Source organism: Prevotella sp. oral taxon 376, from assembly GCF_003043945.1.
GTDB lineage: Bacteria > Bacteroidota > Bacteroidia > Bacteroidales > Bacteroidaceae > Prevotella.
Genome location: NZ_PYXG01000001.1, coordinates 1,525,514 through 1,640,856 on the forward strand (window position 1 = coordinate 1,525,514; position 115,343 = coordinate 1,640,856).

The window sequence follows — 115,343 nt, forward strand, 5'->3', positions numbered from 1 at the left end:
CAATGACGGGTGCCATGCCCATCTTCAGGATCTTCTTGAATGAGAAGTCGAGTCCTAAGGAGAACAGAAGGAAGATGACGCCGATGTCCGCCCAAGTCTGTATATCCACCTTGTCGACCACCGACATGGTGTAGGGCATGTGTGGCGAGACGAGGAATCCGGCCACGATGTATCCCAGCACCAGGGGTTGCTTGAGTTTCTTGAATAGGAGCGTCACGGCTCCTGCGACCATCAGGATCAATGCCAGGTCTTTTACGAGGTTGTGAAGTTCAGACATCTTTGTTGTTCTATGTGGGTGAAAGGATGATTTTCCGGAGTGCCGGAAATGAAAAAAGCAGAAAGGCAAAAGAGCGAGGAGCTTGCCACCACCCTTTTGCCTTTCCTTATGGACATGAGCGATCGGAACGCCGTTAGTCGTTGAATCGGGCGGTAAGCTCGCATATTCTCACGATTACCTGCACCGCTTTCTTCATCACTTGGACGGAAACAAACTCGTAGGGACCGTGGAAGTTCACGCCTCCGGCAAAGATATTGGGGCAGGGGAGGCCGCGGAAACTGAGCTGGGCGCCGTCTGTTCCGCCGCGGATAGGCTCCACCTTGGGCGTTACGCCGGTATCTTGCATGGCCTTCAGGACGATGTCTATGACATGCATGTTGGGGTCTATCTTCTCCTTCATGTTATAGTATTGATCCTTCAGGACTGCCTTTACGGTGCCTTCTCCATATTTTTCGTTCATCCTCTTGGCGATGTCCTCGATGAAGTTCTTGCGCTCTTCGAACTTCTCCTTGTCGTGGTCGCGGATGATATAGCTGAGCTTTGCCTCTTCGCAATGGCTCTCGATGCCGAGCAGATGATAGAATCCCTGATAGCCTTCGGTGGTCTCCGGGATTTCAGTTTCCGATATGTAGCCGTTGAATTCACAGGCCAGTCGGCTTGCGTTGACCATCTTTCCCTTGGCATAGCCTGTGTGGACGCTGACGCCCTTGATGGTAATCTTGGCCGATGCGGCGTTGAAGTTCTCGTATTCCAGGTTGCCGATGTCTCCGCCGTCCATGGTATAGGCCCATTCGCAGCCGAACTTTTCCACATCGAAGTGGTGGGCTCCCATGCCGATCTCCTCGTCGGGGTTGAAGCCCATGCGTATATCGCCGTGCTTGATTTCATCATGGTCGCGCAGGTAGCACATGGCCTCCACGATTTCCGCGATGCCCGCCTTGTCGTCCGCGCCGAGCAAAGTCGTGCCGTCGGTAACGATGAGATCTTCGCCCTTATGCTCTAAAAGTTCGGGGAATTTCTTGGGAGAAGAGACGATGCCGGGCGACAGCAGGATGTCGCCGCCGTCGTAGTTCGCCACGACGCGAGCCTTGATGTTGGCTCCGCTTGCGTCCAGCGCGGTGTCGTAATGAGAGATGAAGCCGATGGTGGGAATATTCTTCTTGGTGTTGGCTTTCAGGGTTGCGTAGATGTAGCCCTTGTCGTCCATCTCCACATCGGCAAATCCCTCATGTTCCAACTCTTCCTTCAGGTATTTCGCGAAGATGAGCTGCTTCGGGGTGCTGGGCACGGTTTCTGAGTCTTCGGCCGACTGGGTGTCAAACTTGGTATAATTGATGAATCGTTCGGCAATATCCATAGTCATCCTTTATTAGGTGTGGTGACCCCGTTGGGACTCAAACCCAAGACCTTCAGAACCGGAATCTGACGCTCTATTCAACTAAGCTACGGGGCCGAAACAATTGCAAAGGTAATTATTTCTTCTGACATATGCAATAAACCGGAGATTTTTTTAGTGATTTATTATATTTCCCTCCGTGGTCTCGAGAATTGTTTGGGGGCATGGGGCGGAGAACTGACAAAAGGGAAGGCGAAGGCCTGGAAAATCGGTCAGAATGTCGATTTTCCCGAGAAATGGCTTGCGGATTAATGATAATTGGTTACCTTTGCACCTCGAAGATACAAAGAACACGAGAAATGAGCAAACTGATAAAGCCCATCGACTATGAGCCCTTGCTCGACGGGCGACAGACGGAGCAGGGCATCAAGCTGATCAAGAACTTCTTTCAGCAGAACCTATCGACAGAACTGCGGCTGAGCCGGGTTACGGCGCCGCTTTTCGTCTTGAAGGGACTCGGCGTCAACGACGACCTCAATGGAGTGGAACGGCCGGTTGCTTTCCCCATCAAGGACCTTGCCGACAGCCAGGCCGAGGTGGTGCATTCGCTGGCGAAATGGAAACGGCTGACCCTTGCCGAGTATCACATAGACGAGGGTTACGGCATCTATGCCGACATGAACGCCATCCGTGCCGACGAGGAATTGGACAACCTTCATTCGCTCTATGTGGACCAATGGGACTGGGAGGCCGTGATTTCCAGCGGACAGCGCACCCTGGCCCACCTGCAGAATGTGGTGGAGCGAATCTATGCCGCCATCCTGCGGACAGAGTTCCTCACCTGCGAGACCTATCTCCGCGTCAAGCCCTTCCTGCCCGAGAGGATTCACTTCATTCACAGTGAGGCGCTCCTGCGGCGCTATCCCGGTCTGACGCCGAAGGAGCGCGAGGATGCCATCTGCCGTGAATACGGGGCCGTCTTCGTGATCGGCATTGGCGGAAAGCTCTCAAACGGCGAGAAGCACGACGGCCGCGCGCCCGACTACGATGACTGGTCGACCGTGGCGGAGAACGGCCTGGCGGGCCTGAACGGCGACATCCTCATCTGGTATCCGCTCCTGGGGCGCTCGGTGGAACTCTCCAGCATGGGCATCCGGGTGGACAAGGAGTCGCTGCTCCGGCAGCTCAAACTGGAGGGTGAGGAAGACCGCGAGCAACTCTATTTCCATCGGCAGCTGCTCAGCGGCCGGCTTCCCTTGAGCATCGGGGGCGGCATCGGGCAGAGCCGCCTCTGCATGGTCTTGCTCCACAAGGCGCACATCGGCGAGATACAGGCCAGCATCTGGCCCGACGCCATGCGTTCGGCGTGTCGCGAAATGGGCATCCGGCTCATCTGAGGAATGGCGTCTGGTGTTGTTACAAGCCGCTTGTAAGCATGTTACAAGCGGCTTGTAATGGGATTACACGCTGTGTGTAATCCTCTTGGAAGCCGTCTCTTGAAAGACAGGGGGCCGTCATGTGCCCTGCCGTCAGCTGAGTTCGAGGTTGAGGGCGGTGCTCAACTTCTCCAGCGCGGGATTCTCCTTCCTGAGTTTCTCGAATATCTGATGGTTGTTGAGGATGGGCTTGATCTCCTCCTGCCTTGCCAGGCGGAGGTGCAGTTGCAGCTCGCTGTTGTCGAGGCGTATTTTCATCGTCTTCTCTATTCGCTGCCGGATGCCGTTGAGCTGGTCGAGGAGAATGGAGTTGTCTACGACCAGCTCGATTTCGGGATATTGCAGGATGACGGGCGTGAGATTCTTCATGCGCTGGGCCAGTCCTACGAGATTGGTCTTTTCCATTCGCAGGCACATCGACATCCACTGGTGGGCCAGCTCGTCGTCGTCAAACTCCTTCTTCTTGGCGGTTATCGGTTCGTCGGGCTCTTCCTTTACTCCCGTGTCTCCGTCGTTGAGAAGATTGCTGAAGGTGAGACCTATGTTACCGAACTTCGGCCGGCCTTTCGGAGCTGGAATGGTCGCGGGCTGTGGTGAAGGCGTGGTTTTCTCTTCCCGGCGCTGCGCCGCCTTCGTCTGGCGCACCACGGGTTTCTCCTCGGCAGCCACCTGCGGAGCCGCCTTAGGTTGAGGAGCCATGAGATTCTTGAACAGGGATTTTAATCGTCTGGGGCTGTGCCCCGCGCCAGGCTTGTCGTCGTCGGACTGGGTGATCTGGGCCACCTCGATGAGCGTGAGTTCCGCCAGCAGCCGTTTGTTGGAGCTCTGCCGGTAGTTCACATCGCAGCGGTTCAGGATTTCCAGGGCCTTATATAAGAAAGGTGAAGGGCACTTCTGTGCCTGCTGCCGGAACCTCTGTCGCTGCTGCTCGCTCACTTCGAGCAGGGGCAGCGTCTGCGCGTCCTTCGCCAACATCACATCGCGCGCATGCGAGGCAAGCCCGTTGATGAGCAGGCCGGCGTCGAATCCCTTGGTGATGAGCGCGTTGAGCAGTAGCATGATGTCGGGCACCTTGTTCTCGAGAGCCAGGTCGATGATGCGGAAATAGTTGTCGCTGTCGAGCACATTCAGGTCTTCTATCACCTTCTGGTAGGTGATGTTGCCCTGCGAGAAGCTCGCCGCCTGGTCGAATATGGAAAGGGCGTCGCGCATGCCGCCGTCTGCTTTCTCGGCAATCATGTTCAGGGCTTCTTCCTCGTAGCTGATGTTTTCCCGGTCGGCCACCATCTTCAGGTGGTCTGCGATCTCCGGGACGGTCATGCGCTGGAAGTCGTAGATCTGGCAGCGGCTGATGATCGTGGGCAGAATCTTGTGCTTCTCGGTGGTGGCGAGGATGAAGATGACATGTGCCGGCGGCTCCTCGAGTGTTTTCAAGAACGCGTTGAAAGCCGCCGTGGAGAGCATGTGCACCTCGTCGATGATGAACACCTTGTAGCGCCCCACTTGTGGCGGGATGCGCGTCTGGTCCATCAGGGTCTTGATATTCTCCACGGAGTTGTTGCTTGCGGCATCCAGTTCGAAGATGTTATACGACCTCTGCTCGTTGAAAGCCTTGCACGACTCGCACTCGTTGCAGGCTTCTCCTTCGGCGCTGGGGTGCTGGCAGTTGATGGCCTTGGCAAAGATGCGGGCGCAGGTGGTCTTTCCCACGCCTCTTGGGCCGCAGAAAAGATAGGCATGGGCAAGTTTCCCGCTCTTCACCGCGTTTTTCAGCGTGGTGGTAAGAGCTGTCTGCCCGACGACCGAGTCGAAGGTCATGGGGCGGTATTTCCTTGCCGAGACAATGTATTCTTCCATAGGGTTTTTGGGATTTATGTTGCAAAAGTAAGTAAAAAAGTCGAGAATATCAATTCTTTTTTTTATTTTTGCATCCGAATGCAGAATATTATGGGCAGTCGGTTTGGAGCCATATGGAGTTTCTTGAGCCACTATAAGTATTTGATAGTGGTCGTGCTGGGCGTTGCCATCGTGGGTTTCCTCGATGAGAACAGTTTCATGAGGCGCGTGCAGTATGAGCTCCAGATAGATGCCCTTCAGGACGAAATCAACAAGTATAATGCCCAGAACGAGGCCACCACGAAGCTGCTCAAGGGTCTGAAGAACGACCACAAGTCGATAGAGAAGATAGCCCGTGAGCATTATTTCATGAAGACTGACGACGAGGATGTCTATGTGCTGAGTACGGACGAAGACCCTGTAGAGACGAATAGAAAATGAAACAACTGAATAAGACGCAAGGAATCTTGTTCCTAGTGGGGGGCATGCTGATGGTCGCGGGTGCCGGCTGCTTCGTGTTCATGTGGCAGCAGAAAGTGGTGTGCTGGGTATTTCTCTTGGGAGTGATCCTCTTTACGCTGATGCAGCTGATGCAGACTTACGAGGGGAACGATCTCGTCGTGAAACGCCTGAAGCGCATTCAGGCCATCGCCGACATCCTCTTTATCCTGTCGGGATTCCTGATGGTCGACACGGCCTACCAGTATCTGCTGCCCTTGTTCAAGAGCCAGGACAGTTCGGGATATTATGCCTATTTGAACTATGTGTACAATAAGTGGGTGATTCTGCTGCTCATCGCCGCCCTGCTGGAACTCTATACCACGCATCGCATCAATTACGAATTGAATAAAACAAAAAATACTTAAAAGAAAGGGAATATCCTTTAAATTCCATAAAATATTTTTTGTAGTTCAATAATAGGTGCTATCTTTGTTGTTCAGAACATTTCGGACTATATGAATAAGGTTATATACGCGTTTATCTCTCTGCTGTCTCTCACATCATGTGCGAGCTCATTCAATATTCAGGGCTCGTCCAATATCTCTACATTGGATGGGCAGAAGCTGTATCTGAAGGTTCTGAAGAACAACGACTTCAAGAATTTGGACTCCTGCGATGTGGTGCATGGTCAGTTTTCGTTTACCGGCTCCGTGGATACCGTGCGTATGGCAAGCATCTTTCTGGATCACCAGAGCATCATCCCTCTTGTCATTGAGGGAGGCGACATCGTCATTAAGCTTGATAATACCCAGCAGACAGTGAGCGGAACGCCTTACAACGACAAGCTCTTCAAGTTTTTCAATAAGTACAGTCAGTTGAAAAACCGGCAGGCCGACCTTATCCATCAGCACGACCAGGCTATCATGAACGGTAGCGACATGCAGGTGGTGAATGCGCGCCTGAATGCCGAGGCCAACCGTCTTTCGCAGGAAGAAGACCAGCTGATAACCTCTTTCGTTACGGAGAATTTTGACAATGTGCTGGGGCCGGGAGTGTTCTTCCTGGTAACGATTCCTAACGAGTATCCCATGCTCGACCCCTGGATAGAGGACATCATGAGCAAGGCAACGGACAACTTCAAGAACGATCCCTATGTGAAGGACTATTATGAAAAGGCACAGGAGAATCAGCAAATCATGAACGGAATGAAAGATGTGCCTGTCGTCGCCCCCCATGCTTCGGCTTCTTCGCAGATGGCGCAGCCTGTCCCCGCACAGCCGGCTCCGACTCCGAATGAGCTCGCAAAGCCGGCAGAATAACAACGAGCCTGTATGTCGATACTGATTTATGGTGGGACAATAGTCAATGAAGGTCGGACCTATCGGGGTTCAATCGTGATAGAAGGCGAGCGGATAGCCCAAATCAAGGAAGGAGAGGACGCCCCCCGTGGAAACTACGATGAAGAAGTAGATGCCACGGGGTGTTTCATTTTTCCCGGCGTGATAGACGAGCATGTGCATTTCCGTGACCCGGGGTTGACCGAAAAGGCTGACATAGAGAGCGAGAGCCGTGCCGCGGCCTATGGGGGTGTTACCTCATATTTCGATATGCCGAATACGAATCCTCACACTACCTCACTCGAAACCTTAGAAGAAAAGTTTGAATTGGCAAGGCGGAAGAGTCATGTCAACTATAGTTTCTTCTTCGGGGCGACCAATGATAACAGCGCTCTCTTTGGTGATTTAGACCGCTGCCGTATACCGGGCGTCAAGCTCTTTATGGGTGCCTCTACGGGAAATATGCTCGTAGACGGGCGGGAATCCTTGCGGCGGATATTCGGCACGGCCGCCGAGCTGGGGCTTCCCGTGATGACCCATTGTGAGGACACACGGCAAGTCAACGAGAATATGCGGAGGGCCAGGGCTGAATATGGCGATGACCCCCAGGTGCGATCGCATCCGCTGATTCGGAGCGCGAAAGCTTGCTATGACTCAACGGCACAGGCAGTGGCCCTCGCGAGGGAATACGGCACCCGCCTGCATGTGGCCCATCTGACCACGGCCCGTGAACTGGAATTCTTCGGGCAGGAATCCAACATCACGGGCGAGGCCGTGATAGCTCACCTCTATTTCTGCGACAAGGATTATGAAACGCGGGGGGCGCTTATCAAGTGTAATCCCGCCGTCAAGACTTCCCATGACCGGGAAGCCCTTCGGAAAGGACTCGTGGATGGGAGGATATTCACGGTGGGGACGGATCATGCCCCTCATCTTCTGAGTGAAAAGCAAGGTGGCTGCGCACGGGCAGCCTCCGGTATGCCGATGATCCAGTTCTCCCTTCCCACGATGTTGGAGTTGTCAGACGGGGGCATATTGACCCTTGAGGACATCGCGACACTTATGTGCCACCACCCAGCTACCTTGTTCGGCGTGCGGGAGCGTGGTTTTATCCGTCAGGGATATGTCGCCGACCTGGTGATTGTGGGCAATCAGCGACCCTGGAAAGTAACGGAGGATGTCATACAGAGCAAGTGCAAGTGGAGTCCGATGATAGGTCATGAGTACCAATGGAGGGTTTGCCAGACTTTCTGCAACGGCCACCTTATATATAATGAGGGTGTCTTCGACGAGAATTCCAGCGGACAGGAGATCAGGTTCCGGTGAGTGAAGGGCGGATTTAAGTCTACTGTTTTGAGAAAATGATAGCACGAATCATATTTCCAATCATATTAGCGATCATATTGCCGGAAATCTATTTCGACATCTATTATTTGCGTCGCCGCTATAAATACAGGTTCTGGAGACGCCTGCTTTGGCTGCTCCCGGGAATCCTGATGCTCGTTTACTCCGTCGCTTTGGCAACCATCAGGAATTTCGTCCCTGACGACCTGAAACTGCTGAATATGTATTTGGCGTTGGTGGGGCTTCTGGTCGGTCCCAAGGCTGTTTTCGCCTTGTTCTCTTTTCTGGGGCGTCTTTGGTGCAAGATGACGCACAGTCGTCATAACTGGGGGAACCTGATTGGATTCTTTGCCTGTCTGTTTGGAGTCTATGTCTTCGTCTACGGATATACGGCAGGCTTCCGCAAGCTGGATGTCAACCATGTGGATTTGGAGTTTGCCGACCTTCCTGACGGCTTCGACGGCTATCGCGTCGTCCAGTTCTCAGATGCCCATGTGGGAACCTTTACGGGCAAGAGGAAGAAGATTCTCCTCAGGGCGGTGGACAGTATCAACGCTCAGAAGGCAGACGCGATCGTCTTTACGGGCGACATTCAGAATATCCAGCCCTCGGAATTGTACCCCCTGCGGGGCATCTTGTCTTCATTGAAGGCCAAGGATGGCGTCTATTCGGTTCTGGGCAACCATGATTACAGCGCCTATATCAAGGCCGATTCGGCCGTAAAAGTGTTCAATGAGCAAGAAATCATTTCTCTCGAACGCGGGTTCGGATGGAACTTACTGCTGAACGAACATCGTGTCCTCTATCGCGGAAAAGACTCCCTCGTCATTGCAGGGGAGGAAAACGAGGGAGTGGCTCCTCATCCGGACAAGGCTGATTTGCGGAAAACCCTGTCGTCGGTGGCTGGCGGCGCCTTTGTCGTCATGCTCCAGCACGACCCCTCGGCATGGCGGAGGACCATACTGCCGGAGTCGACGGTGCAGCTCACTTTGAGCGGGCATACCCATGGGGGGCAGCTGAGCCTCTTCGGATTCCGTCCTACGATGCTCATGATGAGCGAAGACAAGGGGCTCTACGAGCAGTCTGGCCGTTATCTTTATGTGAATGCCGGACTGGGCGGCGTGGTGCCTTTCCGCTTCGGCATGCCGAGCGAAATCACTGTAATAACCTTACATAAGAAAAAATGAAATATCTCTACCGCATCTACCAGACCTTTATCTTTGTGCCAGTCTTTATCCTCGCCTCCATGATAACCTCCTTGGTAACCGTTATCGGATGCATGTTTGGCAACGGCCACTTCTGGGGATACTACCCTGGGAAGTACTGGTCGAGGATTGTCATACGGCTTCTGTTCCTCCCTGTGAGGGTAGAAGGCCGTGAGAATCTTGTCCCGGGACAGTCTTATGTCTTTGTGTCTAATCATCAAGGAGCCTTCGACATCTTCTTGATTTATGGCTATCTGAATCGCAATTTCAAGTGGATGATGAAGAGGGGAATACGAAAAATACCGCTGGTGGGCATGGCTTGCGAGTATGCTCACCACATTTTCGTGGACAAAAGTGGGCCAAGCAAGGTCCGAAAGACCTACGACGACGCCCGCGAGATCCTGAAAGAGGGAATGTCGCTGGTAGTCTTTCCGGAAGGAGCGCGCACCTTTACGGGGCATATGGGCTCTTTCCGCCGGGGCGCCTTCATGTTGGCCGACGAGCTTCAGCTGCCTATCGTGCCCCTGACCATCAACGGATCTTTTAATGTAATGCCACGAATGCGGGATTGGAAATTCGCAATTTGGCATCCCATGAGTCTCACCATTCATGATCCGATCATGCCAGAAGGCAAGGGGCCAGAGTTTGAGAAACAGGCTATGGATAAGGCTTACAAGGCTGTTATGGGAGGATTGGTCCCAGAATATCAGGGCTATATAGAGAATCTAGACCAATAATCGGGAAAATAATTACGATCCGAAGGGTTGTATATATTAAAAAAAGCTTATCTTTGTAGTAACTTAAGATGAATGGAATATGAACGAAAGCGATAGCATTATACTCATTCCCACATATAACGAGAAGGAGAATATAGAGAAGATTATCCGTGCCGTATTCGGCCTCGAGAAGTGTTTTCATGTTCTTGTCATTGACGACGGAAGTCCGGATGGTACGGCTCAGATCGTCCGTCGGTTAATGGAAACGGAATTTGCAGACCGCCTCTTTATTATCGAACGTAGCGGGAAATTGGGCTTAGGCACAGCCTATATCACTGGATTCAAGTGGGCGTTGGATCACGGATACGCCTATATCTTTGAGATGGATGCCGATTTCAGCCATGATCCCAACGACTTGCCCCGCCTTTATGCCGCCTGCCATGATGAGGGGAATGATGTTTCCATCGGTTCCCGTTATGTGAGTGGGGTCAATGTAGTGAACTGGCCCATTGGGCGCGTCCTCATGAGTTATTTTGCTTCTAAGTATGTGCGCCTGGTTACGGGGTTCAAGGTCCATGACACGACGGCCGGCTTTGTTTGTTACAGGCGTCGTGTTTTGGAAACAATACCGCTTGATGAAGTCCGGTTCAAGGGATACGGCTTCCAGATCGAGATGAAATTCACGGCTTATAAGATAGGTTTCAAGATCAAGGAAGTACCTGTTATCTTCGTCAATCGCCGTGAGGGAACGAGCAAGATGAGCGGTGGAATTTTTGGGGAGGCCTTCTTCGGTGTTATGAGATTACGGCTAGATGGTTGGTTGCGCAAGTATCCATTGCTGCCGGAAGAGTAAATGAGAATTCAAGATATCAGCCACTTGTATGGAGTGTCTCCTCAGGCGGGAGCACTCCTCAAGGTCTTGGAAGACAGATCGGTGAACCGTGTTTTCCTTCAGGGCTTGCTGGCTTCTGCCACACCCGTGTTGTTTGCTTCTGTGGCAAGCAAAGTCCATCGAACCATCCTATTTGTCCTGCAAGATGCCGATGAGGCCGGCTATTTTTATCATGACCTTGAGCAGATACTCGGTCAGGAAGAAGTGCTGTTCTATCCTTCCAGTTATCGTCGTTCCATAAAGTACGCCCAGCGGGATGCCGCCAATGAGATTCTGCGGACGGAGGTGCTTGCCAGGTTGGGCTCCGGGAAGCGGTCGTATATCGTAACCACTCCGGAGGCCCTTTCGGAATTGGTCGTCAGCAAGACGAACCTGGATACGCAGCTTCTTAAATTGCGCATAAGGCAGAGCATAGATGTAACCGATGTCGTGAAGACCTTGCGCAGCCTCGGCTTCGTAGAGACGGATTATGTTTACGAACCGGGGCAGTTTGCCCTTCGCGGCAGCATCCTCGATGTCTATTCCTATTCTTGTGAGTACCCTTATCGCATAGATTTCTTTGGCGATGAGATAGACACCATCCGCACTTTTGAGGTCCAGGACCAACTTTCCAAGAACCGTAGGGAAGAGGCGGAGATTGTTCCGGAACTTGCCATGACGGAGTCGGAGAAGGTGTCGTTCCTTAGCTTTCTGCCGGACGACAGCCTCGTGGTAGTGAAGGATTTGGCGTATGTGTGTGGCGTCATTGACAGAATCTATCAGGAGGGCTTCTCCCGTCAGGCTATGACAGAGCAGCTGGAGGTTGCCACGGAGATGGAGCGGGCCGAGATTGTCCGTAGTCTCCAGAAGGAGGGAAATCTCTCCTCGGCCCGGCAGTTCTGCGAGGAGATGGTCCGGTTTAAGCGAGTGGAGATCGAGACGGACGCGGGCAAGAGTCCGGAGGAAGGGCCGTCGGATTCGGCCATCTTGCGGTTTCATATCACGCCGCAACCGTTGTTCCATAAAAACTTTGACCTGTTGAAGCAGTCGTTGGAAGATTATATCTTGCGGGGTTATAAGCTCTACATCCTCGCCGACAGCCAGAAACAGCAACAGCGCTTGAAGGATATTTTCGATGAAACGGGTGCCGACCGTGAGCGCTCTTCCTACGACAGCCAGCGTTCCGGGATTCAGTTTCAGCCTGTGGACAAAACTCTTCACGAGGGATTTGCCGACAACGACCTGAGGCTTTGCTTCTTTACCGACCATCAGATATTCGACCGTTTCCATAAATACAGCCTTCGCAGCGACAGTGCCCGTGCCGGGAAGATGGCTTTGACCATGAAGGAATTGCAGGAAATGGAGCCCGGCGATTTCATCGTTCATGTAGACTTTGGAATTGGCAAGTTTGGAGGACTGGTGCGACTTCCTAATCCCAATGGAGGTTTTCAGGAGGCTATTCGCATCATCTATCAGAATAACGACAAGGTGGATGTGTCCATCCACTCACTCTATAAGATTAGCAAGTATCGTCGGCAGGATACAGGAGAGCCGCCCCGGTTGAGCACCCTGGGGACGGGAGCTTGGGAACGCCTGAAGGAGCGGACGAAGAAGAAGATCAAGGATATCGCGCGCGACCTGATTCGTCTCTATGCCCGGCGTCGCCGCGAGAAAGGTTTTGCCTTCAGCGCGGAAACTTACATGCAACGGGAACTGGAGGCCAGCTTCCTCTATGAAGACACCCCCGACCAGCTGCGAGCCACCCAGGAGGTGAAGTCCGACATGGAAAGTGCCCGCCCGATGGACCGCCTGGTGTGTGGCGATGTGGGTTTTGGAAAAACCGAGGTTGCCGTGCGTGCGGCTTTCAAGGCCACCTACGATTCCAAGCAGGTTGCCGTTCTGGTTCCGACCACGGTGCTTGCCTTTCAGCATTATCAGACTTTCCGCGACCGTTTGAAGAATTTTCCCGTCCGCGTAGACTATCTGTCCCGAGCTCGTACGGCCAAGCAGACCCGTCAGGTGCTGGAAGACCTGGCGTCGGGGAGGATAGACATCCTCATCGGCACCCACAAGCTGATAGGCAAGAATGTAAGGTGGCACGACCTGGGACTGCTCATCATAGACGAGGAGCAGAAGTTCGGAGTCTCGGTCAAGGAGAGGCTCCGCCGGCTGAAGACGAATGTAGACACCCTCACCATGAGTGCCACGCCCATTCCGCGGACGCTGCAGTTCTCGCTGATGGGAGCCCGAGACATGAGCATCATCCGCACTCCGCCGCCCAACCGATACCCCATTCATACGGAGCTGGCCACCTATGAGCATGAGGTGATAGCCGATGCCGTCAACTTCGAGATGAGCCGGAACGGACAAGTGTTCTTCGTGAACGACAGAATCGACGGCCTGCAGGAGATAGCCGGTCTCATTCATAAGTATGTTCCGGATTGCCGCATTGCCATCGGCCACGGACAGATGCCCCCTGAAGAGCTGGAAACCGTCATCATGGGATTCATCAACTATGATTATGATGTGCTGCTTTCCACGACGATTGTGGAGAATGGAATCGACATCCCCAATGCCAACACCATCATCATCAACGACGCTCACCGGTTCGGCCTGTCAGACCTGCACCAGATGCGAGGCAGGGTGGGGCGCTCCAACAGGAAGGCCTTCTGCTATCTCTTGGCACCTCCCAAATCCGTGCTTAGCCCCGAGGCTCGCCGCAGGCTTGAGGCTTTGGAGAACTTCTCGGAACTGGGCAGCGGCTTCAACCTCGCCATGCAGGACCTGGACATCCGTGGCGCGGGCAATCTGCTGGGTGCGGAGCAGAGTGGGTTTATGGAAGATTTGGGTTATGAGACCTATCAGAAAATCCTCTCACAGGCAGTGACGGAGCTGAAGAACGACGAGTTTCAGGATATCTACGCGGAGGAAATAGCCCAGGGGAAGCAGTTCAGCGGCGATGAGTTTGTGGAAGATTGCGCCATTGAGAGCGACCTGGAGATGTACTTTCCGGATACCTATGTACCGGGTTCCAGCGAGCGGATGCTGCTGTATAGGGAGCTCGACAATATTAATGACGACAAGGAACTGGCCGACTATCGTAGCCGACTCATCGACCGTTTCGGCCCTGTGCCCCACGAGGGTGAGGAGCTGATGCAGGTGGTGGCCTTGCGCCGACTGGGCAAGCGGCTGGGCTGCGAGAAGATCATCCTGCGCCAGGGACTGCTGAACCTGCAGTTTGTCTCCAATCCCGACAGCGCCTATTACAAGAGCCAGGCTTTCGACCGTGTGATCAACTACATAGCTTCCAATCCCCGCCGGTGCGACCTGAAGGAGGTCAAGGGGCGCAGGATGATGCATGTCTTGCAGGTGCGGACGGTGAAGGAGGCCGTCGAGGTTCTGAGACTTATGGACGGGCGGCAGCAATGAAATGGGATAACTGTCCCGCGAGTATCCGTTTTTTAGTATCTTTGTAGTCGTTATGATAATCATTCTCACCGTTCTGGCATATTTCTTCATCCTGCTGCTCCTCAGCAGACTGACGGCCCGTCATGCCGACAACGACACATTCTACAGGGCCAACAGGAGGTCGCCGTGGTACATGGTGGCCTTCGGCATGGTGGGCGCGAGCATTTCGGGCGTTACCTTCGTGAGTGTGCCGGGCATGGTGGAGTATACCGACATGACCTACATGCAGACCTGCCTGGGTTTCATCATCGGTTATTTCCTGGTGGCCTTGGTGCTTTTGCCGGTATATTACAAGTTGAATCTTACCACCATTTATTCTTATCTGAGGCAGCGGCTGGGCATGCGCTCCTATAAGACGGGAGCCGCCTTCTTCCTCCTCTCTAAGATGACGGGGGCTGCCGTGCGGTTCTATGTGGTCTGCATCATCCTCCAGAAGTTCGTCTTGGATGAGGTTGGCGTGCCCTTTCCGGTAACGGTCGTGGCGATGGTGGCGCTGATTTGGTTGTACACGAGGCGCGGCGGCATCAAGACATTGGTGTGGACGGACTCTTTCCAGACCATCTGCATGTTTGCGGCCTTGATTCTTATCTTCTTCCATGTGATGCGCGAGCTCGACCTGAATGTGTCGGAGGCGGTGGCGGCCATTGCGCACGACGGCCATAGCCGCATGTTCGTGTTTGACGACTGGCTGTCGAGGCAGAACTTCTGGAAGCAGTTCTTGAGCGGCATCTTTATCGTAATCGTGATGACAGGACTGGATCAAGACATGATGCAGAAGAACCTTACTTGCAAGAACCTTCGTGATGCGCAGAAGGACATGTGTGCCTATAGCTTCGCCTTCGTACCGGCCAATCTGCTGTTCATGTGCCTTGGCGTGCTGCTGCTGCAGCTCGCGCGGCAGCAGGGCGTGGCCGTCCCGTCTTCGGGCGATGAGCTTCTGCCCCTGTTCGCGGCGTCGGGAAGGCTTGGAAACATCGTGGTGGTATTCTTCACCATCGGCATTGTGGCGGCCTCGTTCTCCAGTGCCGACTCGGCCTTGACATCGCTCACCACGAGCTATTGCGTCGACATCCGAGGCCGCGAGGGGGATGAAGGCTTGCGCAAGCGTGCCCATGTGATGATGGCCGTGGTCTTTATTCTCTTCATTCTGGCATTCAGGGTCCTCAATTCCACGAGTGTCATCGACGCCATCTATATCATGTGCAGCTATACCTACGGGCCTTTGCTGGGCCTTTTTGCCTACGGGTTGCTTACGCATAGGGGCGTAAACGACCGCACGGTGCCCTATGTGGCCGTGGCGTCGCCGCTGATCTGCTATGCCACGGACAGGGTCGTGGAGGCTGCCACGGGCTATCGGTTCGGCTACGAGATGCTCATGATCAACGGCCTGCTCACCTTCGCGGGACTCTGGATAGGCAGTCTGGGCAGCCCGTCGGCTCATTCCGGGCATGAGGGCACGGCAAGCTGAGGGCGTGGTAAACGCAAAAAGGATGTGCCAAGAGTTTTCCCGGCATCGCTACAATCGGCTTGTAACGGCATTACCACTTGCTGGTAATCCTGCGGAAAACTCCCGGCACATCTCCTGATGATGATGCGCCCCGGTCGGAAAGGGGCGCTGTCTTACTGGTTCAGGTATCTCTCTGCCTCGAGGGCGGCCATGCAACCCGTTCCGGCTGCCACCACCGCCTGGCGGTAAGTGGGGTCGGCGCAGTCGCCGGCAGCAAACACTCCTTCGACATTCGTCCGTGGCGAGCCGGGCTGCGTCTTGATGTAGCCCACCTCGTCCATGTCTATCTGCCCCTTGAATACATCGGTGTTCGGCTTGTGGCCGATGGCAAGGAAGAATCCGTCGATCGGCAGGTCATACTTCCGCTCGTCGGCCTCACCCTTGCGGTAGACCACATGGGCGCCCTCTACGCCTCCCTCGCCATAGAGGCCGAGGGTGTTGGTCTCGTAGAGAATTTCTATCTTCGGATTGCTCTCCACACGCTTCTTCATGATGTCTGAGGCACGCAGATAGGGCTTGCGCACAATCATGTAGACCTTGGCGCAGAGCTGGGCCAGATAGGAAGCCTCCTCGCAGGCCGTGTCGCCGCCGCCCACTACGGCCACCGTCTTCTTGCGATAGAAGAACCCGTCGCAGGTGGCGCAGGCGCTTACGCCCATTCCGTTGTATTTCTTCTCGTCTTCCAGCCCCAGGTATTTGGCGCTGGCGCCGGTAGCGATGACCACGGTGTCGGCCGAAATCTCCGCCCCGCGGTCGGTGGTGAGCACATAGGGCTTCCGGCTGAAGTCGGCCTTCACGATGGCTCCGTCGCGCACATCGGTGCCGAAACGCTCGGCCTGCCGGCGAAGTTCCGTCATCATCTGGTTGGCGTCCACGCCTTCCGGATAGCCCGGGAAGTTTTCTACGATGGTGGTCTGGGTGAGCTGTCCGCCCATTTGCAGCCCGCAGTATTCAATGGGTTGCAGGTTGGCCCTGCCGGCGTAGATGGCTGCCGTGTAGCCCGCAGGTCCGGAACCGATAATCAGACATTTAGTATGTTCCATTATTTCTCCAGTTCTTCTTCGATGAGTTTAGCAATGTTGGCAATCTTCTCCGTAGGCTCGAAGCGGGCTATCACCTGCCCCTTCTTGTTGACGAGGAACTTGGTGAAGTTCCATTTGATGTCGGCCTTCTGCTTATAGTCCGGGTCTGCCTCCGACAGCATCTTGTCGAGGACGGGATAGATGGGGTGGGTCTCATCCCATCCGGCGAATCCCTTCTGCTCCTTGAGAAACTTGTAGAGCGGGTCGGCCTCGTCGCCGTTCACCTTGATTTTCTTGAACTGCGTGAACTCCGTGCCGTAGTTGAGCTTGCAGAAGTCGTGGATGCTCTCGTCGGTGCCCGGAGCCTGCTGGCCGAACTGGTTGCAGGGGAAGTCCAGAATCTCGAAGCCTTTGGAGTGATAGGTCTCGTATAGTTTTTCCAATTCTTCATATTGAGGGGTAAATCCACACTTGGTGGCCGTGTTTACGATGAGGAGAACCTCGTTGGCATATTCCTTCAGCGATACATCGTGCCCTTTTCTGTCCTTGACAGAGAATTCATAAACTGTTCTCATTTCTTTCTTCTTATATTAATAAATTAGTTTGTCTGTATGTCTAATATCTTCTGAATGCAAAAATACGAATTAAATTTCAAATCGCTTGCATAGTTTTATTAAAAGTACTAAATTTGCAAGCGATATTATCAACGGAAACTTGGATTGTGATGAGAAAGATTCTGCGAGTGCTCGCCCTGCTGCTCCTGCTGCTGCCGGCTTTCCTGTTTACCGCCTGCGACGACGATCAGCAGGTGGCCATGCTGCTGTGGGGAACCTGGGAAGGGCAGGTCTCCACCGACTTCTATCAGGGCCGCTGGGGGTCCTACAGCTCGGATTATTACACGGTGTGGTACTTCGACGGGAAGCCCGGAGCCCGTCATGGAAGGGGATGGGAGCAGGACTATCTGAACGGCCATCGCTACCGAGACTACTTCGACTGGTATGTGATGGACAACGGAAATACTGTTGAGATTCGCTATCGCGACCGCTCTCTGCCCACGCGCTATATCCATCATTTCCATATCAACGATACCCACTTCCACGGGCAGGTGGAGAACGGGGATGGCTCTTACTCCGCTTTCAGGCTCTTCAAGGCCGACGACTACGGCTACGACGGCTATAACCACTACTATGGCTGGCACTATGGGGGGAAGCCGGCCGGCACCTTGGGGGAGACTTCCTGGAAAGATTAGGGATTTCTCCTCTAAGGAATAGGGATTCCACGCCTTGCCGCGGTTGAGACTTTCGTATCTTTGCAGCAGAAACAAAAACTCTAAAAGATACGATTATGAAAAGGTTTTCTGCACCCTTGGCCTTGGCCTGCGCGATGATGCTCCTGTTCTCAGCAACATCCTGCGGCGACCATGATGATTGGGGAGACCCGATTGACCAGTTCAATCTCACCGATGCCATGAACGCCTACCTCGACCGTTATGGCGAGTTCGGAACGGACGACAAGACCACGCAACAGTGGTTTTATAACAACTACGACAGCTACGGCGGCTATTACGACCAGTATTACGACGCGGATTTTCGGGCTTTCGTCGCGGAGCTCAGCAAGTGGTATGCCCAGTGCCAGGTGGCGATGGTGGGTATTCTCGCCACGAGCGCATGGAGCGGCAATCTGGTCATGAACTGGAGGGACGCGGGAAACTCCGGCTACTCGCAGGCCACCTGCACGGCAGAATACGATTTCGACCTGACCTCGACGGGAGCTAAAGGCGGGCGCGGGCAGGAGCATCGCTGGAACTATTCCGACGGTTCTGCCGAAAGCAAGACGGGATTCAACTGGAGCGTGGACGGCTACGGCAACATCATCCTCGACTTCGACTCGGACGAAGGGCAGGGAAAGGGCGTGGAAATGGTGGTCTATTACTCCGACCTCGACAAGCTGAGCGACTCAGAGGGCATCTTCAGGGGCAGAATGACGAGTAATACCAACGGGCTGGACGAATACGACGACTTCAACTTCAGCCGCGTAACTTACGCCAAACCGGCATTCGGCACTCGGACCATGGTGGCAGAGCAGATATTCTCTGGCAAGGCCGGGGGAGTGAGGCGTATAGGCTCTGGACAGAGGCAGGCCACCCTGAAGGGCAGCAGAAGATGATTTCAGCTGAAACTCAATATATTCTCAAGCGGCTTGGTGAAGAATTTCATCAGGCCGTTTTTGTTCTCGCCTCCTCACATGCCGCATGCGCACGGAGACCCCGGCGGCCGTCTTCCTGCCGCGGAGCCGCGGCGTTCTCCTTTCCTGTTTGCCGCTTTCCGACTTCTTACAAGCCGTGTGTAATCGTGTTACAAACGGTGTGTAATCGTGTTACAAGCAGCGTGTAACTAATCAATGAAAATGAAGAAGTATAGGAGTTGGCGCAAACTAACTGATAATGAGGAGGAAATACATAAATCAGCATAATACTACTCTATTTGTAAAGGGCAGAAATATGCAGATTTAGGCAGAAGTTCAGTTACCAGAGTGTTACCTTGTTTTGATGTTGGTAACGATGGAGAAGAAATAGGTAACTGAATTATTATCGTTCGTGTGGCTATTGCTTCGGTCGGCAGTTTTCTGCGTAAGTGAGGAACGCTTTAATTCGGGTAATTTTGCCCACAAATATTAAAGCGTATGAAAACAGAGAAGATGAAGGTGTTGCTCTACCTTAAAAAGAGCGGTTTGGACAAGTCGGGCAAGGCTCCGATTATGGGGCGTATTACCATTGGGCGCTCCATTGCCCAGTTCAGTTGTAAACTTTCCTGCAATCCCGACTTGTGGAATCCTCGTGAGAGCAGGATGGACGGCAAGAGCCGTGAGGCGGTGGAGATTAATGGGAGATTGGAGAATTTGTTGCTTTCCATTCAATCTGCCTATCAGTCGTTGATTGCCAAAGGGCAGCCATTTGATGCAACCGATGTAAAGGAGCTGTTTCAAGGCAGCGTACAGGCAAGATGCAGGCTCATCGAAAGGTTGGATATGCTCATCAAGGAGAAAGAAAGCCATATCGGTATAGACATCAAGGAAGAGTCTATGTCCGCCTATCATTCCACTCGGAAACGATTACAGGAGTTCATTCAGAAGAAATACCATGTTTCGGACTTGGCTTTCTCACTGTTGACAAAAAACTTCATCTACGAATTGCAGACGTTCTGTCTCGGTGAACTCGGTCATCAGCAAAGCACATTCTTCAGAGTGGCAGCAGATTTGAAGACCGTCTGTAGGCTGGCTTATCGTGAGGGACTGGCTGATACGCTTCTGTTTGATAAAGTACATATAGAACGAGGAGACAAGAAAGCACCTAAAGCTCTTGACAAAGAAGCATTGGACAAACTCAAAGTACTCCGCTTTGATGAGTTGGAAGAGGAAATGGAAGCCGTTCGTGATGTGTTTCTCTTCGCCTGTTATATCGGTGCAGCCTATTGTGATTTGATGGAGCTAAGCAAGAAGCATCTTGTCCGTGATGATGCAGGTAGTTTGTGGTTGAAGTTCAACAGACAAAAGACGGGTGTGCTTTGTCGTATCAAACTGTTGCCGGGAGCAGTTCGATTAATTGAGAAAATGCACAGCGATGAAAGGGAAACACTGCTCCCCCATATCAAATATCCCACTTATCAGTCCTGTCTTAAAGCCTTGCGATTACGGGCCGGTATTTCTTTTCCCTTTACTTCGCATACTGCAAGGCATACCTTTGCCACGCTTATCACCTTGGAACAGGGCGTTCCTATTGAAACGGTCAGCAAGATGCTGGGACATACGAATGTAAGTATGACCGAACGTTATGCAAAGGTAACACCACAGAAACTCTTTGAGGAGTTTAACCGTTTCCTCTCTTTCACCGAAGATTTACGTTTAACCATTTAACCAAGATTTTATGAGAAGTACATTCAAGACACTATTCTATATCAACAAACAGAAGACAAAGGCAGACGGAAAGACCGCTATTCTCTGCCGTATCACCATAGACGGAAAGACTACCGCCATTACCACAGGCGAGGAATGCAGGTCCTCCGAGTGGAATAGCAAACAAGGATTGACAACTGATAAGAAAACCAATCAAAGAATCGGCGAGTTCAAAGAACTTGTAGAAAAGACCTATCAGGAGATACTGATAAATGGCGGAGTGGTAAGCGTGGAACTACTTAAAAACCGTTTGTTGGGAGTAGCCACCATACCGACAACACTTCTTGCCATGAGTAAAGCCGAACTACAATCCGTTAAAGAGTGCGTGGGCAAATCAAGGGCAGGGGGAACTTATCTGAACCTGTTCCATTCTGACAGAAATCTCCGTGAATTTGTCGAAAACAAAGGAGTGCAGGATATACCCATATCCACCATTATGGAAGACTTGTTTGAAGAATACCGTTTCTATCTGAAAAAACGAGGTTTGGCAACAGCAACCATGAATCGTTATCTTTGTTGGTTGAGTAGGCTGATGTATCGTGCGGTCAGCCAGAGACTCATTCGCTGTAATCCTTTTGAGAATGTTAAGTATGAGAAAACGGAACAGAAGATACGCTTTCTACAAAAGACTGATGTTGCCAAACTTATGGCTTTGAAAGTAAACGACAAGGAAGCAGAACAGGCAAGGCTGATGTTCATCTTCGCTTGCTTTACGGGTTTAGCTATTGCCGACATGGAATGCCTGCAATATGGACATATCCAAACGGCAGCGGACGGGCAGAAGTACATTAGAAAGAAACGGCAGAAGACAAAGGTGGAGTTTATCGTACCCCTGCACCCGATAGCGGAAGCCATCATCAAACATTACAAGGCTGAACAAGAGAAAAACGGAGGAGGGCAATCAGTGAAAGAAAAAGGTGAAACTGAAACAAGGACAGATAACCTTGTCTTTCCCCATGATTGCAGCCGAAGTGTAATGGCAGCCAAGTTAAGTATCGTGGGCAAAGCTTGTGGTATCAGAGAAAGGTTGTCCTACCACATGGCGAGACACACGTTCGGAACGATGAGTTTAAGTGCAGGAATACCCATCGAGAGTATTGCCAAAATGATGGGACACGCCTCTATATCCAGTACTCAAATCTACGCACAGGTGACAGACAATAAGATTTCGGAGGATATGGACAGACTGATAAGAAAATATCAAAAGGAGAAAGCAATATGAACATCAATCACCATCAAACAAAAAGAGACCGCAGCTATTTTGAATGGAGCGACAATATACAAATCGTTCGCAAGGGAAATGGCGATATAGCCATGACGGAGAGTGAACTCGTAGATTTCTTCGGTGTAACATGGAAGAAACTCAATTATCACCTGCAACTGCTTCTGAAAACATCTCATCTGCACCCTGACGAAAGGAATGCAGGTAAGGAAGAAGTTTTTGTGAACGGACGACTGCGAGGATATGCTCCGCTTTATCCGCTCACTATCATCATCGCTTTGTCTTATCAATTGGACAGCATGGAAGCACATTTGTTCAGGAACTACATCTGCCAAGAGTTACAACACCCAACACCTATGGTAGAACAGATATTTCTATACGGAGGTGGCAGTATCAATTGATATACAACTTTTCTCTTTCACTGATATTATCTTACTACATTACTACAAGGAGGGATAATGCGGTGAAAGGAAAAGCTTTGGTGTTGTAGTCAAAAAGTAGAAATTACTATTACTACGGACAGACTATATGCTACCATGTCTTTGCAGATGCTTCACGGCAATAACAGAAAACAGCATCGGTATTTCGCCATTCTTTCCTGCGATTTTAAACGTTCCGTTCTTTTCAACTGTCATATTCCCAAATAGGTTGAAAGGCGAGTAATCATACTCTCCGAAAGACTTTATTTGCAAACCATTACAGAGCAAACCATTCAGCACTACAGCCAGCCCATGATTCCACGTAACAGTCTTTTCCCGATTGTCATTTTCCGAATCAGTGTAGGTAGATTCTTCCACAATGTAAGGCTCTTTGCGTGAATAAGCATATCGGACTTGCGAGAATTCTTCATTAAACATCCACAAAATAGGATGGAATTCCACGATAACAAACTTTCCACCGTCTTTCAGCATTTGTGAAATTACTTGTCCCCATTGAATTAAGTCTGGCAACCAATTAACTACACCATAAGATGTGTATACAATATCGAACTTCTGCCCTTTCAACATGGTAGGCGCATCATAGATATTGCAGCAACAGAATTGTGCATTTAGCCCTAATTCCTCATTCAACGACTTTGCTGTTTGTATAGCCTCTTCCGAGAAATCCACACCAACGATATTAGCTCCCATCTTTGACAGGGAAAGCGTATCCATGCCGAAATGGCATTGAAGATGCAGAATAGACTTTCCTCGAACATCTCCTAATAGAGACAAATCCAAGTCGGGAACAGACTGTACCTCTCTTTTAAACTTGTCCAAGTTGTAAAATGAAGAATGCAAATGAATTTTTGTTCTTGCATTCCATGCTTCTTTGTTTATCTTATAATAATCTTCCATCATATATTTCTTATTTATTACCTTTCTCCCAACGTTGAAACCTATCCATAAAGAAGAATGCAGAAAACACACTTAGTATGGTAAGAACAATACCAATAACTACCCATAGAACCAGTTGTGGGAAAGATAAAACTGTTACTTTTAAGAATTCAGCAAAAGAATAGATGCAGTAAGGCAATGTAAGGAGGCTTGTAATGATAACGGGCACATACTTTCGATATACAATCCACTGCACAATATGCATTAACAGGTGAACGGAATATCCTGTCAATGCAGCAAACCACCATTGATATTGACCTGTCCAAACCGAGCAAAACGAAACAACAGAAATAAGTATGAACTCGTGAGCAGTACCAACGGCAAAGGTCGAAGTGGAATAATCGAAAGGTCCTTGTCGAGTAAAAAACGATTCGATTTTAGGAAATCGTTTTTTCAATTCTTCCCTATTTCTGTCAATCCAACGCCTAAACATAATAATTTCCTCGTAATCATGAACCATAAACACGAAAGGAAGAAGCATCATTATTAAGTTTATTCTTGTCATAATTTCTCTAGTTACTTATTTCAAACTACCGATTCAGTTTCTTCCAATCTTCTAAAGTGATTTTGGTAAAATGCTCTGTACGAACCTCATTTAACAGTGGAACAGGCTTATTATCTTCTGTATGGCTGTAAACGAATCCGCATTTCTCTTGTGCTCGTTTCGATTTCTCGTTGCCATCGTAGTACCCACACCAAACCGTAGTTTGCCGTAAGTTCTCAAAAGCATACCGAAGCAATTCGTTTACGGCTTCAGGAATCAAGCCTTGTCCCCAATAGGGCTCGCCAATCCAATAACCTATCTCACATTCGTTGTCCGCAATCTTTGCGCTGTGGATTTCGCTTCTTGCAGTCATTATTCCAACGCTGCCGACAGCTTCACCAGTTTCTTTCAACACAACTGCATAGGTTTCAGGAGCAGAGAGTACAGCCTTTATAATTTCACGACTGTTCTCTACACTTGTATGTGGTGGCCAACCAGCAATCGGACCAACGTTTGGATTCTGTGCATACTTGTATAATGCTTCAGCATCGCTTTCTTTCCATGCTCTCAATAGCAGGCGTTTTGTTTGTAGTTCCATACTTTTTTCTTATACTTTATCTGTTGTAATGTCTAAAGAAGTCAAACGTTCTATTTCTTGTGGCGATAGATAAAGTCCGAGCATTCGGTTTATTCTCTCATACACAAGTTTTGTATAACAGAGCTTTTTGTTGATGGTTGCTTTCAACGAACCGTCTATGCTTTCATATTCTTGACTATCTTATTTTTGCGAAAGACTATCAGCAACCTTTTCTTTTAGCTCGGCTTGGCATTGTTTAATAGTCTTTCCTGCCGTTTCAATGACGATACGGCTTTTGTGCCACTCGTGATATTCTCGGTTTTCGATGTCGTCCCATACAGGGAGATTCATATTTGCAACTTCTGTATTTCTCTGTTCTGCACGCTTTTTGTGTTCTGTCTTATCCGAACATATAACCTCAATATTTACAAAACGACAGTTGTTATTAACAGCAACCTCTTCCCATTCGCGCCTTGTCAGTTCAATAGGGTTACAACAATCAGCCACGACATTGTTGCCCGATTGCAGATTGTCGGTTGCCATACGATATGCCAATCGATAGCCTTCTCCCTCAACATTGATACGACATAAATCTTTCAGTCCTTGTTCTATAGTATCAATACGCAGATAAACAGCTCCAAACTCTTTTACTAAAAATCTTGCAAGTGTGGATTTGCCAACTGCTGGTAGTCCAGAGAAAATAAAAAGAATGGCTTTACTCATTGTAATATTCATTTTAGTAGCTTGGCCGCGAGTTTGTAAGTAAACGAAATTCGAGGATTGGATAAATCCCATCGCTCCACTTCCTGCCATACCAATTTTGCGTGCTTCTTGCTTATATCTCTTAAAGCATTTCCTACGGATTTCCGAAGATATTCGCTTTCATGTGCCTTATGCTTAGCAATGAGAGCAATAGCCACTGAAGGATTTTCTTTAAAGTATGGGCGACTTGTCCAAATTCTCAATCCCTCAGTCACAGCACGGATAACATTTGGATTATCGTCTGTTATCCATTCCTCTATGAGAGGTAAAGAAACTTCATACCCTCTGTGTCGGCAAACTTCATCGAAAGCCTTTGCAAGCATTTCCTGCACTCGCCAATTCTCATCAGTGCTTACTCGCTCTTTCAGAAAACGAAGTGCGTTATTATCTTCTGTTGCCAATCTGCCCAATATCGTTGTTGCCAACATTCGGGCTTGATAGGCTTCGTGCTTTAACAATTCAAGTGCAAATTCAAAGCACTGTTCTTTTGAGTATGTAGAAAGGATTTCGTCGGCTCCATCAATGATGTGCTGAAAACCATGCTCTATTTGCAGTATCTTGTTCAATATATTATCGACTTCCATTTATTTGTTAATGATTATATAAAATTCATTCCCCGTTCTCTTTAACAACAAGTCCGTTGCGCCAAGTAGTGACAATGAACCAGGGCTGTTGACTAATTTATTCTTTTCTATTCCTGGTTGAACTACATATATATGGAATTCAATATCGCAATAACTTGATGATAGCATATTTTGGATTATCAGTAATTCATTATCACCACCTTTTTCAAAGCGTGAAGGTCCTCCTTGCGTAAGTCGAGTGCTATTTCTACGGTTCATATGCTTTAATAACTCTATAGCATTATGCCTCCAATGATAGCTTCTTTGTGCTTGCCCACATACTTCATATAAATCTTTCAACCGCCCTCCAGGTTTCTTGTTGGAAGAAAATTTACAATGATATAATTCAAATATAAGTTTGTTATGTTCTGACTGATATCCTTTTATTGCGATGATATCGCTTGCCTCATTTGCATCGTCATCGTCAAAAATAATATCATACTCCGGTTCTTTCTTCAATAGCTCAAGTATTCTATACTGTATTGAATCTTCCTGTTTCGTTTTTTTCTGCGATTCTTTAGTAATATCGACGCCGTCCCAATTATACACCAATATCTTTTTCGTATCGAAAATAGGGGACTTATAGTTGAACAAGAAAAATAAATCATTGTACATTTTTGAATTGTCTTGAAACCATATGATAGGGGGATACTCAAAGAATAAATCTATAATGTCTTTACTTTCTTTTCTTTGACTTACAATAATTGGATTTCCTTTTATGAGGCTATATTTATATCCTCGACCATTCTTATCTTCATCTAATTCCAACTTATATGAAGATATACTATTTCCCGTGATAATATCAAAATCAATAGTATTGGAGGTATAGGCTACTAACTCGATGTTATGGTCTATTAGCAAGTTGGAGTCATCAATCGCTGATAGAGGGTCATAGTAAAACTTCTCATTCCATTTGATTGATATTGGAACTTTTCCCGAGGGAAAAGTTGATATTCTTTCGGGCTTTTGAATAAAATCAAAAATATTTTTTGTATCAATCCTTTCATCTAGCAATTTACTTCCTATCTTATCACACCATTCACAATAATCCGGTATAGATTTAACCAACTTTGTCCATACACGCCCCTTATTAGAACATCCAATAGTTATTTTTTCTCCGTCTTCATATCCTGTTCCAAATAAATTTGAACTATGCATTCCTTTGTCTATCTCGCTTAATCCTTTGACAATTCCATTTCCTGCATACATTGTAAAACTAATAGGTCCATCCAAGTGTGATTTTAATCCAAGATTAAACAACTCCAACTGAAAAACATTATGCAAGACCCTGTATATATCACTTTCATTGTATAAAGAAATATTTTTACCAACTAATGCTTCTGCAAGTTTATCATGAGTAGACCCATTATTTGAACTGTTGATATATAAAAGTTTCTGCTCTGGGTTCAAATATGCAATATACAAGTCGTATTCCGTATTAATCAGGTCGTCGATTTTTCCCCAAGCAACTTTTTCCGTGTTACGTGCAATGATTACTTGCAAATTCTTTTTAGTATGTTCAACAGCAACAGTTTCATATTTTTTATTTTTGAAATAATCAATATACTTTTCAGGACGCCAAAAGACATTGCTATCATAAAGTTTAAATACCACAGTGCTCATAGCTGGCATAATGTTCCGCAGAGGTATTTTGTGTGGTATCGGTACGTCCGAAAAGTTCTTAAAGAAACTTTCTTCCTTAACAATGCTCCCGATAATATCTTCATTTGATTGGCTTATGATTTTATCCCAATCCGAATCTTTACGATATAGTTCATTTAACACACCTTTAAATCTATTGTCAACGATATTAGCAATAACAGTCGCTGTTCCAAGATTACTTCCTGTTGTCCGTGTAAACCTCCCAATGAACTGGAAGGATGTTGTTATATTTTTGTGCATTTCGTGCATTGCACAAATTTTTAATTGGGGAAGGTCGAATCCTTCTCCAAGCATATCTACACAAACAATAATTCGGTGTCGTTTTTCTTTAATTCCTTCAAGTATTTCTCGCTGTGATACTTTTGATATTCCACTATGAATTAAGACTGGAGAATACTTTGAATGTTTTTTATATATCTGTTCGTAAATTTCTTCTGCTTTTTTTCTCTCATCAACACGAGCCATTAAAATATGGTCATATCCGGCTTCAAGATCTCTTTTTAGTGTGTCAATAGCCTTTTCTGCAATCTTTTCATCGGCCGTTGCGGGATTAAAATCTACGATAGGGATAAATGTGATTTTTTCATAATACTTGTCTCTTTGTGCCAAAGACAGAGGATAGTTATATATGATTTCTCCTTCAATACGACCACCATCATTTCTGAATGGGGTTGCTGTGAATAGCAATACAGGTTTTTCTGCGACTTCAAATTTTAACTTTATTTCTTTCCAAGTTTTTGCTGCGATATGATGTGCCTCATCTACAATCAAATTATTACATTGCTGAACTATCAGATTAAAAATATTACTTTTCCCTGTTTTGAGGAGGTTTGTCAGAATTTGAGGTGTGGAAACAATTACATTGGCATCTAATATCTTCTTTGCATCCTCTACTGTTTCAATGGTCGTTTTAAGTACAGAAACCTTTGGATAAAGGACTGAATTTGCAACAATTTCAAATGGTTCAGTTTTAAGAATACCCAGTTCAATAAATTTATTGGAGATTTGTGTTCGTAATGAATCTGTCGGGACGATAACTAATGTTTTTTCATTTTGATTTGCTATTGATAGACAGAGCATCGTTTCTGTTTTTCCAGTCCCAGTCGGCATTACAACCAAAGCTGATTTGTTTGAAATACTCCAGTGTGCTAAAATTGAATGTAATGCACCGATTTGAGGCGGGCGCAGTCCATATTGTACAATGGTTCCAGATTCGTTTTGTTTTTCCTGTTTGTATTGAAATCCATTATACCAAGAAGAAACAATTTTTGAAACAGATGGATGTTTCCCGACAAGCAGTTTTTTCTTACAACTTTGGATTGCTTCTAAAGTTAGTTCTTGTTCCTTCTCCAATTGAAGATAAAATACTGCATTATAGCTCTCGGTAGGATATTTATCTTTATTTTTCGACAGAAAATAGACAAATCCATGTATGGTATGAAACTCATAGCCTGAAAAGGCATTACCCTCATACTTTTTAAGAATACCTTTCTCTTTCCCAATATAATAGGTCTTTTTATTTTTTCCTATAAAAATGGGTATTTTGACGGAAAAATCAACTGCCACTTGTTCGTCTGGAAATAAATTACACATAACGACTTACTTTAGAAACCATTTATTCTACAAATATAAGGATTTTATAATTAATAAAGCAATTGTTCGTATTCTATTTAATAGTGTCATTCCAACTTTATATTTTTAAGTCCAATAACAAATGCAATAGTTGTTTATCTCCTTGGAAAATCGTTGTACCCTTCGATAGTTCTCTAAATACCCTTATAATTCTTCTCCAGCATCCTTTCCAAGTCCGAAGCCTTGTAGAGTATCTTCCCTGCAAATTGCGTGTAGGGGATGATTTTTCTGTCGCGGTAGTTCTGCAAGGTACGGGGACTGATATACAGCCGCTCGCACACTTCCTTGCCCGTGAGGAAAAGTTCGCCAGCAAAGAGTGGCTTGTGTGTCTGTGCCACTTCCATGATCCGTTTCCCCACACCTCTCAATGCCGAGACGACCAGCTGCATCTCGTCCGTCTCCATGTTCAAATCTCTTGCAGTTTCCATCATATTTGTCTGTTTTTAGAGTTATTTGTCTTTGAAAGTAGCAAACTTTCCACATTCTCGCGCTTGTAATAGCACTTGTGCCCGATTTGCGTAAACGGCAGCACACCCGTATCGCGATAATGCTGCAAGGTGCGCTTGCTGATGTTCAACAGCCGGCACACATCTCCGTTGTGCAGCCAGTCCGTGTGCTTACTCTTCTCTCCGAATGCCTTGTGACAGCATTCCGCAAGGCTCAAGATTTCATCCCGAAGCTTTGCCCAATTGGTTTCCGTAATGACATAATAATTCATAATCATATTGTGTTATTGTTTGTTATTTCAAATTTTTCCTGTTTCCATCGGCAAAGATAATGGCGTGCGTGCACCTCTCAAAGCAGCGGAGAACAGCAGGGAAGTGTCGGGAAGAATAAGGAAAAGGGCAATCTGCCTCATCGGTTCGCATTTGCGTTTTCCTGCCCGTCTTCTTTTTTCGATGCAAAATTAATATCGGATATTTCTCATTCTATCGCTTTTCATTCAAGTGGCAGCTTGTGGCGCTATGACAAGGACAAAAGAGACAGATTGATGTTCTTGTCACTGCACAAATGAGGTTAATAAGGTAATCAAAGCAAAAGAGTGTATCTGAAAGCAAACAACGATAATCATATTTCTGCTAACCTTTCTTTCCTGTCATCCGTTTTTTGCTTAATGAGACAATAAATGCTCTTCTTGCCTGCCCGTTTCCCTAAGAATTTTACAGCAGACAGGCGCAACATTATGCAAAAAGACTCTGAATGCTTGGAAGTTACGCATTCTCACCCTAACTTCACTCTTGGAAACCAATTCAAGGGAATAATGAAAAAGAACGCAAATACAGGCAAGCATAAGCAACGGGGAAAGCTTCCCATCTCCATTCCTTCAAACTTGTAGTAGCCAAATGTAGTAAAATGTGTAGTATTGCCCTACACTATCAAGCATTACTGATTATCAATTACTTATCACAGAATAGTATGTAGTAAGAAGAAGGATGAAAAAGTTTGGAAACGGTAAAACAAGTAAACTTAAAATAAGATAGGGTGATGAAAAAGGAAAGAAGAAATATGGAAGAAATAGATCGTTTCATAGGAGAAACTCTTGGTATAAGCCAAGCTGAAAGTTCAAGTGAACAAACTGTCGCTGAATTCCGGGAAAAGGGAATGAAAACTATTCATGAGCAAAAACGACAAGAGGTAGAACATGCCATAGAGCATGCCAGGCCATCCGAGCCTGTACTGCATACAGAGCATGCAACTATTCAACGACGCATCAGTGCCAAGATGAGAAAAGAGACACTAGACGCATACAAGCAGGCGTTCCTCGTTCCGACAAAGCTATATGAGAGAAAGGCGGTTTACCTGAGCAGGGATACACAGGAACGTGCGGACTTCATTGTTCGCAGGTTGGGTGATAGGGGCAGCAACCTCTCAAGCTTCGTGGAAAATATCATCCGCACACATTTGGACGAATACGGTGAAGACATAGAGAAATGGAGAAGACTATAAGCCGTAAGAAAAGGGTAGACGGTTTTCAGAAAAAGGGACGCCCCTTTCACTCAAAACCCTCGACACTTTTCAGAGAGTAAGGCAACGAACTTTTGCTAAAAACACTGAATGGTGGGAACGCTACGAACGCAGTTAGATACTGAATGCACGGCATTCGCTTTTAATAACCAAAACGCTTTATGCGTAAACGTTTCGTTAGCTGACATTGCAAGACGTCAGTTTGTACCCACAAACTGCTCTTGCTCCCCTCGTCCATCTGTCGGGGAGGTTAGACCGTAATCACTCCGTTCTCATCGGTCAGTATTCAGGAATTAAGAAGCAACGAATCATCTACAATGATTAACTTTCAAAAAAACTTATATGAGCAGATATAATAGAAAGACTACCAAGTGGCAGCAACGAGGTAAGGAAGAAGTGAGGATGAACAAGACGGAGTTCATCAAGATAAGATGTACAAGAGAGGAGAAGCAGCGTATTAGGTCAAAGGCGGAAAGCACGGGACGGAAGTTCTCGGAATACTGCCGTGAAATGATCCTTAATGGCGAAGTGGTAGCTGTTCCTAAGATGACAGACTATGAGAGGGAAGCCATTGCCATACTCCAGCATACGGGAAAGTTCTATGGGCAGATTTCCAACCTCATCAAAGTGAAAGATGAGAGATGGGTACATATCACACATAACCTTTCCTTATGTGCCAAAGAGGCATTTAAGCGATTTTACGACCCTCATTTTCGTATGGACGATGAGATATATAAGGTCTTAAATATGACAAGAGATGATAGGAAAGTGTAAGGCGATAGCGCACGGCAGCACGGCTTTAGACTATATTTTCAGAGAGGGCAAGCTCGGTAGTCGGCTTGCCTTCCATAATCTTTGCAGCAGAGAGCCGAAGGATATCTACGAAGAAATGAAGATGGTCAGCGATTACAGCACACGATGCAGGAATAGGTTCCTCCGCATTGAAATCGGTATCGCACCACAAGACGAGAAGGAACTGCCCGTATCTGAACTTATGAGGATAGCCCATCTGTTTGCCAAACAAATGGGACTTGACAACCACCAATGGGTAGCGGTAACGCACAAGGATACCGATAACAGACACATCCATATCATTGTCAACCGCATCAGCCTGTATGGAGACGTCTATGATACTACCTTTGTGAGCAACAGGGCAGCAAGAGTGGCGGAGGAAATAAGCCGCTCGAAAGGTTTGACCATTGCAAAGGAAGTAAAGGCTGAAAGGATGTATCAAAAAGCAAAATCCAATCCGACGAGAGAGCAAACAAAGAAAGAATTACAGCAAATCTGTTATGCCTTGTTGGACAAAAATAAAGGCGGTGGCATATCAGGGCACTCCATGTTTCTCTACGAATTGAATAAGAACAACATTACCATAGAGCGCATGAAGAATAAGCAGGGCAAAGTATATGGTTTGAAGTTCTCCTACTGTGGCCAGACATTCAAGGCTTCCGAAATCGGCAGAGAGTTCGGATACCTCTCTTTGCAAAAGAACTTTGAGATAGCCAATAAAGCCGAAACAAAGGAGACGATAACAAAAGCTCACACAATAGCAGACAAGACTACAAAGAATAAAGTTCAATCAGACACAGGCTATCAACTTGTTCCTCCCAGTCGTTCATACATACCGCCTACAAAAACAAACGAAAGTTCATCTATTGCACAAGCCGTAGGAAATGTAGCAAGCACCGCCTTGAATGCTGCCAAAGAAATGATTTTGGGAGCAGGTGGACTTATTAATCCACAGACACACGGTGATGATTATGCAGAGATGGCTTGGCAACGAAAACTCAGAAACCAAGCCAAGAAAAAGAAGAAAAGAGGAAGAGGTATATAACAGCTAGCTCTTCTCTATTTTAATCACCAAAAAGCTCAATAATGACGCGAATGAACGAAATTCTTATCAAAAACGCTTGTTATTCAAAGCAAATGATTACCTTTGCAAATAGAATAACAAGCGTTCTTTGTTGATGCAGAAACATGCGACAGAAAGCACTTCGCTCGTTTCCAAATCGTTACCTGTTTAGTTTGTGTCAAAAGGTAACTTCTTATTTCTCAATTAGATACGTTTTAGAAATCATCTTTAGGCGTAATGCCGTTACAAGCCGTTTGTAAGAATGCGCAAGGCGGCTCCCGTGAAAATCGGGAGTCGCCTTGGGGATGCGGAAAGGTCGTTCCGAAGCCTGCTACAGGCTGCCCGCGGAAGCCGTGGGGGCGAGCCTTCCATGCGTGGAGAGCCTACTCCACATCATACTGCGGATTCTGCTTGATGTTCGGGTTGGCGTCGCGCTCGGCCTTCGGGATGGGCAGCACGCACTTGTACATGTCCCAATTGAAGTTCATGTACTTCTCGTTCATGGTGAGATGCTTTACCTTGCTGATGGCGCTCACGGTTACTTTCTCGCGGTGCACGAAGCCTCCGTCTCGGAGGGCGTCGAACATGCGGTGGCCTTCGCCTACGAGTTCCTTGCGCCGCTCGGTCATCACCTGATCGAGAGTAACGGTGGTTCCCTCGACGGTCTTAGCCGGATTGGCGCGCTTCACGATGGCGTCGAGATACTTGACGGCCTTCCCGTTGTCGCCCGTCTTTACCGCGGCCTCGGCCGCGTTGAGGTAGGTCTCCGAGAGTCTGACGAGGAAGATGTTGGCATCCTTGATGTTTTCTCCCTCTTGGGGCTGGTATTTATTGATGTAGCCACGCTTTCCGGATATGGAGATGAGCCGGTTCCGCACATCGTTCTTGTCGGCGGTGAGCAGCTTGTAGAAGCTTCCCGTGAGCACGATGTCGGAATATCCGCTGCCATTGTGCAGGTAGCCCAGCGACTCTTTGCCGGGGCTGTCGTCGGTGATATTGATGATTTCAAACAGCACCTCGCCCCGTTTCGTCGGGCTCACATTGTCGGCCCATGCCAGCGGATACAGCTCGTTGGTCCAGAGGGCGTAGCTGTCGGCCTCGGCTCCCTCGATGGCTTCTTCGGCCGCGGCCAGTGCCAGCGCGTCGTCGCCGTGGTAGAGATAGACGCGGCTTAGGAGCGTGAGCACGGCCCATCGGCTGATGTGGCCTTTCTTATAGCTGAGGCCCTCCTTGTTGTTCATGAGCCTTGCCGCCTCTGTCAGGTCGCTGATGACTTGCTTATAGCATTCCGCCACGGTGTTGCGGTCAGGCTTGGCTTCCTTGTCGAGCACCTTGGTGACGATGGGTACGCCCAGCGAGGCGCCGTTGTCTTTCTTGTAAGGATAGCCGTAGAAGCGTGTGAGGTCGAAGAGGAACATCCCGCGCAGGGCCAGGGCCTCGCCTTTGTAGGCGTCGCGCAGGTCGGTCGCGGTGGTATTGATATTGTCAATCTTGTCAAGCGCGAGGTTGCAGGTGGCAATCAGGCCATAGGGATACGACCAGAAGGTGGTCGGCGAGTTGTCTTTCGTGAAGTTGAAGAGATAGTAGTTGCCGGTGCGCTTCGTGGCGCTGACGGCCTGCATGTCGTCTCCGGTGGCGTCGCCGTAGTAGACGAGGCGGCCCGAATAGGCATAAGCGTTCTGCATGACATGGTATACACCGTTCAGGGTGAATTTCACATCGCTAAGTTCCTGTATGGTCTTGTCGGTGGACATGGAGGTCGAGGGCTCCAGGTTGAGCCAGTCGTTGCCGCAGGAACTCATAGTGAACAGCAAGGCTCCGAGAGCCATATATTGATGAATTTTCATTGTCTGGTAATTTAAGGGTTAGAAGTTGACATTTAATCCGAAGGTAATCGTCTTCAGCGGCGGAGTTCCCCAGCCGGCCGTTCCGCCGCTTACGGCTTCCGGATCGTAATAGTCGTAGCGTGCCCAGGTGAGCAGGTTGTTGCCCGCCACATAGAGGCGGACATGGTTGATGCCCAGCGGTTTTGTCCAGGCCTTCGGCATGGTGAAGCCGAAAGTGAGGTTCTTGAGGCGGATGAAGTCGGTGCTGTGCACCCTCCGGGTGTTGGAGAACTTGCCCATGGACACCTCGGGAGCCTCTATGAACCGTTCGTATTGTGAGATGTCGCCCGGCTGCTTCCAGTTGTTGAGATAGTAAGTGGGGATATTGGCCTCGAGATCTTTTCCTCCGTGCTCCACTTTCTGCGCCCAGGTGTCGTAGGAATAGCCGCCGAACTGATAAGTGATCATGAAGTTAAGGTCGAACCACTTATAGGAAAGCGTATTCGAGAGGCCTCCGGTGACGGTGGGCTCCGCGTGCTTATAGGCGATGTTATTGGCCTCTGCGGGGTTCTCGGTGATGTTTTTCACGAGGTTTCCGTCGGCGTCCTTCGTGTTGGTATAGAACTGTGGCGCGCCCGTATCGGGGTTGATGCCGGCAAATTCGATAAGGTAGAAGGTCCTGTAGGATTCTCCCACGCGGTGGATAAATGTTCCGCTGATGATCTCCTGCTGCTTGCCGTCGAGGATGACAATCTTGTTCTGGTTGTGGGCAAGCGTGAAGTTGGTGTTCCAGCTGAAGTCCTTGGTGGAGATGTTGTTGGACCTGATTTCCAGTTCCACTCCCTGGTTTCTCACCTTTCCGATGTTGAGCAGATAGCTGCCGAAGCCCGTCGTCCAAGAGATGGGGTAGTCCATGAGCAGGTTCTTGGTAGTGCGGGTGTAGTATTCAAGCGTTACATTGAGGCGGTTCCACAGCCCGAAGTCCACTCCGAGATTGAAGTTGTAGTTGGTTTCCCATGACAGTTTGTCGTTGGCAATCTGCGAGAGGTTGTAGGCGGGGTCGGTGTTGTAGTCGCCGGAGAGGGAGGTGAGCGCCATGTATCCGAAATAGTCGGAGGGCAGGGTGCCGTTGACGCCGTAGGAGGCGCGGAGCTTCAGGTCGGTAAGCCATCCCTGGCTGGGTTTCATGAAGTCCTCCTCGATGATGCGCCATGCGCCGGAAGCCGACCAGAAGGTGCCCCATCGGTTGGCGGACGCCAGCCGGGAGCTGCCGTCGACGCGGAGGCTGCCACCCAGATAGTATCTGTTCTTGTAGTCGTAGTTCAGTCGGCCGATGTAAGAGACCATGCGGGTGCGGGTGTCGGAACCGTATGCTCCGATGACCTTGGCACCGTTGCTCAGGGCATCCTTGTTGGGATTTACGAAGTTATGCTTGGTTCCGCCCACATGGTCTCGCCGCTGATCGTCCACCTCATAGCCCAGCAAGGCGTCGAGGTGATGGTTTTCCGCGAGGGTGGTCTTATAGCTCAGCTGGTTGGCCCACACCAGTTTCTTGCGCTCATACATCATGACGGTCTTGCCTCCGTTGATGTCGTCGCCGTTGGAAGTCCTCGGGTCGTCCCACTCCTTGCCCTTGGTGGTGGTGTAGTCGTAGCTCAATGTGCTGCGGAATTTCAGGTCTTTGATGAACTCGTATTCGCCGTAGACGGTGTTGAAATGGCGCGTGATGTACTCCCGCTTGTAGTCGTACATCATGGAGAGGGCGGGGTTTCGGTCTTCGTTTCTGATGAAACTGCGGTTCCAGCTGCCGTCCTCGTTATAGACGGCATCGGAGGGAACCACGCAGTTGCGTGAGGCATAGAAGGGCGCGGTATAGCTGGTGCCCTCGCTGTAGACCTCTTGGTTGACGCTTGCGAAGAGCGACTTGACGCCGAGCGTGAACTTCTTGGTGGCCTTGTATTCGGCGTTGACGCGGCCGCTGATGCGTTCCAGGCCTGAATTCCGTGCTATACCCTGCTGCTTGAGGTAGGAGAGGGAGGTGTAGTAGGTAAACCTGTTGGTTCCGCCCGACACTGAAGCCTCGTAGCTCTGGTGGCTGCCTTTTTTGAAGAGGATGCGGTCCCAGTCTACATATCCGCACCAGGGCACGGGGGCATAGTTGTCTATTTCGCTGTCGGCATAGCTCACGGCATCGGCTTCACTTTTCCCGTCGCGCAGGGCACCGGCCTTCAAGGCGTTGTAGATGTATTCCCGCCGCTGCTCTCCATTCATCACGGGACGGTAGTCCATGGCAAAGTCGCTGCTTCCCCAGTCGGCTTTCAGGTTGACGACGGGCTTGCCTTCACGGCCTTTCTTGGTGGTGATGAGCACCACGCCGTTGGCAGCCCGCGAGCCATAGAGCGAGGCGGCTGCGGCGTCCTTGATGACGGTGATGCTCTCGATGTCGGTATTGCTGAGGGTGCTCATCAGGTCGAAGCCGCCCTTGGAGTCGTTGGCCGAGACATTACCCGACATGACCGGCACGCCGTCGATGACATAGAGCGGGGAGTTGGAGGCGTTGAAGGAGCCCATTCCGCGGATGTTGAGGGCTACCGACGATCCCGGCTGGCCGGAGGCGGAGCTCATCTGCACGCCCGACGCGGCACCCTGCAGCAAGTCTTTGAAGGTGGCGGTAGGGACATCCTCCAGCTTCTCGGTCTTGAGAGTGGAGGCTGATCCGGCATAGGCCGACTTCTTGAAAGTGCCATAACCCGTAACGATGACTTCCTCCAAGGTCTGGTCGTCGGGATGCAGGGATATGTTGACGGTGCGTCCGGCGCTGACCCTGACTTCCTTCGTGCTGTATCCGACATAGGACACCACGAGCGTCGCGCTCTTCTCGCCGGCCGGCAGCGTGAAGCGGCCGTCGGTGTCCGTAACGGTTCTCGACGAGGTGCCTTTCACCTGGATGGTAACTCCGATGAGAGGATCGTTCTTCTCGTCTACGACGACTCCACTAAAAGAGTCTTGTTGCTGCTGGATGCTGCCCGCCTTCGCCGTGCTCTCGGCCGCGACCGCAGCCGGACAATAGCAGGAAAGCGTGCAAGCGGTCATCAGCATCTTCAGATAAACGGGCATATGCTGCCATTTTCCTAACTGCTTCATAGTCTTGCTTTTTTCAGGTTTTTAGTATGTTAATGACATTGTGGTTTTTGCCATCTGTTAACAGGGGTGTTCTCATTTTATTAAGCAAAGATAGTGGAATTTAACATATTATTATCATAACCGGTCTTAAAAAACATTAATTTCCTGATGTGGGAATGCGGTTTGGTGGGTGGAGAATTGGGGGTGAAGGCCTGCCGGCGGGTAAGGGCTTGTGTCGCCGCAAGTAGATTCTAAGGTTCCGAGGGGGTGGGAAGCGGCGATGCGCCGAAGGCTTTCCGCGCGGTTACCAGCCGCTGCCGATCCTCTTACCAATAGCTTGTAATGCCGTTACCAATGGCTGGTAACGGCATTACAAGTTGTTTGTAACATGACGGGGAGCGGTCCGGCGCGCCGCCGAAGAAGGAGTCTGCCTGTTCGGCTTACTTGAATCCCCAGGCTGCGAGGATGTTGTCCTTGGGCAGGTTTTCCACATGGTTCTCCGTGTCGTCGGGCAGATTGCAGAAGAAGTCGATGCCCGTCTTCTGCTGAAGCTCGGCGATGGAGACCACATAGTCTTTCAGATTGACTGACGAGAGGATGGCATTGTTGTGCTCGGCCCAGAATCCGAGCGCCTTATATCCCGTTGAATTCTTGATGAGTAGGGCCATGAAGAAATACTTGGGGACGATGAGCTGGTTCTTGATGCGCATGAGGATGTTGTCGCGGCCGTCGATGGTGCCGCCCTTGCAGACATACATCGTGTCGGTGGCGGCCAGCTGGCCTGTCCACGAGCGAACCATGTTCTCCATCTTCACCCATACGCCGGTGTAGTTTTTCCCCGCATTGAAGTTGTAGTATTGGGGCTGCATGTTGGAGTAGTAGAAGGTTTGTATGTTGGCATCCTTTGAATACTGACGGTCGGCCGAGGGGCAGATGTGCCCTCGGGTGAAGCCCGATCCACTGTACATATAGTTCGTGTCGGGGAAGCGGGCGTAGCTGGGCAGGTCGGGATCCTCCGTGAATGTGCCGTAGTAGCCCGCGCTGCCGGTGTAGCCCTTGTGCATCTGGTAGCAGGTCCAGCGTTGCGACTTCAGCTGGGTGTCCCACTCTACGGCGTAGTTCACACCGTCGGGGTCGTAGCCGTCGTTGGTCTTATGGACAAGGACGATGCTGTTGTCGTCCTTGAGGCGGGGAAACTCCAGTCGGACCACCTCCTTGCGGCTGGTCTTGGGATTGTTGGCGTTGGCATTCGTCGTGGCCGCAGGGACTCCGGTGCCTCCTCCGGGGGAGTCGTTGCTCCCGCAAGAAGCGAGAGCGAGGATGGCGGCTGATGCCAGGAGCAGATGAAGTTTTCTCTTCATAGGGCTTGTATTAAATTAATAAATGCGACTTAGCGTATATGCAACTACGCTAAACCGCACCCAAAATTTTATGAATATATTCGAAAAGAGATATATTACTTCTTCAACTTACCGTAACGGTTCATGAAGCGGTCTACGCGACCTGCCGTGTCGACGAGCTTGCTCTTTCCGGTATAGAACGGATGAGAGGTGTTGGAGATCTCGACTTTTACCACTGGGTAAGTTTCGCCTTCAAACTCTACTGTCTCTGTAGCTTTGCATGTAGACTTTGTAAGGAACATATCGCCGTTGGACATATCCTTGAATACGACGGGGCGATAGTTTTCAGGATGAATACCTTTTTTCATTTTTCTATTTATATATTAATAATGTGAGATGCTGATGTCGTATCAGACAGGGTGCAAAATTACGAATTATTTTGCACCCTGCCAAATGTTTTAGGATTTATTTTCTATTTATTCGCCATAGGTGATGGTGATGGTCTGCGCGCGGAGCTGTACCCCACCGGTGCTTTCGGTATGCTCGTTGATGTAGGTAGCCTTCGTCCCATTGAACGATACTGTTTGCGTGGGGTTACCGGTGTAGTTGGTCCCTTTGAAGGAGTCGCAGGTTATCACAATCTTAGCTATCTTCGACTTGCAGGCGAAGTCGATGGTGTTCTTGGCATACATGCGCACTCCCTTCGTGGCACTGTAGAACTTGGGCGCCGAGGAGCTTTCTCCTTTGCCGAAGGTGATGGTAGAACCGTCGGAGAGGGTTACGCTCGTTACTTCCTGCTTGTCGGTGAAGTTCTGCGCGTTGAGGTCGATGGTAACCGTTGTTGATCCGGCCGTAACATCAGGATTGGTAACCGTAACGGTAGTGCCGCTGACGGTCGGAGTAACTCCCGTTCCGCCGCCGGACCCGCCTCCTTCCTCGATGCTGACGATTTTGTTTCCATATTGGAATTGAGGAGTGTTTCCTTTGTAGTTGACCAAGGTTCCCGTGATGGTTACTTTCTGTCCCACCTTCAGGTTATTCTCGGAAGTGAACTTGGCTCCGTCTTTTCCGAGGCCGCCATAGATGTAGAACTGCGTGGTTTGCTGGCCGTCGTCGGAGATATAATAGTTGATCTGGCCTCTTGCCGCGTCAAATTTGACAATCTTGGAAATGATGCCTGTGGCGTAGACATTCTCAACCTTGTCGTTTTCGCTCAGCGTTTTAGCCTTTGCGATGGCGCCGGCCACATTGTAGGGAGAGGCCTGCGTGCCTTCGCCCTTGGGCGTTTCGCCGCCAGAGGTCTCAAACCAAGTCCCGTTCTGATAGACAATCTTGCTGCCGGCGGAGAATTCATAGGTGCCGTTGAAGTTCACGAGATTGCCCGCGACGATAACCTCGTCGCCCACATGAATCTGCTCCTCGGAAGTAAACTTATCGCCGTTCTTATAGAAGCCGCGGTAGACTTCAAACTGATTGGCAGTTGTCTTGTCATCAGATATGTAATAGGTGGCGTTGCCATATTGCTTAGTATCGATGGAGTTAATGAGAGAGATGAAGCCTTTCACATAGACCGTGGCTTTCTCGTCGCCACCGTTGGCGATATAGTTGTTTGCCGCCGAGATGTTGAATGGGTCGTCCTTTGTGCCAGTACCGGTAGGGGGGGTGATGGTGGGTTCTTCCACCTCGTTGTAGTTCGGCATGTTGTATGGCATGGGCACATCGTCGCAACTCGTGAGAGTTACGGCTGTGATAGCTAAGGCTATCATGGAATAAAATATTCGTTTCATACTATTTGTTGTTTTTGTTTTCGATTATATGGTGGTATACGATTACTTGATAGAGATGATATAGTTGCCCTGATCAAACTCAATCGTGCCGTTATGTTCTTTTAGGGTTCCCATTACGGTTACGGTCTGCCCGACCTTGATCTGGTCGGCAGCCGTGAACTTCGCGTTGTTAAGATACTTGCCGCGCCATACTTCAATCATGGTTCCGGCCGTGGTCTTGCCGTCGTCGGATATCCAATACTGGGCATTGCCGTAGGAAGTGCTCACTTCGTCTATCTGGGCGATGATACCCTTTACATAGATGTTGCCGCTCAGGGTGCCGGCCTTGAAGGCTGCCAGTGCTTCCGTTACGCTGAATGGGTCGCTGGCATCTTGGCCTTTCTGCGGGGTTGCGTCTACGGCGTCGCCGGCTCTGCGCATCAGGATCTGCCAAGTGCTGTTCTTTCCGAGCGAGTAATGTGAGAATACGCCGGTGATGGCGAGCTTGGTGGTCGGGAGCGGATTGCTGGCAAAGTCGGCAAAGGTGCTTGTGCGGACCACGATATCCGTGCTGGGATATTCCTTGAATTCGCGGTGGACGCAGCCGCCAAACTGGGGCTCTATCTTATTGTTTGGAGCATAGGTGTTGGATCCGTCGGCGTCCTTGAAGCTCACGCTGTTGATGGTCATCAGCATCCCTGTCTTTTCCTTGATATACTTGGCGTTGGTCATGCTGTCGGTCTTGAACACCTGGACAAGCTTCTTGAGGTTAGCCTCGCTGGCTTCGCCGATCTTCGTGAAGTGTGAAGCCCACTGGTAACGGTCCATACGCCCGATGGAGTGGTTGCCGTAGTTGCTGGAAGAGCTGTTGGTGTTTGTGTAGACGCCGCCGATTTCCGCCATGCCGCCATAGCCGCCGATGTAGAGATCTTTCAGGTTGAGGAGAATCTGTTGCCCGAGTCCCACCTCGCCTGAGAGGCCACCCTTGGCTACGGAGAGGATGATGGCACCGGTCTCGTCTTGAAGCGAAATCTGCTGATAAAGGTTTCCCTCAATATCGTTTCCGGTAACATAGCCCTTGATCTGGATGTTTTCCTTAATCTGCTGATAGCTGTTCGTGCTGATGGGTATGGCGTATTTATCCTTTACTTGCTTGATGGTCTTCAAGTTAAGTTCTTCGATATCCGCAATGGAGCCTTCGCCCGGGTTGGGCTCTGCGTAGTCTTTTCCCATACAGGAAGCCAAAAGGATGCCGCCAACCAGCAGTATGATGAATTCAATAAATCTAATCTGTTTCATGTTCGTGAGGTTTAGAATCTGTATGACATCTGGAACATACCGTTGGTACCGAAAATATAGTACTTCTTCGGGTTCTTAGAGAACTTGTAAATGCGAGAGCTGTTGATGGTGCCGTCATCCTTGACGGTATAGTCGCTGCGGCTCTGCTCGTATCCGCCCGTTACGAGGGTCTGGTTGTTGAGGATGTTGGTAACCATGAGGTTGAAGCTCAGCTGTCCTTTCTTCAGTCTCAGGGTCTTGCCGATGCTGCCGTCGATCATCCATCCGCCGTGCCCCTTGGCCTGTGCGGGGATGACATAGTTGCCGTCGTTATCCACATTGCCCGTTGTCTTGAGCGTGCTCTCGTAGCGCATGCTGGGCGAGTAGGAGAGATAGATGCGATCGTAATAGTTGGCATTCAGGTCTATGAACCACCCTCCCTGATGGAAGCCTAAGCCCAGGCCTGCCGCCGTGAGCGGTGTCCCCGCCTCGCGCATTCCCCTGTTCAAGACTTTCTCTGGACGGCCGTTGTTGGCTTCGTTATAGGTTGCCTTGGTCGAGCTCATGTACCATACATTGGCGTTGTTGATGTTCTTGGCCTCGCTGATGGTTCCTATCGCGTTGAAGTCGAGGAAAGAGGCAACCTTGATTTTCAGGCCAAGCTCCGCGCCATAGTATTCCTTGCGGAGGCCTGTCATTGATACATATGAGAAAGAGTTGATGTCGTCGAAGTAGAAGTTCTGCCACTCCGTTACATGACCGAGGCGACTGTAGTAACCGCTGAGGTTGGCATGCAGCCATGCGTTTTGGAACTGATAGCCGAATTCACTGCTGAAGACATGCTCCTGTTTGAGGTTCAAGACATAGTCGTTGTTCATCTCCGGCGACACGAAAGCAGTCGCAGCTTCCGGCGCTCTCCATTCGAAGCCTGCCCCGAGGAGGAAGGTGTGCCCTCGCCCGGCGTTGAAGGTGATGCCGCCCTTGGCTCCGCTTTCTCCGAATCTGGCATGACCGCTCTTGCCGAAGGAGTTGTTTGCAAACATTCCGTTGCGCATGTGGCCTCGGCGCACCATGTCTGTGCCGCCGATCTTTCCGGCAATCATCAGGTGCCAGCGCCCGGTGTTGACGGCATAATTAGACCAGAGATAGCCCTTCTGCACGCGGAGCGTATAGTCATACCCGAACTTGTCGCCCTCGTAGACGAGGCGGCCGAGCCGGTTCGGGCTCATGGTGTTGAGGTCGTACTGCACCTCGTCGCTCATGCTGGAATAGGTGCCCACGGCATAGGAGTTGACATTATGGTACGACATTCCCCCGAGCAGGTCTTCCATTGTCTGATAGTGGCGGCCTATGTTCTGCCCTACGATGAATCCAATGTTCCATGTCTTGTTCTTTTCCGGGCGCTTCGTGAGCGTGGAAGCCAGATTGAACATCAGGTTGTCGTTGTGCTTGGCCTGGACGAAGTAGAGGGCGTCGCTGCCCTGTGCGGCGGCCGTCTTGTTGGCTGCGTAGAGATAATTCCAGTTAATCTGGCGGTTGGCCTTGCTGGCCTGCCACCATGCCACCGAGCGCCGATACTGCGCGTAGGAATACTGGTTGTTGCCGATGTTGCTGCCCCACACATCGATGTAGGAGCTTGGCAGGTTTCTCCAGTAGTCAGGCTGCGGGTTTTCCGAGCCGTTGTAGTTCAGCTTCGTGCTCTTATACATGCTGTATTTGCCGAATGCGGTGGTAGTCAGCTTCGTGTTGTCATTGATGTCCCAGTCCCATGTGAGAAGGGCGGAGGGGGCGAAGTCGTTCACGATGCGTGAGTTCCGGCGGTGCCCGTTCTGATAGCCCCAATAGGGGTTATACTGATAGTCGTTGGCCAGCCAGTAGGCTTCGTCTGTGGACGCTCCCTGTGTAGAGCGTTCCGTGGGGTTGCCCCATGTGGCAAACGAGAGGCTGTGTCCTGCGTCCCACTTCTTCTGGGCGCCGAAGTAATAGGAGAAGGAGTTGTAGAATGTTCCCTCTACATATCCCCTGTTGGCCCAGCGATAGGTGATGCCGGCCGCGATGGCCCATCCTTTCTTGTTGAATCCCGACGCGTAGGTGTACATGCCGCGCAGCGTGTAGTTGCGATTGGCACCGGCCACGGATATATAGTTTCCTGCCTGCATGCTTCCCGCGCGGAAGTCATAGTTGTTGCTTCCGGCCATTCCCGCCATGGAGAAATGGTTGCTTTCGAAGGGAAGGGCGAAGTCCACATTGCGGGTGAAGCGGTTCAGCCCGCCTATATTGGAGTAACGGAACTGTCCGGATTCCATGTCGTTCATGGGGGCTCCATTGATGTAAACATCATTGAATTTCTGGTTGAAGGCACGGTAGCGGAAGCGTGTCGGCGAGAACCGGAATCCCACTTCCGACGCGTAGGCGTTGGTGTTAGAGTTCAATATGGTAACATTCTGCGACATGTTATCGTCTTCCCCCAACTGTGCCTCGGTGAAGGTGAAAGCCGACTCGTCCATCGTCTTGGCCGTATTTTGCTCCGTGTGGGTGTTCTGAGCAAGGGCCAAGGGAGTGTAACATAGGGCTATCACCGCTAATTTTAGCTTGTTCTGCATAGTTGAATTAAATTAATTATTGTATATTTATGTTGCAAATGTACATTTTATTTTTGATACAAAAAAGTATTTTTGATTAAAATTCAGCGGAAACAAGGTTTGTTTCGAAAATTATTGCGATATTTGCAGAAAATTAAATTCATATTATGAAAAAGAGTCTATTATTGCTGCTGGCGCTGCTGGCACTATTCTCTCGCCCGGTTTCCGCCCAGAAGAAGTTCTCGGTATATGCCGTAGGTTTCTATAATCAGGAAAACCTTTTCGATACTTGTCATGACAAGGGAAAGAACGACTATGAGTTCCTGCCCACGGGAAGCTATAAGTGGGACGGGCTCAAGTATACCCATAAGCTGCGCAACATGGCGCGCGTGCTCTCGGAGATGGGCACGGATGTGCTGCCCAATGTGGGCTGCGCGTTCATCGGGCTGAGCGAGGTGGAGAACGCACGTGCGCTCAACGACCTGATCAGCCAGGAGCCCCTGAAGGCCCGCGGCATGCAGTTCTGCCACATCGAGGGGCCCGACCGGCGCGGCGTCGACTGCGCGCTGCTCTACAATCCCGCGCTCTTCACGCCCGAGGATGTAAAACTTTACCCCTATGTTCAGGAACTGGAAAAAGACAGCGCGTACTTTACCCGCGGCTTCCTCACCGTCAAGGGCAAGCTGGGCGGCGACGATGTGGCCGTCATCGTGTGCCACTGGCCGAGCCGTTTCAGCACGGGCTTCTATCGGGAGTCGGCTGCCCGTCAGGTCAAGGTCATCAAGGACAACCTCCTGAGAGAGGATCCCGACCGGAAAATCCTCGTGATGGGCGATATGAACGACGACCCCACGAACAAGAGCATGCATGAGTATCTCGGCGCAAAGGCCGAGATCAGCGAGGTGGGCCCCGACGACATGTATAACCCCTGGTACAACATCCTGGCAAAGGAGGGCAAGGGAACCTTGATGTACGGCGGCTCCTGGAACCTCTTCGACCAGATTGTGCTGTCTCCCAACCTGCTCAACCGGAAAGGCGAGAAAGACTTCTCGAGCCTGAAATTCTGGAAAAACCACATCTTCCTGCGCGACTATCTGCTGCATGCCGAGGGCAAGTATAAGGGCTCGCCCAAGCGTACGACGGCCGGCGGCGTGTGGCTCGACGGCTATTCCGACCACCTTCCGGTAGTGGTCTATTTAGTGAAGGAACAGAAGTAGCCATTCCCCATTGCTCTCCCCGTGGGAGGGCTTAAGGGAGTCCAGGCGCATCCATGGCATTGAGCGATATGAAACCGGAAACAAAACCCCTTTCCGTGCCGGAGGCGGCAGGAGTGTCCGCCCCCGCCATAGAGACTCATCCTTTCGAGCCTTTCCTGCCCCGCGACGCCAAGTTGCTGATGCTCGGCACCTTTCCGCCGGCTCCCAGGCGGTGGAGCATGTCGTGGTATTACCCGAACTTCATCAACGACATGTGGCGTATTTTCGGCCATGTGTTCTTCGGCGACAGACTCCACTTCGTAGACGAGGCGAACAAAACCTTCCGGCTCGACGACCTGAAGGCTTTCCTGGCACAGAAGGGCGTGGCCCTCTCCGACACCGCCCTGCGCATCCGGCGCACCAAGGGCACCGCCTCCGACAAAGACCTCGAGATCGTGGAGCCCGCCGACCTCGACGCCATGCTCCGTGCCCTGCCCGGGTGCAGGGCCGTGCTCACGGCGGGACAGCTGGCCACGAGGGTGTTCACGGAGCACTTTGCCATCGATGTGAAACATCTGGCCATGGGCGGTTTCGCGGAGTTCGGCTTCGAGGGGCGCCGTCTCCGCCTCTATCGCATGCCCAGCAGCTCGCGCGCCTATCCGATGGCGCTGGAGCGCAAGGCCGCGTATTATCAGAAAATGTTTAATGAAATAGGCCTGCTGGATGCCGCCTCGGAATGAGCGGCCGGCAGGACCGATAAGCACAATAGCTATGAACGCCATAAACGACAATATCACCATCATCGGCATCGCGGGGGGTACGGGAAGCGGAAAGACCACCGTGGTGAGGAAAATCGTCGAGGCCCTGCCGCCCCATTATGTGGCGGTGGTGCCCCTCGACTCCTATTACAACGACACGACGGGCATGACCGACGAGGAGCGGAAGGCCATCAACTTCGACCATCCCGACGCCTTCGACTGGAAACTGCTCATCAGGGATGTCAACGAGCTGCGGCAGGGATACGCCATAGAGCAGCCCACTTACTCCTACATCCTGAGCAACCGCCTGCCCGAGACCGTGCATGTGGAGCCGAAGCCCGTCATCATCATCGAGGGCATCATGACGCTTATCAACAAGCGGCTGCGTGAGATGATGGACCTGAAGATATTCGTGGACTGCGACTCCGACGAGCGGCTCATCCGCAACATACAGCGCGACACCATCGACCGGGGACGCACGGTGTCGATGGTAGTAGACCGTTACCTGAAGGTGCTGAAGCCCATGCACGAGCAGTTCATCGAGCCCACCAAGCGCTACGCCGACCTCATCATCCCCCAGGGAGGAGAGAACGCGAAGGGAATAGCCATCCTCTGCAAGTATATCGAGGGTCTTGTGCCCCTGGAATAGCGGCAAGGTTACGATTTGTAACCCGTTGGCGGGACGGGCGCTCATGATGATGCGGTTTCTCGCTGGAAAACTGCATAATATTCGTTTTCGGGCTTTCTTTTTGCCGTCAGCGGCCTCCGGGAGGGCAGGAAGCCGTTAAAAGGAGGGTCGGAGACGGCCTTTAGCAGTCCTTTTGGCCGTTGCCCGTGGGGAGGTTTGCCGTCTTTTGCCGGGCTGGAGACCCCAAAAGTGGCATTAACGAGAATTTTCGAAAAACCGGTATCGCCGCAGATGCCCCTTAAACGCCCCGTAATCGATTTTCGTTTCTCACCTTCACCGGACGAAGGCGAATATCGGTAAGGCGGGAAACCGCAGATGAATATTTATTCACTTACGATTTCTCACAAGGTCTCTGAAAAGCCTTTTTGCCGCCGTTATTCCATCGGCTGGGTGGGAGTATGCGTGTAATAGGGGTTCTCCGCTTTCGGGGTCGGTGCGCTCCCGGCTTCCGGCTCCTCGGCCGCGGCAGCCCCGGCCTGCTCCTGCGCCCGGGCATTCTCCGCCTCCTCGGCAGCCTTGCGGCTGGCTTCCTGCGCCTTGGCATACTTGCGCTGCTCGTTGTGGATCTTCACTGCGTTCGTGCATTCCACCACGCCATACAGCAGCATGCACCATCCGATGACGAAGAGCGGGTCGGCCTGGATGGCCGCCGGATATACGATGGCCACGATGCTGACCAGCAGGATGACGGAGGGCATCACCCAGAAGAACCATCCCACATGGCCTGTCCGGGACGCCGAGGCCAGGCTTACGAACTGGCTGACGGCTCCGATGACCAGCATCAGCGACAGGACATACACCAGTCCTGTTACGAAGTTGCTCGGCATCAGGGCGAAAATGGCGCCCAGCACCAGGCTGCCGGTGCCCGCCAGCGGAAACGAGGGCTTCGCCCCGGCTGTCGGGTTGCCCTCCTCATCGCAGGCCTCTGCCTCCGGGGCATGCTTCCTGGCACTGTAGTAGGTGGCCAGCGAGATGACTCCCGAGAGGAAAAACAATACTCCGATGGCTATGGTGAGCCATGTAACCATCTGCTCACGATACTCTATGAGCAGTACGCCCACGATCATCGCGCACAGCGCGCGAAAGACAGAACTCTGTAGAAACTTCATAGTCTGATGATTTTATATCGCAAAAATACAAACAAAAAGCCAGAAATGCAATAATTTTCGTATTTTTGTGCCTGAAAGACTTGTTGCCTATGACGAAACTATATCTTGTCCGCCACGGTGAGACCGAGGACAATGCCCGCCAGATTATGCAGGGCCAAACACAGGGATGCCTCAACGCCCGGGGCGTCCGGCAGGCCGAGGAGCTGCGAGACAGGATGCTGCACGAGCCGATCGACGCCTTCGTCGCAAGCGACCTGCGGCGCTCCGTGGAGACCTGTGAGATCATTGCCGGGCCTCATCGGAAGGAGGTGGTGCAGACCCCGCTGCTGCGGGAAAGAGACTGGGGCGACTTCACGGGGCGCTATATTCCCGACCTTCAGGACGAGGAGTGGCCCGACAACATCGAGTCGCTCGAGAGGATGGGAGCCCGGGCTCGCAACTTCCTGACCTGGCTGAAGGTGGCCTATCCCGGGCAGACCGTGCTCGCCGTGGGCCACGGCATCATCAACAAGGCCGTGCAAAGTGTCTACTTCAACCAGCCGATGAGCAAAATCCGGAAGATGGCGAACGCCGAGGTCAGGGTGCTCATACTATAGGCGAGAGGGACCTTCCTCACGGAAGATCCCTCTGTTAATAACTCTCTGATTTTGCTATCCTTCCAATCTATTTACAAAAACTAAAAACCTATTAAACACTTACCTATTATAAACATCATTATTAATTGTCCTTACCTGTATAACTTGTTTTTTAAAGCCATATAACTTGTTTCCCTCATCTGTGCCCGTTGCCGAAGCTGCCTCCGCCGCGACTGGTTCCGCCGGAACGAGTTGCTCCGCCGAAGCTGCCTCCCGAGCGTCCTCCTCCGAAGCCTCCACCACCGAAGTTGCCGTCCATGCGGCTGCCGCCGTAGCTGCGTGAGGGAGCTCCCATGGAACGGGAGGGTGCCGACGGGCGTGAGTTTTCATTGCCGGGCGAGAAAGAGCGGGCGGGGGTGTCGCTGCTCTCGCCGAAAGAGCGGAATCCCGAACCCATCCTTGGTGCCGTGGAACGAGTGGAGCTGCGCATGCCGCTGCCGTAGTCTCTTCCGAAGGCGTCCCCTCTGCCCGGGCTTGTCCAGCTGCCGTCGCGGCGCCCGCCGAATGTGCGGGGCGCGTCGGTAGTTTGTCCCGTGCCGCGCACAGACATTCCGATGCCATCACGGCGTCCGCCGAATGTGCGGTTGCCGTTGCCCGGCGATGGGGTGAATTCCCTCTGGGTGCGCGTCCTGCCGAACTCCGTGATGCGGGTTCCGTTTCCGAAGTCGCCGCGGTCGAAGCCGTCGCGCATGCCCACCCGGCGTATTCCGTTAGGATGCGGCCTGCCGTATTGCCTGCCGTAATACCAACTGCATCCGCCATTGTGAGCCCAACTGTGTCCGCCGTAATAGACTTCGATGAAGCGGGGCCGCCCGAAGTAGAAGTAGTCGCGGTGAGGATAGCGTGCATAGATGCTGAAGTGCCATACTCCCGCGTCCCAATAGAGCGGGCGGTAGAAGTAGCGTGCGGCACAGTAGGTCTGGTATTGCCAGTCGAGCAAGATATAGCTCAGGTCGAGGTTGCGCTGTCTCCAGTATATGCCGTAGAGGTCGTTATAGTCGTTGATACGCATCAGATAGTCGAGGTTTATCTCGTAGGCTGCCTCATACTGATCGTCGGTCAGGTTCAGTTCGTAGGCCATCTTGTCCGTAAGAAACAAGGCCTGCTCACGAGCCTGCTCGTAGCTCATAGCGCTGGCGGATGCCGCGAGCGTGAGAAGAGCTGTAAGGGCTAATATGAACTTTTTCATAATCGTATCTTTTAAAACCGTTGTCTCTTGTCTTATCTGATGCAAAGAAACAAAGATTTCTTCATCCGCAGAAAGGATTTTCCCTACTTGGGCGGGGATTTTCCCTAAACCTTTAGTAATATATCCGAGATTTCTTCGTTAAGTTGTATATATAATAATAAGGTGTAAAGATATTAAGGCGTTTATGAAAAAGTATACCCTGATGTTTGTCCTGATGCTTGCCTCCCTGTCTGCGAACGCTCAATATGCGTGGCAGGAAGGGCTGGAGGCCGGCAAGCTGGATTTAGGTCATGACCTGCGTTACGATGTCGAGCTGCAGGGGTCGCTCTCCAAGGATAAGACCCCGCTATGGCTCAACGCCAACAAGTATGGCCTCTCGTCATTGGACAAGAGCAACGGATATGTGCGCGGAAGCGTGGTGCGCCCGCTGGCCACCGATTCCGCCCGCCGGTGGGGCATAGGCTATGGGCTGGACATAGCGGCAGCCTACGGCTACACGAGCGTGCCCGTGGTGCAGCAGGCCTTTGTGGAAGCCCGCTGGCTGCACGGCGTGCTCTCCGTGGGAAGCAAGCAGTATCTCATGCAGCTGAGGAACAATGGCCTGAGCAGCGGTGCCCAGACCCTGGGCATCAACGCCCGGCCCGTGCCGCAGGTGCGGCTCGCCCTGCCGGAATACTGGGTTCTCCCCGTTCTTGGCGGTTGGCTCCGCATGAAAGGCCATGTGTCGTTCGGCAAGATGACCGACGACAACTGGCAGCACGACTTTACCCGCAGGCAGTCGCGCTATGCTGACGATGTGCTGTATCACAGCAAGTCCGGCTATCTGATGATTGGCAATCCGGAGCGGTTCTTCCCGTGGTCTGTCGAGATGGGGCTGGAGATGGCCACTCTCTTCGGCGGCGTATCGTATATCCCGCAGAGAGACGGAACCTATAAGGAGATGCGCAACGGCAGGGGCATCCGCGACTTCTGGAATGCCTTCTGGCCCGGAGGCTCGGATGTGGGGGAGACCACCTATCAGAATGTGGAGGGCGACCAGCTGGGCAGCTGGCTGCTCCGCGTGAACTATGATGCCGACACATGGCGTATGGGGCTCTATGCCGACAAGTTTTTCGAAGACCATTCCTCGATGCTGCAGTTGGACTACGACGGCTATGGCAGCGGCGACAACTGGAACAGTAAGGAGCGGCACCGCTATCTGCTCTATGACTTCAAGGACTGGATGCTGGGCGCGGAGCTGAACTTCAAGTACAACAACTGGTTGCGGAATGTAGTCGTGGAATACCTTTACACGAAGTATCAGAGCGGTCCCATCTACCATGATCATTCGCAGACGATTCCCGACCATATAGGAGGAACGGACAATTACTACAATCACTACATCTATCCGGGATGGTCGCATTGGGGGCAGGTGATGGGAAATCCGCTCTACCGTTCTCCGCTTTACAACGAGGACGGTGTAATCGAGGTGCGAGACAATCGGTTCGTGGCTTTCCACTTGGGAATAAACGGCAATCCCACGGAGAACCTGGACTATCGCCTCTTGGCCACTTATCAGGAGGGATGGGGCACTTACGACAGTCCTTATACCCGGAAGCATCATAATGTGAGCTTCATGATAGAGGCTGCCTATCGATTCAAGCACAACTGGAAGATCAAGGGGGCGTATGGCATGGACTTCGGGCATATCCTCGGCAGTAATCACGGAATCCAATTCACGATATCCAAATCAGGAATACTAAATTTATAGAAGATGAGTCATCACATGATCAAGGGCGGCTTCGCCGCTTCCTGCTTGTTGGTTTTCATATTGTCATTCACCGCCTGCGACCTGGAGACGAGCGGCAACGGCAAGCTCGATGGGTTCTGGCACCTGGAATCCATCGATACCATCAACGGAGGATTTAACGACTTGTCGCAGAGGCGATTGTTTTGGGCATTCCAGGCAAAACTGCTGGAACTGACAGATAGGGACGGCCTTCATCCTCAATGCCTGATGCGCTTTGAGCAGGGAGGCGGCGTGCTGAAGCTCTCAGACCCTTACCTCTATGATCGTGAGGGCGGGGAGGGAGACCACCCGTTGACGGGGCCCGACTATCTCGTTCCTTTCGGGGTGAATGGCGTGAGTGAGAACTTCACGATTGAAAAACTCACGGGCAGCAAGATGATTCTTAACAGCGGAAAGCTGCGACTGTACTTCACGAAGTTCTAAGGGCGTACTTCTGCAAGGTGCTTCCACAGGGAAAGAAGGATTAGAAAATCTTTCCGAAGACTATGTTGATGAATGTTTTGGTGAGAATCTTTGCATCAAACCACCACGAACGATGCTCAAGATAATAGAGATCGAGGTCAAGTCGGCGTAGCATCTTCTCCATTGTGTCAGTGTAACCATTGTAAAGCGTAGCGTAAGAGGTTACCCCTGGGCGTATCTGATAGAGATAGGTGTAGCGCTTGTCGTACTTCAAAATCTGGTCAATATAGTATTTCCGCTCGGGGCGCGGACCGACAAATGCCATGTCGCCTTTCATTACATTCCATAGCTGAGGCAATTCGTCGAGGTGATGATTACGGAGGAGGCGGCCTATGCGAGTCATTCGCGTATCGTTTTCATGTCCATAGAGCTGTGGACCATTTGCCTCCGCATCGATTCTCATTGTACGGAACTTACAGATGATGAACGGCTTCCCGAACCTTCCGATGCGCTCTTGCCTGAAGATGGCCGGGCCTCCATCTTCGTGTTTGACCAATATGTAGCAAACAAGAAATAATGGTGAAAAGACTATCATGCATACTATTGATACGAACAGATCAAGCAATCGCTTGGTGCTCCGTTCAAATTTATTCATGCCATCAGTTATATAACGAGGGCTGCTTACATCATCGTTGAGCCTTGCATGACTGTGATTGGCGCGTGCCTTTTCAGTTAATATGATAGTTTCCATTATATATAATAACGCCGACAATCGATATTTATTATACAAAAAATAAAACGAAGAAATAAATGTCGCTATATTTTGCTCTTTTCCCAGCCTCTGACGGCATAACAGGCATAATAATATATCGACTTAAGAAATGGGAGATGTTCCTGCTTGCGGTAGATGTTCCATTGCCACGGAAGTATCAGCAACTTGAATGAAGACACAGACTTGCTCCTCGTTCGATACAGGGCTTCCACGCTGCCGGTGTTCTTTGCCATATATCCTTTCTTGAGTATAAGCAGCCAGAAGGCGTAATCTTCGTGAGGGATATCAGGCATATACTCCGTCCCAACCCTGTTTCTGTCGTACATTCCAGTGAGATTACCGATGTAATTGCTGTGAAGCATGTCTCGATAATTAACTAGCATGGGAGCCCGGACTATACGATTGTTCCGCTTTCCGCTTTCGTCTATCTTCTCGTAGTTCGAGAAAACGATTGCTACTTTACTGTCATTGAACAGTGAGAGTTGTCTTTCCAGCTTCGTCGGAAGCCAACAGTCGTCGCTGTCAAGGAAAGCTATATATCGACCATTGGCATGCCTAATACCGAAATTTCGTGGTGCCGAGGGCATCCCCAAATGGCGGTCGTTGCTCATAACGCTTATCCGTGGGTCGATGGTCTCATATTTTTTTGCTGTCAAAAGCGAGTTGTCGGTTGAATCATCATCAACGACAATGAGTTCCCATTGTCTGTATGTCTGCGCCAAGACACTCTCGATGGCCTCTCCAACGAAGGTTTCTGAATTGTGCATCGGCATTATTATGGAAACTAATAAATCCTGCATATGTGGGCGAATTACGGTGTTGTTTGTCTCTTTATGTTGTTTGGGCAAGCTTATATGTTGTCGTACAGCGAAGGTTCGAATAATATTTGGCTGTAAATAGATTTTAGTATTGGCCACCGCTTGTAGTAGTCAAGGCGGCGGTTTATATTGTATAACCATGTAGCATTTTCATTTAATGTCATGCCTTCGATGTGTATTGGCTCGAAAGGGTCATCGAACCGGGCGTTGAGATCTTCGTATTTGTTCCAGTTGATATATGAAGGGTCGTCTGCAATCTCTTTGTTATTTCGTAGGCAGAAGCCATTGCCCACATTCTGTTACAGAGTCCTCCAGTAGGGATGAGTGTTGTCTTCATAACTACTTAATGTATGAGGTCAGTCGACAATACCCGCTATTGATTCATGCTGAAAGTCTACAAGGGCACTCGGCAAGGGGTGTGTCTCGATAAAGGGTAAATGTTGTTGCATGGGCAATACAGATGAATTGTTATTTATATAACTCGATTTTGGCGGTGTTATTGCATGTGAGCATGAGAGAAAACATCAGATTATGCGGTAATAGAGAGATGGCGCCAGAATGTTTAGCATTCGCGCCATGAAAACGAGGACATAGCGTATGGGGAAAAAGCAATGCATGTAATAGAGAATGTCCTGCGTGCAGTGTGGGGGCGAGAAGAAGTAATGGTATCGTTGACGGATTGTCATCTTCAACAACCTCTGACGCTCTTCGTCAAGGGTTAAATGATCATTGTCGCAGCGTCCGCATATCTCAGCGGTCGTAACAACAGGCATTTCCTTTCTGCAAGTCTCAACTCCATAAGCCCAGTCTGCACATCTGTGGCAGTAATGTTCATCTATTATGCCGATATGATTGTATACATTCCGACTTACAAGAAGTATGTTGCCATTGGTCAGCTGACAAGGTTGCGGGACACCTATGGGCTTTAGCAGTCGACTTCGGCCTAATATACGAGACTTATATATGCCGCCTCCATAGGTTATTTCTGTGCCGTCAAGGCTGCTTACAATTCCCGCATAGAGGCCTGGCTGACCGTAGTGGTTGCGGACATAAGCGTCAGCCTGAAGCAAGAAATCAAAGCATTCGGGTAATAAAAAAGTGTCGTCGTTGAGCAACAAGAAGAAGTCGAAGGGTGCATTATATGACAGTGCCGCCTGCCAAGCCTGTCTCATGCCGCCTGCCCAGTAGCTATTGCCATCGGTGCAGATTATGTTTATATGCCTGTCTGCAAATGTCGTACTTACGGTTTCGGCAGTTCCGTCAGTACATCCGTCGTTGGTTAGGAATACATTTAAGTCTATATGCGGGGTAGAAATGGAATTGTAATGATCGAGGGAAACGAAAAGCGACTGCAACGAGCGCAATGTCTTGCTGCGTCGGTTATGGCAGGTAAGCAGAGCGGCTATACGGTAATGTTTGTCTTCCATTTTATTTTTTCCTTTCTTTTCGTGTGCTTGCAGCGGGCAGACTACTGAATAATTCGTTGAGCTTGCTAATGGTTTTCTCCTCAGAAAAGGCCAACCTGCAATAATCGTAAGCCCTGCTTGCCAATTTCTCTCTTGTCTTCTTGTTGTGCAGCGACATTAATCCTTTTATTATTTCATCAGCATTTGCTGGTTCAATTACTACGCCCGACACTCCATTTTCTATCGTCTCGATGTTACCACCGACATTAGTTACCACCGTGGCACATCTCATTGCGACAGCCTCAAGCAGTGCCATGGAATGGTTCTCGTTGAGGGTTGGAAACAGGAAGATGTCGGTGTCGCGGAACAACTCATACACATTGTTGCGCGAGCCGAGGATGAAAAGTCTCCCGTCCTTTATATCATCGGCGCATTCTCTTCTATATTTTTCTACAAATTCGCCGTCGCCTATGATGACGAAGACGAAGTCTGGCGAATGCATTTTATGCAATGCTTCGATAACATAGCGATGCCCTTTCCTCTCAGTGACTCTTCCTACGATGCTGACTATTATTTTCTCGGGAGGTATATGCAGCATGGAGCGCAGTTTACCAGGCAAAATGCTTTCGTAATCTACGGTCGGGAAGGAGTTGTATATCGTTCCTATGTTGGCATTCTTTCTTGCGAAGCGTAGGCATTTTGCAGTTTTCTGTTCAGCTTGGCATACCGTATAGACCTTGTCGGCCAAGCATACCTCAATAGGTTCAATGATGTATTTCAGGAAGATTTGGCGCAACGAGTTGCCTTTAATGTCCCATGAAGAGCCGTGAACGACAAGTATCGTGCTCCTGACATTTGATATCCATGCCGCCAAAGTCATCAGGAAGCCAACATATTCGAGGCCTCTTATATAGGCAATGTCGGCTTTTTCTGCGTTTATACGCTTTATATAGTAGCGCAAGAATTTGATAGCTTTCAGTGGATGATAATGCAATGTGGCGGCTTTATTATTTATGCTGATGACCTTGAATTCATATTTTTTGGCCAAGGCAGAACGCATTAGGTTTGCTGCTACCGTTTTCGGGCCGCCTTCAGGATAATCATAGTCAATGAGTAAGATCTTCTTCATATTATGGGTTTGGTTTCGTTTCAGTTGTCAAATCTTGCGAATCGATGTAGTAAGTCTCACTGTGAGCAGCCACGAGCATGAAGAAAGAGATGAGCCAAACGGCATTATAGAACACGAAGAAGAAGCCGTCAAGCATATAGATGAGGCCGAAGGTGAAGAATACAAAATACATCTTGTCATGGTTCTTGCGGTATCTATGCCACTGTTTCGATGTGAAAATGCCTAAAAGAGCAATGTAAAGACAGAATCCGGGGATGCCAAGATTGACAAAACTTTCGGTAAATGAGTTATGGGATATTTGTCTCGTTGACGATATTGATTGGAAGTTTCCCGCACCAAGACCTAACGGGAGGTTCTCCAGACCAATTTGTATGGCTTCTCTGGCAAGGTCGGCACGCGGGTCATCGCCTACTTCCACCTCTGCTCTTTGCTTCAGAAGACTGTCGTTGTAAATGTTTGCAATCTGCCCAGCAGCCGCTATGATGACAGCAAGGAGCACTGCGGCGAATGTGATTTTGCGTTTTGCGGGCAGCCCCTTGATATACCTTATATATATAAGCATGGCATATAACGGAATCTGAACTATCAGAATCTGGCGCGAGGCGGTGAGAAGCGACACGCCGAAAGAGGCTGGAAGCATGAGCCAGAACACCACTATCCAGAACTTTTTAATGTGCTTTTTTTGGCAAATCTCGCTCAGTGTGTAGGCAAGAAATGACACATAGAATGTGTAATAAGCCAGTGTGTTGGCATTGAGATTGTCGTCGTTAAGTCTGTCGGAATCACTTACCATTACAGAAAGTATGTGTTTGCTGGCATACAGCCAGGCACTCAGGTAGAGGAGGACGAATGCAAAGTAGAGGTAGGGCACATTCCGCTTCTCCCGTGCAAGGACAGATACGACATAGGTAACGAGGAAACAGCCCAGCAGAGCATGCAGTTCTGTGGCCGCCATGTCCTTGTCGTCGGCCCAAAGGAATGATATGCAGTCCCAGGCAAACAATGCGTAGAGTATCTTCTCATATGTATTGAGGCGGAAACCGCGGTTCTTCAGCGTACAGAAGACAAAGGACAAGGGTAGGGCAATGTATAGTCCGAACTTGTTAGAAGTGTCGGAATAAAGCGTCGCAATGGCAGCCACCCACATAAGGACTATGCCTATGCAGGAATATATACCGCCTTGTATATACCTCAACTTTTCCATTGGCTTGATAACTTATATAATGTTGGCCAGCATTAGGAAATATTTTTTCAGCGAGAGCATCGTTTTGCTCGTCCTTATTCCTAAGCTTTTGCACGAGTATAATATCTCATTCAGCCCTTCAGCGTATGCTTCTTCATCTTTTGTGCTCACTCCTCCGATGGCCATTGTAACGAGATCGGTATGTAAGTATTTGGTCTTTATCTTATATTTATGACAGAACCGGGCTATTAAGTCGAAGTCGCCGGCAATCTTATAGTTATCGTTGTACGCCCCATAGCTCTGTAATAGAGACCTGCGGACATAGAAGGTCGGGTGGGCGGGAGCAAATCCGAACCTGAGCAAAAACGGTCGGAACATTCGCCCAGACTGGTAATAAATTTGTTTCTCAGGACTGTCTTTTCCTACGATGTGTATGTCTCCGTACACGGCATCATAGTCTTTTGAAAAAGCATTGACTATTGTCTCGACTGCAGAAGCCGTTGTAAACCAGTCGTCAGAGTTAAGGAAGCCTAGCACATCACCGTCACAGTGGGCGAAACCTTTGTTCATTGCGTCGTAGATTCCTTTGTCCTGTTCTGACAACCAATGAAGCTTACCGTTGAAAGCTTCCGTATACGACTTAATGATGTCTTGCGTTCCGTCGGTTGAATTGCCGTCGATAATCCAATAGTCAATGTCCTGATAGGTCTGCCGCAAGACCGACTCAATGGCCCTGGGCAATGTTTTGTAACTGTTATATGTAACTGTGATGATTGATACTTTCATTTATTTGTCGTTCCGTAAGCGGTTTTTATAATAGCGGATGATACTGAGGCTTCGTTTCTTTTCTTGCTTGTTGAGCAATATTAGATATGTCAGCGGCAGTGCTATGCACAAGTCTACCAGGCAGACGGCGGCCAGCCTCAAGAAGGTTGGCGTGTATGAGACTTTCACGAGCAAAGGGATAATGGGCAGAAATATCGTTATGCAGAGGCAAGGCAGCAGCACTTCTGCGACATATCTTTTGCCATTGAACTTAAAGACCCGGTGGGTAAATACCAGGCATACTATTTGAAGCAGTATGGAAAAGAGAATCGTAATGACAAACGAGCTTACTGCCGTGAAGCCTAAATGAAGGAATACATAGCACATAGGTATCAGGCATAGGTTCACGATACTGCTCGCTATTTCGTATTTCTTTACCTTGCCCGTGGCAAGAGTTACTTGTGTGCAGGGGGTATTGAGCGTGCAAACAAGTGTGTCTATGATCATAAGTACAGAGAAAATATTTGCTTGATAGGGCATATTGACGCCAAGCCACAGATTCAAGACATAGTCCATCTCCAGACATAATGGTGTCGCGATGATTAAAACCAGTGCATAGCAGATCTTTGACTCCGTGAACATCAGGCCTTCAACCCGTTGTCTGTCGTCGGTAGCGACGGAGTTTACAATCTGTGGGGCAAATGCCACCGTAATACTTGTCGAGAAGTTCTGTATCGCGCTGCTAACTTGTGCGGCTATGCCACGCGCAGCGTTGACCATGGTGCCAAAGAAGTTGTTGAGCAAGAGGTTTACTCCCTGTCCCTTGAGCATGAAAGCGAATGTCCCAACGAGGTTCCATCCTGTGAACGAAAGGAGCGACCTCATCAGGGAGCGGTCAATTTTTCTTGATAAGTGGAGAAACTTCCAGTTATACTTGGTGTATGCTGCGTAGAGCAGGAGGTCGGTTGCCGATATGCACAATAGTAGCAGAGCATAGGTTGAAAGACGATCGAAAGGCAGGTGCTCAAGCGATAATGTAGCCGCCAGCTTGAGCATGATGTCGGCTATGCTGACGAATGAATAGAACCCCATACGCTCTTGAGAGAGCATAAGTCCGCTACAAGGAGACTGTAAAATAAGCAATACCAGTGATATTGCCGATGCATGAAATACTGTCAGGGCGACATTGAACCGTTCGGGAGGAATTACCAGATAATGGTCTATATACCATAAGCCAAACGACTCGAGAAACATGAATGTGGCGGCGGCAATGATGAGATGTATCACACAGCCGGTCGAGAAGACTCTCTGCAAGCCTTTCTCGTTTTCCCTTGAACCGGTATAGTTGTAGTAGCGCTGCATCGTTGCAGACAGCGTAACATTAAAGAAACCGAACAGAGTAACGAGCCCCGCCATGATGATATATGTACCGTAATCGCTTACACCCAGAGCCCTTAGGAGCACCCTTGATATGTAGAGGTTGACAATAAGCACGAAGAACATCCTTACATAAAGGTAGATGGTATTCTTTGCAATCCTCTTGTTATTGCTTTGATATGGCGGCATATCGGGATATCGGGTTTATATTATCAGGTCTTTTGTAACCGTAAAGCTGGTGATGAACAGTGCCAGAAACATCATGCCGCCGACGAATATCATACGCTTGGGGCCTGCCGGATTTATAGGTACTGACGCCGACTTCACCACGGTGAATACAGGAGTGTCGGCAAGAACCTCTGCCTCAGCTGTCTGAAGCTGTTGTATCATAGCCTTGTAAGCGTTGTATTTCAACTGCATGTCGTTCTCAAGGTCTTCCTGTTTCGACTTATAGCTTTCCAATATGATGTCCATGTTGGAGTCAGCATAGCTTCCATAGAGGCGGCGCGACTTCTCATAGTCAGCCTTGGCCTTGACAGCCAAATTCCTATAGTATTCCATGTCGTGGCGTGCTTTGCTTGTTCTATAGCGCGTAATGAACTCTTGCAGCTTGGCCATAGTGGAGTCCGCCATCGTAGCAGCTACTAACGGATCCTGATCTTGGACCTCGATTGAGACAAGGCTTGTCTTCTTGTCTACCTTGAACATTATCTTTCCTTGAATAGCCTTGAAGATATCGTCCTGATCCTTGGTAAGGTTGAAGGGGTCGAGCTTCCCTTTTTCATTGTCAGGACTCTTCCTTTCGAAGAGCTTCTTTATGAAAGCCAGCGGAACGGTAAGCGGATTGCTCTTCTGATAATGTTGAAGATAACTGAAGTAGGTAGTATTCACCTTCTGGTCTTTAGTTCTCACTTTACATCCTACGAGGTTAACTATAAAGCCGTTCGACTTCATCAACTCCGGATAAAGCTCTGGCGAGATGGCGTCTGAAAGCATTGTATTGTTGATGTCGAGACCCATTGATGAGGCCAGGCTTGTCAGCCCCCCTGACGACAACATGGAGCGTCCTATCTCTGGTGCCAGCTCTACCGTGCACTTGTAATATCGCGGTTGGGGCAATATATAGAAGCATGACAGCACGAATGTGATTACCAATACCTTCAAGATGAACCGCTTTTTCTTGTACAGTCGTTTGCAAACGGCCTTGATGTCAATCGTCTCTCCTTTATTGTCGTTTTCCATTTCTTGCTTGTTTCTGTGGTTGGTAGCTCTTGGTTTATTTGCTCAGGTTGGCGATTGTGGCGATCATCGTGGCGATGGAGGCTACACTTGTACCGATACCGAGCCACTGGCTGACGAGGCTCCCGTCGCGCTTGGGTTTGCTGGGAACTACGATCTCGCAGCCAGGGCGCACCTTGGCATTGTGCCCTACGCGAGCCACTTTCCCGTTCATATAGATGATAAAGGTGCGGCCCTTCTTTGCCCTGTTGCCCCAGCCGCCGGCCTCGTCGATGTAGTAGGCCGCCCTCCGGCCTTTCTCGAAGGCCACGGTATTTGGATACATCACATTGCCACTGATCTTCACCGTGCCGTTGTATTCCGGTATGACGAGGCGGTCGCCCTCACACAGCACGAGGTCTGCATCGCCTCCGGGATTCTCAAGTGCCTTGTCGAGTTCAATGCCCACGGGATAGGTATCGCTCAATTGGAGCAGGGCGGCATTCAGCGAGTCGCGGTTTCCTCCGGTCTGAGCCTGCAAGAGTCTTGTGAGTGTCTCTATCTTCGCGCGGTCTCCGGGGGTGGTGCGCCTGAGGATGCGGGCCCCTTGCACATACGCCAGGTCGGTAACGCCGCCGGCTTTTCTCACGATATCGCTTAGTCGTTCGTTCTTCTTGTTTAAGGTATAGGTGCCCGCAAACATGGCTTGTCCTTCCACATACACATTCTTTTGGGAGGAGAACGCCGGGCTCTTGCGCACATACACTTCGTCGAACGGCATCAGGGTGAAGCCCGGTTGACCGTCGACCACGAATCCCTCTTTCAGCGAGAGAGTGAAAGTCTCTGATATGATGCTGTCGGTGGTGAGGGCTTTCGGGTTGTTCACGCGGCGCGACACATCCACCTTGACCGTTGAGGCCTGGTCTTTCAGGCCTCCGGCCTGCAGCACGAAGTCCTCGATGGTCTCGTTGTCGGCATATTGATAGACTCCCGGATATTGCACCTCGCCATGTATGGTAATGGTGCGCTGGGTCTGGAGTTCCGGCTTGGTGGGGATAAAGAGTATATCGTTCTCTCGCAGCGGGATGTCGGCCACGGTGCCGTTCATGATGCCGGCAATGTCTACGCTGATAACCTCGAGCGACCGATCGCTTTTCATGCGGTGCATGACGGCACGGTTGGTGAAAGCCTCCTCGGTGAGTCCTTCGGCGTGAGTTACCAGGCCGCGGATGCTGCTGATCTCGCCCCCGAGCTGATACAGGCCCGGTCGGAAAACGGCTCCTTTCACCTCCACGGTATTGGCATAGCGCGGGAGAATGGAGTCTATGCTCACAGAATCTCCGTCGGCAACGCGGAAAGAGTTCATGTCGAACTCCTCGACATTGAACACGGCATATTCGCGCCCGGTCTTGCGGACGAGCCTTACAGACTTGGTATAGGCGTCTCCGGTGAATCCGCCGGAGTATTTGAGCAGCGTTCCCACGCTCTCGCTCTTCCTCATTTCATAATACATAGGGCGTTTCACCTTGCCCGTAATGTTCACCAGGCAGTCGTAGGGGCCGACATAGATGACATCGTTATCGGCAAGGCGGATGTTGCCGGAAAGCTTCCCGTTGAGAATATAGTCGTACACATCGACAGAGGTAACGAGCTTATTGCCGCGATATACCTTTATGTTGCGCAGCGTGCCGAGGTCGTTGGTGCCCCCGGCCATGTAGAGGGCGTGGAAGACCGACGAGAAAGCCGAGAGGGTGTAGGTGCCCGGAGCCTTCACCTCGCCGTATACATTTACCATGATCGTCTTGGTCTGTCCCACCGTGAGGCGCACTTTTGAACTGCTGTAGCGGGCGCCGAGCGTGGAATGAAGCCGCGCGTTGGCCTGCGCGACGGTAAGCCCGCTCACCCGAACGGGGCCATAGTCTGGTATCGTAACATCGCCATCGGGAGACACGGTGGCCTGGATTGACTTCTGCGAGGCTCCATATACATCGATGATGACGGCGTCGCCCGGCCCCAGGCGATAGTTCTGTGGCGTGGCAATATTCATGTTCGGCTCGAAGGAGAGGTTTTTCTTGTTGAAGATATCACGGCCGAACACTTTCGGTCCTTTGGCTCTCTCTGCCTCCGTTTCGATGGAGTCGCCCAGCAGGTGGATCGTCTCCTGCCGGATCGTCATGTATTCTTCGTCGTTCTCGTCGTAGCTGTGCTGATAGCCGGAGCCGGGACTCAAGCGATAGTTGGAGAGTTGGCCCTCCTTCTTTTCGCCGTTGTTCTTGCGCGAACGGTCGTCTGCCTTGTCGATGGTCTCGTCCGCTACGGTGCCCAGACCTTGGTTGTTAATCTGTCGTTCATACTTTTTTCTCACCCTGCGAATCTGGGAGATGTCCACGCCGTTCTGCATCAGCTTGGTTACAATCTGCGCGTTCGAGGTTCCGGATTTATGCTCTTTTGCGACAAAGCGCATCACTTGCTCGTCTGTCATTGACGACTGGGCGCTCATGCCCAGCGGGATGAGAGACAGGAACAAGGCGTAAAGAATGATTTTTTTCATATCTTATTAGAATTTCTTTCCAGTGATGATGTTGAAGGCGGTCCTCGCGGTAATCTTGAAGTCCAGCCAAAGCGAGCGGCGCTCGAGATAGCCGAGATCCATGTGCAGGCGCGTGAGCATCTTCTCCATGGTGTCGGTATAGCCGTTGTAGAGGGTGGCTTCCGAGGTCAGGCCGGGCTTCATGCGGTAGACTTGGCGATAGTTTTCGTCCACGGCCATGATGCGGTCGGCGAAGTATTTTCTTTCGGGCCTGGGCCCTACAATCGACATGTCGCCCCGGAGCACATTCCAGAGCTGGGGCAGTTCGTCGAGATGATGGCAGCGGAGCAACCGCTCCAGGCGGGTGCAATTGGAGTCGTCGCAGGTGGGAACCAGCTGCGGCCCGTCTTCCTCGATGGTGCCGGACATGGTGCGGAACTTGTAGATGGTGAAGCTCTTGCCGCCCTTTCCCACGCGCTCCTGCCGGAAGATGATGGGCCCGTTGCCCTGAAGCCGGAGCCGGATGGCGATGAAGAGGAGGAGGGGAGACAGGAGGATGAGCGCGGCGAGGGATCCGACGATGTCGGCCGCCCTTTTCACTGCCAGTTGTGTAGTCCCCATTCCGTCTTGTACAGCCATGCTTACCTGATCGTTTTTAATAATAACTCTTTTTTTAAAGAATTGTTGCAAAGATAAGCAATAAATTCCGAAAAAATGTCAAATTCCGGTCTGTGGATGCGTTTTTTTTCCTTTTACATGGAAGAAGGGGTTGTTTTTCGAGCGCCCGGGGAGAGAGCTTTGTTTACGGTATAAAGGAGGGAACGCGGTCCTTTGGAGGCTTGAAATATAAAATAAAATGACAATCTTTCCGGCGTTTGGCCACTTTGGGAAATCTCGCGGATGGCCGTTGGGAGGGGTGGGAAAAGCCGCTTTTTTGCCCGATGGATGCGGGTCGGAATGCAAAAGGTTGCTTTCTGTCCTCCTTTTAGCCGTCTTTTGCCTTGTCGGCAGCGGCCTTTTGGCTTCCTTTCAGCCGTCTTTCGCAAGCCTTTTGGCCGCTTTTGGTCGTGATTTTCGGTGTGTAAACGGCTGCCCGCAAAACGAGCGGGCGCCTAACGGACTGATTGTCAGGCGGATGGTGTCTCGTGAATTTTCAGCCTTATTTTGCTCCGCGGCGCCCCGATTCCTGAGGATTGGGCGTATTTCGCACCGTGATTCATTGAATAGTAAAATATTTTCATGGTTATTCCTTGCGTGTCCGGCCGATGTGTGAAAGCGTGTATTCCGCTCGCTGAAGGTTGTAGAAAAGTTGGGTTCGGGATTTTGTGATTTCAAATCAAATGTGTAACTTTGCGGACAGGTGAGGCTTTCCGCCCCGACGAGCATCCCCTCCGTCTCCGAGGTGAGTGCCCTGGCGCTCCTGCCGGGCAGCGTCGCGGCGTATCTGCCAAGAATGAGAAAAGAAATCGTCTAACCCCCATCTTATGGATTACATCTCGCGTTATCAGTCGCCATTGGGCGGTATCACGCTGTCGAGCGACGGCCGTTTTCTCACAGGCCTGTGGTTCGACGGGCAGAAGTATTTCGGTTCCACCCTGGGAGCGGACTACGCGGAGCGCGACCTGCCGGTGTTCAGGCAGGCGGCGGAGTGGCTCGACCGGTATTTCGAGGGCCGGCAGCCCCATCTCCGGCCGCCGCTGCGCCTGAGGGGAACGGAGTTTCAGCGTGAGGTGTGGAACCTTCTGCTCGCCATTCCCCGCGGACAGACCGCGACCTACGCCGCCATCGCCCGCCGCGTCGCCGACGGGCACGGCCTGCCCCGAATGTCGGCACAGGCCGTGGGCGGGGCGGTAGGCCGCAATCCCCTCAGCCTCATCGTCCCCTGCCATCGGGTGGTGGGCTCCGACGGCAGCCTCACCGGCTATGCCGGCGGCCTCGACCGCAAGCGTGCGCTCCTGGAGCTGGAGGGGGTGGACATGGCCGCCCTCTCGGGCATGAAAATGCGGGAAAAGTGAGATTTTTGGCGAGAAAAGTTGCTGCTTTCCGAAAAAAGAAGTATCTTTGCGGGCGCATATACGCAATGGGCTTGACTGGATTTGACGGCGGGCCGAGATGGTATGTAAGCATGCGGAGCTTCGGTGGCTGGCTCCTAAATATCAGTTATCAACAAATTAATTGGCGAAAACAATTACGCTCTCGCTGCCTGATCGAAGTATAGTAGATAGGCTCAATCCCCCCACAAGGTGAGGGGACGGGACATCGCTCAAGCACTCTTTTCCCGAAATAGCTTGATTCAGCGGTGCCAGATCAGTCGGGGATAGCCCTGTGGAGGCCTCGCTCCGCGGGCGAAGATTCAGGGGATAAGGCGTCGGTTGGTGGTCCAGGTCTTGCCGTCGCACGAAAAACGGAGGCTGGAATAAGCATGTAGAAAGCATATGGTTTCCCCGTGCGGACGAGGGTTCGAATCCCACCAGCTCCACTTTACGTACTCTGAACAAGAGAAAAACAAAAAATGATTAAATCAGATAATCGCCGTAACTTCAACGAGTTACGGCGATTATTCGTTTATATACTTCCCTGCTTGGGAGTACATACAGATACCGCCGAAACGCTCAAAATACTCCCAACTGGCTACAATATGGCTACAGAAAAAATCGACTTTGTAAAATTGTAGCCACTGATACCGTACAGAGTACACACAGATACCGCATACTTCATTGTTATTCAAAGAATTATGTCGAACTTTGCAGCTGTAAAAACAATGTGTAACTCACCCTTAAACGGGTCGAAAGCACGATTTACTTCTGCACTAAAAACTTGTAAGTATGAAGAGTATTTTCAGAACAAGCTTCTATCTGCGAAGCAATTATTTGAACAAAGAAGGAAAAGCATCGGTTATGATGCGTATCCATCTTAATGGAGAAAGAATGGCACTCGGCACAACAGGCGTTAGCGTTGATCCCGAAATGTGGGATAGCACACTGGGTAAAGTACGGGGACGAACCAAGGAGGCTTTGGCTACCAACGCACAACTGACGAGCATCAGCACAGATCTTCAGATGATATTCCAACGATTGGAGTTCTCAGAAGAACTCAGCCTTGAACGCATCAAATCGGAATATCTTGGCAAACGTGAGGATATGGAGACCGTTCTTTCATTGTTTACCAAGTATAATAATGATATGTATGCACAGATTGGCTGTGGAGTTACCAAAGCCAATTACCGCAAGTTTGACATCTGCAAGCGTCACTTCGCCAAGTTCATTCAAGAGAAGTATGCACGCACAGACCTCAATATTATTGAACTTACCCCGATTGTTATTCACGATTTCGATGTCTATCTCAAGACGGTGGTTGGACAGAGCTTTAACACGGCCATCAAGACCTTAAAGACTTTCAAGACGGTTATCATATTTGGTCGAAAGGCTGGAGTGTTTAATCACGACCCATTCCTCAATATCCACTTCAAGACCAAAAGAGTTGATCGTGGCTTTTTGACAGACGAAGAAGTGGATACCATCATGCACAAGGAATTTGCAACGCAGCGATTGGTAAATGTTCGCGACATCTTCTTGTTCTCTTGCTTTACAGGACTTGCTTACGTTGATGTAGCCAACCTTACTCCTGACAATATCATAACAATGGACGGCAAGCAGTGGATCGTAACGGCACGTCAGAAAACTGATACGTTAAGCCATATCCTTCTTCTCGATATTCCTAAGATGATTATCAAGAAGTATGAGGGCAAAGCAAAGAATGGTAGATTGATACCCATTCTCAGCAACCAGCGTATGAACTCTTATTTGAAAGAGATAGCCGATGTTTGCGGTATCAACAAGAACCTGACCTTTCACATGGCCCGGCACACCTTTGCCACGATGATGCTCACCAAGGGTGTTCCAGTAGAATCAGTGTCCAAGATGTTAGGACACACAAGCATAACTACAACTCAGCTTTATGCCCGCATAACGAACAAGAAGATTGAGAATGATATGCTTGCCGTATCCAAGAAATTGGATAAGTTCGACTTCGCAAGTGCTCCGCCTGCAAAGGCGACCAAGCGACGTTATACCAAAAAGAGTGATACACCTATTATAATAACAAATCATTAAGACTTATGGCAACAACAAAGAAAGAGCTTTCTTACTTCCGTTTGAAGTTAGAGAACTACCTCAGTGAGCATTTCCCCGAAATGCTGAGTGACAAACCATTCATAACGGCAAGAGCCGACGAAGCACTTATCTCCTACTGCGATGCCGTGGCGCAAGGTTTCTCCTATCCCGAAGCAGAGAGTATAGCAAGCGAAGTGTTGCATCGAGGACTGCATTTTTCAAAGTATGATACGCTTGTGTCTGTCTTGGAGAATGAGTTTGAGAAAGAATTGCCCTCCCCACTCTCCGAAAGACTGTCCCCGATACTTTTGAAGAACAAGACTGTGCAAAGCGTTTTCGACAAGTATGAGCTGTCAGATGACTTCAGCGCAAGTCCCGAGTATGAGAAACTCTACACCGAACTGACTGGTACAATCGTGCTGCTCATCGAGGTCAATGGTCTGCCGACGATAGGCGGTGAGAATATGACTTGACACTTCACTATCGGGGGCTTTTGTAGTGTCAAGAGCCAAGATAAACGCTCCACTCCACACGTCAAGAGTTTTGCAAACACTTGTCTTTGTGTAGTCTGCGCATCTTGTTATCGCTCTTGAAACTACAAAAGCCCCGATTATGAATAATACAATCATCATGAATCAAGACATTCACACACCTGCCTTCATCAAGGCAGACGCATCGAGCAAAACCAATAAGAACAGGCAGCCGCCGACTTCTCCCAAGCAAGTCCGCCGCTTCGGTTGGACACGCTTCATCGAACTCTCCGTTCTGCTTTTCATCGTTATCGGTGCAGTTTACCTTATCTCGAAGATGGTTACACCACAAGTCGTAACCGCCGTTTCGGTTATTCTCAGCTTCCTGATACTACGCTTCATTGTCAGAGTTATTCTGCAAGTAACCTTTACAATCCTGCGTTGGCTGTTCTGGCTTGCCGTCATCTTGGCAATCCTGCTCTGTGTACTCTGAGCGCACAAGGAATGATATTCTTCGATTCATTCTTCTTTATGGGTGGTTATCTCTTGAGGTAGCCACCCTTTTTCGTTTTCCATACAAGGCGTTGCACTTTCGCTTCTCACGTCCACATATTCCACTTTGATGTGCCATAAGTCGGTGCTGATTTCTTTTTATTCGCAAAGGTAGTAAGGGGCTACGGCTTGCACAAGGTCAGTGCCTTTGGTTTGCACGGAAAATCTCCACACCTACATTTCATTTCGGGTAGTATTTTCCTGCAAAACCTTGTGCCGGCTGCGCCCCCTACCTTCTTATTGCTACAAAAAGGAATCAGCATACTCCGATCTTTGGACGCATAAAAAAAATGTCATTATGGAACAGCAGAAAGTAAATATCACATCTTCGATGAAGAAAAAAGGATATAGCTCCTCCTCTCATTACCGCATAAGTTCGGTGGTTGATGAAAGTGAGCGTTTGGTGGCGACTAAGTTTGTGCAGTGGGACGTTGAGCCGTTGGACAGACTGAGTGGCAGTAAGGTGTATCTCCTACGTTTGAAACTCAATCGTGGGGAGCGAATGAGCCGTGAGGAAAAGAATTGGCTTGCCGAAGCAGTGAACACCAACACCTATTTCCGCACAGCTGTTCCCCTAATGGGTTATCGGTTTGACTTTATGGACGTATTGAAGAAGTATTTGGTCAATCAATACGGACATTGGTCAGAGTATTATGCACCCGACCGCACCAGCCTAAAAAGTTTCCTTTGCGGACAGATAAACCAAATAGTAGAAATTCCCAAACATTAAACGACTATGAAAGGAACAGAACATTTTACGAGAGCAATAGCCGAGTATCTCAATCAGCGTGCAGCGACAGACCCTTTGTTTGCTCCCAACTTGATGAAGCCTAACAAGAGCATCGAGGAGTGTGTAACTTACATCTTGAACCAAGTACAGGCGAGTGGGTGCAATGGCTTTGAGGACGATGAAATCTATTCAATGGCAGTCCACTACTATGACGAGGACGAAATCGAGGTGGGTAAGGCTATCACTTGCAGAGTGGCAGTAAACCATATTGTGGAACTCACAGAGGAGGAGAAAGCTGAAGCACGGCAGGAAGCCATCAAGCAGTACCAACGTGAGGAACTTGCCAAGATACAGAGCCGTAACGCAAAACCTCAAAAAAAAGAAACGGCAGAGGTGGCACAACCTTCATTGTTTGACTTCTAAAAAGGAATAACGAAGGCTCACTAAAAGGCAAGTGGATAGACCTTTCTGAGTGTTTCGACCAAGACGAGTTTATGGAGGTATGCCACGAACTTCACCAAGACGAGGATGAACCCGAATTGATGTTCCAAGATTGGGAGAACATTCCCGAAGCATTTATTGACGAAGGGCATTTGGATAGCAACTTCTTTGAACTGAGGGACGAGTTGGAGAATTTGGACGGTATGAATGTGAGTGCCTTTTGGATATGGGTAGAGAATACTGGCAAGGATTTAACCGAGTCCGTCTATTATCTAATGAGACAATTCAATTCCGCTTTTGTAGGCAGATATGTGAACAAAGAAGAGTTTGCAAGGGAAATAGTAAGTATGGAACACGAACTATCCGAGTTTGCAGAACGATATTTCGATTATGACAAGTATGCGGACGAACTCTTTGACGAGGGGTATTGGTTTGAGAGTGGATATGTATTCCGTGACGAGTAAAACAAGGAGGACAGAAAATGAAACCAAGAAATAAATTTCAGAAGCAAGTGGCGGAGTTGGCTATCCAACTCCCCACCATTACCAACAAGCAAAGTCAGTGGGCATATACGCACCTTTTTGAGCATATTGCCAAGCGCAACACGAAAGGCGAACACACTTGTTTGGAGTGTGGACACCAATGGACGGACACACAGCACAAAGGCAAGACCGCCATTTGCCCCCATTGCGAAGCGAAACTCACCATACATACAGAACGGCAGAGGGTATTCAAGGATATTGCATACTATTGCATACTTACCGCTTTCAAAGGCTACCAAGTGATACGTTACTTCTATATGGAGGTGTACCGCAAGCAAGGGCAACCGATAAGACGATTTTGTTCGGAGGTGGTTGAGCGTTGGATTGCTCCCGACGGCAAAAGCGCAGTGTTGGCACGACTTCGCCCGATGAGTTGTTGGTATGATACGTGGCAGTTTGGCAGTGATTTGGAAATCCGCCCCGACAAGCCTTTGTACGACACACTTCCACACGGCATTTACCCACGTTATGGAGTGATGAAGGACATTAGGCGCAACGGATTTAAGGGAGCGTTCCACGACCTTACCCCCTTTGAGTTGTTCCATTCCATTCTTACGGATAACAAGGCGGAAACCTTATTGAAGTCTGGACAATTCTCCCTACTTCGCCACTTTATTAGGGACAGATATGCCAAGATTGACAAGTATTGGGCATCTATCCGCATTTGTTTGCGCAACGGCTACCAAGTAGAGGACGGCAATTTGTGGTGTGATATGATTGATACACTTGCGACACTCGACAAGGACACACGTAGTCCAAAGTATGTTTGCCCCAACGACCTAAGAGCAGCGCACGACCATTACCAAGCCAAGCGCAGAGCAATGAAAGAACGTGAGAATATTATCAAGAAGCGCAAGGAAGCGAAGGAAGCCGAACAAGCATACAGGCAACTCAAAGCAAAATTCTTTGGCATAGAGTTTACTGACGGAATTATCCGCATCCACGTTTTGGAGAGTGTGCAGGAGCATTTAGAGGAAGGCACGGCAATGCACCATTGCGTATATGACGCACACTATTACAGCAAACCGCAGTCGCTTATCTTCTCTGCAACAAAGGACGGAGAGCGCATCGAGACCATCGAGGTATCATTGGAAACGATGAAAGTGGTGCAAAGTCGTGGAGTATGTAACAAGAACACCGAGTACCACGAGCAGATACTCGCCTTGATGCAGAAGAATATGAGAATGATAGCGCAGAGAGCAACCGCATAACAACCCCATTAAACAAAGGAATATGAAAGCACAGATAGAAGGCATTATTCGTAGTTGGGCAGATGAGATACCCAACATCATCGTGAGAGTTATCAATGCCATAAGCATAGCCGAGAACAAGGAGGAGTTGCAGACCGCACTCCTCCAAATCTCCCAAGAAACGGAACTTGACAAGTTCTTTGCCTATGGTTACGGGGCACACCATTTTTGGCTTACTCACCGCAGATTATCGAATGGCGAGCCGATGGAACACAGATTACTCATTGCTGAATTTTGAAGATATGGAAAGGAAAGTTTACAGAGTACGCACCCAATACATCTTTGAAGGTGTGTTTGAGGTTGCAGCCACAGACCGAGAGGAAGCCGAGCGCAAAATCCTTGAAGATTGTGGAATGGTGATGGGCAGAGGAGTACACAGCACCCTGCCCGATGAACAAATCAATTGGGCTTTTGATACCCACCCCGAAGAACGGATAATTGAAACAACCGAAAAGCCCTAACACAATGAGCCACGCAACCTCAAAATTGCGTGGCTTCTTTTCTTTTTCTTTGAACGAGCAGGCGACCAAAGAAAAGAAGCAAAAGAAAGTCGCGATGCATAATACTCTCTGCAACTCAACTCTTGCTTGAAATTCAATTGGTCAGGACTCAATGGCTTGCCTTAACCATTATGAAAAATCTTTTTCATAATACTTCAAAATCACCGCTCTGCAACGACTGAAAAAAGTATAGGTATCATTCCTTTTCTGTCTTTCAGATGATACATCCCCCTATCTTCCTCCATATTTCCAAACAAGTTAAAGGGCGAGTAATCGTACTCTTGAAAATCAACTATTCGCAGATTAGCATGCAATAATCCTTGAAGTACCTTAGACAACCCATGATTCCAAGTTACCTCCACATATTCCTTACCAGCCTCTGAAGCGTTTGTATATGTTTGCGACGTACTTATATAAGGCTCTTCCCTTGAATAAGCAGATTCTACTCTCTCAAACTTTGTATCAAACATCCACAAGACAGAATGAAATTCCACCATTACAAATTTCCCGTCAGGCTTGAGATAACGACTTACGATTCTTCCCCATTCATCAAGATTGGGAAACCAATTGATAACGCCATAACTTGTGAAAACAATATCAAAAGTTTCGTCTAAATAGTCCGGTAAATCAAAGATATTGCAACAGACAAACCTTGTGTCTGTCCCGGAGTCTTTGGCAAGTTGGCGTGCCTTTCTTATCGCTTCATCAGATAAATCAATCCCCGTCACTTCACCACCCATGCGCGACAGAGAAATTGAATCCAATCCGAAGTGGCATTGCAAGTGCAAAATCTTCTTCCCACTGATATTACCAAGCAGCCCCAACTCGATAGGGTTCAGTGACGACTTTCCATCCATAAAGCCCTTGACATCATAAAAATCGGAATCATAGTGTTCTTGAGTCCTTTGATTCCAACTACTTTTATTGCTTTTTATGAAATTATAGTCCGCTTTCATTATGTTTTCTTTTCTAATGGAGCAACCGCACGCCCTGCGATTGCTCCGCTTTGTCTCAATTTGCTTACACCTAACTTCCTGTACTCAATTACTTCAGCTTCTCGATAGGCAGCCCTCCCGGCTCGCCGGGTTGAATCTTAAACTCCACGTCCACGAGTTTGCCGTCCACGATGCACACCCAGAAGGGATTGTCCACGTCGTCGGTCACCATCTTATAGGCGCGTTCCGAGCCGGTGCCCGCAGCAAGGCCTGTGAACTTCATCACGCCCGGGGTGAAGTGGGCCTCCTGCTCATAGGCGGCGATAAGCGACTCCACGCGCTTCACCTCCTCGGGCTTCTTTCCGCCCGATGCCGTACCCTTAGAGGTCTGCATCTGCGCCCGACTCTGATTATAGGCGGTGTTGGTGTCGTCGATGAGTTTGTTGAGCTTCGTGATAAACGTGGTGAGTTCGGCTGCCGGTGCGGCGATGCTGAAGGCGAAGGCCACGGTGGTCATCTCGTCGTACTCGGCGGTCATCTGCTCCCTCACGGGCTTGGCTGCACCAAGGTTGGCAGCAAGCTGCGATGCGGCGCGGCTTTCTAGCAGCGAGGCGTAGCGCGTGATGGTGGCGGAGAGCTGGTCAACTGCGGGCTGGAGGGCAAGCGTCTGAACGTGCGCCTTGAGGTCGGGCTTAGCAAGGTCGGTAAGCAGACCGCGTGCCTGCTGCACCTCCTGCCGCTGCGCCATTCGCTGGATGCCGGCGTAAATCTTTGTGGCATTGTAGAGCGTGGTGGCAGCAGCTTTCTGTGCGGCAACGGGGCTCTGCCTCGCGCTGCGGATGGCCGAGAGGATGTAGGTTATCAGGTCGTCGGTCTGTTTGTCTATCACCGCAATCTCGGCTGTCTCGTCCGAAATGCGGCTTTGCGCCACGATGTCGGTCAGCAATTTCAGATCGGCATCGAAAGCAGTAAGTGTGGCGGCACCCACGTGCAGTTTCTCGACAGTGCCCTCGTGAATGAGGTTACTTACTTGCTGAGCGAAATAGGCATACTCAGCGTTATTCAACTTCTGTATGTTAATAATGTGAACTTTCTCCATATTCATTTTGGTTTAGGGGTTGATAAAAATTGTTGCTCAAATTTAGTAAAAGATTGCAAGAATCCAAGCGTTTTCGCTTCATTTTTACTCGCAAAATGGATTTTTGAGGTCGAAATCCCATTCCGCACCACCTGCAAAATGGAATAATGAGGTCAAAATCCCACTCCGCACTACTTGCGAAATGCAATATTGAGGTCGAAATCCCACTCCGCACCACCTGCTAAATGCAATATTGAGGTCAAAATCCCACTCCGCACCACTTGCTAAATGGAATTCAGGGAGGCAAAGTCCCATTCCGCAAAAACAATAGAATACCTATAAATAAGTATTGTATTGGCTTTATGATCCTTATATCTTTGTAGCATAATTGGACGAATAAATTGTCATTTGAAAATAAAGATAAAATGGAAACAAAGCAACTTACAAGTATTCCCGAAACGATGCTGATCCCTTTATGGGCTAAAGCAACGGAGTATAACCATCCGAGACCAATCCTATCCGACCCCTTTGCTGCCGAGATGATAGGGCAAGTGGACTATGATTTTACCAAATTTAAGGGTGCAAAGATGTCTCAGGTGGGCGTGTGTGTACGTGCGAAGCTGATAGATGACGAGACAAAAGAATTCTTGGCCCAGCACCCGGATGCCGTAGTGATACAGTTGGGGGCTGGTATTGATGCCCGTTATCAGCGCTTAGGCAAGCCGAATGTCGGTCATTGGTACGATCTTGACCTGCCCGAAGTCATTGCCATCCGCCGTCAACTCCTGCCCGAAACCGAAAAGAACACCTACCTGTCCCTATCGCTTTTTGATGAAGAATGGATTAAAACGGTAAAGAAGCACAATGCTCCTGTGCTCATCATACTTGAAGGTGTGCTGATGTATTTCGATGAAGAGCAGGTAAAAACTTTCTTTAATATGGTGTGTTCGCAACTCAATAACACCACCATCCTTTTGGAAATTCTGGCGTATATGCTCGTAAAACACGCGAAACAACACGATGCCGTAAGTAAGACCGAGCATAAAGCAGAGTTCAGATGGTCGATATTGAATACTGCGGATATGGAACAATGGCACCCGCATTTGCATCTATCAAAGGAGTATTATATGAGCGATTATGATCAAGGACGTTACCCCTTCCTCTTCCGGATGCTCTATAAGGTACCTTCCTTTTACCGTCGCGGTAACCAGCGTGTAGCAAAGTTCTGTATTTAGACAGGAGCAGAGGTCATTTCTCATCTAATAAGTTGGTAGGGAATAAGAAAACTATCGTTTCTTTATATTGAGCACAGGAAAAATCTAAGGCTATACTTGGAATAACCGAAAAGTCATAACACAAAGAGCCACGCAACCTCAAAAATTGCGTGGCTTCTTTCCTTTTTCTTTGAACGAGTAGGCAACCAAAGAAAAGAAGCAAAAGAAAATCGCAAACTTATGTATTAGGGATTACTCAAATATCTTATGAAAAGCGGAGCAAACACGTTGCTCCGCTCCGGAAACTTAATCTGTTCCTTTTTTGTTGTTAAACAACTAATAGCAAGTCACAACAACTGTTGATATTATACCTGCTATTGGATTAAATAGTCCGATAATTAGTGGAATTGTATTGCTACATACAATCATCACAGATTTGTCAGATAAAAAATCTTGGAGGGATTGACTAAGCTTTTTACTTAAATCAATCACCTACTTTCTGAAAAATACATTTTTCTTCATTTTAGATAATTTTTAAAGTAAAGGATTCTACCGTTATTGGCTTTACGTCCCGAACCCATTTAGTGGACGTTGGCAGCGACCTACTCTTCCACTTTATGTAGTACCATTGGTGCAATAAGGCTTAACTTCTCTGTTCGGAATGGGAAGAGGTGTACACTTACGGGATAACTACCATTTTGTATTTTTATTGTCTCTTCCAACGATAACGGCGAGTATAACCACCCTCTGTTTCAAAGAGCCGATTATCTTCTTGCAGAACACTTTTCAATATCTTACCTGCATCTTTTGCAGCCTGGTCAAAAGCATAATCATGGTCATAACCTGCATCTATGTGACGAAAATAGAGGACTCCCAAAGGATAATGTTCCCAGTAATAATTATCTCCTCCTATAAAATTTCTTGCACAGAACCATTCATCATTGCGAGTTATACACCAAGAATACACTGCTCCTTGCAGAAATGCTTTAATTTTCTGCAGGTCAATATTCGCAATCCCGTGTACCCTTCGTACTGTTATGTTATCTCCTTGAAGCATAATATGTAGTTTAATAATGTTTTTGCAAAGTTACTCATTCATAGCGAAGATGGCGAATAAAACAACAAGAAAACACCCCTTGCGAGCATAAAAATGTCGCAAGAGGCGTATTTGGTAATTAGGGTATATAAAACAAGGTAAACTCCACATTTCGCCGTTTGACAAGTCCTCGTAGCACCTTTCCTTTGTATCGGCAGAAAGAGACAAATTCACGGTAGAAATTCCTGTCGCCCGACTCTATCTTTTGTATTAGTCGGCTTTTGGGGTGCTTGCCATAACCGAATAATCGCCCTACACCCACATTGTAAGCAAGTAAGGTCAATAGCAGGGCATCCTTCCCATAGCCCTTGAAGTACTCAAAGCATTTCCATAAGTCGGCACGGAGCAGGGAGTCTGCTTGCCGTTCTGTCATATCCGCAGTGAAACGCTCTCCTGGTTGCAGCTGATGCCCATACCCGACAAACGGATAATTCTTCCAGCTGTGCATACCCTCAAAGTATTTTACAACGACAACCGCACGCTCAAAAGGTGGCAAGTCTGCCAACCGCACCCTGCGCTGGGCAAGGGTCGGCTGACAGAACAGGCAGAATACACAAAGTAAAATGAAAGAATTTATCGTTCGCATCAATTACAGTCTTAGTGGCGAGAAGATACAGGCTTGTCCTTGCCCTCTTCTCGCTCGTTGTTAAAACTAAAGGTCAGCTGCTGAACCTTACCGAAACTATCCTCCACGTATACATCAATCGTTTGGCGGTCAGATGACAGAGAAGTGTAATATAGACGGAACACATCCTTCGTCAGCGGATAGCGATCGTTTGGCTTGAAGACTGTGCCGTTATCATTTCTTAGCAAGCCCTTACCGTCAGACTGGAAGTAACGTATCGTATAGCGGGTATCGGCAAACTCACCGCCTCGCTTCAGCGTGCAGCGTATCTCAGCCGTCTGTCCCCTTATGACGTCCTTCTGAACTGGCATTGTCTCCACCGTAAACGGATAAGACTGCTGAACATCCAAATCCCTATCACAAGCAGATAGGCAAAACACGGCAAGGGACAGCACGCCCATTACCCAAATCGTATTCAATATCTTCTTCATCTTTTCTTCTACTTAAAAGTTAAACCTTAGTCCTGCTGAAACAGCCGGACGAAAACGATGCACGTCCGTTCCAAAGAGGAAACGTCCCTGTGCCTTTACAAGAAAAAGAACCCTATCCGTTAGGAACACTTCCACCGAACCATGCACGGCACCACCATAGACAAAGCGGGAACGGTCGAGCAGTGTTGCCCCATCGGGCAGCAGTTTGTTGTCCTCGTTCAGCTGCTCATAACCTCCCAAGGCGGATATGCCACTATAGAGAAACACGTTCTTACCTCTGTCGGAGAGAACAGGGTGCATATAGCCCACCTGCAAGAGTGCATCCTTGAGTTTTACGTTATAACTTCTGTACGGCATATTCTGCTGTTCATACTCAACTCCCACAAAGGTATAGTTCTCACGCCCCAGATAGCGGGTGAGTGATACTCCTATACCGAAATTGTCAGCAGCAAGGAACTTTTCTCCTTTGATAAGTGGAACACTCCCTACGACCTCTATTCCCCTTTGCTTGGGTATCAGTCGTTGTGCCTGCGATGGCAGACTGAAAGTCATGGCCACCGCAACGCATACTGTCAAAACGATATTGTTCTTCTTCATTACCATTTCAGTTTGAGGTTATCAATCTTTTTTGCCAGCTGCAGGCCTTCTGCCGTTACATAAAAGGTCAGCGTACGACCGCCATTTCTCTCATAGAGCGTCACTTCAAGCTGCTTATCTTCCGCCAGAGAAAACTGTTCGAGCGCAAACACAGTGTGTTCACTGCCCATGCCACGCACCTGCATCACCTGATGATAGGCACGAAGCGGCTGCAACACCTGTTCCTGTATAGCGGTACGCTTTGCCATCTTCTTATCAACCACCTTAAATGTAATAAAATCCACTGAGTACGGCATATTTGTGCCGTTTTCCATACGGGTGTGGAAATACAGCAAGCCGTTATGGGCATACAAGCCACGCAGCAGGAACTTCATACCAAACTGCTGAGCACCGATATGATTAATGCAGCGTCTGTCGTTCTGATAGATAGTCTGCATCATCAGTTTTACTAATACGGGCGACTCATTGCCGAGTTCCTTGAAATAGATGTCAGCACGGTTGCTTGGCAGTCTTCCATCCACAGGAGAAAGAAAGTCCTTCATCTCGATACTTAACTTCTCCGGCTCATCGGCATATTTTACGTTGAAAGCATAAAAAGAGCCGTCCTCGCAGATGACACTCATATTGGTTTCCGTCTCAAAGTCCTTCACCGAAGCCTTTACACGCAGTACGTTCTCTGCATCTTCAGCCTTTCCTGCGATGATGTTCTGCGAACCTAAGTCTACATAACGAATAGCAGAAGGGAAGATAAGATGCACGGTCTTGTCAAAGGTAACGTCCAGACCATACGGCAGTACGACACGTCCCGTTGGTATGGCACGGCTCATACCTTGAAACAGCTCTCCCGAAGTAAGCGGACGGTTTGGTGTCAGGCCATCATTGTTTTCCTGTGCTGTGGCTGTTGCTCCCACCATGGCAAGCATAGCCATTGATAAAATAATTTTCTTCATTGTTCTTTTTGATTTGATGTTATTTTTTACTTGTCATTTTGATTGTTTTATTTGGACTGAACCAAGAAAAGGCGGTAGCCACCCTTGAGCGTTACCTTGATGGTGCGCAGTTTCTTCTGAAGCAGCTGACTTGCACCCTGCATCACCCCACGGGCAGCCTCTGAGATAATTTGGTCTTTGGCAGAGGAAGCGAAGGTAAAGGATGTGCCCATTGAACCACCGATATTCGCCCCAACTTCCTTAAGCGCATTGATGTCCTCCGAGCCTGGTATATACACGCCCTCTTGTCCGTCTGTGTCATATGCCGATAGCTTGACAGCTATGATATGGCCGTCCACTTCTATGCTTTTGATAAGCAGGTGCATACGGTTGCCCTCAATCTTAGCGACGGCTATGAGTCGGCTTTGTCGTGGAATGTGCAGTCCCTGTACCTTGGCACTTTCAAGCAGACGAAGGACTACATTGTCACCCTCTTTAAGAACAGTAGTCCTGTCTACAACTACTTTCAGCGTATTGCGCATTGTAGGTACAGCCGTGCTAGCAAGCGAATAAAAGCCCGTATTGCGAGCCTTCTTGCCGTATTCCTCCATAAAGTACACATCGCTCATAGGCTGATTAAGTGAGGATACTATCTGCCTGTGCTCCGGCAGAACTTCCATTGCAGGCTTTTCATTCTGCATGGTCTTGCCCTTAGCGGCGTCAGAGCCACCTGCTGCCCCTTCCGTCTTCTCTTTTTCAGCAATCAGACCATTATTGAAGGTAGGTGGAGTTGATGCTTTAGGGAGATACTTCGCTGCCATCTGATAGCTCTTTTCCATCAAGGCAAGCTGCCGTTTCTCTTCATTATCCTCCCTGCTGTCTTTGGCAGAGAGTTCCTTTTTAAGGTTATCTATCTCCGAGCGCAGGGCTTCACGCTCCTGCTCGTGTGGGTCGGGAGCGTAAAAGGAGTTCAAGAGGCGATTATTCTCCTCATAGCAATGCATGGAGTTTTCTATCTTTGCCGTAGAAGCAGCTGTCTCTGCACGCTGCTCCTCTGATGGAGCAGTGTTCTGTGCGAAATAGTCCGATAGCCTGCCCATCTCCTCGCGGGTCTGTTCCTCCTCGTGTGCCTTGTCGCCTAATTCATAGGCTTTGAGCTTGTTCTCCGTCAGTTTTTCTGTCGTTGCCTGCGGGATGCTGTCATTGAGTCCCTGCTCCGCTGCAGTCTTATCCTTGCCCGAAGGTGCGAAGATAAACCACATTGAGAGGGCAAACAGCAGTCCCAGTCCTCCGAAGACCAAGCCTTTCTTCATTTGTTCTTTCTGTTTATTATCCATTTTCCTTGATTGTTTGATGATGTTGTAGATAAAAATTGCCATGTAACTCTTGTAAAGTACTGTCCGTCCGTATCGGACTATCCGTCAGCTTTCCCGTGGGGATGGGTAGTTTTTCCTTCTTTGGAGGAAGGAAAAACTGCGCTATCATCCAAAGCGAGCAGAGCAGATAGATGAAACTCAGCCCATAGACGATTTCCTTTCTCTGCCTTATCGTGAGCCGTTCACACCGATGGCGGAGCCATAGGTGAAAGCGCAGATAGTGACGCGAGAGTAAAAAGTTTCTTTTTCTTGCCATAACCTTATCGTTTATAAGTCTGTATGTCTCTGTTCTCCTTCACAAGGAAGTTCTCCATCAGGAAGCCTTGTGGGTTGTTATCCGAACGAACAGAGTTCTGCAGCGTGCAGGTCGTAACAAGACTGCGCTCTGTAACATTACTCTGACGGACGATAAACTCCCGTGCATAGGTCGTTACCGCATAAGGGTAAGTATTAAAGTTGCAGTGGATAGAGTCCACCTCTATGCGCTGATTGACATTACCCGATATGGCACGATTATAATAACCCTTCTCTGCCAAGTCTTTGTAATAGTTGAAAGCCGACTTGTCACACAGCACAAAGGCACGCTCCATGTTCTTCTCAATGGCATCTTTGTCGGGTGCAATGGTGAAGAACAGCTCATGGAAACGACGTACATGCTCCCTTGCCTCTACGGGACGATTACGACTTGCATCCTGACTGAGAGCCAGCATGAGCGACTTTCCCTGGTCAAGCACATAGATTTTCTCCCGCTGCTCCTTGGCGAAGCTGTACGAGGCATAGAGGGCATAACCACTTACTGCCACGCAGACGATGGCAAAGACAAAGGCATAGAGCCGTATCTGTCTGAATGAGGTCTCGATATTACCAAGTGATTTGAATTCCATTTTCTTTTTCCTTTTATAGCTGTTGATTTATTAAGCATTATTGCTCCATTTCTATTTTCCTTTGAGCAGTGCACCCTTGATACGCCCACCGACATTGCCCACAGCAGCACCTGCGCCAGCCATAGCAGCCTTGCCACCAATATATGCGCCTTGCGCACCATGCTGCGCTGTCTGGTTGACATTACGACCGTATGAGCCGATACCACCTCCAGCTTCGATAATCCAGCCTGCCACGGTAGGTACACAGAAGTAGCCTACAATACCGATAAGGAAGAAGACGATGTAGTACCACGTCCCCGAATCAGGCAGATAGTTGGGGTCGCTGAGCGCCTCGATGTCCTTCTGTACCATCAGCACCTGTATCTTCGTAAGCAGTGCCGTAAGGATAGAACTGACAGGCAGCCACAGGTAGACAGAGATATAGCGTGAGAACCATGCTGTGAGCGAACCCGACAACCCGTCCCATACGGCTATGCCGAAGACAATCGGGCCGAGGATGGCAAGGACGATGAGTATGAAGGTGCGCAGCGTGTCGATGATAAGTCCTGCAGCATGGAATAGGAGTTCCAGAAGGTCGTGTACCATCTTCATGACCCATTGCTTGGTCTGATAGGCAGCACGCTCGGCATACATACCCGCTATCGTCACAGCATCTTCAGGTCCGATGATGCCCATTTCCTCTATCTTCTCATCGAACTTCTCGTTGGAGACAAGGTAGGCTGTTTCAGGATTTCTAAGGTAGGCTTCCTCTTGCAACTTGTCTCGCTTGGCAGTAAGCTCGGCAAGGTTCCCCTCCTGCTGGTGTACCATCATCTCCGTTCCCTGCACCACGGGCGAGAGGACAGCATTCATCGTACCCAGTACAACTGTCGGGAAGAACATGATGCAGAAGCCTAAGACAAAAGGTCGGAGAAGTGGAAAGACATCTATTGCCTCGGCACGGGCTATGGAAGCCCATACCCGAAGAGCAATATAAAAGAGTGCACCCAAGCCCGCAATGCCTTTGGCAATACCCGTCATCTGGGCACAGAGCGGCATCATCTCGTCATAGGTTGAGCGTAGCAGCTCATGTAAACTGGCAAAATCCATAAGCAAAAGTGTTTTATGAAAGTTCTTTCAAGTTCTTTTTTTGTCTGTGGATTTACCAATACCTGCTTGCCGTATTACCATAGAGCGCCTTAACAGAGGCAAGGTTGTTCTTCTCCCTTGCACGCACATAGCTCACAGAGATGTTTTTCCTTGTATAGTACGACACGAGCGAGCGATTTTCCCTAAGCGTAGTATAGATACGGTCGATTGCCTGCATTCGTTCGTGGTCGTTCATCGAGAAGACATTACTCTTAACGATGGACTTTAGTTCCTTGAGACTCTCACCGCTCTGCTCCAAGAGCTTAGCATAGCCCGAAGCCATCGCCGCGAGTTCTGAAGGGCGGAAGTTCTTGTCCGAGAGCATTTTCTTATACGAGGTAACATAAATCTCCGAAATATCACCCACCATCAGAATGCACTCCTTGACCTTGTAGGCATCGCCGATGAGGTTGTTCACCTTCTTTAGGGCATCATAATACTTCTTGGTGTCGTTGTAGAGTTTCTCTACCTCCTTAAAACCGTCAAGGGTATTCTTCACCGTCTTCGAGGCGGTGGCAATCTCCTTGACCGAATTGACGATGTTGCCGGCAAAATTGCCAGGGTCGGTTACTACCCACTGTGCGTGGGCTTTGGGAACAGAAAGGCTCAATCCTAAGAGAGCCATGAAAATGTACTTTTTCATTGTTACTATAGTTTTGATGGTTTGTACTTATTTCTTTTTATTGTTTCTTTTCTCTATGGCAAGCTGGCGGATAGCCGTTTCGATATCCCCACCAAGCTGTGCAGCCCTGTTCATCACCTCCACCTTCTCGGTTTCCTCCGTGGTGTAGGTGAGGTATTCCTCCATGCTCACTTCTGTAGCATAGACGGCACTCTGCATACCGCCCAGTCCTATCCACACTTCCTTGTAGAGTCGGTTCGGGTCGTTGTTCTGGTTGATGGAGAGAATCTGGCTCTTTTCCTTTTCCGAAAGACCGAGCATCGCCTGTATGCCGTCGAACTTGGTCATATACTTGCGCTGGTCGAGCAGTATCTTGCAGTCAGAGTTATTAATAATACTTTCCTTGACTATAGGCGACTGGATGATATCGTCCACCTCCTGCGTTACGACAATGGCTTCCCCAAAATACTTTCTCACCGTCTTGTAGAGATACTTGATGTAGTCTGCCATGTTTGCCGAAGCTATGGCTTTCCACGCTTCCTCAATGAGTATCATCTTGCGGATACCCTTTAATCGGCGCATCTTATTGATGAAGGCTTCCATGATGATAATCGTTACCACTGGGAAAAGGTCTTTGTTGTCCTTCACTTGGTCGATTTCAAAGACGATGAAGCGTTTAGAGAGCAGGTCGATGTTCTTGTCCGAGTTCAGCAGGAAATCATAACGACCGCCACGATAGTATTGCTTTAATGTTGTTAAGAGGTTGTTAATATTGAAGTCCGAGAGCGTTACCTTGATGTCACGCTTTTCCATATCCTTGCGGTACACGTCCCGCAGATACTCATAGAAAGTATTAAAACAGGGCGTAACGCTGTGGTCAGCACATATAAGCTCGATATAGGAGTTTACGGCTGAACCAAGTTCGCCTGCCTCGGTCTTAGTAATATGCTCATCAGCACTCTTCCAAAGTGTAAGCAGTAGCGTGCAGATACTCTCCCTTTTTTCTACATCGAAGAAGTAATCATCCGTATAAAAAGGGTTGAAAGAAATCGGACTTTCATTGGTATAGGTGAAATACACACCATCCTTGCCCTTAGTCTTGCGGTGGATAAGTTCGCACAAGCCCTGATATGAGTTACCCGTATCGACCAAGAGGACGTGCGCTCCTTGCTCGTAATATTGGCGTACCATGTGGTTGGTGAAAAAACTCTTGCCACTGCCCGAAGGACCCAAGATAAACTTGTTGCGGTTAGTGATGACACCCTTTTTCATCGGCAAGTCGGAAATGTCCAAGTGGACGGGTTTTCCCGAAAGACGGTCTGCCATCTTGATGCCGAAGGGAGAGAGTGAGTCCTTGTAGTTCGTCTCAGCCGTAAAGAAGCAGAGGGCAGGCTCGATAAAAGTATAGAATGACTCTTCCGCAGGAAAGTCTGCCGCATTGCCGGGTATGCCCGCCCAGTAGAGCGTTGCCGCATCAATGGTATTGTGGCGTGGTCGGCATTCCATAAGAGCAAGTGCAGAACCCACATCATTCTTAATCTGGCGAAGTTCTTCCTTATCGCTGCTCCATGCCAACACGTTGAAGTGGGCACGGATGGAGGTCAGTCCCTGTGAATGGGCAATATTAAGATACTCCTGTATCCATTCCTCGTTGATTTGATTGGAGCGAGAATAACGAGCCAGCGAGTGCATATTGCGAGCCTGCTTCTCAAAGCGTTCAAGGTTGGCTTCGCTGTTCTCAATGAAGAGATACTGATTATAGATATGATTGCACGGCAGCATCAAGCCCACAGGCGAGGCAAAGGAAAGTCGGCAGTCGCTTCGGTCGGTCGATAATCGCTCATATCGGGTGTCTGTGCTGACCGTAGTCGGCAGGTCATCCGTATCAGAAAGTGTATGCAGACAAAGCATATTGTCGCCCACACGTACAAGGTCTGCGCCCAGACGGATGTCCTCCAACGAAGCATGTCCCTCTTCAGAAAGAGAGAAGTAACGGTCAAGCAGACCGCCCTTTTCATTTGTGCCAACTAACTCGTCTTCAGTCATGCGGACAATCCTTATCTGCTCGGTATCATTGATGATACGCTCGAATTGGTCTACGGCTTCCATAAACTTCATCACCTCATCTTTGTTGGTAATCTCCTTGGGCAGCAGGTGTCCACGGCAGAGTGAAGAGAAATTGCTCTGTTGTGCCATACGCTGCTTGTTGGTCTTGGTAAGGAAGAGATAGACTGAGTGGTGAAGATACGGACGTTCATTGAAATGCCGTTCAGAGGAACGGGCAAGGAAGCTCAGTCCGCCATCGGAGAGCTTTCCTTGGTAGTCCTCCTTAATGAACCAGTCCTGCTTGTGTACGATGCTGTAATTGGGTAGCACTTTTATAGCCTTATGCCAGGCAGAGTGCATTGCTTCGTATTCTGTAGAAGTGACGGTAAAGAGTTCGGGCAGCTCCACACGGAAAGCCACCGTGATATCTGCATCCTTGCTCACCATACAGCCTTGCTCAACGGAGAGCAGCGGGAACTTCGATTCCAAGGTGGTTATCTTGCTTTTATTTCTCATTTTTTCGCTTTCTTTGGTTGAAGGTTACGGATAAGGTGGCAGACCGTTCGGCGGTTCACAAGGTAGCGTGGGTGCATACGCACTGCTCCTTTCTTCATTAGCCCATATTGCCCGTACTTTCTGTTCATGGTGAACGTTTGCCATACCACAAGGCTGGCACCCACTACACCTATAACAAGACAGGTAATTTGGCTGACTCCACAGAGATAGAGAATAACCACGAGAATGAAGACAGCCAGCAAGCCTCCTGCAAAGAGGAAGAGGTACTGTGCCTTCAAGCCCTTGAACTCTACCGTCCGGCCTACACCCTTGTTGATTTCAAATGCTGCCATCGCTTTACAGGAAGAAGCTTCTCAGGATAGTGGCAGCCACGATGAGGAAAATACATGCACCGAACCAAGAGGCTGCTGTCTTGCTCGTATCGGGGTCACCACTTGAGAACTTGTTGTACACTTTTATTCCTCCTATCAGACCTACTACGGCTCCGATAGCATAGATAAGCTTTGTGCCAGGATCAAAATAGCTTGTTACCATCTTTGTGGCTTCATTGATACCCGCCATGCCGTTGCCTTGTGCGTACGCTCCTGTGGCAGTGGCGGCTATCAGGAGCAGCATTGTGATTTTCTTTTTGTTGTTCATTGTTCTATTTATTTTAAGTTGTTAAATGAATTGTTTTCTTTTGGGTAGAGATGGTAAGGGGTGGCTCGGTTTTATCGTATGATAGATATTGGCTGATTATTTTACTTTTGAGCCACCCCTGCATTCCTCCGAAATATGAAAATCAAGAAACCATTTTTACAGATAATAGGACAGCGGTCTGTCGTCAGCATCGCCCACCGCTGTGTCAGATATGCCAGAAACAGGAGGTGTTGGGTTTTGTGATGAAGGCATTGCTGGTTGAGCACTCTGTTCTTCCTTTTCTTCCGCCTTACGGATTTTCTCCAATAGCGAGGCTTGTTCACCCAGCATCTTGGCGATGTTTTCTTTGTACTTATCCAATAGGTCTGAGTCTTGAAGCTGCAGAACGGTCTCTTTGACTTCTTCCTCATCAGCCTCCTCACTGTTCTTTGCCCACTTTTGCAGGCGGACTAAGTCACGTGCGAGGACGGACTGCTCCGAAATTTCGGCTTCGCCCGATGTGGACTCGATGGATAGGTTTAATTCCTCACGGACAATCTCATCTTCGTCCACTCTCTCCATCTCGAAATCAACGTCCATTTCGTTGTCCTCTTTCATTTCTTCCTCCTTTTCGGAGTTCTGCGGTGCAAAATTATTATTATTCTGCTCCGAATTTTCAGATGATGAAACAGAGGGAATTTGTGGGATAATCGGGGAAGTGGAACGGCTTTTTCCAATCAGTACAAACTCGGCTTGCTCTATTGTTCCTTTTCCTTTCTGTCCGTCTTTTTTCTTCGTTGCTTCTTTCTTCTTGCTACCTTCATCGCTCTTTCCGTTTTTCTTGATAATGAAGTCATACGGAGATACATACCGCATATAGAAATACAGGATACCAAGCATCATCCAAATGATGATGAGTACCAGTATAAAACTGAAAAGTATTGTTTCCATCATAGTGTTATTGTTGTCTTACGTCTTTGCTTTGCTGCTGCATTATTGAGAAGTTCCTGATGTTCCCGCAGATGCTCCCGGAGGATATTATCAATATAGGAAGCAATAGATACCCTTTCTCCTAAGTCTTGTAGCACATTGCGCAGGTTCTGTAATGTCTCCAAATTGATGGAGAAAGCCGTCCGCATTTGCGAACGTACGGGATGAAAGTATAGGGAACGGTATTCCTCTATGGAAAGGGACGACCTGCCAGGTTTTTCTATTCTCGGTTTTCTTTCTCTTTTCGGTTCCGTGTTCCCGATTTCCTCTCCTTCTGTTTCGTCTGTTCGTTCTTCTTTTGCCGTCTTCATTTCTTCCGAACCTTTGTCTTCCTCTCGTGATGTTGCGAGGGAAGGCTCGGTGTCCTCGGATGGATCGAAGGGGTTGGGGACCGTGACAGGTTTCACCACTACATTGTCCTCTGCCATTTTCTTCAGCTTCCTTTCCAGTTGCTGCTTTCTTTCCTCAATCGTTGCCATGTTCTGTTTTTGTTTTTAGTTTGAGACGTTGAATTATCTCGGAGACGAGTTCGTCCAGCCCCGTGCCCGTTCGTAATCCCCTTGCAGGAGGCTGATAGGTGGAACGGAACACGCCTCGTAGCCCGTATGTGGAAAGTTCGTGGGAGAAACGGTGTGTGGCATATACATAGCCGGGCAGGAGTGTGAGTTCGTGTCCTTGGATAAGTTTTGTGTATTCGTCAATGATGACGTTCCTTACCCTTCTGTCCACCTTGTTCCAGAACAGGATAATGTCCTTTATCCGTGAGTCGGACATAGAAACACCAATATCCGTGATGGTCTTGGCGTATGCCATACAAGAGACGAGTGACTGTATGTCGGCTTCAAGTGGAGATAGGATATAGTCCATCTGAAGGGACAGTTCCATCAGCTCCGTTGTTCCTGCATGACCGGGAAAGTCGAACACAACCAACTGGTACTTCTCATTGCTGATAGCGTCAATCTTACTTTGTGCTGTCTTGACGGCTTCCTTGGGGCTGGACTTGTAAATTCTGTATGCCTTTTTGCCGAGGTGCTGAAAGAATGCCTGCATAGACTTGGAAAGCTCCTCGCTTCCCTGAATGACACTCTTCTCACGTTCTCTCAGCTTGTAAAAGGAATCCTGAGACAGGTCGCAGTCCACCACGAAGAGGCTGATACCCTGTTCGTAGTACAATATGCTGCTTACGATTTCGGCAAGCGTGCTTTTTCCGACTCCTCCCTTTTGCGAGGAGAACCCCAGAAAGATGGGGCGTTGTTGTTTGTTCTCCATAATGATAATTTCTTAGTTCATATTACTTGTCTATTTGATGTTTGGATGTGCTCTCATTTTTGAGAAGTATCAGCAGACAGTTTGTTCTAGCTGTGCATGGTTCGTGCGATAGTCTGAAAGGACGATTTATAGTTCTTGCTATCTGTTGTACTGACAATAGTTTGTCATGACAACAAATTGTCATGAATATGTTTCGTTTCTTCTTTGCATCTTTGGTGCAAGCCAATGGTAATACGATGTGTCTTTTGCTTGTGTCGTCATACCATAGTTCGCTCGTTTTGACTGCAAAATAAATGATATTTTGGCTGATTATATGACACCGATGAAGTGCAGGGAAATGCAAGGAAAAAGAGTGAATATCACTGATAATGAGATATTTGAAAATCCGCCGTAACTTTGCAGCCGAGAATAATACATGGAGGTAATATCCCGAAGCAGACACCCCCAAAGGGTGGATACTTCAATCGTATCATTTCTTGATACCAGCAAGGTGTGTCTTTGTAACACAAACCTCCGTTTGTACCACAAAGACCCTTGCCCCGAAGGGGAGATGAATTACTCCAAAGTCGTAATTAAGAAAACAGAAAGGATATGAATAAGGACAAGGAACATGGTTCAGAACGAAAACAAGTAGAAAAGCCACGTTGGGACAACTGGCATGTACGGTTGCCTAACCCCAAAGACCAGCAGCGAGCGATTGATTTGTTTCAGCGTTCAGGGGCGCAGACTAAGTCGGATTTCGTGCGTGGTCGTATTCTTGGCGATAGTTTTAAGATCATTACGGTGGACAAATCTGCCGTGGAATACTACAGGAAACTCTCAGAATTGACGGCGCAAATCCATAAGATTGGAGTGCTGTACAACCAAGTTGTGCGTGCCATCAATGCATACCATAGCGTAAAAACTGCACAGATTATGCCGTCAAAAGATTCAAGAATATTGTATCTTTCAGATAATCAATAAAATAAGAATGAATAAAGGGTAAATGGGTTACGAGATGGAAACGAGCGAGTTTCTTTCCCTTTCTTTATTCTGCATTGCCTCAAAGAACACTCAATCTTATGGCGCAAAGATAATCATTTCCCGACGAAAAGCTGTAAGGATTGAAGAAAAAAACTTGTTGCTCCATATTTTTTACTTTCCAATAACTACAAACGGCTAAAAAGATAGCATACAGCCATAAATATAGCACAAAACAAGCGGTTTAGTGAAATAGAATTGTTATCTTTGCACTTGATAATTGTTAATCAAAGGCCCAGAAGATGAAACTGAACAGAATAAAACTCGTGCTTGTGGAAAAAGAAGTTTCCCAAACGCAATTGGCAAAGGAACTTGGCAAGAGTTTCAGCACAATCAATGCGTATTGCAGCAATCGCAAACAGCCCTCCTTGGACTTGCTGAATAAAATTGCTGAATATCTATCCGTGAATATCAAGGACTTAATTGTCGACAAATAAGTAAGCAGGTATGGAAGAAATAATATCAAAGTCGGTTTTCAGCGAAGACAGCAGAGTGAAATTTCCAACTCTTATGCACCTTATGGGCATGGGATTCAAGTATGTTTCCCTTAAAGGTCTGAAAACAAAGTATATCATTGCTCCTAAGACGGAGTTTGACCCTCTCACGAATATTCTGACAGACTATTTCACGGAAGCCTACAATAAGCTCAATCCAAATGTAGAAAACGGAACGGCTGGAAAGCTGCTTGCAAAAATACAGTCTTCACTAATGAATGATGATTTGGGACGACAATTCTATAATGAAATCCTGCTCAATACAGGTGAGCGAATTATAGACTTGTCCTCACCTGTAAATTTCTACAAGAACAATACTTTCCAAGTCGCTACAGAAATGACATGTGGCGATAAGGATAGTGACAACTATCGCCCGGACATTACCCTTTTTGTTAATGGGTTGCCTTTGGCTTTTATTGAAGTAAAGAAAGAAAACAATCATAAAGGAATACAGGCGGAAACTGACCGTATGAAACAACGCTTCGTAAATTCTAAATACAGGCGTTTTCTTAACCTTACCCAAATTATGGTATTCAGCAACGATATGGAATACGACAACAACGAGGTAACTCCAACTATCGGTGCTTTTTATGCCACAATCGGTAAGAAAAACACCAGATACAACTGTTTCCGTGAGGAAGGACAGGACAGCTTTCCCATAGAACGGCACATTCGGCAAGTAACCCTGCAAGAGGAGGAAATCCTGTTGCGTGACAACAATGTGCCTCAATACAAGAACAGCAGTGAGTACAAAACAAATTGCCTTGCCAATACCCCAACCAAGCGTATGTGCGACAGTCTGTTCTCTTTCAATCGCTTCCACTTTCTGTTGAAATACGGCATTGCCTATGTGGATTACACAAATGGACTCCAAAAGCATATTATGCGCTATCCGCAACTGTTTGCGACCAAAGCCATTGAACGCCATTTGGAAGCTGGAAAGACAAAGGGTATTATTTGGCACACGCAAGGAAGTGGCAAGACTGCCTTGTCTTTTTACAACGTAAAGTATCTGACGGACTATTATTCCTCGAAAGGGATTGTTCCCCAATTCTTTTTCATTGTTGACCGTTTGGACTTGATGATACAAGCCCAAAGAGAGTTTTCATATAGGGGGCTCAAAGTCAATTCGGTGCAAACAAAAGATGATTTCGCAAAGATTATCAGCAGTGGATTGACCACACAGAACAGAGAGGGCAAGCCAGAGATAACCGTCGTGAATATACAAAAGTTTTCCAACGACTCAAAGGCTTTGCCAAAGAACGCCTATAATGTCCCTGTGCAGCGCATCTACTTCATTGATGAGGCGCACCGCAATTACAGTCCTGATGGATGTTTCCTGAAAAATCTTATATCCAGCGACAGCAATGCTGTGAAAATAGCTTTGACGGGTACACCTATCATCAGCAAGGAATACAACACGAAAAACATTTTTGGAGATTACATACACACTTATTTCTACAATGCCTCCATTGCGGACGGCTATACGCGTCGCCTGATACGGGAAGATATTGGCTCCAATTACAAAATCAGGTTGCAAGAGGCTTTGAACAGCATTCGCGTAAAGGCTCATAGCGTTAAGGAAAGCGATGTATATGCACACAGAACATACGTTCAGCCACTCCTTGACTATGTGATAAATGATTTGCAGCAGTTTCGTATCAAAAACGAAGACAACACTTTGGGTGGTATGGTGGTATGCAACAGCAAGGAGCAAGCGCAAATGATGTACAGGCTTTTCCTTGAAAAGTATGCCGATGAAACCGAACTTGACAATGAAAGGGACGAGGATGGAGCAACGGTATATCGCAGTATTAGCGCAGGAGAGATGGAGATCAAGAAGACCCCTTGCAGAAAAAGCTGCTATCGTGCGGCACTGATAACCTATGACAGTTTTGACAAGGAAACAAGAGCAAAGTGGATAGAACTTTTCAAAGACGGTAAGATAGATTTGCTTATTGTGTTTCAAATGCTTCAAACGGGTTTTGATGCACCTCGTCTAAAGAAGCTCTACCTGCACCGTATGGTTAAGGAGCACAACCTGCTCCAGACGCTGACCCGTGTCAATCGACCTTACAAAGAAATGAAGTATGGCTATGTGGTGGACTTTGCCAACATAGAGGAGGAATACAGCAAGACCAACCGAGAATACCAAGAGGAGCTTGAGCATGAGGTAGGGAAAGACAACCTCAAGCATACCGACCGGCTTCTTGTAACTATGGAGGAAGCCAAATCAAGAGTTGATGAGGCAAGAAAAGTGCTTGACCCCTACGAGTTGGGGAATCCTGAGATATTCTCCCGACAACTCAACATGGAGGACGACCGAGAAGTGGTCCGCAGCATTGTGCGTTCACTTGAAGATATGCGCAGCTTGCAGAATATGCTTACCGCACAAGGTTCTGAGGCAGAGGCTGTCGTTGAAATTAGTGACATCCACAACTTAATAAAAGCTGCCCGAAATCGTTTGGACTTGCTGGGCTTTATTGATAATGCTGACAAGAAATCCAATACTCGCCAACTTCTTAACGTGGCTTTAGAGAACATCGAGTTCTCCTTTGAGAAACGGGGAGAGGGAGAGTTGGAGATACAGGAGCAATACAGGCAGTCGGTAGAGCATGCACGTAGACAGTTGCAAGCATGTATGGATACCGAAGACCCTGAATACCGCTCCATTTTGGAAGAGTTTCTCAGACTTTTCCGCAGGAAGGAAATGGAATCACAGGAAGAGTTCAATATGCACGATAAAGTCCAGAATGTCAATGATATTTTGAAGCGCATCAAGCGATTGAACGAGCGTGATGCCTTGGAAGCCATTAAATATAATGGTGATACAAAGTTCGTGCGAGTGGAGAAACGCCTGAAAGAAAAAGACAAGGAAGAGATTGAGCATAAGACATCGCCTCGTAATTATGCTTGGACAGAAGAAAAAGAGAAAATGACCGTTATCCTCCTTGCCATCAAGGATGATGTGGATGATGTGTATTTCCATAATCAGGCAATACTTGAAGTACCCGCTTACTTCAAGAGAAACATACTTACATATGTTACACGCCATTTCAAAGAAGGGCAAATCAACACCGACCGTGAAGTTCGGAAATATGTAAGTGAGGTTATCAACAGAGAATACCAAGTAACAAGATAAAAACATGAGCAATATAGAAGATATAAAACAGCAAACGTATGCTCTTATTGACAGATTGAAGAGTACTACAACCAATAACGGCTTGGCAGGAAGTGGCAACGAATATGTAGTCATCGTAGAAACTTTCCTTTATAAGTTCCTCAACGACAAGTTTATTTACGAGGCAAAGAAAGAAAAGCCTGATTTGGCAACGGCTGATGATTTCTTTGCGGCTTTGGATGCTATGACCGAAGATGAATACGAGGAAATGTGCGACAGTATGTTTGACACTATCATTCTGAAAAAAGAACATCTGATACCTTTCCTTGCCAAAAGGCAGAATGAGGATAAGTTTGCGGAGCTGTTTGATTCCACATTGGAGAGTATCGCCAATGAAAATGAGGAGATTTTCTATATTCTCAATGAGGACGAAACGAGAATATCCATTATGAAGCCTATTTCAGATGTGGTGTCTGGTGGTACGAACAAGAAAAATGCTTTCTGTCGTTCACTAATTGGCGATGTAGCAAGTTTCTCCTTCGAGAATGCTTTTGAAGCAGGCTATGATTTCTTCTCTACGATATTCGAATACCTTATCAAGGATTACAATGCCAATGGTGGGGGTAACTATGCTGAATACTACACCCCTCACTCCATTGCCGCAATCATGGCAAAACTGCTTGTTGCCCCATCTGAAGATGTGAGAAGTGTTACCTGCTACGACCCCTCCGCTGGAACGGGTACATTGGTTATCGCCTTGGCTCATGCTATAGGTGAGCAGAACTGTACGGTTTACACACAGGACATCAGCGACAAGTCTTCTACGATGATGATGCTGAACCTGATACTCAACAGCATGAGCCACTCGCTCACACATGTCATACAGGGCAATACATTGAAACACCCGTTCCATAAGAACGAGGATGGATCTTTGCGGAAGTTTGACTATATAGTCAGCAATCCACCTTTCAAACTCGACTTCTCCGACTATCATAGCGATTTGAAGAACGACACCTATAAGGGCCGTTTCTTCGCTGGGGTGTCCAATATCCCCAACAAGAACAAGGCGGGGATGGAGATTTATCTCTGTTTCTTCCAACATTTGCTTTACAGTCTGAAAGATGATGGCAAAGCGGCTATCGTTGTCCCTACGGGATTCATCACAGCCAAGAGCGGTATCGCTTACAAAATTCATAAGCATTTGGTAGATGGAGAAAAATCTATTTTGCGTGGCGTTGTGAGTATGCCAAGTAATATCTTTGCCAATACAGGAACAAATGTAAGCGTTGTTTTCATTGACAAGTCAGGAGTGGATAAACCTGTATTGATAGATGCAAGCAAGCTTGGAGAGACTATTAAAGACAATGGCATACAGAAAACAAAATTACGTGCAGAGGAAATAGATAAAATCGTAGAAACTTTCCGCAACAAAGAAGCCGTAGAGGATTTCTCTGTTACACCTTCATTTGACGAGATTAAAGAAAAGGGCTATAGTTTCTCCGCAGGTCAGTATTTTGACATCAAGATTGACTATGTGGATATTACCGAAGAAGAATTCAAGGCTCGCATAGCTTCTTTCCGTCAGACGCTTACAGAACAGTTTGCCGAAAGCCACAGGCTTGAAAACGAAATCATGCGCCAGTTGGATAGTTTGAAATTTAACGAGTAAAATAGATTATGGAGCAACATCATATATCACAAGCATACGAAATTGCGGCTGAAACCATAAAGAACGCTATTCTGCAAGGACAGTATGAAGCAGCCAAAGGTGTTAATCGCATTCAGTTGGCAACCTATTTCAGTGTGGGCAAATATGTTTCGGCTAACACTCGACAAGGAGTTTGGGGGACCGGTGCATTGGAAGCTATAAGTACCCGATTGCGCCAATTACTGCCAGGACTGCGAGGATATTCAGCAGATAGTCTTAAACTGATGCGTATCTTCTATGAAGAATGGAAAGAATTGGATGCTACATCTGTGGAAGCCGAAGAAGAAAAGGATAAATCGTTAATTGCGATTCACGATTTAGATAATACCGAAGATTTCCAGTTGCCAATTCGTGAATTGCAATTCACAAATTCGGCAGGTTTTCCAATAGACGATTTTTTCAAGGTTCCATTCACCCATCACTCACGTATTCTTGCCAAAGTTAAGTCGTTTGATGAACGTTTGTACTATATCCATCGCTGTGCCGAGGAACACATGTCAGTGGAAACTCTGAAGAAGGCGATGGCTAACGACGACTACCACCATCAGTCCGATATACCCAACAACTTTACAGCCACTATCAGTAAAGGAGATTTGGCACGTAAGGCGGTTATGGCGTTTAAGGATGAGTATCTGCTAAACTTCATCAATGTTGAGGAAATAGGAGAACGTGATGCCGCGGATATAGACGAGCGTGTGGTGGAACAGCAAATCATCCACAATATCAAGAAGTTTATTATGACCTTTGGGCACGACTTTGCGTTTGTAGGCAATCAATATCGTATGGAGATATATGGCGTGGAGCATTTCCCCGACCTCGTATTCTTTAATCGAGAACTCAATGCTTTGGTTGTAATCGAATTGAAAACAGGAGAGTTCAAAACCTCCTATCTTGGACAGCTCAATGCCTATCTTGCCATTGCTGACGACAAGATACGCAAACCGCATGAAAACCCAACGATAGGCATTGTGCTTTGCCGAAGCGCAAACAAGAATTACGCAGAGTATATGGTGCGCCAATATGACAAGCCTATGGGAGTGGCAACCTATAAGACATCCGCAGAAATGCCTGAGAAACTGCGTAAAGCTCTGCCAAGTATTGACGAATTAAAGAAATTGCTATGATTGAAAGTATCTCTCCAAAATATCAAATGGATATTGTTCAAAAGATAAATGACAGCCTATTTAAACAATTTACAAGTTATGAAAATGTGGAAGCATATCTGAATAAATGGCATCAAGAGGAACACGATGATTTTAATTATTTCTGGGAGAACTTCCACATATACTATAGAGACGAGGCAAAAAAGAAAATTGATGCTTCAAAGACACTCCATAATGTTGATGGCGAAACATTACTGAAGATTGCAATTGATTTGGGGATAGAAACTCCTGATTATATCCCAAGCGTACCAACTTTCAAAAATGAATTAAAGTCCAGTTATGAAACAGCAAGCCTAACCTTTGAAAAGGCATTTAGAAATGTAGAGACAGATCCAAGCCTTGCTATCGGATTAGCAAATTCAGCTCTTGAAAGCATTATTAAGGAGATTCTGAAGGATTCAAGAATAAATGTAACATGGGGTGAAAAAGAGACCCTGACAAAACTCATTGGGAATATCTGCAAGGCATTCGGATTGCAGAGTAATGAGAATCTCCCCAAAGAGATAAAGACTTTAGCCAGTTCTCTAATAAATGCAGGGAAAGCGATAGAGGATTTACGTAGCGATAAGACGGAATTTCATGGAAAAACTGATGGAGATTTAATGATTAAAGATGCAGTATATGCTTACTTTGTCGTCAATGCAACAACCACTGTTGGTTTATTTCTCCTCAATTTCTATAAATCTAATTATCCACCAGTTGATAATAAGCCTGAGGCGATTTCTGATGACGGGCTTCCCTTTTAATCTAAACGACAATGAAGAAATCTAAGCTCGGAGAAGTTTTATCTATCTCATCCATGTCTGTAATCCCACAAGCAGGAATAACTTATAAACTCTATAGTCTGCCTTCTTTTGATGATGGTCAAGAGCCTGAAACTGCAGGAAGTGAAACTATTCAAAGTAATAAATATGTAGTACCCACTCGTTGCATTCTTTTTAACAAACTGAATGTTCGATTTAAGCGTATATGGAGAATTAATAATAATATTCCCAACAAATTGTGTTCTACAGAATTTCTACCATTGGTAATAAATGAAGATCTTATAGATTATCAATACTGCTACTATTTGTTAGCATCTGATTACTTGACTAATTACCTTTGCGGAATAAATAGCAATACATCAGGAAGCCATAAACGCATCAATCCGGATATATTGCTAAGTGTAGATGTTGCTCTCCCAACATTGAATGAGCAAAAACGCATCGGATCCATGCTCGCAAATCTCGACCGTAAAATAGAAATCAATCGTGCGATAAATCATAATTTACCGACACTTGACCGTTCATTAGAAGTGGCAAGAATGCGTCTCGCTGCTTAGATAATTGTTGTATTTCTTCTTGTAGTTTGACCATCTGTGCAAAGATGGGAGATATTCGTTTCTCGAATTTGTCTACAATGTCTTTGTTATCAGGAATGGCGATTGTACTTTGCTGTAGATGGTCTTGCGTAATATGCCCCATCGTTGTTTTTCTCGCTTCTGCCATTTTCTTGAAGACATCCACGTAATTCAAAAGTTGAAAGTAGTAAAATGACTTTGGGAAGTCATTAGCAGATGTAACCTTAAAGATGTGCTGATTAAGTCCGCCAAGACCACAAGCCCAAAGCATAACTTCCAATGATGCTGACCATGAAAACAGCACATCGCCATTATATACCTTTACCGATTCGGGTATATTAGGCGAGACTTCTTCTGTATCAGAAGATATGCCATCGTGCATTTCCCGTATTTTGATAACAGGCAATGGTACTTCGCCATCTTTCGGTCTGAACTTCTGGCAAGCTAAGCCATTGGTAAATGTTGCAATCTCAAAGAGATTTCCACAATGCCATTCCTCTGGTATTTCACGCTTCAACTTCTCATTCCACACCATCTTTCCACCGCTACTTTTGTACGGCTTGCCCTCAGTGTTGGGAAAGTCGAACTGCACAAACCAATAATCGTAAAGCTGCTTTGCTATCGCTTCTAAATTATGATTTAGCGCACGATTAAGGGTAATTTTCTCATCAAAAGTTTCTAAGCAGTTGGCTATGGATATTTGCTTTTTAATTGGATATGGCTCAATCTCTATGGCAGAGAGGGCTATATCCAATTGGAGGTTCTTTATACCTGATGTTTTCCCTTCAAAGTTAAAAAACACACCACTATTATACAGATACTGCCAATATTGATAGATAAAGAATGAGTTCCATCCCTCTTTTACTCTAAAAGCAACGCAGAAATTAGAACAAACAACATCCTTTGATGCGGAGAGCAGGGCTTGAGAGATATACACGGCACGTCCTGTTGATTGGGTGGGGCTTCCTCCTGATTTCTCTATAACAATATCTCCTACCTGTAGCAATTTCTGTTGAAATGAGTGCTCAGAGACATAACGAAGGGGAATATTGGCAAATTCATTGTTACTTATGGGCACGATGTCTGCTCCTCTCACGCAAGAAACTGCATGAGGGGCTTCTAAACTTGGAGACTCATTGCCCCAATCTCCTGCTATAAAAACATCAATAATCTCTGATAACTTCATTTTTGCTCCTATTTTACTGCAAAGATACAGTTCCCAAAGCAAAATGGCGAAGAAATCAAAGATAAAATGCCAACTATCAGCCTATATACTTTCGGTGTGCCATTTTTACATTTACTTGATTTACCATAGCGTAATGTAGGGTAGTATCAATCTTTACATGTCCTAATAGCCGCTGCACCTGTTCAATAGGCATTCCTTTGTCAATAGCCATCGTAGCTAAGGTGCGACGAAACTTGTGCGGATGCACCTTGTTCAGCCCTGCACGCTTACCAAGTTGCCGTAAACGTGTTTCTACCCCTCCTATAGTCAGCCTGTTGTGGGGTAAGGACAGAGATACGAACAGGGCAGGGTTCTTGTCTGTTCGACTTTCAAGATACCGTTTAAGATGTATTTTTGTCCGTGCGTTAAAATAGACTTCTCTCTCCTTGTTGCCCTTGCCAAAGACAACACATTGGCGTTCGTGAAAATCTATGTCTTCACAGTTCATCTTTACTAACTCGCCTACACGCATCCCCGTAGAGGCCAGCAAATCTATCATCGCCAAGTCTCTGATTTCACAGCAGGTATCACGCAACACCTCCATGTGTTCATCGCTTATTATTTCTTTGACAAGGCTTTCAGTACGCACTTTGTGAATACGGCGTACAGGGCTTTTAGCGATATAGTCTTCATCCTCCATCCACGCAAAGAAGCTGGAAAATATGCGTCTCAGGTTGTCTATCGTAACTCTGCTTGAGTCACGTTCTTCTTGATAGCGAGCAAGATAGGAGCGAATGTCGTTTGTTTCGAGTTCACCTATTCGTTTTTGTTCACTTCTCAATAAGGCTTCTATGGACGATTGGTAATAGCACAACGTTTTATCTGAACAACCCTCTATTTTCTTGGCAGAGATAAAGGCTTGCAGTAGTTCACCATTAGCTTGCTCTCGTTGTTGCTCTTCACTTTCAGCTGGCATCATTACCACTTGCTCAAAGGTGGTTTTCAATACTTCTCGCAATCTTGTTTGTTGCCTTATATCCAAAATATTAGACATCTCGGCAAGAATGTTCTCTATTATTTTCTCTTTCATCTAATTATTATTTTGGTGACATACCATAATAACGAAAACTTCGGAGAACATAGAAAGATTAAATCATAATTTAGAAGCCCTTGCAAAGCAACTATATGACTACTGGTTTGTGCAGTTTGATTTCCCAGATGAGAATGGAAAACCATACAAATCCAGTGGTGGCAAGATGGCTTGGAATGAGAAACTAAAACGAGATATTCCATCTTCATGGGCTGTTAAGACCATAGATGATGTTGTAGAAGTGTATAACGGCGCAACACCGTCGACCGCCGACGAAGAAAACTACGGTGGTGATGTCGTTTGGATTACACCAAAAGACTTGTCTAATCAACAGCAAAAGTTCATATATCAAGGGGAACGTAACATTTCTAATAAAGGTTACGAATCATGCAGCACCCATCTTCTTCCATCAAATACTGTATTGATGTCAAGTAGAGCCCCCATTGGTTTGTTGGCTATTGCAAAAACAGAATTGTCTACCAATCAGGGCTTCAAGAGTTTTGTTCCCAAAAACGATAATGAAGCGACTTATTTGTATTATTATATACAAGCTCACATAAAACAGATTGAGCAATTAGGCACAGGAACAACTTTCAAAGAGGTTTCTCGCGAAGATGTTTTGAAGTTCCCAATTCTAAAACCTAATGATGAGCTATTAGACACATGGGAAGAAAGAATTTCTGCCATCAATGATAAGCAGCTGGAGATTCAGAAGGAAAATGAAAATCTAACTAAGCAGCGCGACGAACTGTTACCATTGCTGATGAATAATCAGGTGTCGCTAAATTATGATTTATCAGCCTTCAATTCTGTCTTCTCTCAAACAATTCTGTCAATTGCGCGGCTTGCTGTTGCAGTCTGATAAGAGCTTGGGAATAGGTTTCGAGTTTATCTAGCATTCGTTGAGCAGTGGCGATAGAATGATAAGCATTGAGGACTTTCACGGCTTCATTGTAAAGTATACCTATCTTATTCGTCAAGGCAACGATTTTCGAAAGCCTCTCTAAGTAAGGAGCTGCCAAGGGGGTTTCTACGATAACCTTAAAAGATTCTCCCAAGAGTCTTGCTCGGACAAAATCACTTTTTGATGCAGCACCAGACCTTCGGTAGAGGTCTAAAACTTTCTGCTGGTCTTCAGAATTAGGTATCCTGATGTGCCATCTGTCCCATCGTGGGCAGGTGGCACGTCTGCTATCGGGCTTCTTGGATTTCTGTCTTTTCATTGTTTTTAATCACAACTTTGGAGTGATTTAATCCCCCTTCGGGGCAAGGGTCTTTGTGGGACAAATGGCAATTTGTGGGACAAAGACACACCTTGCTGTAGCAAGAAATGATACATTTGTAGTTGGTATTACCTACTGATATTTTCTGACCGAAGTTCAGACTTGACGACTTATTAACTTATCGACCTGTCGAACAATTGATCTATCGACCATTCGACTTATTAACTTCTTGACTTATCAACTGAGTTAAGTCTGTAATTTGGTCAGTAAGTCAATCTTGACCAGAGTTAAAACTAACTTACTGACCATTTGAATTCTTGACTATACCCTTGACTTCGGTTATGACTGCTTGCGACACATTTTGTCTTATTAGCCTCACTTCTTTGGTATTGGGTAATAGTGTTTTTCAAGCATGGCTTGTATGTCGCTCTGCTTGTAGAGTATCTTTCCCCCGATTTTGCAGTAGGCAATCGTACCATTGTTCCGATAGTCCTGAAGTGTGCGAGGACTCAACCGTAAAAGTTTGCAAACCTCCTCGCCTATAAGGTAGACCTCTCCGCCCAACATCGGACGTACTGTGGCGCAATAACGCTCCAATTTCTTCAATGTACCCTCCATCAGTTGCGAAAATATCTGCATTTGTGGGGCTTGCTGCGTAATAATTTCATTCTCTTCCATAGTTCATTCATTGTTTGAGTTCATTCATTGTTTGCGTTCAGTAACTCCGTGATGTCGCTCTCCTTGTAATAACACTTGTGTCCAATCATTGAAAAAGGGATTTTTCCCGTATCTCGATAGGATTGCAGGGTACGTTTGCTGATGCCCAAACGCTTGCACACGGCTTCGTTGTCGAGCCATTGCTCGGTCTCTGGCGGATTGCCGATGAGTTGTTCGATACTGTGGATAAAGTCTGCAAATTCGGAGTGGTGTCGCTCCCACGCTTTGCGGTCGATGATAATGAGTTTCATTGCCTTAATTTTGTTTTGATTACTTTATTGTTACTCGGCAAACAAACTGTTATGCAGTCCATTGCCGTACTTATCGAGTGCAAAAGTAAACCCTCGGAAGCACCGCTGCAAGAAATGAGGATAAGCAGGGAAATAGAGAGAAAACAAGAGAAAAGCCAAAGGAAATCCATCTGTGTTATTGCGGTAATGAGATGAGGTGCCGGCTCGTTCCTTTTATTATTTTTGTTGTTTTATCGATGAATCAATAGTTCGACAAATCGAGATGTCGAAGTGTCGATAGATAGTTTTATCGATAGATTATTTTGACGATATATAGTTTTGACAACAGATAGTCATGACAACAAATTGTACAAACAACAGATTGTCCGTATTATCGTCAGTCCTATCTGTTGTTGGTTGTTACGCTTTGCGTCCAAAGAGCCTGAGTATGCCGTTTTCTTGTCGTGCTTATACTCTCTTACGGCAGCCCTGCCCTGCAAGGTTGGGAGAGATGAATACGACCGCACGGATATTGAATATGGCAATACCAACTTGAAACAGAAAAATCCTGCGGTGGAGATTCTTCTCTCCATCCGCAGGACTTGACCTTGTCAGGGCAGATTGGCTACCGTTGTACCTTTGCACGATAAGAAACGGCTTCAGGGACTTTGCGTATGCCTTCGCTTACAACGTCTTTTGGCTTACCTCCTCCGTCTGACCGACTATTGGCAGATGATTACTCTTGGTGAGCAGCACTATCGTGCCTGTGAGTTCGGTGTAAAGACGGTCGTATTGCTCGTCAGAAGCCAATGTGTCCGTCAAACCGAACTTGTCGAATATGGTTTGAATAGCCTTGTTCGACAACAGTATAGGTACGAGTTTCTCTGGGAGCGGTGCAGGCAGTTCCCTTTCAAACTCGTTCTCCAACACAGATACAAGCGTATCATACTTGGAAAAGTGCAAGCCCTGATACAAGACTTCGCTTGCCATGCTCTCCGCTTCGGGGTGCGTGAAGCCTTGCGCCACGGCATCGCAGTAAGCTGTGAGAGCCATATCTGCCCGTGCGGTGATAAACTCCGTATCTTGCAATCTCTCGGGGTGATGCTCACTCATATAGCTTTCCAATTTCAATCGAAAGTAGGAAAGTTCCTGTTTGTTGTTCTCTTTCATAATCGTTTGGTTTTTAATCGTGAATAATAAATGTTTGGCAATTACTTCCTTTTTATGCTTGTTGCTGCACTGCACTCTACCTTGCGATTGACTCACAATAGCCTTCAAAGGCTGAATGCTCTCTATCGGTGAGTGCAGTCATATCCTCCTGTATCTTGTGGTCGGTTATTTTTCCGTAGATTTGTGTCGTACCGATATTGCTGTGTCCGAGCATCTTGCTGAGCGTTTCCATCGAAATACCATTGGAAAGGCAAATCGTGGTTGAGAATGTGTGGCGAGCCATGTGAAAGGTCAAGCCCTTATCTATCCGGCATATCTGCCCGATGTTCACACATGCAAAGGATGCTTTCCTTATTGTGAGATTGGGGAATATCAAGTCGTCCGCTTTCTTATCCTTGATATAGAGCGAAAGGATTTGTTTGGCAATGGGCAGAAGTGGGATAATCGCTTCCACATTGGTTTTCTGCCTTTTGATGCGGATTTCCTCCGTACCGTCTGCATTATGGATGATGTGTTTCGGCATGAGCCGTTGCATATCTACACGAGCCAAACCGGTGAAGGCACAGAAAAGGAAGAGTTGTCTTGCTCGCTCGAATTGTTTGTCAATGATGGGTGTTTGCAATACCCGCTGCAATTCTTCCGTTGTGAGATACCTGCGTGTGCGGTGTGGGAGTTCTGCCTTGTAATCCGCAAACGGATCAATGCGGATACACTTCTTCTGCTGACCGATGCCGATGAGCTTTCTTAGGAAGATGACCACAATCTGAATGGTGGCAAGAGAGAGATTGCGTTCTGATTTGAGGTAGAAGTCCAGCCCCTCAATAAAGCCATAGTCCAACAGAGAGTAACGAATATCCTCTAATCCTAAGCGTTCACGCAGATAACCCTCTATGAGTTGTGTGGCATAGATGTAGTTGGCGAAGGTCGGCTTGGCAACCGTTATTCCCACACAAGGACGCTTTTCCTCAATAAATAGTCGGGCTTCCTCCAAAAGAAAACCTTTGGGCTTGTCTTCTTCCATGAGTTCACGCTTCAGAACTTCAGCCGTGATATAACCACGTTGCCAGACTATTTCTTGGTACTTGCCTTTGGCTTGTTCCTCTTTGGTTTGCAAATAGCGGTTGATTTCCTTTGTTTCTTCGCTCGTTCCCTTGCACCGTCCCTTGCGACTGTCCCAAAGTTCGGGAGCGGTTTCCTTTCCCGTGCTGTATTGCACCTGCTCACCGTCTATGGTGATGCGCCCCATAATCGGGCATTTGCCGTTCTTTTTCTCTTTGGAGCGGTTGATATAAAAGAGTGTCTTGAATGTGCTGCGTGCCATAAGTTCAAAGTTTTAAGGTGAATGTATCTTGTATTCGTTGCTGTACTTTCTGCATATCCCGATGGATTCTCTCGGAGGAAACCACTGCATAGACTTGTGTTGTTCTCAGGTTGGTGTGTCCGAGCATACGGCTCACCGTTTCGATAGGTACACCTGCCGAGAGTGTGATAAGCGAAGCAAAGGTGTGCCTTGCCATGTGAAAGGTCAGCGGAGTTTCCATACCGATGTTTCTCTGTATGTGGTGCATGCCATTATGGATGACGTCAGTAGTAGGGACATCAAATACAAAGCCAGCCCTTGTTCCTCTATATCGATTCATGATAGTCAGTGCAGGGGGAAGTACTTGTACACGATACGGAGTCTTGGTCTTCATTCGTCTGCCCTTGATGCAGAGTTCACCTTCTTCCGTGACGATGTTTTCTTCCCGAAGATTACGGACGTCGGAGATTGCCAGCCCTGAAAAGCAGGAGAAGACGAACAAATCACGGACAATACGATAGTTTTCCCATTCAATCTCTAACTCGATGATGCGCTCAAGTTCTTCCTTCGTAATGCTTCTCGGCTCGCCCTTTGGTCGCTCGTAACTGTAGCCCAAGAACGGATAGAAGTCGAGCACACCTTTCTTTACCGCCATGCGGACTATAGTCTGCAAGGTGGATAAGGTACTCGATATGCTGCTGCGTTTCTGTTTGCGGTCGATAGTGAGATAATACTCGAAGCCCTCGATAAAGGTTTTGTCCAACTGTGAAAGGGGAATATCGCTTACCTTGTGCTTCTTTTGTACATACTCACGGAGCAGGGAGAGTTGGTAGGTACGGAGTTTGAACGTCTTCAAGGCTCGGTCAATACCTATACGCTCCTTAGTCTGTGTGAGATACTCCCCGAAACTCTCCAAAAGCAGGGCTTGGCGGTGGATTTGCCCCTGATAGGCATCCCTCACGTCTGTGGCGGTAAAGCATTCTCCTCTTTCACTGAGTTCGTGAAAGCGTGCGTGGATGAGTGCGGTGCATTCACCGAGTTTCTGATTGACGGACACCGCCATTGCACTCTTGCCGATGAGCCGTTGCTTACGGCTGTCCCATAGAGCGATCGGAGTCTTGCACTTGGTGGAGAAGCCCGAATGGGTTCTACCCACCGAGATACGCCCGATGACAGGCACAAGCCCTTTCTTGTCGGTTCGTTTCGCCTGAACGAAGAACGATACCTTCAGTTTGTTTTCCTTCATTTTTTTCTGTCGTTTTTTCAAAATTTCCTTTGCTTGCAAAGGTACAGATGAATAAGTGTTCATGAGCGATGCAGAAAAATGAAAGATGAGGAATAAACACCTAAAAGACAACAATTTACATTCAATCCGTAACCCCTTTTTGCTTTTTCCTTGATGGGTTACGATTTGGTAACGGAACTCCTGCTGTTTGATGCTCGTTTTCGCTTACCATCAAAACAGTAAGAAAATGCTAAATGATACTATTTCAAATAGTTACATTCCCTATAATTCCTCCTGCTTCCCTTAATTCTTAATGACTGATTATGCGCGCAAGATGAGCCTTGATTTACGCATGATTGATGAAAATGGGTACTCAGATCATATCGACAACAAGGCAAGTCATTGTGCGAAACTCTTGAATGACTATTATCAGAAGTACGATGCACAGAAAGGGACGCAGTTCGTTTTCTCTGATTTAGGGACTTACAAGCCCGGCGGAGATTTCAATATCTATTCGGAGGTAAAGCGTAAATTGGTGGAAGATTATCATATCCCGTCCTACGAGATACGCTTCATTCAGGAGTGCAAGAATGAGAAAGCCAAGAAAGCGATGGTCGAAGCAATGAATCGTGGAGACATCCGTATCATCTTCGGTTCTACTTCCATGCTCGGCACGGGTGTCAACGCTCAGCAGCGCGCAGTTGCTATTCATCATTTGGACACGCCTTGGGTGCGACATGAAGTCGCATAGATAATTGTTAGAATGATACTTACGAGTATCAGCTTTAACCCGCTGTTCCGTCAGCGGTAGCCTACCGACCAATGCACCTTAATGTTGTATTAAGCGGTTGGGACAAAGTACACTTTCCGAAAGGACAAGACAGAACCGTGAGGGAAAGTCAAGTGCGGTTAGTATCATACCGCAGAGTGGCGAGGCTGGATAGTATGGTTAGCGTAAGCGAACTGTTAGTAAACTTCGTAATGTCGTAAATGAGTGTAAGATACTGGTACACTCTTCCCAAAAGGGAAGCGGTCAGTTAATCCTCTCCATGGTAGGATTACACGGATATAAGCACCGCCGGAGGATGAGACAGAACCTAACCTATCCGTTAGTTATCTATGTGGAACATGGTAAGCCTGTATATCTCCTGTCATGTCAAAGTGGCAGGTAAGCTGACAGCAATGGAAGCTGAACGGTGTGCAGGTATAAGATAACAGAAAAAGCGAATGCCGTTCTGTAATGGAACGGATACGGATTGAGCCGACATCACGAGTTGATTTGGGCGACATCACCCGACACGAAAGTGGGCAGACTTCTGTGACAATATTCGGGAGGCAAGATACCCGACTGTTGTCTAATGGTAATTCTTTACAATTAACTTTTAGAACTTTCAAAAGAAGGAATGCAAATGAACGAAAACAAAACATCGTGTGCACCTGCTGACAATCAGCTGACACTTTGGGACAGCATAGACTGGACCAAGGCAGAGTTGGCTGTCAGAAAGCTACAAGCACGTATTGTAAAGGCTCAAAAGGACGGCAGACACAATAAGGTGAAAGCCTTACAGTGGACGCTGACCCACTCTTTTTACGCAAAAGCCTTAGCCGTAAAGAGAGTAACTTCTAACGGAGGTGGCAACACCCCTGGGGTTGACATGGAGACATGGGATAAACCCGAAACAAAAATGCAAGCAATAAACGACCTCAGACGCAGAGGCTATCAGCCGAAGCCCCTGAGAAGAGTTCACATCAAAAAGAGCAATGGCAAACTGCGCCCATTGGGAATACCGACAATGAAAGACAGAGCCATGCAAGCACTCTACCTCATGGCATTGGAACCAGTGTCCGAAACTACAGCCGATACTCGTTCATACGGGTTCCGCAAGGAACGCCGCTGTATGGACGCTGTAATGCAATGCCATAATATTCTCCGAAAAGGCTATTCTCCCGAATGGATTTTGGAGGGTGACATCAAAGGATGCTTCGACCATATCAGCCACGAATGGCTACTCGCCAACATCCCTATGGACAAGGCGATGCTCCGCAAATGGTTGAAATGCGGCTATATCTTCAACAAACAGATGTTCCCGACGGAGGAGGGTACACCACAAGGAGGTATAATCTCCCCGACGCTTGCCAATATGGCATTGGATGGATTGCAGAAAGTTCTCGCAGAGAGGTATAAAAGAAGAACCATAAAAGGGAAACATTATTCCCCCATGGTGAATTTGGTACGCTATGCCGATGATTTTATCATCACCTGCGAGAACAGGGAAACGCTTGAGAACGAAATCAAACCATTGGTTGCCGAATTCATGGCTGAAAGAGGTTTAACCTTATCAGAAGAAAAGACTGTGATAACCAATGTCCGTGACGGGTTCGATTTTCTCGGTTTCAACATCCGCAAATACGGTAATGAAATATTGACCAAGCCGACCAAGAAAGCCGAAAAACGCTTTATGGAGAATATTCGTAAGGTGATAAAAGGCAACAAGGGTTGCAGGCAGGAGTCCTTAATCAGAATGTTGAATGCTAAAATCCGAGGATGGGGAGCATACTATCAGCATGGCGCAACGCGTGATTCCTTTCACAGAATTGACCATCAGATATTCCTCTCCCTATGGCAATGGGCTAAACGTCGCCACTCCAAGAAAGGAAAGCGATGGATTAAAGACCGCTATTGGCATAATATCCGAGGTAACAGTTGGACTTTTGCAGCCAAGTTCAAGAAATCAAATGGAAAGGAAGACCAACTAGCACTGTTGACTTTGACTTCCTCGTTCCCCTTTCTGCAATATACGCAGATAAAAGGAGATATGAATCCGTTTGACGTGGACTGTCGTTTATACTTCAACCAAAGAATGAAGTCGAAAATGCTTGTTTCACTGAAAGGGCGTAAGTCTTTGCTTCACCTATGGGAAAAGCAGGGTAGAAAATGTCCAATATGTGGTGAGCCGATAAACACGCACAAGGCATGGAATGTGATGCCTACCGTCCAAAACGGACGAAAATGCAACCTATTGGTTCATGACGAATGTTTCAAATTATCCCGCAAATCCAATGACAACAACAAGAAGTAATATGAGCCGGTCTCTATATAAGAATAGGGATTTAGAAAAGCTTGAGCCGTATGAGGGGAAACTCTCAAGTACGGTTCTTAGGGGGGAAGAGGGCAGTAATGCCCTTGACCTACCCGATCGACCTTCTGATTTGGAGCAACGTAACGGACGAGCCGTGCGCAAGGGCAATTTGATAGCCAAAGAATTTGCAGACAACAAGGTCGATGTGATTATCTATGCCGTGGAACGGTCGCTGGACAGCTATAAGTTCAATTTGCTTCACAACAAGCAGCTTTTCATAAACCAGCTCAAGACAAACACTTTGGGCAGCCGTACCATTGACGAGGGCTCGATGGACGAGGATAGCGGTATGAACTTTTCAGAGTATGTTGCTGTGCTATCCGGTAATACAGACTTGTTAGAGAAAGCCAAACTCGACAAGAAGATTGCCACGCTGGAATCCGAGCGTAAGAACTTCCTCCGTGAGCGTGATGCAGCAAACGGCAAGTTGGCAGAGATTGAGAGTTCAGTGTCCTTCCATTCGGACAAAATCAAAGAGGCACAGTCAGACTTAGCTCTATTTGAGCAGCGTCTAGAACGTGATACCGATGGGCAGCCCATTAACAAACTGACTATCAAGGGCGTGGAAGACAGTACCGACATCAAGGCCATTGCTGCCCGTCTGCAAGAGATTGACGAAAAAGCATGCACCAAAGGAGAGTACAACAAAATCGGTGATGTTTATGGTTTTTCCATAATGGTCAAGACGGAGAGTACTTCCAAAGACTTGTTCGACTGTTCGGTGAACCGCTTCTTTGTAAAAGGGCAGGAGAGTATCTACTATACCTATAATAATGGTAAGTTGGCTACCGACCCGAAACTTGCGTGCGAGAACTTCGTTAATGCCTTGGAGCGTATCCCGAAAGTGATAGAATCCCATGAGAAGGAGCGAGAAAAGATTTCTGCAAACAAGGAAATCTATACCGCTATTGCCAATGGCTCATGGAGAAAAGAGGACGAGCTTCGCTCGCTCAAAGGGCAGTCGGCAGAGCTGGACAGAAAAATCACTTTGACGATTACTGCGGACAAAGAAGGAGGTGAAGAACTCTCCCCAAAATCAGACTTGCAAAATCCTCCTGATACAGTTTCAGAACACAGTGCAAAAGAGACAATAGTACGTCATAAAGTAAGATTTTGAATCTAAAAGAATAAATTTGCAACAAAATTATCGAATCTCATTCAGCAAATTCAGAAATAATATGTAACTTTGCAGAACATACCGAGGGCTTGTATGGATTTGACGGCAAGATGAGATGGTATGTAAGCATGCGGAGGCTCGACGGCTACCTCCTAAATCTGAGTGGCCAAAAAATTAATTGGCGAAAACAATTACGCTCTCGCTGCCTAATCGAAGCATAGTAGATTACTGGCTTTATTGCGTCACCAGGTGATGCGACGAGACACTGCTCCAAGGATGTTGTTCCGAATCTAAGGGTCAAGCGGTGCAGGTAAATCGGAAATAGTTTGTGTATGCCTCGATGCATAGATGAAATTTAGAGGATAAGGTGTTGGTTGGTGGTTCAGGTCTTGCCAACACTCGAAAACAGAAGGCTGAAATAAGCATGTAGAAAGCATATGGTTTCCTTGTGCGGACCGGAGTTCGACTCTCCGCAAGTCCACTAAAAGAGAGGACTATTAGTTGTTTTTAAGCAGCTGATAGTCTTCTTTCTTATTATGCTCTATTCAGAGATCCATAAGATTTTGAAGTTTTAATACACCGAAAAGGGACTGTATCGACAAAGTACACAGCCCCATTTCCCCTTTTTAGAGTGCTAATAAAGCGACAAAGGTCCTTATCGGCACTATTTACGTTGCAAAGGTAGTGTTTATATTCGGATTATACCTACATCATTTTTTCAAAAAAAGTTTTGAGTTTATCAATTCCTTCTTGAAACTTCTTTTGATTTTGCTTTTTTAGTTTCTCGATATTGAGCAGTTTCCACTGTACGGATGGGTATTTGCTCAAATCACCAGCACAACATAGTTCCCATTGCGGGGAGCCTTCTTCAAAAGAAATGATGAAGTCTTTGTCCTCATCGGTAAGGCAGGCATTTACCTTTCTGATAATGTCGTTACGCGAGGACTCATAATCCTTATAAGTGAAAGGAATATCGGTCATTCCTTTGAACTGATGTTCAAGAGCCTCCTCCTGATTAATGTCATTAGGACAAAGTGATTCTATGATGGGTTTGTCGCTTCCCAGTAAGCACAGAAACAAACCGTCTTTTACTTCATCCAATGTTTCGTCTTTCATGTACTTGCAATCAAACAAATCACGTGGGTGTTGGCGACTGAGAGCAGCCGCTATCTTACCTCCATATAGTTGTGGATAAGGTACGATGCGTGCCTTACAGTTAGCTTGAAACTCATCTTCCGCCTTTGGGCAGAGGTTCATTACTTCCGCTTCTCCAAGTATGCCACGTTTGGTGCCATTCACTTCGATTTTCACCGTAGTGCCATTGTATGTGCATTGCAGTTTCCATACATCTGTTTTATGTACCACATGTATTCCCGGTACGGCTCGTTCGATGCTCGTTTTCAAGTCTTGAAGATTCAGATTGATATGTTCCAAGCTCGTTGAACGCGCCTCCAAGGGAATATAGGTAAGATCTATATCCACAGAATACCGTGGCATGTTCTGATGAAACAAGTTGATAGCCGTACCACCATGTACGGCAAAATCTTTGATTCTATAAACCAAGGGCATGATGCGTACCAATAGTGCCACTTGACTTTTATACTGATGATTATTCATAGTCGTTCAATTCTCTGGGGATTGTCATTTTATACTTACTGAGATATACCCCCGACTTTACCAACTGCAATTTTGTAGTTCCCAAATCTATCCTAGATAAGTCTAATTCTTCAAACCAATAATGGTTTGCTTTTTCTGCCATATATAAGAATAGGCGCTTCATCTTATAGTTCTTGGTTGTTTCCAATAACGATTGAACAACCTCTGAACGCAATGTTGTTAGCTGTTCCATTATATAGTACAAGTCCATGTAGTTGTATTGCCGCGGCGATAGTAACAAGCATTCCATAAAAGCCTGTTCTGGAGTAGACGCGAGTAAATTCCAATCTAAATAAGACAAAGTCGTTATTTGTGCTTGCATAAATGCGTCTGTTTTGAAAAAATGAAAATCACGGTCGAATACGTTAAGCTTCATCCATTGAGGCATTCTCTCATTGGTAGCAGTTATCACCAGCAATGGCTTACCCATTGGCACATAATGATTGAAGCCCCATAACTCTAATGCAGAATGAGCAGCTATACGGAACTTCTTTCCTAACTGTTCATTAAACGACTGCAATGCACCATAGGCAGATAGGTTATCTCCAGTACGGTACATTACACCTCTACATAGAGGTGTTAACCATCCCGATATGCGGTATCTTTTCAATAGCTGACTGGAATATCCTCGTCCTGTTAGCCATTGAGCAAACAACAATCCGTTTTTTTGTCCTAATTGGAGCATTTGGTTGATTTTGTTACCTGTAGATACACTCATAGTTTACTTGCTTGTATTTATTCCAACCGCAAAGATAAGCAAATCATTTCAAATAATAGCTTATTGGTTGAAAATAATTCCCATAAATAAACTAATAGTTGATTTACTGTCCTAAAATTTAACTATCTTCTTCATATTCATGTCTATTTTAAGATGTGCCATAAGTTAGAATTCGGCAATAAACAAATTGCTTGTTGATCACCAACATTCTCGTTTATGAAGCATATCGTCTATCTCGTCACGAAGAAACAGCAGTCTACCATTCGCTTTGAGATATGGGATCTTTCCTGCCCATACCCAATTGTAAATGGTTTTCTGCTCTACTTTGAGAATCTTCGACACGTCGATTATGTCAAGATACTCTGGTTTAAGAGGCGGATGAATAGTTGTGTCAACAGATTGCTCTTTCATCACAAGCAGTTGGTCGAGTTTGCTCTCGACAGCTCTCAAGCTGTCAAACAATCGCTTGCACCAATCGTTCTCTGTTGTCTGTTCTAAGTATGGCATAGCTCACCCTTTTGATAGTTACCACTTGCGTCCTGCGACAATATACACTGCTCTTTCATATAGGCAATGTACTTCTTTGCCGTTCGGTCTTTGATTTCCATTTCACGCATCAATACGTCACATAGTTCTTGATATGAGAGTCTTAGCTTGGTATGGAAAGCTGATTTTACAACAGCCAAAAGTTCATCCGTCTTACGCTTTTCTTTATCCTCTTTCGACTTCTCTCCACGATAGACGTGCATATCCGCATCTTTGTCCCAGCCGAAAAGCATCATCGGCACATCGAGCGGACTGCCGTCACGCACCTTCAGAGCTTTTACAACCGAATATTCAGGGTTATCGTCTTTCTCTATGGAGAGAATACCTGCTGCCTTGCGCTGTAATTCGGAACCAATATGTCCACGCAACTTAATACCGTTAGGGACAAAATGGAGCACACAGATGATGCAAGTATTATAGATTCCTGCCAAACGATAGAGTTCATCCACAATGGCTATACTCTCCGTTTCGTCATTGGCAGATCGTATCAAGTCTGCAATGCCGTCAATTACCACAAGATGTATTCCTCCGTGCTTATGGTGAAACAAGTCCATACTCTCACGAATAATTTTCAATCTATCTTTACGAGAAAGTGAAGCCAAATAAAGAGAATGGTAGAACTCTGGTACAGACGTGACTCCTGCCCGACGAAGTGTCTTCCCCAAATTCTTATGCAACTGTGCTTCTGATTGCTCTGTGTCGTAATGGAGTACAGCTAATCTTTTGGGGTTGGCGGTTACCTCCAATCCCAAAGTTTGTTCTGGTTGTAAGCGTTCTGCACCAAGAGTACCGGCAAGAATGGCAGCAATGTAGTTGCTTTTGCCTGTTCCTTCTCCGCCAGTGATGCAGAACAGATTATCCTGTGTACCGAGGGGTACGCCGTTTACTGCTACCACCGACTTCGAGGCATCGGGAGGATTGTCATAGTCTATTTCACAAGATTGCAATATCATCATCGTCTGTGCATACATTTGGGTAAACATATCAGAAAGCAGTGCCTTTAAACCTTCCGAACCATTGCCTAAGGCAAAGTAATCGGAAATATCCTTTTCTGTTTTTGTGCCTTGTAAGGGCAATGTTAAGTGAAGCACCTTAAACTTGGATAGAGCTTCGACTTGTCGTTTAGTTTCTCTTAATCCTGTTTCATCCGTATCATACAATATAATTAGATGTCGAAAACGGAGCAATAGTCCCTCAATGATATTCTCTGGTATCTGTGCTGTCTCGCTGTTGAAACAGATGGCATTGAATCCATGAGCCGAGAGTGAAAGCACATCCTTCTCTCCCCCCGTAATGAATATCATATCGCCTTTGCAGGGCAACTGCTCAAAACCAAACACATAGTCATCCACCTCCTTGCCTCCATAGAGGAAGCGCAATTTACTATTGGGACGATAAACTTTCACAAACCTGCCAAGGCAATAAGCAAACATAGGCTCTTCTCGCGTAGAAACAAGTGAGAATGGCTTGCCCTGACTTGAAACGGATTCATAGCGTGCTAATGATTTAACATGGAAGCGTAGCAAAGTCCTGGTATCAATGCCGTATCGTCGCCAATAATTTCGTTCCTCTTCTCCAAAGGGCTGTTCGATATATGTAAACCACTTCTCGCTTGTCATGGAAGTATTAAGGTCGGGTGGAGGTAATATAGGCTGCTTTGAAGGTTTTATTAAGACAGGTCGCTTATTACCGTATTCTTTTCTTTCTTCAAGACGAATATTGAGTTGTAAATCTCTGATGATTGTTTCAAGAACATTCATAAAATCTTTTCTCACGTCCAAACCGAGCATAGTTGCAGCAAACCAGAAACAATCACCTGAGTAGGCGTCATTGCCAAAGTCCTTCATGCGGTAGCAGCCAGACTTATTATCGAGGTAGATATTGCATGATGCACGCCTATCGTCATACAATGGATTACGGAAGTTGCGCTTGGGTACAAAGTTGATGGGCATGTAGAAGCAGAACACCTCCAGTCCTTTGTTCGTTCGGCTTAGTATTTCTTCTTTGATGTTCATAATTCTTCAAATAAGGTTTGAGAATCCCCCATGTAGCCTTTAAGGACACCATCTTTGTAGGCGTTCAGACGTTGTAATGCCTCCAAGCGGCGAAAGCCCTTGAATGTAGCCCTGCCCGTCTTTACCGAAAGGTAGAGTCCCTTGAATGGATAGACCACATGATTACTTGATACATATCGGTAAGGAATAGAGTTAGCCTCCCGCCATCTGGCAAGTGATGCCTTTGATATACCAAGCAGATGCAAGACATCTGCCGTACTTAACTCTATTTTCTCTTCTAATACAGAGTAGTCACGCTTTAGCTCTCTGATAAAGCAGGCTATCTGCCTGAACTCTTCGCGAAGAGTTTGAAGCTCATCCATTAGGGAGCGTGTTTCATGGTTTTCCATCATCATTAAGTAAGTTTTGGCAAAGTTCTACAATAGCTGACAGAAAGGGGTTCATCAGGTTC

At 47.8% G+C, this 115,343-nt stretch carries 108 protein-coding genes, 1 tRNA gene, 1 rRNA gene, 2 other RNA genes and 3 pseudogenes (2 of these 115 running past the window's edge); 49 read left to right on the top strand and 66 right to left on the bottom strand.

The genetic code is table 11. From position 1 onward, the window contains the following. The 3 genes from C7120_RS06590 to C7120_RS06600 form a co-directional block, all read right to left on the bottom strand. On the bottom strand, window positions 1-277 hold the 5' end (the start) of the coding sequence (locus C7120_RS06590; RefSeq protein ID WP_107620867.1) for a cation:proton antiporter. The gene continues 1,982 nt to the left of window position 1, outside the view; 277 of the gene's 2,259 nt are visible here — the first part of the coding sequence; it begins with the start codon at window positions 275-277; its stop codon lies beyond the left edge, outside the window. Window positions 278-410: 133 nt separating this feature from the next. Then, window positions 411-1,634 carry a peptidase T gene (gene pepT, locus C7120_RS06595; RefSeq protein ID WP_107621420.1) on the bottom strand — a complete coding sequence of 408 codons (1,224 nt, stop codon included), beginning with the start codon at window positions 1,632-1,634 and terminating at the stop codon, window positions 411-413. Window positions 1,635-1,653: 19 nt separating this feature from the next. Next, a tRNA-Arg gene (locus tag C7120_RS06600) sits at window positions 1,654-1,730 on the bottom strand. Between the two features lie 242 nt (window positions 1,731-1,972). Here C7120_RS06600 and asnA point away from each other — a divergent pair. After that, window positions 1,973-3,010 (top strand): aspartate--ammonia ligase, encoded by a 1,038-nt coding sequence (asnA, locus tag C7120_RS06605; protein ID WP_107620868.1) that lies wholly within the window; start codon window positions 1,973-1,975, stop codon window positions 3,008-3,010. 132 nt (window positions 3,011-3,142) lie between these two features. On the opposite strand, the gene C7120_RS06610 is transcribed toward asnA, so the two are convergent. After that, a complete protein-coding gene (locus C7120_RS06610) occupies window positions 3,143-4,906 on the bottom strand; it encodes a DNA polymerase III subunit gamma/tau (RefSeq protein ID WP_107620869.1) in 1,764 nt (587 codons plus the stop codon). 90 nt (window positions 4,907-4,996) lie between these two features. Here C7120_RS06610 and C7120_RS06615 point away from each other — a divergent pair, with 90 nt between their 5' ends. From C7120_RS06615 to C7120_RS06655, 9 genes are all read left to right on the top strand, one after another. Then, on the top strand, window positions 4,997-5,326 hold the full coding sequence (locus C7120_RS06615; RefSeq protein ID WP_107621421.1) for a septum formation initiator family protein: 330 nt from the start codon (window positions 4,997-4,999) through the stop codon (window positions 5,324-5,326). Then, complete coding sequence (locus C7120_RS06620) at window positions 5,323-5,751, top strand: hypothetical protein (protein ID WP_107620870.1); 429 nt, start codon at window positions 5,323-5,325, stop codon at window positions 5,749-5,751. Before C7120_RS06615 ends, C7120_RS06620 begins: the two co-directional genes overlap by 4 nt. A gap of 90 nt (window positions 5,752-5,841) precedes the next feature. Further along, window positions 5,842-6,645, top strand: a complete 804-nt coding sequence (locus C7120_RS06625; protein WP_107620871.1) for a DUF4369 domain-containing protein — start codon at window positions 5,842-5,844, stop codon at window positions 6,643-6,645. Window positions 6,646-6,657: 12 nt separating this feature from the next. Beyond that, on the top strand, window positions 6,658-7,989 hold the full coding sequence (locus C7120_RS06630) for a dihydroorotase (RefSeq protein WP_107620872.1): 1,332 nt from the start codon (window positions 6,658-6,660) through the stop codon (window positions 7,987-7,989). Between the two features lie 35 nt (window positions 7,990-8,024). Further along, complete coding sequence (locus C7120_RS06635; protein ID WP_107620873.1) at window positions 8,025-9,194, top strand: metallophosphoesterase; 1,170 nt, start codon at window positions 8,025-8,027, stop codon at window positions 9,192-9,194. After that, window positions 9,191-9,949 (top strand): 1-acyl-sn-glycerol-3-phosphate acyltransferase, encoded by a 759-nt coding sequence (locus C7120_RS06640; protein WP_107620874.1) that lies wholly within the window; start codon window positions 9,191-9,193, stop codon window positions 9,947-9,949. Before C7120_RS06635 ends, C7120_RS06640 begins: the two co-directional genes overlap by 4 nt. A 79-nt stretch (window positions 9,950-10,028) precedes the next feature. Then, complete coding sequence (locus tag C7120_RS06645) at window positions 10,029-10,781, top strand: polyprenol monophosphomannose synthase (protein ID WP_107620875.1); 753 nt, start codon at window positions 10,029-10,031, stop codon at window positions 10,779-10,781. Further along, window positions 10,782-14,228, top strand: coding sequence for a transcription-repair coupling factor (gene mfd / locus C7120_RS06650; RefSeq protein WP_107620876.1), 3,447 nt, complete (start codon window positions 10,782-10,784; stop codon window positions 14,226-14,228). Between the two features lie 52 nt (window positions 14,229-14,280). Further along, window positions 14,281-15,735 carry a sodium:solute symporter gene (locus C7120_RS06655; RefSeq protein WP_107620877.1) on the top strand — a complete coding sequence of 485 codons (1,455 nt, stop codon included), beginning with the start codon at window positions 14,281-14,283 and terminating at the stop codon, window positions 15,733-15,735. A gap of 152 nt (window positions 15,736-15,887) precedes the next feature. On the opposite strand, the gene trxB is transcribed toward C7120_RS06655, so the two are convergent. Together trxB and C7120_RS06665 are read right to left on the bottom strand one after the other, a co-directional pair. After that, window positions 15,888-16,817: a thioredoxin-disulfide reductase gene (gene trxB, locus C7120_RS06660; RefSeq protein ID WP_107620878.1), complete on the bottom strand. Its 930-nt coding sequence runs from the start codon at window positions 16,815-16,817 to the stop codon at window positions 15,888-15,890. Then, on the bottom strand, window positions 16,817-17,371 hold the full coding sequence (locus tag C7120_RS06665) for a glutathione peroxidase (RefSeq protein ID WP_107620879.1): 555 nt from the start codon (window positions 17,369-17,371) through the stop codon (window positions 16,817-16,819). Before C7120_RS06665 ends, trxB begins: the two co-directional genes overlap by 1 nt. Window positions 17,372-17,520: 149 nt before the next feature. Here C7120_RS06665 and C7120_RS06670 point away from each other — a divergent pair, with 149 nt between their 5' ends. The 5 genes from C7120_RS06670 (at window position 17,521) to C7120_RS06690 (ending at window position 22,370) form a co-directional block, all read left to right on the top strand. Beyond that, a complete protein-coding gene (locus tag C7120_RS06670; RefSeq protein WP_107620880.1) occupies window positions 17,521-18,045 on the top strand; it encodes a hypothetical protein in 525 nt (174 codons plus the stop codon). A gap of 95 nt (window positions 18,046-18,140) precedes the next feature. Further along, a complete protein-coding gene (locus tag C7120_RS06675; RefSeq protein ID WP_107620881.1) occupies window positions 18,141-18,962 on the top strand; it encodes a hypothetical protein in 822 nt (273 codons plus the stop codon). Between the two features lie 516 nt (window positions 18,963-19,478). Continuing rightward, window positions 19,479-20,708 (top strand): site-specific integrase, encoded by a 1,230-nt coding sequence (locus C7120_RS06680; protein WP_107620882.1) that lies wholly within the window; start codon window positions 19,479-19,481, stop codon window positions 20,706-20,708. 10 nt (window positions 20,709-20,718) lie between these two features. Further along, window positions 20,719-21,969: a site-specific integrase gene (locus C7120_RS06685; protein ID WP_107620883.1), complete on the top strand. Its 1,251-nt coding sequence runs from the start codon at window positions 20,719-20,721 to the stop codon at window positions 21,967-21,969. Next, window positions 21,966-22,370, top strand: a complete 405-nt coding sequence (locus tag C7120_RS06690; RefSeq protein WP_060544097.1) for a hypothetical protein — start codon at window positions 21,966-21,968, stop codon at window positions 22,368-22,370. The genes C7120_RS06685 and C7120_RS06690 overlap by 4 nt, the downstream gene beginning before the upstream one ends. Window positions 22,371-22,493: 123 nt before the next feature. Here C7120_RS06690 and C7120_RS06695 read toward each other — a convergent pair whose 3' ends face one another. The 8 genes from C7120_RS06695 to C7120_RS06730 all read right to left on the bottom strand — a co-directional run bounded on the left by C7120_RS06695 (window position 22,494) and on the right by C7120_RS06730 (window position 29,803). Then, window positions 22,494-23,306: a class I SAM-dependent methyltransferase gene (locus tag C7120_RS06695; protein ID WP_107621422.1), complete on the bottom strand. Its 813-nt coding sequence runs from the start codon at window positions 23,304-23,306 to the stop codon at window positions 22,494-22,496. A 10-nt stretch (window positions 23,307-23,316) separates the two neighbouring features. Continuing rightward, window positions 23,317-23,850 (bottom strand): HXXEE domain-containing protein, encoded by a 534-nt coding sequence (locus C7120_RS06700; RefSeq protein WP_107620884.1) that lies wholly within the window; start codon window positions 23,848-23,850, stop codon window positions 23,317-23,319. Window positions 23,851-23,875: 25 nt separating this feature from the next. After that, window positions 23,876-24,427, bottom strand: coding sequence for a GNAT family N-acetyltransferase (locus tag C7120_RS06705; protein ID WP_060544098.1), 552 nt, complete (start codon window positions 24,425-24,427; stop codon window positions 23,876-23,878). A 180-nt stretch (window positions 24,428-24,607) separates the two neighbouring features. Continuing rightward, complete coding sequence (locus C7120_RS06710) at window positions 24,608-25,129, bottom strand: AAA family ATPase (RefSeq protein ID WP_107621423.1); 522 nt, start codon at window positions 25,127-25,129, stop codon at window positions 24,608-24,610. 8 nt (window positions 25,130-25,137) lie between these two features. Continuing rightward, window positions 25,138-25,752 carry a DNA alkylation repair protein gene (locus C7120_RS06715; protein WP_107620885.1) on the bottom strand — a complete coding sequence of 205 codons (615 nt, stop codon included), beginning with the start codon at window positions 25,750-25,752 and terminating at the stop codon, window positions 25,138-25,140. Next, window positions 25,753-29,046 carry a DEAD/DEAH box helicase gene (locus C7120_RS06720; RefSeq protein WP_025066563.1) on the bottom strand — a complete coding sequence of 1,098 codons (3,294 nt, stop codon included), beginning with the start codon at window positions 29,044-29,046 and terminating at the stop codon, window positions 25,753-25,755. 173 nt (window positions 29,047-29,219) lie between these two features. Continuing rightward, window positions 29,220-29,516, bottom strand: a complete 297-nt coding sequence (locus C7120_RS06725; RefSeq protein WP_107620886.1) for a helix-turn-helix domain-containing protein — start codon at window positions 29,514-29,516, stop codon at window positions 29,220-29,222. Beyond that, window positions 29,513-29,803 carry a helix-turn-helix domain-containing protein gene (locus C7120_RS06730; protein WP_107621424.1) on the bottom strand — a complete coding sequence of 97 codons (291 nt, stop codon included), beginning with the start codon at window positions 29,801-29,803 and terminating at the stop codon, window positions 29,513-29,515. The genes C7120_RS06725 and C7120_RS06730 overlap by 4 nt, the downstream gene beginning before the upstream one ends. Before the next feature lie 767 nt (window positions 29,804-30,570). Between C7120_RS06730 and C7120_RS06740 the strand changes: the two genes are divergently transcribed. From C7120_RS06740 to C7120_RS06750, 3 genes are all read left to right on the top strand, one after another. Further along, on the top strand, window positions 30,571-31,032 hold the full coding sequence (locus C7120_RS06740; RefSeq protein ID WP_025066566.1) for a DUF3408 domain-containing protein: 462 nt from the start codon (window positions 30,571-30,573) through the stop codon (window positions 31,030-31,032). A gap of 360 nt (window positions 31,033-31,392) precedes the next feature. After that, entirely contained in the window at window positions 31,393-31,824 is a 432-nt protein-coding gene (locus tag C7120_RS06745; protein WP_025065932.1) for a hypothetical protein, read from the top strand. After that, window positions 31,808-32,887 (top strand): relaxase/mobilization nuclease domain-containing protein, encoded by a 1,080-nt coding sequence (locus C7120_RS06750; RefSeq protein ID WP_107620887.1) that lies wholly within the window; start codon window positions 31,808-31,810, stop codon window positions 32,885-32,887. Before C7120_RS06745 ends, C7120_RS06750 begins: the two co-directional genes overlap by 17 nt. 401 nt (window positions 32,888-33,288) lie before the next feature. Here the strand turns inward: C7120_RS06750 and C7120_RS06755 are convergent, their stop codons facing one another. From C7120_RS06755 to C7120_RS06785, 7 genes are all read right to left on the bottom strand, one after another. Further along, on the bottom strand, window positions 33,289-34,752 hold the full coding sequence (locus tag C7120_RS06755; RefSeq protein WP_107620888.1) for a RagB/SusD family nutrient uptake outer membrane protein: 1,464 nt from the start codon (window positions 34,750-34,752) through the stop codon (window positions 33,289-33,291). Window positions 34,753-34,770: 18 nt separating this feature from the next. Beyond that, window positions 34,771-37,875 carry a TonB-dependent receptor gene (locus C7120_RS06760; RefSeq protein ID WP_107620889.1) on the bottom strand — a complete coding sequence of 1,035 codons (3,105 nt, stop codon included), beginning with the start codon at window positions 37,873-37,875 and terminating at the stop codon, window positions 34,771-34,773. Window positions 37,876-38,294: 419 nt separating this feature from the next. Then, entirely contained in the window at window positions 38,295-39,215 is a 921-nt protein-coding gene (locus C7120_RS06765) for a DNA/RNA non-specific endonuclease (protein ID WP_107620890.1), read from the bottom strand. A gap of 95 nt (window positions 39,216-39,310) precedes the next feature. Continuing rightward, the gene (locus tag C7120_RS06770; RefSeq protein WP_107620891.1) at window positions 39,311-39,562 is read right to left on the bottom strand and encodes a type B 50S ribosomal protein L31; all 252 of its coding nucleotides are present in this window, start codon (window positions 39,560-39,562) and stop codon (window positions 39,311-39,313) included. Between the two features lie 108 nt (window positions 39,563-39,670). Beyond that, window positions 39,671-40,981 carry a hypothetical protein gene (locus C7120_RS06775; RefSeq protein ID WP_107620892.1) on the bottom strand — a complete coding sequence of 437 codons (1,311 nt, stop codon included), beginning with the start codon at window positions 40,979-40,981 and terminating at the stop codon, window positions 39,671-39,673. A 42-nt stretch (window positions 40,982-41,023) separates the two neighbouring features. Then, window positions 41,024-42,259, bottom strand: a complete 1,236-nt coding sequence (locus tag C7120_RS06780; protein ID WP_107620893.1) for a DUF5689 domain-containing protein — start codon at window positions 42,257-42,259, stop codon at window positions 41,024-41,026. 11 nt (window positions 42,260-42,270) lie between these two features. Next, window positions 42,271-44,841, bottom strand: a complete 2,571-nt coding sequence (locus tag C7120_RS06785) for a TonB-dependent receptor (protein WP_107620894.1) — start codon at window positions 44,839-44,841, stop codon at window positions 42,271-42,273. 146 nt (window positions 44,842-44,987) lie between these two features. Between C7120_RS06785 and C7120_RS06790 the strand changes: the two genes are divergently transcribed. The 3 genes from C7120_RS06790 to udk all read left to right on the top strand — a co-directional run bounded on the left by C7120_RS06790 (window position 44,988) and on the right by udk (window position 47,423). Next, window positions 44,988-46,037 (top strand): endonuclease/exonuclease/phosphatase family protein, encoded by a 1,050-nt coding sequence (locus C7120_RS06790; RefSeq protein ID WP_107620895.1) that lies wholly within the window; start codon window positions 44,988-44,990, stop codon window positions 46,035-46,037. A 68-nt stretch (window positions 46,038-46,105) separates the two neighbouring features. Next, window positions 46,106-46,756: a uracil-DNA glycosylase family protein gene (locus tag C7120_RS06795; RefSeq protein ID WP_107621425.1), complete on the top strand. Its 651-nt coding sequence runs from the start codon at window positions 46,106-46,108 to the stop codon at window positions 46,754-46,756. Window positions 46,757-46,796: 40 nt separating this feature from the next. Next, window positions 46,797-47,423: a uridine kinase gene (gene udk, locus C7120_RS06800; RefSeq protein ID WP_199220691.1), complete on the top strand. Its 627-nt coding sequence runs from the start codon at window positions 46,797-46,799 to the stop codon at window positions 47,421-47,423. Between the two features lie 413 nt (window positions 47,424-47,836). Here udk and C7120_RS06805 read toward each other — a convergent pair whose 3' ends face one another. Then, window positions 47,837-48,571: an HdeD family acid-resistance protein gene (locus C7120_RS06805; protein ID WP_107620896.1), complete on the bottom strand. Its 735-nt coding sequence runs from the start codon at window positions 48,569-48,571 to the stop codon at window positions 47,837-47,839. 89 nt (window positions 48,572-48,660) lie between these two features. Here C7120_RS06805 and C7120_RS06810 point away from each other — a divergent pair, with 89 nt between their 5' ends. Then, on the top strand, window positions 48,661-49,167 hold the full coding sequence (locus C7120_RS06810; protein WP_107620897.1) for a histidine phosphatase family protein: 507 nt from the start codon (window positions 48,661-48,663) through the stop codon (window positions 49,165-49,167). A 175-nt stretch (window positions 49,168-49,342) separates the two neighbouring features. On the opposite strand, the gene C7120_RS06815 is transcribed toward C7120_RS06810, so the two are convergent. Then, entirely contained in the window at window positions 49,343-50,395 is a 1,053-nt protein-coding gene (locus tag C7120_RS06815) for a hypothetical protein (protein WP_107621427.1), read from the bottom strand. A gap of 184 nt (window positions 50,396-50,579) precedes the next feature. Here C7120_RS06815 and C7120_RS06820 point away from each other — a divergent pair, with 184 nt between their 5' ends. Together C7120_RS06820 and C7120_RS06825 are read left to right on the top strand one after the other, a co-directional pair. Continuing rightward, complete coding sequence (locus tag C7120_RS06820; RefSeq protein ID WP_107620898.1) at window positions 50,580-52,145, top strand: capsule assembly Wzi family protein; 1,566 nt, start codon at window positions 50,580-50,582, stop codon at window positions 52,143-52,145. Window positions 52,146-52,148: 3 nt separating this feature from the next. Then, entirely contained in the window at window positions 52,149-52,607 is a 459-nt protein-coding gene (locus C7120_RS06825) for a lipocalin-like domain-containing protein (protein ID WP_233247037.1), read from the top strand. A gap of 40 nt (window positions 52,608-52,647) precedes the next feature. Here the strand turns inward: C7120_RS06825 and C7120_RS06830 are convergent, their stop codons facing one another. From C7120_RS06830 to C7120_RS06875, 10 genes are all read right to left on the bottom strand, one after another. Further along, on the bottom strand, window positions 52,648-53,241 hold the full coding sequence (locus C7120_RS06830) for a sugar transferase (protein WP_233247078.1): 594 nt from the start codon (window positions 53,239-53,241) through the stop codon (window positions 52,648-52,650). 161 nt (window positions 53,242-53,402) lie between these two features. Beyond that, window positions 53,403-54,158 carry a glycosyltransferase family 2 protein gene (locus C7120_RS06835; protein ID WP_107620901.1) on the bottom strand — a complete coding sequence of 252 codons (756 nt, stop codon included), beginning with the start codon at window positions 54,156-54,158 and terminating at the stop codon, window positions 53,403-53,405. Window positions 54,159-54,700: 542 nt separating this feature from the next. Next, entirely contained in the window at window positions 54,701-55,603 is a 903-nt protein-coding gene (locus C7120_RS06840; protein WP_107620902.1) for a glycosyltransferase family 2 protein, read from the bottom strand. A gap of 1 nt (window position 55,604) precedes the next feature. Then, entirely contained in the window at window positions 55,605-56,711 is a 1,107-nt protein-coding gene (locus tag C7120_RS06845; RefSeq protein ID WP_107620903.1) for a glycosyltransferase family 4 protein, read from the bottom strand. Window position 56,712: 1 nt separating this feature from the next. Continuing rightward, a complete protein-coding gene (locus C7120_RS06850; protein ID WP_107620904.1) occupies window positions 56,713-57,915 on the bottom strand; it encodes an O-antigen ligase in 1,203 nt (400 codons plus the stop codon). A 12-nt stretch (window positions 57,916-57,927) separates the two neighbouring features. Next, window positions 57,928-58,680 carry a glycosyltransferase family 2 protein gene (locus C7120_RS06855; protein WP_107620905.1) on the bottom strand — a complete coding sequence of 251 codons (753 nt, stop codon included), beginning with the start codon at window positions 58,678-58,680 and terminating at the stop codon, window positions 57,928-57,930. Continuing rightward, complete coding sequence (locus C7120_RS06860; protein WP_107620906.1) at window positions 58,681-60,225, bottom strand: hypothetical protein; 1,545 nt, start codon at window positions 60,223-60,225, stop codon at window positions 58,681-58,683. It lies immediately after the preceding gene. Window positions 60,226-60,240: 15 nt separating this feature from the next. Next, entirely contained in the window at window positions 60,241-61,278 is a 1,038-nt protein-coding gene (locus tag C7120_RS06865) for a chain-length determining protein (RefSeq protein ID WP_107620907.1), read from the bottom strand. Between the two features lie 34 nt (window positions 61,279-61,312). Next, entirely contained in the window at window positions 61,313-63,805 is a 2,493-nt protein-coding gene (locus tag C7120_RS06870; protein WP_107620908.1) for an SLBB domain-containing protein, read from the bottom strand. Between the two features lie 6 nt (window positions 63,806-63,811). Further along, the gene (locus C7120_RS06875; protein WP_107620909.1) at window positions 63,812-64,423 is read right to left on the bottom strand and encodes a sugar transferase; all 612 of its coding nucleotides are present in this window, start codon (window positions 64,421-64,423) and stop codon (window positions 63,812-63,814) included. Window positions 64,424-65,268: 845 nt separating this feature from the next. Between C7120_RS06875 and C7120_RS06880 the strand changes: the two genes are divergently transcribed. The 11 genes and pseudogenes from C7120_RS06880 (at window position 65,269) to C7120_RS06930 (ending at window position 72,342) form a co-directional block, all read left to right on the top strand. Beyond that, window positions 65,269-65,799: a methylated-DNA--[protein]-cysteine S-methyltransferase gene (locus C7120_RS06880; protein ID WP_107620910.1), complete on the top strand. Its 531-nt coding sequence runs from the start codon at window positions 65,269-65,271 to the stop codon at window positions 65,797-65,799. Between the two features lie 67 nt (window positions 65,800-65,866). Continuing rightward, window positions 65,867-66,266, top strand: a transfer-messenger RNA (tmRNA) gene (gene ssrA / locus C7120_RS06885). A gap of 343 nt (window positions 66,267-66,609) precedes the next feature. Next, window positions 66,610-67,896, top strand: a complete 1,287-nt coding sequence (locus tag C7120_RS06890; protein WP_018911100.1) for a site-specific integrase — start codon at window positions 66,610-66,612, stop codon at window positions 67,894-67,896. 5 nt (window positions 67,897-67,901) lie between these two features. Continuing rightward, entirely contained in the window at window positions 67,902-68,369 is a 468-nt protein-coding gene (locus C7120_RS06895) for a DUF1896 domain-containing protein (RefSeq protein ID WP_107620911.1), read from the top strand. 139 nt (window positions 68,370-68,508) lie between these two features. Next, on the top strand, window positions 68,509-68,859 hold the full coding sequence (locus tag C7120_RS06900; protein ID WP_107620912.1) for a hypothetical protein: 351 nt from the start codon (window positions 68,509-68,511) through the stop codon (window positions 68,857-68,859). A 357-nt stretch (window positions 68,860-69,216) separates the two neighbouring features. Further along, the gene (locus C7120_RS06905) at window positions 69,217-69,648 is read left to right on the top strand and encodes a hypothetical protein (protein ID WP_107620913.1); all 432 of its coding nucleotides are present in this window, start codon (window positions 69,217-69,219) and stop codon (window positions 69,646-69,648) included. Between the two features lie 6 nt (window positions 69,649-69,654). Further along, the gene (locus C7120_RS06910; protein WP_004374604.1) at window positions 69,655-70,071 is read left to right on the top strand and encodes a PcfK-like family protein; all 417 of its coding nucleotides are present in this window, start codon (window positions 69,655-69,657) and stop codon (window positions 70,069-70,071) included. Between the two features lie 8 nt (window positions 70,072-70,079). Then, window positions 70,080-70,553: pseudogene (locus C7120_RS06915) on the top strand (antirestriction protein ArdA); the annotation flags it as partial. A gap of 17 nt (window positions 70,554-70,570) precedes the next feature. Continuing rightward, the gene (locus tag C7120_RS06920; protein ID WP_107620914.1) at window positions 70,571-71,842 is read left to right on the top strand and encodes a PcfJ domain-containing protein; all 1,272 of its coding nucleotides are present in this window, start codon (window positions 70,571-70,573) and stop codon (window positions 71,840-71,842) included. A gap of 22 nt (window positions 71,843-71,864) precedes the next feature. Then, window positions 71,865-72,119 (top strand): hypothetical protein, encoded by a 255-nt coding sequence (locus C7120_RS06925; protein ID WP_107620915.1) that lies wholly within the window; start codon window positions 71,865-71,867, stop codon window positions 72,117-72,119. Between the two features lie 4 nt (window positions 72,120-72,123). Next, entirely contained in the window at window positions 72,124-72,342 is a 219-nt protein-coding gene (locus C7120_RS06930; protein ID WP_107620916.1) for a hypothetical protein, read from the top strand. 200 nt (window positions 72,343-72,542) lie between these two features. Here the strand turns inward: C7120_RS06930 and C7120_RS06935 are convergent, their stop codons facing one another. Both C7120_RS06935 and C7120_RS06940 read right to left on the bottom strand, forming a co-directional pair. Further along, complete coding sequence (locus tag C7120_RS06935; RefSeq protein ID WP_107620917.1) at window positions 72,543-73,337, bottom strand: class I SAM-dependent methyltransferase; 795 nt, start codon at window positions 73,335-73,337, stop codon at window positions 72,543-72,545. A gap of 88 nt (window positions 73,338-73,425) precedes the next feature. Then, window positions 73,426-74,415 carry a DUF6261 family protein gene (locus tag C7120_RS06940; RefSeq protein ID WP_146154207.1) on the bottom strand — a complete coding sequence of 330 codons (990 nt, stop codon included), beginning with the start codon at window positions 74,413-74,415 and terminating at the stop codon, window positions 73,426-73,428. Window positions 74,416-74,819: 404 nt separating this feature from the next. Between C7120_RS06940 and C7120_RS06945 the strand changes: the two genes are divergently transcribed. Further along, a complete protein-coding gene (locus C7120_RS06945; protein WP_106042362.1) occupies window positions 74,820-75,629 on the top strand; it encodes a class I SAM-dependent methyltransferase in 810 nt (269 codons plus the stop codon). A 568-nt stretch (window positions 75,630-76,197) separates the two neighbouring features. Here the strand turns inward: C7120_RS06945 and rrf are convergent. From rrf to C7120_RS07030, 17 genes are all read right to left on the bottom strand, one after another. Continuing rightward, window positions 76,198-76,306: ribosomal RNA gene (gene rrf / locus C7120_RS06950) — 5S ribosomal RNA — on the bottom strand. Between the two features lie 8 nt (window positions 76,307-76,314). Then, window positions 76,315-76,665 (bottom strand): hypothetical protein, encoded by a 351-nt coding sequence (locus C7120_RS06955; protein WP_107620919.1) that lies wholly within the window; start codon window positions 76,663-76,665, stop codon window positions 76,315-76,317. Window positions 76,666-76,783: 118 nt separating this feature from the next. Further along, window positions 76,784-77,290 (bottom strand): lysozyme, encoded by a 507-nt coding sequence (locus C7120_RS06960; RefSeq protein WP_107620920.1) that lies wholly within the window; start codon window positions 77,288-77,290, stop codon window positions 76,784-76,786. An 11-nt stretch (window positions 77,291-77,301) separates the two neighbouring features. Further along, window positions 77,302-77,760 carry a DUF3872 domain-containing protein gene (locus C7120_RS06965; protein WP_107620921.1) on the bottom strand — a complete coding sequence of 153 codons (459 nt, stop codon included), beginning with the start codon at window positions 77,758-77,760 and terminating at the stop codon, window positions 77,302-77,304. A 12-nt stretch (window positions 77,761-77,772) separates the two neighbouring features. Then, complete coding sequence (locus C7120_RS06970) at window positions 77,773-78,363, bottom strand: conjugal transfer protein TraO (protein ID WP_107620922.1); 591 nt, start codon at window positions 78,361-78,363, stop codon at window positions 77,773-77,775. Then, entirely contained in the window at window positions 78,357-79,307 is a 951-nt protein-coding gene (traN, locus tag C7120_RS06975) for a conjugative transposon protein TraN (protein WP_107620923.1), read from the bottom strand. The genes C7120_RS06970 and traN overlap by 7 nt, the downstream gene beginning before the upstream one ends. 47 nt (window positions 79,308-79,354) lie before the next feature. Next, window positions 79,355-80,623, bottom strand: coding sequence for a conjugative transposon protein TraM (gene traM, locus C7120_RS06980; RefSeq protein ID WP_107620924.1), 1,269 nt, complete (start codon window positions 80,621-80,623; stop codon window positions 79,355-79,357). Then, window positions 80,616-80,918 carry a hypothetical protein gene (locus tag C7120_RS06985; RefSeq protein ID WP_004353772.1) on the bottom strand — a complete coding sequence of 101 codons (303 nt, stop codon included), beginning with the start codon at window positions 80,916-80,918 and terminating at the stop codon, window positions 80,616-80,618. Before C7120_RS06985 ends, traM begins: the two co-directional genes overlap by 8 nt. Window positions 80,919-80,922: 4 nt before the next feature. After that, window positions 80,923-81,546, bottom strand: coding sequence for a conjugative transposon protein TraK (gene traK / locus C7120_RS06990; protein WP_044126051.1), 624 nt, complete (start codon window positions 81,544-81,546; stop codon window positions 80,923-80,925). Window positions 81,547-81,597: 51 nt separating this feature from the next. Then, complete coding sequence (traJ, locus tag C7120_RS06995; RefSeq protein WP_107620925.1) at window positions 81,598-82,635, bottom strand: conjugative transposon protein TraJ; 1,038 nt, start codon at window positions 82,633-82,635, stop codon at window positions 81,598-81,600. Between the two features lie 52 nt (window positions 82,636-82,687). Next, window positions 82,688-83,317: a DUF4141 domain-containing protein gene (locus C7120_RS07000; protein WP_004353763.1), complete on the bottom strand. Its 630-nt coding sequence runs from the start codon at window positions 83,315-83,317 to the stop codon at window positions 82,688-82,690. A 27-nt stretch (window positions 83,318-83,344) separates the two neighbouring features. Then, a complete protein-coding gene (locus C7120_RS07005) occupies window positions 83,345-85,858 on the bottom strand; it encodes a TraG family conjugative transposon ATPase (RefSeq protein ID WP_107620926.1) in 2,514 nt (837 codons plus the stop codon). Beyond that, window positions 85,855-86,190, bottom strand: a complete 336-nt coding sequence (locus C7120_RS07010; RefSeq protein ID WP_006046155.1) for a DUF4133 domain-containing protein — start codon at window positions 86,188-86,190, stop codon at window positions 85,855-85,857. The genes C7120_RS07005 and C7120_RS07010 overlap by 4 nt, the downstream gene beginning before the upstream one ends. 4 nt (window positions 86,191-86,194) lie before the next feature. Continuing rightward, window positions 86,195-86,497 carry a DUF4134 domain-containing protein gene (locus C7120_RS07015; RefSeq protein ID WP_004378854.1) on the bottom strand — a complete coding sequence of 101 codons (303 nt, stop codon included), beginning with the start codon at window positions 86,495-86,497 and terminating at the stop codon, window positions 86,195-86,197. Between the two features lie 156 nt (window positions 86,498-86,653). Continuing rightward, window positions 86,654-87,430 (bottom strand): hypothetical protein, encoded by a 777-nt coding sequence (locus C7120_RS07020; RefSeq protein ID WP_107620927.1) that lies wholly within the window; start codon window positions 87,428-87,430, stop codon window positions 86,654-86,656. Further along, entirely contained in the window at window positions 87,427-87,945 is a 519-nt protein-coding gene (locus C7120_RS07025) for a DUF3408 domain-containing protein (RefSeq protein ID WP_107620928.1), read from the bottom strand. The genes C7120_RS07020 and C7120_RS07025 overlap by 4 nt, the downstream gene beginning before the upstream one ends. Beyond that, window positions 87,932-88,735 (bottom strand): ParA family protein, encoded by an 804-nt coding sequence (locus C7120_RS07030; protein ID WP_107620929.1) that lies wholly within the window; start codon window positions 88,733-88,735, stop codon window positions 87,932-87,934. Before C7120_RS07030 ends, C7120_RS07025 begins: the two co-directional genes overlap by 14 nt. A 591-nt stretch (window positions 88,736-89,326) precedes the next feature. Between C7120_RS07030 and C7120_RS07035 the strand changes: the two genes are divergently transcribed. The 7 genes from C7120_RS07035 (at window position 89,327) to C7120_RS07065 (ending at window position 97,562) form a co-directional block, all read left to right on the top strand. Beyond that, window positions 89,327-89,698 (top strand): hypothetical protein, encoded by a 372-nt coding sequence (locus C7120_RS07035; protein ID WP_107620930.1) that lies wholly within the window; start codon window positions 89,327-89,329, stop codon window positions 89,696-89,698. 299 nt (window positions 89,699-89,997) lie between these two features. Continuing rightward, the gene (locus C7120_RS07040) at window positions 89,998-90,192 is read left to right on the top strand and encodes a helix-turn-helix transcriptional regulator (protein WP_096405012.1); all 195 of its coding nucleotides are present in this window, start codon (window positions 89,998-90,000) and stop codon (window positions 90,190-90,192) included. A gap of 10 nt (window positions 90,193-90,202) precedes the next feature. After that, entirely contained in the window at window positions 90,203-93,391 is a 3,189-nt protein-coding gene (locus tag C7120_RS07045) for a DEAD/DEAH box helicase family protein (protein ID WP_107620931.1), read from the top strand. Between the two features lie 4 nt (window positions 93,392-93,395). Continuing rightward, window positions 93,396-95,039 carry a class I SAM-dependent DNA methyltransferase gene (locus tag C7120_RS07050; RefSeq protein ID WP_107620932.1) on the top strand — a complete coding sequence of 548 codons (1,644 nt, stop codon included), beginning with the start codon at window positions 93,396-93,398 and terminating at the stop codon, window positions 95,037-95,039. 8 nt (window positions 95,040-95,047) lie between these two features. Then, window positions 95,048-96,202 (top strand): YhcG family protein, encoded by a 1,155-nt coding sequence (locus C7120_RS07055; RefSeq protein ID WP_107620933.1) that lies wholly within the window; start codon window positions 95,048-95,050, stop codon window positions 96,200-96,202. After that, window positions 96,199-96,987, top strand: coding sequence for an abortive infection family protein (locus C7120_RS07060; protein WP_107620934.1), 789 nt, complete (start codon window positions 96,199-96,201; stop codon window positions 96,985-96,987). The genes C7120_RS07055 and C7120_RS07060 overlap by 4 nt, the downstream gene beginning before the upstream one ends. A gap of 11 nt (window positions 96,988-96,998) precedes the next feature. Beyond that, the gene (locus tag C7120_RS07065) at window positions 96,999-97,562 is read left to right on the top strand and encodes a restriction endonuclease subunit S (protein ID WP_107620935.1); all 564 of its coding nucleotides are present in this window, start codon (window positions 96,999-97,001) and stop codon (window positions 97,560-97,562) included. Here C7120_RS07065 and C7120_RS14140 read toward each other — a convergent pair. Continuing rightward, window positions 97,486-98,766 carry a restriction endonuclease subunit S gene (locus C7120_RS14140; protein ID WP_107620936.1) on the bottom strand — a complete coding sequence of 427 codons (1,281 nt, stop codon included), beginning with the start codon at window positions 98,764-98,766 and terminating at the stop codon, window positions 97,486-97,488. The two genes, C7120_RS07065 and C7120_RS14140, sit on opposite strands and share 77 nt — an antisense overlap. Window positions 98,767-98,842: 76 nt before the next feature. Then, complete coding sequence (gene xerA, locus C7120_RS07075) at window positions 98,843-99,835, bottom strand: site-specific tyrosine recombinase/integron integrase (RefSeq protein ID WP_107620937.1); 993 nt, start codon at window positions 99,833-99,835, stop codon at window positions 98,843-98,845. 55 nt (window positions 99,836-99,890) lie between these two features. Here xerA and C7120_RS07080 point away from each other — a divergent pair. After that, window positions 99,891-100,697, top strand: a pseudogene (locus C7120_RS07080) (restriction endonuclease subunit S); the annotation flags it as partial. Here the strand turns inward: C7120_RS07080 and C7120_RS14145 are convergent. The 3 genes from C7120_RS14145 to C7120_RS07095 all read right to left on the bottom strand — a co-directional run bounded on the left by C7120_RS14145 (window position 100,639) and on the right by C7120_RS07095 (window position 102,026). Beyond that, window positions 100,639-101,058 carry a hypothetical protein gene (locus C7120_RS14145; RefSeq protein WP_107620939.1) on the bottom strand — a complete coding sequence of 140 codons (420 nt, stop codon included), beginning with the start codon at window positions 101,056-101,058 and terminating at the stop codon, window positions 100,639-100,641. The pseudogene C7120_RS07080 and the gene C7120_RS14145 sit on opposite strands and share 59 nt — an antisense overlap. Before the next feature lie 375 nt (window positions 101,059-101,433). After that, on the bottom strand, window positions 101,434-101,736 hold the full coding sequence (locus tag C7120_RS07090) for a helix-turn-helix domain-containing protein (protein WP_107620940.1): 303 nt from the start codon (window positions 101,734-101,736) through the stop codon (window positions 101,434-101,436). Window positions 101,737-101,756: 20 nt separating this feature from the next. Further along, window positions 101,757-102,026 carry a helix-turn-helix domain-containing protein gene (locus C7120_RS07095; RefSeq protein WP_107620941.1) on the bottom strand — a complete coding sequence of 90 codons (270 nt, stop codon included), beginning with the start codon at window positions 102,024-102,026 and terminating at the stop codon, window positions 101,757-101,759. Between the two features lie 318 nt (window positions 102,027-102,344). On the opposite strand from C7120_RS07095, the gene C7120_RS13765 reads away from it, so the two are divergent. After that, entirely contained in the window at window positions 102,345-102,611 is a 267-nt protein-coding gene (locus tag C7120_RS13765) for a hypothetical protein (protein WP_146154209.1), read from the top strand. 78 nt (window positions 102,612-102,689) lie between these two features. Here C7120_RS13765 and C7120_RS07100 read toward each other — a convergent pair whose 3' ends face one another. From C7120_RS07100 to C7120_RS07110, 3 genes are all read right to left on the bottom strand, one after another. Next, the gene (locus tag C7120_RS07100; RefSeq protein ID WP_107621428.1) at window positions 102,690-103,175 is read right to left on the bottom strand and encodes a DUF1896 domain-containing protein; all 486 of its coding nucleotides are present in this window, start codon (window positions 103,173-103,175) and stop codon (window positions 102,690-102,692) included. 76 nt (window positions 103,176-103,251) lie between these two features. Then, window positions 103,252-104,496, bottom strand: a complete 1,245-nt coding sequence (locus C7120_RS07105) for a site-specific integrase (protein ID WP_107620942.1) — start codon at window positions 104,494-104,496, stop codon at window positions 103,252-103,254. A gap of 4 nt (window positions 104,497-104,500) precedes the next feature. Beyond that, window positions 104,501-105,721 (bottom strand): site-specific integrase, encoded by a 1,221-nt coding sequence (locus tag C7120_RS07110; protein ID WP_107621429.1) that lies wholly within the window; start codon window positions 105,719-105,721, stop codon window positions 104,501-104,503. A gap of 334 nt (window positions 105,722-106,055) precedes the next feature. On the opposite strand from C7120_RS07110, the pseudogene C7120_RS07115 reads away from it, so the two are divergent. The 4 genes and pseudogenes from C7120_RS07115 to ssrA (C7120_RS07135) all read left to right on the top strand — a co-directional run. Then, window positions 106,056-106,430 (top strand): annotated as a pseudogene (locus C7120_RS07115) (helicase); the annotation flags it as partial. A 679-nt stretch (window positions 106,431-107,109) separates the two neighbouring features. Further along, window positions 107,110-108,780, top strand: a complete 1,671-nt coding sequence (gene ltrA / locus C7120_RS07125) for a group II intron reverse transcriptase/maturase (RefSeq protein ID WP_107620234.1) — start codon at window positions 107,110-107,112, stop codon at window positions 108,778-108,780. 1 nt (window position 108,781) lies between these two features. Further along, on the top strand, window positions 108,782-109,957 hold the full coding sequence (locus C7120_RS07130; protein WP_107620943.1) for a helicase: 1,176 nt from the start codon (window positions 108,782-108,784) through the stop codon (window positions 109,955-109,957). 85 nt (window positions 109,958-110,042) lie between these two features. Beyond that, window positions 110,043-110,441, top strand: a transfer-messenger RNA (tmRNA) gene (ssrA, locus tag C7120_RS07135). 221 nt (window positions 110,442-110,662) lie between these two features. Here the strand turns inward: ssrA (C7120_RS07135) and C7120_RS07140 are convergent. The 6 genes from C7120_RS07140 to C7120_RS07165 all read right to left on the bottom strand — a co-directional run. After that, window positions 110,663-111,574, bottom strand: coding sequence for a nucleotidyl transferase AbiEii/AbiGii toxin family protein (locus C7120_RS07140; protein WP_107620944.1), 912 nt, complete (start codon window positions 111,572-111,574; stop codon window positions 110,663-110,665). Beyond that, a complete protein-coding gene (locus C7120_RS07145) occupies window positions 111,567-112,331 on the bottom strand; it encodes a type IV toxin-antitoxin system AbiEi family antitoxin domain-containing protein (RefSeq protein ID WP_107620945.1) in 765 nt (254 codons plus the stop codon). Before C7120_RS07145 ends, C7120_RS07140 begins: the two co-directional genes overlap by 8 nt. Window positions 112,332-112,529: 198 nt before the next feature. After that, window positions 112,530-112,838, bottom strand: coding sequence for a helix-turn-helix domain-containing protein (locus C7120_RS07150; RefSeq protein WP_107620946.1), 309 nt, complete (start codon window positions 112,836-112,838; stop codon window positions 112,530-112,532). Beyond that, entirely contained in the window at window positions 112,826-114,892 is a 2,067-nt protein-coding gene (locus tag C7120_RS07155) for a bifunctional DNA primase/helicase (RefSeq protein WP_018910664.1), read from the bottom strand. The genes C7120_RS07150 and C7120_RS07155 overlap by 13 nt, the downstream gene beginning before the upstream one ends. Then, on the bottom strand, window positions 114,889-115,281 hold the full coding sequence (locus C7120_RS07160) for a hypothetical protein (protein WP_107620947.1): 393 nt from the start codon (window positions 115,279-115,281) through the stop codon (window positions 114,889-114,891). Before C7120_RS07160 ends, C7120_RS07155 begins: the two co-directional genes overlap by 4 nt. Further along, a protein-coding gene (locus C7120_RS07165) for a hypothetical protein (RefSeq protein WP_107620948.1) crosses the window boundary here: on the bottom strand, window positions 115,268-115,343 show its 3' end. It continues 404 nt past the right edge of the window; only the last 76 of its 480 coding nucleotides appear in the window; its start codon lies beyond the right edge, outside the window; it ends in the stop codon at window positions 115,268-115,270. Before C7120_RS07165 ends, C7120_RS07160 begins: the two co-directional genes overlap by 14 nt.

Excerpts from the sequence above, each read along its gene's own strand:
- pepT (WP_107621420.1), bottom strand. The coding sequence starts at position 1,634 with ATGGATATTGCCGAACGATTCATCAATTATACCAAGTTTGACACCCAG.
- asnA (WP_107620868.1), top strand. The coding sequence starts at position 1,973 with ATGAGCAAACTGATAAAGCCCATCGACTATGAGCCCTTGCTCGACGGG.
- C7120_RS06610 (WP_107620869.1), bottom strand. The coding sequence starts at position 4,906 with ATGGAAGAATACATTGTCTCGGCAAGGAAATACCGCCCCATGACCTTC.
- C7120_RS06615 (WP_107621421.1), top strand. The coding sequence starts at position 4,997 with ATGGGCAGTCGGTTTGGAGCCATATGGAGTTTCTTGAGCCACTATAAG.
- C7120_RS06620 (WP_107620870.1), top strand. The coding sequence starts at position 5,323 with ATGAAACAACTGAATAAGACGCAAGGAATCTTGTTCCTAGTGGGGGGC.
- C7120_RS06625 (WP_107620871.1), top strand. The coding sequence starts at position 5,842 with ATGAATAAGGTTATATACGCGTTTATCTCTCTGCTGTCTCTCACATCA.
- C7120_RS06630 (WP_107620872.1), top strand. The coding sequence starts at position 6,658 with ATGTCGATACTGATTTATGGTGGGACAATAGTCAATGAAGGTCGGACC.
- C7120_RS06635 (WP_107620873.1), top strand. The coding sequence starts at position 8,025 with ATGATAGCACGAATCATATTTCCAATCATATTAGCGATCATATTGCCG.
- C7120_RS06640 (WP_107620874.1), top strand. The coding sequence starts at position 9,191 with ATGAAATATCTCTACCGCATCTACCAGACCTTTATCTTTGTGCCAGTC.
- C7120_RS06645 (WP_107620875.1), top strand. The coding sequence starts at position 10,029 with ATGAACGAAAGCGATAGCATTATACTCATTCCCACATATAACGAGAAG.
- mfd (WP_107620876.1), top strand. The coding sequence starts at position 10,782 with ATGAGAATTCAAGATATCAGCCACTTGTATGGAGTGTCTCCTCAGGCG.
- C7120_RS06655 (WP_107620877.1), top strand. The coding sequence starts at position 14,281 with ATGATAATCATTCTCACCGTTCTGGCATATTTCTTCATCCTGCTGCTC.
- trxB (WP_107620878.1), bottom strand. The coding sequence starts at position 16,817 with ATGGAACATACTAAATGTCTGATTATCGGTTCCGGACCTGCGGGCTAC.
- C7120_RS06665 (WP_107620879.1), bottom strand. The coding sequence starts at position 17,371 with ATGAGAACAGTTTATGAATTCTCTGTCAAGGACAGAAAAGGGCACGAT.
- C7120_RS06670 (WP_107620880.1), top strand. The coding sequence starts at position 17,521 with ATGAGAAAGATTCTGCGAGTGCTCGCCCTGCTGCTCCTGCTGCTGCCG.
- C7120_RS06675 (WP_107620881.1), top strand. The coding sequence starts at position 18,141 with ATGAAAAGGTTTTCTGCACCCTTGGCCTTGGCCTGCGCGATGATGCTC.
- C7120_RS06680 (WP_107620882.1), top strand. The coding sequence starts at position 19,479 with ATGAAAACAGAGAAGATGAAGGTGTTGCTCTACCTTAAAAAGAGCGGT.
- C7120_RS06685 (WP_107620883.1), top strand. The coding sequence starts at position 20,719 with ATGAGAAGTACATTCAAGACACTATTCTATATCAACAAACAGAAGACA.
- C7120_RS06690 (WP_060544097.1), top strand. The coding sequence starts at position 21,966 with ATGAACATCAATCACCATCAAACAAAAAGAGACCGCAGCTATTTTGAA.
- C7120_RS06695 (WP_107621422.1), bottom strand. The coding sequence starts at position 23,306 with ATGGAAGATTATTATAAGATAAACAAAGAAGCATGGAATGCAAGAACA.
- C7120_RS06700 (WP_107620884.1), bottom strand. The coding sequence starts at position 23,850 with ATGACAAGAATAAACTTAATAATGATGCTTCTTCCTTTCGTGTTTATG.
- C7120_RS06705 (WP_060544098.1), bottom strand. The coding sequence starts at position 24,427 with ATGGAACTACAAACAAAACGCCTGCTATTGAGAGCATGGAAAGAAAGC.
- C7120_RS06710 (WP_107621423.1), bottom strand. The coding sequence starts at position 25,129 with ATGAGTAAAGCCATTCTTTTTATTTTCTCTGGACTACCAGCAGTTGGC.
- C7120_RS06715 (WP_107620885.1), bottom strand. The coding sequence starts at position 25,752 with ATGGAAGTCGATAATATATTGAACAAGATACTGCAAATAGAGCATGGT.
- C7120_RS06720 (WP_025066563.1), bottom strand. The coding sequence starts at position 29,046 with ATGTGTAATTTATTTCCAGACGAACAAGTGGCAGTTGATTTTTCCGTC.
- C7120_RS06725 (WP_107620886.1), bottom strand. The coding sequence starts at position 29,516 with ATGATGGAAACTGCAAGAGATTTGAACATGGAGACGGACGAGATGCAG.
- C7120_RS06730 (WP_107621424.1), bottom strand. The coding sequence starts at position 29,803 with ATGAATTATTATGTCATTACGGAAACCAATTGGGCAAAGCTTCGGGAT.
- C7120_RS06740 (WP_025066566.1), top strand. The coding sequence starts at position 30,571 with ATGAAAAAGGAAAGAAGAAATATGGAAGAAATAGATCGTTTCATAGGA.
- C7120_RS06745 (WP_025065932.1), top strand. The coding sequence starts at position 31,393 with ATGAGCAGATATAATAGAAAGACTACCAAGTGGCAGCAACGAGGTAAG.
- C7120_RS06750 (WP_107620887.1), top strand. The coding sequence starts at position 31,808 with ATGATAGGAAAGTGTAAGGCGATAGCGCACGGCAGCACGGCTTTAGAC.
- C7120_RS06755 (WP_107620888.1), bottom strand. The coding sequence starts at position 34,752 with ATGAAAATTCATCAATATATGGCTCTCGGAGCCTTGCTGTTCACTATG.
- C7120_RS06760 (WP_107620889.1), bottom strand. The coding sequence starts at position 37,875 with ATGAAGCAGTTAGGAAAATGGCAGCATATGCCCGTTTATCTGAAGATG.
- C7120_RS06765 (WP_107620890.1), bottom strand. The coding sequence starts at position 39,215 with ATGAAGAGAAAACTTCATCTGCTCCTGGCATCAGCCGCCATCCTCGCT.
- C7120_RS06770 (WP_107620891.1), bottom strand. The coding sequence starts at position 39,562 with ATGAAAAAAGGTATTCATCCTGAAAACTATCGCCCCGTCGTATTCAAG.
- C7120_RS06775 (WP_107620892.1), bottom strand. The coding sequence starts at position 40,981 with ATGAAACGAATATTTTATTCCATGATAGCCTTAGCTATCACAGCCGTA.
- C7120_RS06780 (WP_107620893.1), bottom strand. The coding sequence starts at position 42,259 with ATGAAACAGATTAGATTTATTGAATTCATCATACTGCTGGTTGGCGGC.
- C7120_RS06785 (WP_107620894.1), bottom strand. The coding sequence starts at position 44,841 with ATGCAGAACAAGCTAAAATTAGCGGTGATAGCCCTATGTTACACTCCC.
- C7120_RS06790 (WP_107620895.1), top strand. The coding sequence starts at position 44,988 with ATGAAAAAGAGTCTATTATTGCTGCTGGCGCTGCTGGCACTATTCTCT.
- C7120_RS06795 (WP_107621425.1), top strand. The coding sequence starts at position 46,106 with ATGAAACCGGAAACAAAACCCCTTTCCGTGCCGGAGGCGGCAGGAGTG.
- C7120_RS06805 (WP_107620896.1), bottom strand. The coding sequence starts at position 48,571 with ATGAAGTTTCTACAGAGTTCTGTCTTTCGCGCGCTGTGCGCGATGATC.
- C7120_RS06810 (WP_107620897.1), top strand. The coding sequence starts at position 48,661 with ATGACGAAACTATATCTTGTCCGCCACGGTGAGACCGAGGACAATGCC.
- C7120_RS06815 (WP_107621427.1), bottom strand. The coding sequence starts at position 50,395 with ATGAAAAAGTTCATATTAGCCCTTACAGCTCTTCTCACGCTCGCGGCA.
- C7120_RS06820 (WP_107620898.1), top strand. The coding sequence starts at position 50,580 with ATGAAAAAGTATACCCTGATGTTTGTCCTGATGCTTGCCTCCCTGTCT.
- C7120_RS06825 (WP_233247037.1), top strand. The coding sequence starts at position 52,149 with ATGAGTCATCACATGATCAAGGGCGGCTTCGCCGCTTCCTGCTTGTTG.
- C7120_RS06830 (WP_233247078.1), bottom strand. The coding sequence starts at position 53,241 with ATGAATAAATTTGAACGGAGCACCAAGCGATTGCTTGATCTGTTCGTA.
- C7120_RS06835 (WP_107620901.1), bottom strand. The coding sequence starts at position 54,158 with ATGCAGGATTTATTAGTTTCCATAATAATGCCGATGCACAATTCAGAA.
- C7120_RS06840 (WP_107620902.1), bottom strand. The coding sequence starts at position 55,603 with ATGGAAGACAAACATTACCGTATAGCCGCTCTGCTTACCTGCCATAAC.
- C7120_RS06845 (WP_107620903.1), bottom strand. The coding sequence starts at position 56,711 with ATGAAGAAGATCTTACTCATTGACTATGATTATCCTGAAGGCGGCCCG.
- C7120_RS06850 (WP_107620904.1), bottom strand. The coding sequence starts at position 57,915 with ATGGAAAAGTTGAGGTATATACAAGGCGGTATATATTCCTGCATAGGC.
- C7120_RS06855 (WP_107620905.1), bottom strand. The coding sequence starts at position 58,680 with ATGAAAGTATCAATCATCACAGTTACATATAACAGTTACAAAACATTG.
- C7120_RS06860 (WP_107620906.1), bottom strand. The coding sequence starts at position 60,225 with ATGCCGCCATATCAAAGCAATAACAAGAGGATTGCAAAGAATACCATC.
- C7120_RS06865 (WP_107620907.1), bottom strand. The coding sequence starts at position 61,278 with ATGGAAAACGACAATAAAGGAGAGACGATTGACATCAAGGCCGTTTGC.
- C7120_RS06870 (WP_107620908.1), bottom strand. The coding sequence starts at position 63,805 with ATGAAAAAAATCATTCTTTACGCCTTGTTCCTGTCTCTCATCCCGCTG.
- C7120_RS06875 (WP_107620909.1), bottom strand. The coding sequence starts at position 64,423 with ATGGCTGTACAAGACGGAATGGGGACTACACAACTGGCAGTGAAAAGG.
- C7120_RS06880 (WP_107620910.1), top strand. The coding sequence starts at position 65,269 with ATGGATTACATCTCGCGTTATCAGTCGCCATTGGGCGGTATCACGCTG.
- C7120_RS06890 (WP_018911100.1), top strand. The coding sequence starts at position 66,610 with ATGAAGAGTATTTTCAGAACAAGCTTCTATCTGCGAAGCAATTATTTG.
- C7120_RS06895 (WP_107620911.1), top strand. The coding sequence starts at position 67,902 with ATGGCAACAACAAAGAAAGAGCTTTCTTACTTCCGTTTGAAGTTAGAG.
- C7120_RS06900 (WP_107620912.1), top strand. The coding sequence starts at position 68,509 with ATGAATAATACAATCATCATGAATCAAGACATTCACACACCTGCCTTC.
- C7120_RS06905 (WP_107620913.1), top strand. The coding sequence starts at position 69,217 with ATGGAACAGCAGAAAGTAAATATCACATCTTCGATGAAGAAAAAAGGA.
- C7120_RS06910 (WP_004374604.1), top strand. The coding sequence starts at position 69,655 with ATGAAAGGAACAGAACATTTTACGAGAGCAATAGCCGAGTATCTCAAT.
- C7120_RS06920 (WP_107620914.1), top strand. The coding sequence starts at position 70,571 with ATGAAACCAAGAAATAAATTTCAGAAGCAAGTGGCGGAGTTGGCTATC.
- C7120_RS06925 (WP_107620915.1), top strand. The coding sequence starts at position 71,865 with ATGAAAGCACAGATAGAAGGCATTATTCGTAGTTGGGCAGATGAGATA.
- C7120_RS06930 (WP_107620916.1), top strand. The coding sequence starts at position 72,124 with ATGGAAAGGAAAGTTTACAGAGTACGCACCCAATACATCTTTGAAGGT.
- C7120_RS06935 (WP_107620917.1), bottom strand. The coding sequence starts at position 73,337 with ATGAAAGCGGACTATAATTTCATAAAAAGCAATAAAAGTAGTTGGAAT.
- C7120_RS06940 (WP_146154207.1), bottom strand. The coding sequence starts at position 74,415 with ATGGAGAAAGTTCACATTATTAACATACAGAAGTTGAATAACGCTGAG.
- C7120_RS06945 (WP_106042362.1), top strand. The coding sequence starts at position 74,820 with ATGGAAACAAAGCAACTTACAAGTATTCCCGAAACGATGCTGATCCCT.
- C7120_RS06955 (WP_107620919.1), bottom strand. The coding sequence starts at position 76,665 with ATGCTTCAAGGAGATAACATAACAGTACGAAGGGTACACGGGATTGCG.
- C7120_RS06960 (WP_107620920.1), bottom strand. The coding sequence starts at position 77,290 with ATGCGAACGATAAATTCTTTCATTTTACTTTGTGTATTCTGCCTGTTC.
- C7120_RS06965 (WP_107620921.1), bottom strand. The coding sequence starts at position 77,760 with ATGAAGAAGATATTGAATACGATTTGGGTAATGGGCGTGCTGTCCCTT.
- C7120_RS06970 (WP_107620922.1), bottom strand. The coding sequence starts at position 78,363 with ATGGTAATGAAGAAGAACAATATCGTTTTGACAGTATGCGTTGCGGTG.
- traN (WP_107620923.1), bottom strand. The coding sequence starts at position 79,307 with ATGAAGAAAATTATTTTATCAATGGCTATGCTTGCCATGGTGGGAGCA.
- traM (WP_107620924.1), bottom strand. The coding sequence starts at position 80,623 with ATGGATAATAAACAGAAAGAACAAATGAAGAAAGGCTTGGTCTTCGGA.
- C7120_RS06985 (WP_004353772.1), bottom strand. The coding sequence starts at position 80,918 with ATGGCAAGAAAAAGAAACTTTTTACTCTCGCGTCACTATCTGCGCTTT.
- traK (WP_044126051.1), bottom strand. The coding sequence starts at position 81,546 with ATGGAATTCAAATCACTTGGTAATATCGAGACCTCATTCAGACAGATA.
- traJ (WP_107620925.1), bottom strand. The coding sequence starts at position 82,635 with ATGGATTTTGCCAGTTTACATGAGCTGCTACGCTCAACCTATGACGAG.
- C7120_RS07000 (WP_004353763.1), bottom strand. The coding sequence starts at position 83,317 with ATGAAAAAGTACATTTTCATGGCTCTCTTAGGATTGAGCCTTTCTGTT.
- C7120_RS07005 (WP_107620926.1), bottom strand. The coding sequence starts at position 85,858 with ATGAGAAATAAAAGCAAGATAACCACCTTGGAATCGAAGTTCCCGCTG.
- C7120_RS07010 (WP_006046155.1), bottom strand. The coding sequence starts at position 86,190 with ATGGCAGCATTTGAAATCAACAAGGGTGTAGGCCGGACGGTAGAGTTC.
- C7120_RS07015 (WP_004378854.1), bottom strand. The coding sequence starts at position 86,497 with ATGAACAACAAAAAGAAAATCACAATGCTGCTCCTGATAGCCGCCACT.
- C7120_RS07020 (WP_107620927.1), bottom strand. The coding sequence starts at position 87,430 with ATGATGGAAACAATACTTTTCAGTTTTATACTGGTACTCATCATCATT.
- C7120_RS07025 (WP_107620928.1), bottom strand. The coding sequence starts at position 87,945 with ATGGCAACGATTGAGGAAAGAAAGCAGCAACTGGAAAGGAAGCTGAAG.
- C7120_RS07030 (WP_107620929.1), bottom strand. The coding sequence starts at position 88,735 with ATGGAGAACAAACAACAACGCCCCATCTTTCTGGGGTTCTCCTCGCAA.
- C7120_RS07035 (WP_107620930.1), top strand. The coding sequence starts at position 89,327 with ATGAATAAGGACAAGGAACATGGTTCAGAACGAAAACAAGTAGAAAAG.
- C7120_RS07040 (WP_096405012.1), top strand. The coding sequence starts at position 89,998 with ATGAAACTGAACAGAATAAAACTCGTGCTTGTGGAAAAAGAAGTTTCC.
- C7120_RS07045 (WP_107620931.1), top strand. The coding sequence starts at position 90,203 with ATGGAAGAAATAATATCAAAGTCGGTTTTCAGCGAAGACAGCAGAGTG.
- C7120_RS07050 (WP_107620932.1), top strand. The coding sequence starts at position 93,396 with ATGAGCAATATAGAAGATATAAAACAGCAAACGTATGCTCTTATTGAC.
- C7120_RS07055 (WP_107620933.1), top strand. The coding sequence starts at position 95,048 with ATGGAGCAACATCATATATCACAAGCATACGAAATTGCGGCTGAAACC.
- C7120_RS07060 (WP_107620934.1), top strand. The coding sequence starts at position 96,199 with ATGATTGAAAGTATCTCTCCAAAATATCAAATGGATATTGTTCAAAAG.
- C7120_RS07065 (WP_107620935.1), top strand. The coding sequence starts at position 96,999 with ATGAAGAAATCTAAGCTCGGAGAAGTTTTATCTATCTCATCCATGTCT.
- C7120_RS14140 (WP_107620936.1), bottom strand. The coding sequence starts at position 98,766 with ATGAAGTTATCAGAGATTATTGATGTTTTTATAGCAGGAGATTGGGGC.
- xerA (WP_107620937.1), bottom strand. The coding sequence starts at position 99,835 with ATGAAAGAGAAAATAATAGAGAACATTCTTGCCGAGATGTCTAATATT.
- C7120_RS14145 (WP_107620939.1), bottom strand. The coding sequence starts at position 101,058 with ATGAAAAGACAGAAATCCAAGAAGCCCGATAGCAGACGTGCCACCTGC.
- C7120_RS07090 (WP_107620940.1), bottom strand. The coding sequence starts at position 101,736 with ATGGAAGAGAATGAAATTATTACGCAGCAAGCCCCACAAATGCAGATA.
- C7120_RS07095 (WP_107620941.1), bottom strand. The coding sequence starts at position 102,026 with ATGAAACTCATTATCATCGACCGCAAAGCGTGGGAGCGACACCACTCC.
- C7120_RS07100 (WP_107621428.1), bottom strand. The coding sequence starts at position 103,175 with ATGAAAGAGAACAACAAACAGGAACTTTCCTACTTTCGATTGAAATTG.
- C7120_RS07105 (WP_107620942.1), bottom strand. The coding sequence starts at position 104,496 with ATGGCACGCAGCACATTCAAGACACTCTTTTATATCAACCGCTCCAAA.
- C7120_RS07110 (WP_107621429.1), bottom strand. The coding sequence starts at position 105,721 with ATGAAGGAAAACAAACTGAAGGTATCGTTCTTCGTTCAGGCGAAACGA.
- ltrA (WP_107620234.1), top strand. The coding sequence starts at position 107,110 with ATGAACGAAAACAAAACATCGTGTGCACCTGCTGACAATCAGCTGACA.
- C7120_RS07130 (WP_107620943.1), top strand. The coding sequence starts at position 108,782 with ATGAGCCGGTCTCTATATAAGAATAGGGATTTAGAAAAGCTTGAGCCG.
- C7120_RS07140 (WP_107620944.1), bottom strand. The coding sequence starts at position 111,574 with ATGAATAATCATCAGTATAAAAGTCAAGTGGCACTATTGGTACGCATC.
- C7120_RS07145 (WP_107620945.1), bottom strand. The coding sequence starts at position 112,331 with ATGAGTGTATCTACAGGTAACAAAATCAACCAAATGCTCCAATTAGGA.
- C7120_RS07150 (WP_107620946.1), bottom strand. The coding sequence starts at position 112,838 with ATGCCATACTTAGAACAGACAACAGAGAACGATTGGTGCAAGCGATTG.
- C7120_RS07155 (WP_018910664.1), bottom strand. The coding sequence starts at position 114,892 with ATGAACATCAAAGAAGAAATACTAAGCCGAACGAACAAAGGACTGGAG.
- C7120_RS07160 (WP_107620947.1), bottom strand. The coding sequence starts at position 115,281 with ATGGAAAACCATGAAACACGCTCCCTAATGGATGAGCTTCAAACTCTT.